Source organism: Halorubrum sp. CSM-61, assembly GCF_003781945.1.
Taxonomy (GTDB): Archaea; Halobacteriota; Halobacteria; order Halobacteriales; family Haloferacaceae; genus Halorubrum.
In genome coordinates, this window is the sequence record NZ_RJJW01000002.1 from 397,096 (window position 1) to 512,438 (window position 115,343).

The 115,343-nt window shown below is 62.9% G+C and carries 104 protein-coding genes, 1 tRNA gene and 1 pseudogene (2 of these 106 only partly in view); 49 read left to right on the forward strand and 57 right to left on the reverse strand.

Annotated elements, in window-relative coordinates; translation table 11 throughout:
• A protein-coding gene (locus EDM04_RS04965; RefSeq protein WP_123620041.1) for an NAD-dependent epimerase/dehydratase family protein crosses the window boundary here: on the reverse strand, window positions 1–228 show its 5' end (the start). The gene continues 696 nt to the left of window position 1, outside the view; only the first 228 of its 924 coding nucleotides appear in the window; it begins with the start codon at window positions 226–228; the stop codon falls past the left edge of the window.
• A 120-nt stretch (window positions 229–348) separates the two neighbouring features.
• Between EDM04_RS04965 and EDM04_RS04970 the strand changes: the two genes are divergently transcribed.
• The 8 genes from EDM04_RS04970 (at window position 349) to glmU (ending at window position 9,539) form a co-directional block, all read left to right on the forward strand.
• Entirely contained in the window at window positions 349–2,190 is a 1,842-nt protein-coding gene (locus EDM04_RS04970) for an SLC13 family permease (protein ID WP_123620042.1), read from the forward strand.
• Window positions 2,191–2,419: 229 nt separating this feature from the next.
• The gene (locus tag EDM04_RS04980; protein ID WP_123620043.1) at window positions 2,420–2,950 is read left to right on the forward strand and encodes an ArsR family transcriptional regulator; all 531 of its coding nucleotides are present in this window, start codon (window positions 2,420–2,422) and stop codon (window positions 2,948–2,950) included.
• A 2-nt stretch (window positions 2,951–2,952) separates the two neighbouring features.
• Window positions 2,953–3,378 (forward strand): hypothetical protein, encoded by a 426-nt coding sequence (locus EDM04_RS04985; RefSeq protein WP_123620044.1) that lies wholly within the window; start codon window positions 2,953–2,955, stop codon window positions 3,376–3,378.
• Between the two features lie 106 nt (window positions 3,379–3,484).
• The gene (gene glmM / locus EDM04_RS04990) at window positions 3,485–4,807 is read left to right on the forward strand and encodes a phosphoglucosamine mutase (protein WP_123620045.1); all 1,323 of its coding nucleotides are present in this window, start codon (window positions 3,485–3,487) and stop codon (window positions 4,805–4,807) included.
• 190 nt (window positions 4,808–4,997) lie between these two features.
• The gene (locus tag EDM04_RS04995) at window positions 4,998–7,544 is read left to right on the forward strand and encodes a PAS domain S-box protein (protein ID WP_123620046.1); all 2,547 of its coding nucleotides are present in this window, start codon (window positions 4,998–5,000) and stop codon (window positions 7,542–7,544) included.
• Window positions 7,545–7,639: 95 nt separating this feature from the next.
• Window positions 7,640–7,972 carry a HalOD1 output domain-containing protein gene (locus EDM04_RS05000; RefSeq protein WP_164471084.1) on the forward strand — a complete coding sequence of 111 codons (333 nt, stop codon included), beginning with the start codon at window positions 7,640–7,642 and terminating at the stop codon, window positions 7,970–7,972.
• Window positions 7,973–8,024: 52 nt separating this feature from the next.
• Entirely contained in the window at window positions 8,025–8,225 is a 201-nt protein-coding gene (locus tag EDM04_RS05005) for a hypothetical protein (RefSeq protein ID WP_123620048.1), read from the forward strand.
• Between the two features lie 90 nt (window positions 8,226–8,315).
• Complete coding sequence (gene glmU / locus EDM04_RS05010; protein WP_123620049.1) at window positions 8,316–9,539, forward strand: bifunctional sugar-1-phosphate nucleotidylyltransferase/acetyltransferase; 1,224 nt, start codon at window positions 8,316–8,318, stop codon at window positions 9,537–9,539.
• 30 nt (window positions 9,540–9,569) lie between these two features.
• Here glmU and EDM04_RS19105 read toward each other — a convergent pair whose 3' ends face one another.
• The 5 genes from EDM04_RS19105 to EDM04_RS05045 all read right to left on the reverse strand — a co-directional run bounded on the left by EDM04_RS19105 (window position 9,570) and on the right by EDM04_RS05045 (window position 14,504).
• On the reverse strand, window positions 9,570–9,851 hold the full coding sequence (locus tag EDM04_RS19105; RefSeq protein ID WP_277424143.1) for a PIN domain-containing protein: 282 nt from the start codon (window positions 9,849–9,851) through the stop codon (window positions 9,570–9,572).
• 228 nt (window positions 9,852–10,079) lie between these two features.
• The gene (locus EDM04_RS05020) at window positions 10,080–10,478 is read right to left on the reverse strand and encodes a hypothetical protein (RefSeq protein WP_123620051.1); all 399 of its coding nucleotides are present in this window, start codon (window positions 10,476–10,478) and stop codon (window positions 10,080–10,082) included.
• Window positions 10,479–10,833: 355 nt separating this feature from the next.
• Window positions 10,834–11,289, reverse strand: a complete 456-nt coding sequence (locus tag EDM04_RS05030; protein ID WP_123620053.1) for a type II toxin-antitoxin system VapC family toxin — start codon at window positions 11,287–11,289, stop codon at window positions 10,834–10,836.
• Window positions 11,286–11,642 carry a hypothetical protein gene (locus tag EDM04_RS05035; RefSeq protein WP_123620054.1) on the reverse strand — a complete coding sequence of 119 codons (357 nt, stop codon included), beginning with the start codon at window positions 11,640–11,642 and terminating at the stop codon, window positions 11,286–11,288. Before EDM04_RS05035 ends, EDM04_RS05030 begins: the two co-directional genes overlap by 4 nt.
• 2,070 nt (window positions 11,643–13,712) lie before the next feature.
• Complete coding sequence (locus EDM04_RS05045; RefSeq protein ID WP_123620056.1) at window positions 13,713–14,504, reverse strand: hypothetical protein; 792 nt, start codon at window positions 14,502–14,504, stop codon at window positions 13,713–13,715.
• Between the two features lie 464 nt (window positions 14,505–14,968).
• Here EDM04_RS05045 and EDM04_RS18445 point away from each other — a divergent pair, with 464 nt between their 5' ends.
• The 5 genes from EDM04_RS18445 (at window position 14,969) to glmS (ending at window position 23,118) form a co-directional block, all read left to right on the forward strand.
• Window positions 14,969–15,574, forward strand: a complete 606-nt coding sequence (locus EDM04_RS18445) for a hypothetical protein (RefSeq protein WP_164471085.1) — start codon at window positions 14,969–14,971, stop codon at window positions 15,572–15,574.
• 9 nt (window positions 15,575–15,583) lie between these two features.
• Entirely contained in the window at window positions 15,584–17,689 is a 2,106-nt protein-coding gene (locus EDM04_RS05055) for a hypothetical protein (protein ID WP_123620058.1), read from the forward strand.
• A gap of 166 nt (window positions 17,690–17,855) precedes the next feature.
• Complete coding sequence (locus EDM04_RS05060; protein ID WP_123620059.1) at window positions 17,856–20,003, forward strand: hypothetical protein; 2,148 nt, start codon at window positions 17,856–17,858, stop codon at window positions 20,001–20,003.
• A 47-nt stretch (window positions 20,004–20,050) separates the two neighbouring features.
• Entirely contained in the window at window positions 20,051–21,241 is a 1,191-nt protein-coding gene (locus EDM04_RS05065) for a sugar phosphate nucleotidyltransferase (RefSeq protein ID WP_123620060.1), read from the forward strand.
• A 2-nt stretch (window positions 21,242–21,243) separates the two neighbouring features.
• Entirely contained in the window at window positions 21,244–23,118 is a 1,875-nt protein-coding gene (glmS, locus tag EDM04_RS05070) for a glutamine--fructose-6-phosphate transaminase (isomerizing) (protein WP_123620061.1), read from the forward strand.
• A gap of 12 nt (window positions 23,119–23,130) precedes the next feature.
• Here the strand turns inward: glmS and EDM04_RS05075 are convergent, their stop codons facing one another.
• The 5 genes from EDM04_RS05075 to EDM04_RS05095 all read right to left on the reverse strand — a co-directional run bounded on the left by EDM04_RS05075 (window position 23,131) and on the right by EDM04_RS05095 (window position 25,732).
• Window positions 23,131–23,583 carry a type II toxin-antitoxin system VapC family toxin gene (locus EDM04_RS05075; protein WP_123620062.1) on the reverse strand — a complete coding sequence of 151 codons (453 nt, stop codon included), beginning with the start codon at window positions 23,581–23,583 and terminating at the stop codon, window positions 23,131–23,133.
• Window positions 23,580–23,855 carry a hypothetical protein gene (locus EDM04_RS05080; protein ID WP_123620063.1) on the reverse strand — a complete coding sequence of 92 codons (276 nt, stop codon included), beginning with the start codon at window positions 23,853–23,855 and terminating at the stop codon, window positions 23,580–23,582. Before EDM04_RS05080 ends, EDM04_RS05075 begins: the two co-directional genes overlap by 4 nt.
• Before the next feature lie 189 nt (window positions 23,856–24,044).
• Window positions 24,045–24,512 (reverse strand): transcriptional regulator, encoded by a 468-nt coding sequence (locus EDM04_RS05085; RefSeq protein WP_123620064.1) that lies wholly within the window; start codon window positions 24,510–24,512, stop codon window positions 24,045–24,047.
• Window positions 24,493–24,801 carry a DUF6516 family protein gene (locus tag EDM04_RS05090; protein WP_123620065.1) on the reverse strand — a complete coding sequence of 103 codons (309 nt, stop codon included), beginning with the start codon at window positions 24,799–24,801 and terminating at the stop codon, window positions 24,493–24,495. The genes EDM04_RS05085 and EDM04_RS05090 overlap by 20 nt, the downstream gene beginning before the upstream one ends.
• 121 nt (window positions 24,802–24,922) lie before the next feature.
• On the reverse strand, window positions 24,923–25,732 hold the full coding sequence (locus EDM04_RS05095; RefSeq protein ID WP_123620066.1) for an SWIM zinc finger domain-containing protein: 810 nt from the start codon (window positions 25,730–25,732) through the stop codon (window positions 24,923–24,925).
• 506 nt (window positions 25,733–26,238) lie between these two features.
• On the opposite strand from EDM04_RS05095, the gene EDM04_RS05100 reads away from it, so the two are divergent.
• Complete coding sequence (locus tag EDM04_RS05100) at window positions 26,239–27,435, forward strand: Cdc6/Cdc18 family protein (RefSeq protein WP_123620067.1); 1,197 nt, start codon at window positions 26,239–26,241, stop codon at window positions 27,433–27,435.
• 16 nt (window positions 27,436–27,451) lie between these two features.
• Here the strand turns inward: EDM04_RS05100 and EDM04_RS05105 are convergent, their stop codons facing one another.
• The 3 genes from EDM04_RS05105 to aglF all read right to left on the reverse strand — a co-directional run bounded on the left by EDM04_RS05105 (window position 27,452) and on the right by aglF (window position 29,859).
• Window positions 27,452–28,690: an RNA-guided endonuclease TnpB family protein gene (locus tag EDM04_RS05105; RefSeq protein ID WP_123620068.1), complete on the reverse strand. Its 1,239-nt coding sequence runs from the start codon at window positions 28,688–28,690 to the stop codon at window positions 27,452–27,454.
• Window positions 28,691–28,695: 5 nt separating this feature from the next.
• On the reverse strand, window positions 28,696–28,824 hold the full coding sequence (locus EDM04_RS19110; RefSeq protein WP_094520356.1) for an AbrB/MazE/SpoVT family DNA-binding domain-containing protein: 129 nt from the start codon (window positions 28,822–28,824) through the stop codon (window positions 28,696–28,698).
• Window positions 28,825–29,079: 255 nt separating this feature from the next.
• Window positions 29,080–29,859: a UTP--glucose-1-phosphate uridylyltransferase AglF gene (gene aglF, locus EDM04_RS05115; RefSeq protein ID WP_123620069.1), complete on the reverse strand. Its 780-nt coding sequence runs from the start codon at window positions 29,857–29,859 to the stop codon at window positions 29,080–29,082.
• Window positions 29,860–29,993: 134 nt separating this feature from the next.
• Here aglF and EDM04_RS05120 point away from each other — a divergent pair, with 134 nt between their 5' ends.
• The 6 genes from EDM04_RS05120 (at window position 29,994) to EDM04_RS05145 (ending at window position 36,975) form a co-directional block, all read left to right on the forward strand.
• Window positions 29,994–30,980: a GDP-mannose 4,6-dehydratase gene (locus EDM04_RS05120; protein ID WP_123620070.1), complete on the forward strand. Its 987-nt coding sequence runs from the start codon at window positions 29,994–29,996 to the stop codon at window positions 30,978–30,980.
• 128 nt (window positions 30,981–31,108) lie between these two features.
• Window positions 31,109–32,905 (forward strand): ABC transporter ATP-binding protein, encoded by a 1,797-nt coding sequence (locus EDM04_RS05125; RefSeq protein ID WP_123620071.1) that lies wholly within the window; start codon window positions 31,109–31,111, stop codon window positions 32,903–32,905.
• A gap of 217 nt (window positions 32,906–33,122) precedes the next feature.
• Window positions 33,123–34,184 carry a GDP-mannose 4,6-dehydratase gene (locus EDM04_RS05130; RefSeq protein ID WP_123620072.1) on the forward strand — a complete coding sequence of 354 codons (1,062 nt, stop codon included), beginning with the start codon at window positions 33,123–33,125 and terminating at the stop codon, window positions 34,182–34,184.
• Window positions 34,181–35,134, forward strand: coding sequence for a GDP-L-fucose synthase (locus tag EDM04_RS05135; RefSeq protein WP_123620073.1), 954 nt, complete (start codon window positions 34,181–34,183; stop codon window positions 35,132–35,134). The genes EDM04_RS05130 and EDM04_RS05135 overlap by 4 nt, the downstream gene beginning before the upstream one ends.
• 155 nt (window positions 35,135–35,289) lie before the next feature.
• Window positions 35,290–36,093, forward strand: a complete 804-nt coding sequence (locus EDM04_RS05140; protein ID WP_123620074.1) for a hypothetical protein — start codon at window positions 35,290–35,292, stop codon at window positions 36,091–36,093.
• Between the two features lie 99 nt (window positions 36,094–36,192).
• The gene (locus EDM04_RS05145) at window positions 36,193–36,975 is read left to right on the forward strand and encodes an FkbM family methyltransferase (protein WP_123620075.1); all 783 of its coding nucleotides are present in this window, start codon (window positions 36,193–36,195) and stop codon (window positions 36,973–36,975) included.
• 369 nt (window positions 36,976–37,344) lie between these two features.
• Here the strand turns inward: EDM04_RS05145 and EDM04_RS05150 are convergent, their stop codons facing one another.
• The 10 genes from EDM04_RS05150 to EDM04_RS05195 form a co-directional block, all read right to left on the reverse strand.
• Window positions 37,345–38,391 carry a glycosyltransferase gene (locus tag EDM04_RS05150; protein WP_123620076.1) on the reverse strand — a complete coding sequence of 349 codons (1,047 nt, stop codon included), beginning with the start codon at window positions 38,389–38,391 and terminating at the stop codon, window positions 37,345–37,347.
• A 368-nt stretch (window positions 38,392–38,759) separates the two neighbouring features.
• Window positions 38,760–39,656, reverse strand: a complete 897-nt coding sequence (locus EDM04_RS05155) for a hypothetical protein (RefSeq protein ID WP_123620077.1) — start codon at window positions 39,654–39,656, stop codon at window positions 38,760–38,762.
• A 15-nt stretch (window positions 39,657–39,671) separates the two neighbouring features.
• A complete protein-coding gene (locus EDM04_RS05160; RefSeq protein WP_123620078.1) occupies window positions 39,672–40,757 on the reverse strand; it encodes a glycosyltransferase family 4 protein in 1,086 nt (361 codons plus the stop codon).
• A gap of 39 nt (window positions 40,758–40,796) precedes the next feature.
• Window positions 40,797–41,705 carry a glycosyltransferase family 2 protein gene (locus EDM04_RS05165; protein ID WP_123620079.1) on the reverse strand — a complete coding sequence of 303 codons (909 nt, stop codon included), beginning with the start codon at window positions 41,703–41,705 and terminating at the stop codon, window positions 40,797–40,799.
• A 32-nt stretch (window positions 41,706–41,737) separates the two neighbouring features.
• Window positions 41,738–43,144, reverse strand: coding sequence for a sulfatase (locus EDM04_RS05170; RefSeq protein WP_321169370.1), 1,407 nt, complete (start codon window positions 43,142–43,144; stop codon window positions 41,738–41,740).
• A complete protein-coding gene (locus EDM04_RS05175; protein ID WP_123620081.1) occupies window positions 43,144–44,115 on the reverse strand; it encodes an alkaline phosphatase family protein in 972 nt (323 codons plus the stop codon). Before EDM04_RS05175 ends, EDM04_RS05170 begins: the two co-directional genes overlap by 1 nt.
• Before the next feature lie 61 nt (window positions 44,116–44,176).
• Window positions 44,177–45,328: a glycosyltransferase family 4 protein gene (locus tag EDM04_RS05180; RefSeq protein WP_123620082.1), complete on the reverse strand. Its 1,152-nt coding sequence runs from the start codon at window positions 45,326–45,328 to the stop codon at window positions 44,177–44,179.
• A complete protein-coding gene (locus EDM04_RS05185) occupies window positions 45,325–46,257 on the reverse strand; it encodes an NAD-dependent epimerase/dehydratase family protein (protein ID WP_123620083.1) in 933 nt (310 codons plus the stop codon). The genes EDM04_RS05180 and EDM04_RS05185 overlap by 4 nt, the downstream gene beginning before the upstream one ends.
• A gap of 65 nt (window positions 46,258–46,322) precedes the next feature.
• Window positions 46,323–47,267: a glucosyl-dolichyl phosphate glucuronosyltransferase gene (aglG, locus tag EDM04_RS05190; protein ID WP_123620084.1), complete on the reverse strand. Its 945-nt coding sequence runs from the start codon at window positions 47,265–47,267 to the stop codon at window positions 46,323–46,325.
• Between the two features lie 115 nt (window positions 47,268–47,382).
• Window positions 47,383–48,726, reverse strand: coding sequence for a sulfatase-like hydrolase/transferase (locus EDM04_RS05195; protein WP_123620085.1), 1,344 nt, complete (start codon window positions 48,724–48,726; stop codon window positions 47,383–47,385).
• Window positions 48,727–48,849: 123 nt separating this feature from the next.
• Here EDM04_RS05195 and EDM04_RS05200 point away from each other — a divergent pair, with 123 nt between their 5' ends.
• A complete protein-coding gene (locus EDM04_RS05200) occupies window positions 48,850–51,888 on the forward strand; it encodes an oligosaccharyl transferase, archaeosortase A system-associated (RefSeq protein WP_241154852.1) in 3,039 nt (1,012 codons plus the stop codon).
• Between the two features lie 6 nt (window positions 51,889–51,894).
• Window positions 51,895–52,839, forward strand: coding sequence for a DUF368 domain-containing protein (locus tag EDM04_RS05205; protein ID WP_123620086.1), 945 nt, complete (start codon window positions 51,895–51,897; stop codon window positions 52,837–52,839).
• A gap of 96 nt (window positions 52,840–52,935) precedes the next feature.
• Here the strand turns inward: EDM04_RS05205 and EDM04_RS05210 are convergent, their stop codons facing one another.
• Together EDM04_RS05210 and EDM04_RS05215 are read right to left on the reverse strand one after the other, a co-directional pair.
• On the reverse strand, window positions 52,936–53,388 hold the full coding sequence (locus EDM04_RS05210) for a PIN domain-containing protein (RefSeq protein ID WP_123620087.1): 453 nt from the start codon (window positions 53,386–53,388) through the stop codon (window positions 52,936–52,938).
• Window positions 53,366–53,674 (reverse strand): AbrB/MazE/SpoVT family DNA-binding domain-containing protein, encoded by a 309-nt coding sequence (locus tag EDM04_RS05215; protein WP_123620088.1) that lies wholly within the window; start codon window positions 53,672–53,674, stop codon window positions 53,366–53,368. Before EDM04_RS05215 ends, EDM04_RS05210 begins: the two co-directional genes overlap by 23 nt.
• 128 nt (window positions 53,675–53,802) lie before the next feature.
• Between EDM04_RS05215 and EDM04_RS05220 the strand changes: the two genes are divergently transcribed.
• The 3 genes from EDM04_RS05220 to EDM04_RS05230 all read left to right on the forward strand — a co-directional run bounded on the left by EDM04_RS05220 (window position 53,803) and on the right by EDM04_RS05230 (window position 58,379).
• Window positions 53,803–54,981 carry a CapA family protein gene (locus EDM04_RS05220; RefSeq protein WP_123620089.1) on the forward strand — a complete coding sequence of 393 codons (1,179 nt, stop codon included), beginning with the start codon at window positions 53,803–53,805 and terminating at the stop codon, window positions 54,979–54,981.
• 407 nt (window positions 54,982–55,388) lie between these two features.
• Window positions 55,389–56,369 (forward strand): glycosyltransferase, encoded by a 981-nt coding sequence (locus tag EDM04_RS05225; RefSeq protein ID WP_123620090.1) that lies wholly within the window; start codon window positions 55,389–55,391, stop codon window positions 56,367–56,369.
• 93 nt (window positions 56,370–56,462) lie between these two features.
• A complete protein-coding gene (locus EDM04_RS05230; RefSeq protein WP_123620091.1) occupies window positions 56,463–58,379 on the forward strand; it encodes a hypothetical protein in 1,917 nt (638 codons plus the stop codon).
• Between the two features lie 21 nt (window positions 58,380–58,400).
• On the opposite strand, the gene EDM04_RS05235 is transcribed toward EDM04_RS05230, so the two are convergent.
• The gene (locus tag EDM04_RS05235) at window positions 58,401–59,384 is read right to left on the reverse strand and encodes a DUF1616 domain-containing protein (RefSeq protein WP_164471088.1); all 984 of its coding nucleotides are present in this window, start codon (window positions 59,382–59,384) and stop codon (window positions 58,401–58,403) included.
• A 401-nt stretch (window positions 59,385–59,785) separates the two neighbouring features.
• On the opposite strand from EDM04_RS05235, the gene EDM04_RS05240 reads away from it, so the two are divergent.
• Window positions 59,786–60,820, forward strand: a complete 1,035-nt coding sequence (locus EDM04_RS05240) for a DUF354 domain-containing protein (RefSeq protein ID WP_123620093.1) — start codon at window positions 59,786–59,788, stop codon at window positions 60,818–60,820.
• Between the two features lie 332 nt (window positions 60,821–61,152).
• On the forward strand, window positions 61,153–62,418 hold the full coding sequence (locus tag EDM04_RS05245; protein WP_241154853.1) for a nucleotide sugar dehydrogenase: 1,266 nt from the start codon (window positions 61,153–61,155) through the stop codon (window positions 62,416–62,418).
• Between the two features lie 164 nt (window positions 62,419–62,582).
• On the opposite strand, the gene EDM04_RS05250 is transcribed toward EDM04_RS05245, so the two are convergent.
• Together EDM04_RS05250 and EDM04_RS05255 are read right to left on the reverse strand one after the other, a co-directional pair.
• Window positions 62,583–64,094, reverse strand: a complete 1,512-nt coding sequence (locus EDM04_RS05250; RefSeq protein ID WP_123620095.1) for a lipopolysaccharide biosynthesis protein — start codon at window positions 64,092–64,094, stop codon at window positions 62,583–62,585.
• 249 nt (window positions 64,095–64,343) lie between these two features.
• Window positions 64,344–65,420 carry a glycosyltransferase family 2 protein gene (locus EDM04_RS05255; RefSeq protein WP_123620096.1) on the reverse strand — a complete coding sequence of 359 codons (1,077 nt, stop codon included), beginning with the start codon at window positions 65,418–65,420 and terminating at the stop codon, window positions 64,344–64,346.
• A 561-nt stretch (window positions 65,421–65,981) separates the two neighbouring features.
• On the opposite strand from EDM04_RS05255, the gene EDM04_RS05260 reads away from it, so the two are divergent.
• Together EDM04_RS05260 and EDM04_RS05265 are read left to right on the forward strand one after the other, a co-directional pair.
• A complete protein-coding gene (locus tag EDM04_RS05260) occupies window positions 65,982–66,197 on the forward strand; it encodes a hypothetical protein (RefSeq protein ID WP_123620097.1) in 216 nt (71 codons plus the stop codon).
• A gap of 40 nt (window positions 66,198–66,237) precedes the next feature.
• Window positions 66,238–67,212, forward strand: coding sequence for a glycosyltransferase family A protein (locus EDM04_RS05265; RefSeq protein ID WP_123620098.1), 975 nt, complete (start codon window positions 66,238–66,240; stop codon window positions 67,210–67,212).
• A 371-nt stretch (window positions 67,213–67,583) separates the two neighbouring features.
• Here the strand turns inward: EDM04_RS05265 and EDM04_RS05270 are convergent, their stop codons facing one another.
• The 4 genes from EDM04_RS05270 to EDM04_RS05285 form a co-directional block, all read right to left on the reverse strand.
• Complete coding sequence (locus tag EDM04_RS05270) at window positions 67,584–69,344, reverse strand: asparagine synthase-related protein (RefSeq protein WP_123620099.1); 1,761 nt, start codon at window positions 69,342–69,344, stop codon at window positions 67,584–67,586.
• 75 nt (window positions 69,345–69,419) lie between these two features.
• Window positions 69,420–72,194, reverse strand: coding sequence for a twin-arginine translocation signal domain-containing protein (locus tag EDM04_RS05275; RefSeq protein ID WP_123620100.1), 2,775 nt, complete (start codon window positions 72,192–72,194; stop codon window positions 69,420–69,422).
• A gap of 268 nt (window positions 72,195–72,462) precedes the next feature.
• Window positions 72,463–73,509, reverse strand: coding sequence for a VCBS repeat-containing protein (locus EDM04_RS05280; protein WP_321169369.1), 1,047 nt, complete (start codon window positions 73,507–73,509; stop codon window positions 72,463–72,465).
• Window positions 73,510–73,850: 341 nt separating this feature from the next.
• Window positions 73,851–75,413, reverse strand: a complete 1,563-nt coding sequence (locus EDM04_RS05285) for a hypothetical protein (RefSeq protein ID WP_123620102.1) — start codon at window positions 75,411–75,413, stop codon at window positions 73,851–73,853.
• A 424-nt stretch (window positions 75,414–75,837) separates the two neighbouring features.
• Here EDM04_RS05285 and EDM04_RS05290 point away from each other — a divergent pair, with 424 nt between their 5' ends.
• From EDM04_RS05290 to EDM04_RS05300, 3 genes are all read left to right on the forward strand, one after another.
• A complete protein-coding gene (locus EDM04_RS05290) occupies window positions 75,838–76,980 on the forward strand; it encodes a glycosyltransferase (protein ID WP_123620103.1) in 1,143 nt (380 codons plus the stop codon).
• A 140-nt stretch (window positions 76,981–77,120) separates the two neighbouring features.
• Window positions 77,121–78,143, forward strand: coding sequence for an NADP-dependent oxidoreductase (locus EDM04_RS05295; protein ID WP_123620104.1), 1,023 nt, complete (start codon window positions 77,121–77,123; stop codon window positions 78,141–78,143).
• A gap of 193 nt (window positions 78,144–78,336) precedes the next feature.
• Window positions 78,337–80,004, forward strand: coding sequence for an aldehyde ferredoxin oxidoreductase family protein (locus tag EDM04_RS05300; RefSeq protein ID WP_123620105.1), 1,668 nt, complete (start codon window positions 78,337–78,339; stop codon window positions 80,002–80,004).
• 91 nt (window positions 80,005–80,095) lie between these two features.
• Here the strand turns inward: EDM04_RS05300 and EDM04_RS05305 are convergent, their stop codons facing one another.
• The 4 genes from EDM04_RS05305 to nth form a co-directional block, all read right to left on the reverse strand.
• Window positions 80,096–80,692: an NADPH-dependent FMN reductase gene (locus tag EDM04_RS05305; RefSeq protein WP_123620106.1), complete on the reverse strand. Its 597-nt coding sequence runs from the start codon at window positions 80,690–80,692 to the stop codon at window positions 80,096–80,098.
• A complete protein-coding gene (gene sfnG / locus EDM04_RS05310) occupies window positions 80,692–81,840 on the reverse strand; it encodes a dimethylsulfone monooxygenase SfnG (protein WP_123620107.1) in 1,149 nt (382 codons plus the stop codon). The genes EDM04_RS05305 and sfnG overlap by 1 nt, the downstream gene beginning before the upstream one ends.
• Before the next feature lie 279 nt (window positions 81,841–82,119).
• Window positions 82,120–82,204: transfer RNA gene (locus tag EDM04_RS05315), tRNA-Leu, on the reverse strand.
• A gap of 405 nt (window positions 82,205–82,609) precedes the next feature.
• On the reverse strand, window positions 82,610–83,311 hold the full coding sequence (gene nth, locus EDM04_RS05320; RefSeq protein WP_123620108.1) for an endonuclease III: 702 nt from the start codon (window positions 83,309–83,311) through the stop codon (window positions 82,610–82,612).
• Between the two features lie 123 nt (window positions 83,312–83,434).
• On the opposite strand from nth, the gene EDM04_RS05325 reads away from it, so the two are divergent.
• The 3 genes from EDM04_RS05325 to EDM04_RS05335 all read left to right on the forward strand — a co-directional run bounded on the left by EDM04_RS05325 (window position 83,435) and on the right by EDM04_RS05335 (window position 84,509).
• Window positions 83,435–83,743 (forward strand): hypothetical protein, encoded by a 309-nt coding sequence (locus tag EDM04_RS05325; protein ID WP_008004161.1) that lies wholly within the window; start codon window positions 83,435–83,437, stop codon window positions 83,741–83,743.
• Window positions 83,744–83,904: 161 nt separating this feature from the next.
• On the forward strand, window positions 83,905–84,309 hold the full coding sequence (locus tag EDM04_RS05330) for a DUF2178 domain-containing protein (RefSeq protein WP_123620109.1): 405 nt from the start codon (window positions 83,905–83,907) through the stop codon (window positions 84,307–84,309).
• Entirely contained in the window at window positions 84,306–84,509 is a 204-nt protein-coding gene (locus tag EDM04_RS05335) for a helix-turn-helix transcriptional regulator (protein WP_123620110.1), read from the forward strand. The genes EDM04_RS05330 and EDM04_RS05335 overlap by 4 nt, the downstream gene beginning before the upstream one ends.
• Before the next feature lie 310 nt (window positions 84,510–84,819).
• Here EDM04_RS05335 and EDM04_RS18675 read toward each other — a convergent pair whose 3' ends face one another.
• Window positions 84,820–85,239 carry a hypothetical protein gene (locus tag EDM04_RS18675; protein WP_206424427.1) on the reverse strand — a complete coding sequence of 140 codons (420 nt, stop codon included), beginning with the start codon at window positions 85,237–85,239 and terminating at the stop codon, window positions 84,820–84,822.
• 94 nt (window positions 85,240–85,333) lie between these two features.
• On the opposite strand from EDM04_RS18675, the gene EDM04_RS05345 reads away from it, so the two are divergent.
• Window positions 85,334–85,720: a helix-turn-helix transcriptional regulator gene (locus EDM04_RS05345; protein WP_123620111.1), complete on the forward strand. Its 387-nt coding sequence runs from the start codon at window positions 85,334–85,336 to the stop codon at window positions 85,718–85,720.
• Window positions 85,721–85,760: 40 nt separating this feature from the next.
• Here the strand turns inward: EDM04_RS05345 and EDM04_RS05350 are convergent, their stop codons facing one another.
• The 6 genes from EDM04_RS05350 to lonB form a co-directional block, all read right to left on the reverse strand.
• Window positions 85,761–86,399, reverse strand: a complete 639-nt coding sequence (locus tag EDM04_RS05350) for a fibrillarin-like rRNA/tRNA 2'-O-methyltransferase (protein WP_123620112.1) — start codon at window positions 86,397–86,399, stop codon at window positions 85,761–85,763.
• The gene (locus EDM04_RS05355) at window positions 86,396–87,334 is read right to left on the reverse strand and encodes an NOP5/NOP56 family protein (protein ID WP_123620113.1); all 939 of its coding nucleotides are present in this window, start codon (window positions 87,332–87,334) and stop codon (window positions 86,396–86,398) included. Before EDM04_RS05355 ends, EDM04_RS05350 begins: the two co-directional genes overlap by 4 nt.
• 86 nt (window positions 87,335–87,420) lie before the next feature.
• Window positions 87,421–87,681 (reverse strand): hypothetical protein, encoded by a 261-nt coding sequence (locus tag EDM04_RS05360; protein WP_123620114.1) that lies wholly within the window; start codon window positions 87,679–87,681, stop codon window positions 87,421–87,423.
• 67 nt (window positions 87,682–87,748) lie between these two features.
• Entirely contained in the window at window positions 87,749–88,531 is a 783-nt protein-coding gene (locus tag EDM04_RS05365) for a CBS domain-containing protein (RefSeq protein WP_123620115.1), read from the reverse strand.
• 46 nt (window positions 88,532–88,577) lie between these two features.
• The gene (locus EDM04_RS18680) at window positions 88,578–89,531 is read right to left on the reverse strand and encodes a CPBP family intramembrane glutamic endopeptidase (RefSeq protein WP_206424428.1); all 954 of its coding nucleotides are present in this window, start codon (window positions 89,529–89,531) and stop codon (window positions 88,578–88,580) included.
• 23 nt (window positions 89,532–89,554) lie between these two features.
• Window positions 89,555–91,846 (reverse strand): ATP-dependent protease LonB, encoded by a 2,292-nt coding sequence (gene lonB, locus EDM04_RS05380; protein ID WP_123620116.1) that lies wholly within the window; start codon window positions 91,844–91,846, stop codon window positions 89,555–89,557.
• Between the two features lie 170 nt (window positions 91,847–92,016).
• Here lonB and EDM04_RS05385 point away from each other — a divergent pair, with 170 nt between their 5' ends.
• The gene (locus EDM04_RS05385; protein WP_123620117.1) at window positions 92,017–92,547 is read left to right on the forward strand and encodes a nicotinamide-nucleotide adenylyltransferase; all 531 of its coding nucleotides are present in this window, start codon (window positions 92,017–92,019) and stop codon (window positions 92,545–92,547) included.
• A 67-nt stretch (window positions 92,548–92,614) separates the two neighbouring features.
• Window positions 92,615–93,469, forward strand: coding sequence for an S-adenosyl-l-methionine hydroxide adenosyltransferase family protein (locus tag EDM04_RS05390; protein ID WP_123620118.1), 855 nt, complete (start codon window positions 92,615–92,617; stop codon window positions 93,467–93,469).
• A gap of 740 nt (window positions 93,470–94,209) precedes the next feature.
• Here EDM04_RS05390 and EDM04_RS05395 read toward each other — a convergent pair.
• A complete protein-coding gene (locus tag EDM04_RS05395) occupies window positions 94,210–94,800 on the reverse strand; it encodes a 50S ribosomal protein L15e (RefSeq protein WP_123620119.1) in 591 nt (196 codons plus the stop codon).
• Window positions 94,801–95,179: 379 nt separating this feature from the next.
• Between EDM04_RS05395 and EDM04_RS05405 the strand changes: the two genes are divergently transcribed.
• Both EDM04_RS05405 and EDM04_RS05410 read left to right on the forward strand, forming a co-directional pair.
• Window positions 95,180–95,533 carry a DeoR family transcriptional regulator gene (locus tag EDM04_RS05405; RefSeq protein WP_123620120.1) on the forward strand — a complete coding sequence of 118 codons (354 nt, stop codon included), beginning with the start codon at window positions 95,180–95,182 and terminating at the stop codon, window positions 95,531–95,533.
• Window positions 95,530–95,985: a type II toxin-antitoxin system VapC family toxin gene (locus tag EDM04_RS05410; RefSeq protein ID WP_123620121.1), complete on the forward strand. Its 456-nt coding sequence runs from the start codon at window positions 95,530–95,532 to the stop codon at window positions 95,983–95,985. Before EDM04_RS05405 ends, EDM04_RS05410 begins: the two co-directional genes overlap by 4 nt.
• Window positions 95,986–95,997: 12 nt before the next feature.
• Here EDM04_RS05410 and EDM04_RS18450 read toward each other — a convergent pair whose 3' ends face one another.
• The 9 genes and pseudogenes from EDM04_RS18450 to EDM04_RS05445 all read right to left on the reverse strand — a co-directional run bounded on the left by EDM04_RS18450 (window position 95,998) and on the right by EDM04_RS05445 (window position 106,134).
• Complete coding sequence (locus tag EDM04_RS18450; protein ID WP_164471089.1) at window positions 95,998–96,165, reverse strand: hypothetical protein; 168 nt, start codon at window positions 96,163–96,165, stop codon at window positions 95,998–96,000.
• Window positions 96,162–96,455: a type II toxin-antitoxin system RelE/ParE family toxin gene (locus tag EDM04_RS05415; RefSeq protein WP_123620122.1), complete on the reverse strand. Its 294-nt coding sequence runs from the start codon at window positions 96,453–96,455 to the stop codon at window positions 96,162–96,164. The genes EDM04_RS18450 and EDM04_RS05415 overlap by 4 nt, the downstream gene beginning before the upstream one ends.
• Window positions 96,448–96,642 carry a hypothetical protein gene (locus EDM04_RS05420; RefSeq protein ID WP_123620123.1) on the reverse strand — a complete coding sequence of 65 codons (195 nt, stop codon included), beginning with the start codon at window positions 96,640–96,642 and terminating at the stop codon, window positions 96,448–96,450. The genes EDM04_RS05415 and EDM04_RS05420 overlap by 8 nt, the downstream gene beginning before the upstream one ends.
• A gap of 117 nt (window positions 96,643–96,759) precedes the next feature.
• On the reverse strand, window positions 96,760–97,200 hold the full coding sequence (locus tag EDM04_RS05425) for a PIN domain-containing protein (RefSeq protein ID WP_164471090.1): 441 nt from the start codon (window positions 97,198–97,200) through the stop codon (window positions 96,760–96,762).
• A gap of 211 nt (window positions 97,201–97,411) precedes the next feature.
• Window positions 97,412–100,387: a BGTF surface domain-containing protein gene (locus tag EDM04_RS05430; protein WP_123620125.1), complete on the reverse strand. Its 2,976-nt coding sequence runs from the start codon at window positions 100,385–100,387 to the stop codon at window positions 97,412–97,414.
• A gap of 1,155 nt (window positions 100,388–101,542) precedes the next feature.
• Complete coding sequence (locus EDM04_RS05435) at window positions 101,543–103,663, reverse strand: BGTF surface domain-containing protein (protein WP_164471075.1); 2,121 nt, start codon at window positions 103,661–103,663, stop codon at window positions 101,543–101,545.
• Between the two features lie 639 nt (window positions 103,664–104,302).
• A pseudogene (locus EDM04_RS19115) lies at window positions 104,303–104,401 on the reverse strand (surface glycoprotein); the annotation flags it as partial.
• A gap of 812 nt (window positions 104,402–105,213) precedes the next feature.
• The gene (locus EDM04_RS05440) at window positions 105,214–105,825 is read right to left on the reverse strand and encodes a hypothetical protein (protein WP_241154855.1); all 612 of its coding nucleotides are present in this window, start codon (window positions 105,823–105,825) and stop codon (window positions 105,214–105,216) included.
• Window positions 105,826–106,134 carry a hypothetical protein gene (locus EDM04_RS05445; protein ID WP_123620127.1) on the reverse strand — a complete coding sequence of 103 codons (309 nt, stop codon included), beginning with the start codon at window positions 106,132–106,134 and terminating at the stop codon, window positions 105,826–105,828.
• Between the two features lie 253 nt (window positions 106,135–106,387).
• On the opposite strand from EDM04_RS05445, the gene EDM04_RS05450 reads away from it, so the two are divergent.
• Entirely contained in the window at window positions 106,388–106,597 is a 210-nt protein-coding gene (locus tag EDM04_RS05450) for a type II toxin-antitoxin system ParD family antitoxin (protein WP_123620128.1), read from the forward strand.
• Entirely contained in the window at window positions 106,590–107,306 is a 717-nt protein-coding gene (locus EDM04_RS05455; RefSeq protein WP_123620129.1) for a queuosine precursor transporter, read from the forward strand. Before EDM04_RS05450 ends, EDM04_RS05455 begins: the two co-directional genes overlap by 8 nt.
• A gap of 42 nt (window positions 107,307–107,348) precedes the next feature.
• Here the strand turns inward: EDM04_RS05455 and EDM04_RS05460 are convergent, their stop codons facing one another.
• Entirely contained in the window at window positions 107,349–108,425 is a 1,077-nt protein-coding gene (locus EDM04_RS05460) for a hypothetical protein (RefSeq protein ID WP_123620130.1), read from the reverse strand.
• 81 nt (window positions 108,426–108,506) lie between these two features.
• Between EDM04_RS05460 and EDM04_RS05465 the strand changes: the two genes are divergently transcribed.
• The 3 genes from EDM04_RS05465 to EDM04_RS05475 all read left to right on the forward strand — a co-directional run bounded on the left by EDM04_RS05465 (window position 108,507) and on the right by EDM04_RS05475 (window position 110,063).
• Complete coding sequence (locus EDM04_RS05465) at window positions 108,507–109,238, forward strand: DUF5781 family protein (RefSeq protein WP_123620131.1); 732 nt, start codon at window positions 108,507–108,509, stop codon at window positions 109,236–109,238.
• A 268-nt stretch (window positions 109,239–109,506) separates the two neighbouring features.
• Window positions 109,507–109,785, forward strand: a complete 279-nt coding sequence (locus EDM04_RS05470) for a ribbon-helix-helix domain-containing protein (protein ID WP_123620132.1) — start codon at window positions 109,507–109,509, stop codon at window positions 109,783–109,785.
• Window positions 109,782–110,063: a type II toxin-antitoxin system RelE/ParE family toxin gene (locus EDM04_RS05475; protein WP_123620133.1), complete on the forward strand. Its 282-nt coding sequence runs from the start codon at window positions 109,782–109,784 to the stop codon at window positions 110,061–110,063. Before EDM04_RS05470 ends, EDM04_RS05475 begins: the two co-directional genes overlap by 4 nt.
• Window positions 110,064–110,796: 733 nt before the next feature.
• On the opposite strand, the gene EDM04_RS05485 is transcribed toward EDM04_RS05475, so the two are convergent.
• Entirely contained in the window at window positions 110,797–112,194 is a 1,398-nt protein-coding gene (locus EDM04_RS05485; protein WP_123620135.1) for a hemolysin family protein, read from the reverse strand.
• A gap of 161 nt (window positions 112,195–112,355) precedes the next feature.
• On the opposite strand from EDM04_RS05485, the gene EDM04_RS05490 reads away from it, so the two are divergent.
• From EDM04_RS05490 to EDM04_RS05500, 3 genes are all read left to right on the forward strand, one after another.
• On the forward strand, window positions 112,356–112,685 hold the full coding sequence (locus tag EDM04_RS05490; RefSeq protein ID WP_123620136.1) for a glutathione S-transferase N-terminal domain-containing protein: 330 nt from the start codon (window positions 112,356–112,358) through the stop codon (window positions 112,683–112,685).
• 1 nt (window position 112,686) lies between these two features.
• On the forward strand, window positions 112,687–113,196 hold the full coding sequence (locus EDM04_RS05495) for a redoxin domain-containing protein (protein WP_123620137.1): 510 nt from the start codon (window positions 112,687–112,689) through the stop codon (window positions 113,194–113,196).
• A 90-nt stretch (window positions 113,197–113,286) separates the two neighbouring features.
• Window positions 113,287–113,886 (forward strand): L-threonylcarbamoyladenylate synthase, encoded by a 600-nt coding sequence (locus EDM04_RS05500; RefSeq protein ID WP_123620138.1) that lies wholly within the window; start codon window positions 113,287–113,289, stop codon window positions 113,884–113,886.
• A gap of 34 nt (window positions 113,887–113,920) precedes the next feature.
• Here the strand turns inward: EDM04_RS05500 and EDM04_RS05505 are convergent, their stop codons facing one another.
• A complete protein-coding gene (locus EDM04_RS05505) occupies window positions 113,921–114,187 on the reverse strand; it encodes an HAH_0734 family protein (RefSeq protein WP_123620139.1) in 267 nt (88 codons plus the stop codon).
• A gap of 715 nt (window positions 114,188–114,902) precedes the next feature.
• On the opposite strand from EDM04_RS05505, the gene EDM04_RS05510 reads away from it, so the two are divergent.
• On the forward strand, window positions 114,903–115,343 hold the start of the coding sequence (locus EDM04_RS05510) for a MoxR family ATPase (RefSeq protein ID WP_123620140.1). The gene runs 513 nt beyond the window's last position; only the first 441 of its 954 coding nucleotides appear in the window; the start codon lies at window positions 114,903–114,905; its stop codon lies beyond the right edge, outside the window.

The following is a 115,343-nucleotide window of genomic DNA, read 5'->3' on the forward strand; positions in this document are numbered from 1 at the left end:
GTTCCGCGAGGAGAGCGCGGCGAGGTGAAAGAGCACGTCGACGTCGGCGGGGAAGTCGTCGTCGAGGACCGACGCCTCGACGAACTCGACTTCGTCGTCGAGGTTCTCGGGCGTCCCGAGGTACGTGTCGTCGACCGCGATCACGTCGTTGTCGGCCGCGAGTCGGTTCGCGAGGTTCGAGCCGATGAAGCCCGCGCCGCCCGTGACGAGGACGCGTTTGTCCTGCATGGGTGTACGTCGTCGGGGCAGGGGAATTACCGCTTCGGTCTGGTTCGGTCTGGTTCGGTCACCTGCTCGGAGGCGAGCGCGGGGGACAACAGTCAAGGCACCGAAGCGAATCGTCCGAGTATGGCGATTTTCGAGGTGTCGGGCGTCGCCGTCGTCTTCCTGCTCATCATCGCCGTGTTGGTGGCGTTCGTCACCGAGGTCGTCCCCAACGACGTGACCGCGATCGGCGTCGTCGCCGCGCTCGTCATTCTCGAGCCGTGGACCGGCGTCGGTTCGCGGGCCGCGATCTCCGGGTTCGCCAACCCCGCGACTGTCACGATCATCGCGATGTACATGCTCAGCGCGGGCGTCCAGAACACGGGCGTCGTCGAACGGCTCGGCGTGTACCTGGCCGAGCTCACCGCCGGGCGGGAGTTCCGCGCGCTCGTCGCCACCGTCTGTACGACCGGCCCCATCGCGGGGTTCGTGAACAACACGCCGGTCGTCGCCGTCTTCATTCCGATGGTCACCGGGCTCGCCGAGAACTCGAAGGTGAGCCCCTCGAAGCTCCTCCTCCCGCTGTCGTACGCCGCCATCCTCGGCGGCACGCTCACCCTCATCGGCACGTCGACGAACATCCTCGCCAGCGACTTCGCTCGCCTCCTCATCGACGGCCGCGACGGGATCGGGATGTTCGAGTTCACGGGGCTCGGCGCCGTCCTGCTCGTCGTGGGGCTCGCGTACCTGCTGACCGTCGGCCGGCGCCTCACGCCCGCTCGCGTCCCCGTGGACAGCGACCCCCTCTCCGAGTTCGACCTCGACGACTACCTCACGCACCTGTACGTCCGGCCGGGATCGGCCGCGGTCGGCCTGTCCGTCGAGGCGTTCGACAGCGCCCACCCGGACGTGCGTATCCTGCAGGTCCGCCGCGACGGCGAGGCGTACGCCGGCCCGCACTCCGATCGAGTCATCGAGGCAGGCGACGGGGTGATCGTCCACGGCCCCGTACAGGCGGTCACGCGGTTCCGTGAGGCGGCGACGCTCGGGCGGCGGGCCCGCGAGGCGGTGACCGAAGACACGTTCGAGTCGGCGGTCACCGACGGGATGCTCGCGAAAGCGGTCGTCCCCGAAAACTCGCCGTTCGTCGGTGAGACCGTCGCCGAGACGGGGCTCCACGACTACCACGAGACGAGCGTGCTCGCCGTGCGCCGGGGCGGCGACCTGTTCCGCACGGACCTCGCCGCGCACGCGCTGGAGGCGGGCGACCTGCTGTTGGTGCGGACGACGCCGGCGTCCGTCCGGTACTTCACGGATACCGGCGACCTCGTCGTCGCCGACGAGCGCGCGCTCGATCGGTTGGCCGACGCGGACATCGACGAGATCGCACCGCTGTCGCCGAAGACGCCGATCGCCGTCGGTGTTCTCGTCGGCGTCGTCGCGCTCGCCGCTCTCGACATGCTCCCGATAGTGATCGCGGCGCTGGCCGGCGTCGTCGCGATGGTGGTCACCGGCTGTCTGACGACTGCCGACGCTTACGACGCGGTGTCGTGGAACGTGATATTCCTCCTGGCCGGGGTCATCCCGCTCGGGATCGCGTTGGAGTCCACGGGCGGCGCGGCCCTCGTCTCGGAGTTCCTCGTCGCGACCGACGGGTACCTCCCGACGGTGGGCGTCATGTTCCTCCTGTACGTCGTCGCCGGCGTGCTGGCGAGCGTCATCACGCCGGTGGCGACGGCGGTGCTGATGATCCCGGTCGGCGTCAGCGCGGCCGCGCAGCTCGGGACCAACGAGTTCGCGTTCCTGCTCGCGGTGATGTTCGCGTCGGCGACCTCGTTCATGACGCCGGTCGGCTACCAGACGAACCTCATGGTGTACGGCCCCGGCGGCTACGAGTTCACTGACTTCCTGCGGGTCGGCGGCCCGCTCCAGCTGCTTCTCGCCGTGGTCGCGACCGCGGGCATCGCCGTCATCTGGGGGGTCTAATCGCGTGTTCTCCGTGGGACGTTCGCCGGCGAACGAACTGACGCTCGGCGCGGCGGTCGTTCTCGGAAGGAGAGTGTCACGGACGAGTGAAGGAGTCCCGTAGCCGACGGATATCTCGCACCCCGGATTCTCCGTCTGATCTCGAGTCCGGCGTCGAGAGCGCTATTCGCTGCTCACTAAATGAATAGTCTACAGCAGATTTATTTCGTTGGGGTGCCGATAGAGAGGTATGACGGTCGGCGATCCACCTGCGAACTCCGAGCTCGCGAAGGGATTCAGTGAGGAGCTAACGTCCGCGCCGGCCGACGAGCGGGTGTACCGCGTCGCGCTCCAGTTGTACGAGCCAGCGGGGGTCTCGGAGATCGCCGAGCGGGCTTCGTGTGCGCCGGACACCGCCCGCCGACATCTCAATCGGCTCGCCGACATCGGCGTCGTCGAACTCGTTTCCGAGACGCCGGCCGCGTACGTGCGGAACGAATCGTACTTCGAGTGGCGTCTCCGCGAGCGCCTCGCCTCTCAGTCGATGCGTGATCTCCGTGAGACGCTCGCCGACCTCGCTTCTCAGGAACAGGCGCTTCGAGAGCAGTTCGGCGCGGACGCCCCCGGCGCGGTCGACGCGCTCGATCACGCCGACTACGACGACATCGAAGACGTCTGGCTCGCGTTGAGCGAGTGGCAGACCGTTCGCCGACGGATCGAACGACTGGAGGCAGTTCGGCAGAAGCGATCCGACCCCTCGTTCGAGGGAGAACCCGCGTAATCGTGGCCGGTTCTGACGCGTCTCGCGTCGTCGACGAGGCGACGCTTCGATACGTCGGACGGCTGTTCGGGCGTCAAGACGAAGTCGAAGGTACGTCGCTGTTCCCGGCCACCAAGCCCGAGAGTCTCGTCGTTCGCCTCGATACCGCACGGTATCCGGACGACGTCGACGAGATCGCCCTCGAGATCCGCGCGTACACGAACGGCGAGTTCCACGTCTCGTACCTCGAGGAGTTCGCGGGAGATCGGCGACGGTGTCGGTGGGACCGACACGACCAACCACACAACGCGCGCGACCATTTTCACCCGCTACCGGACGCGGGAACGGCGGCCGCAGTCGACCGGACGTATTCGGCGGATCTCACGCGCGTTCTCGAGGAGACAGTCCTTCCGTGGATCGACGAGCGACTCGGGGCGCTCTGGGGGTGACCGCTTTGGTCTGCCGCGACAGGCGACACGCGGCACGACGGCGCTTTCCACGCGCGAATTCGACAGCGACCCGAAACGTCTTTTCGCCCGGCGCCGAAGCCGCGGTATGTTCGGAACGAGCGGCGTCCGGGGACGAGTCGGCGAGGAGATCACGGCCGACCTCGCGCTCGACGTCGGGCGCGCGCTGGCGACCGACGGCGCCGAGACCGTCGTCCTCGGGCGCGACGCCCGCGAGAGCGGACGCACGCTGAGCCGGGCGATATCGGCCGGCGTCACGGAGTGCGGCGGCGACGTGATCGACGCGGGCGTCCAGCCGACCCCGACCGTCGCGCGGAGCGTCGTCCGGGAAGGGGCCGACGCCGGCGTCGTCGTCACCGCCTCGCACAACCCGGCGCCCGACAACGGGCTCAAGCTCTGGGCGGCCGACGGGCGGGCGTTCGGCGAGGACGCGAACGACCGGATCGCCGAGATCGTCCGCGAGGAGGCGTTCGACCTCGCCGCGTGGGACGGACTCGGCGACCACCGCGAGGGCGACGCCGCGCGCGACCGACACGAGCGCGCGCTCCGGGAGTCCGTCGCGATCCCCGAGGACCTCTCCGTCGTCGTCGACCTCGGCAACGGGGTGGGGCGGGTCACCGCCGACGCGCTCCACGCGGCCGGCTGCGACGTGGAAACGCTCAACGGCCAGCGCGACGGCCGGTTCCCGGGGCGGCCCAGCGAGCCCACGGCCGAGAACTGCCGGACGGCCTGCGAACTTGTCGAGGCCACCGACGCCGACCTCGGGGTCGTCCACGACGGCGACGCCGACCGCATGATGGCGATCGACGAGCGCGGCCGGTTCGTCTCCGGCGACGCGCTGCTGGCGCTCTTCGGCCGGCGCGAGGCCGGAGCGGGCGACCGCGTGGCGGTCCCCGTCGACACGAGCCTCCTCGTCGCGGACGCGCTCGCCGAGGTCGGCGCGGACGTGACCTACACGCCGGTCGGCGACGCGTACGTCGCGGCCGAGACCGCGAACCCCGGCGTCGCGTTCGGCGGCGAGCCGAGCGGCGCGTGGATCTGGCCCGAGCAGACGCGGTGTCCCGACGGCCCCCTCGCCGCCTGCACGCTGGCCGCGCTGGTCGGCGCGGAGGGCTCGCTGGCCGCGATGGTCGACGGGCTCCCGACGTACCCGATCCGTCGGGATTCGGTACGGACCGACGCGAAGGAGGCGATCGTCGAACGCGTCGCGGCGCTCGCCCGCGACCGGTTCGACGACGTGTCAGCGCTCGACGGGATCCGGGTGGAGACGGAGACGGGCTGGTTCCTCGTGCGGGCGAGCGGCACCGAGCCGCTGGTGCGGATCACCGCCGAGGCGCGCGACGCGAGCGACGCCGACGACCTCTTCGAGACGGCGCGGGACCTCATCGATCGGGCCGGCGAGACGGTCTAGGCCCTTTCTACAGATATTATTTACACAAAATTCTAGACCTAATATATTTGGCCATCGCTTTACCCCTTCAGAGGGCGAAGCGGAAGCATCGAGGGATCCGCTATCAGCGAAACAGCAGTACTACATCTATCGGCACGCCTCGGATTACTGCGGTCGGTCCGTCCGGAACCGGAGGGCTGGCGTTTAGATCATGGGCTTTAGCGATTCCGTCACGGACGCTCACTTCGACGCTCTCGCCGAGACGCTGTCGGACGCGCTCGTCGTGATCGATTCGCGGAATCGGATTCGGTTCGCCAATCCCGCCCTCGACGACCTTCTCGGGTACCTCCCCGAGGAGGTAGAGGGTGAGCTACTGACGGTGTTGATGCCGGAACGCCTCGAAGACCGGCACTTAGAAGCCGTAGACCGGTACCTCACGACGGGGGAACGGACCCTCGATTGGGAGGGCGTCGAACTGCAGGGCCGACACAGAGACGGTCACGAGGTGCCGCTCAGCGTCTCGTTCAGCGAGTTCACGCTCGACGACGAGCGGTACTTCACGGGCGTGCTCCGGGACGTCTCCGCCCGCCGGGAGCTCGAGTCCGAACGAGACCTGCTTCGCGCCGCGAAGGACGCGATCGCCGAATCCGCGGGCCTCTCCGAGGGACTCACATCGGACATCCTGCGGACCATCCCGACGGGGGTCACCGTCCTCGACGTCCGCGGGGAGTTCGAGTACGCGAACGAACAGGCGGAGGAACTGCTGCGGATCGAACCCGACGAGCAGGGGCGATACCCCTCGCCCGGAGAGATACCCCTCGCCCTTCGCGACGTCGACGGGAACGCCCTCTCAGACGCCGAACACCCGTACCGGGCGGTGCTTCGCGGGGGCGAAGAAACAACGCGCGATATCGGAGTTGAGTATTCCGACGGCGAACGGCGCTGGCTCTCCGTTCACGGGACGCCGCTTCGCGGCCCCGACGGCGACGTGACGAAAGCGATGTTCGCCCTCGAGGACGTCACCGACCGGGTTCGACAAGCCGACCGACTCGAACGGCTGAACGAGGTCGCCCAGGAGCTGACCGAAGTCGAGTCGTTCGACGCCGCCTGCGAGCGCGCCGTGACCGCGGCGAGAGACGTGCTGGGTCTTCCGATCACGTCCATCGAGCGGTACGACCCCGAGTCGGGCCGTCTCGAACCCTGCGCACACACGCCGGAAGCCGTCGATCTCGTCGGAGACGGCCCCTTGCTCGCCGCGGAACGCGACCCGACGTGGCAGGCGTTCGTGGGGAACGAGGCGCGCGTCTACGACGACCTCGAGGCGGAAGCCGGGGTGGACGCCGAGGAGACGCCGCTATCGAGCGCGATCGTCCTGCCGCTGGACGAGTACGGCGTGTTCGTCAGCGGGGCGACCGAGCCGGACGCGCACTCCGAGACGGACGTCCGCCTCGCGAAGACCCTCGCCGGAAACGTGACCGCGGCCTTTCACCGGTTGGACCGCGAGATGGAGCTCCGCGAGCAGAAGTCGGAGTTGAAGGAGAAAAACGAGCAGTTACAGCGCGTGCAACGCGTCAACCGGGAGATCCGCGACATCACGCAAGCGCTCATGGGCGCGACCTCCAAAGACGAGATCAAGCGGCTCGTCGTGGACCGGTTGGCGAACAGCGACCCGTACCGATTCGTCTGGTTCGGAGAGCGCGATTTCGCCACCGACAGCATCGTCGCGTCGGCCTCGGCCGGCGTCGAAGAGGGGTACCTCGACGCCGTCGAGGTCACGGCCGACACGAGCGAGACGGGGCAGGGACCGGCGGGCCGGGCAATCCGGACGGGCGAACCGCAGATCCAGAACGACCTCCGGTCCGACCCGCCGTTCGAGCCGTGGCGACAGGAGGCGATGCAACGCGGCTACCGCGCGAGCATCGCCGTCCCGGTGATGTACAACGAGACGGTGTACGGGCTGTTGAACCTCTACGCGAACGAGCCCGGCGTCTTCACCGAGATGGAGGCGGCCGTGCTGGCGGAGCTCGGCGAGGTGATCGGGTACGCGCTCAACGCCATGGAGCGCTACAACGCGCTCGTCTCCGAGGAGTCGATCGAACTCGAGTTCCTCATCCGAGACTTCTCGGACCCGCTCATGAGCCTGCTCCGCGAACGCGGCGGGAGCGCTCGGCTCGAACACCTCGGTAACCGCGAAGCGGGCTCACTGCGGGTCTTCGTGGCGTTCTCCGGCCTCGATTTCGAGGCTATCGACTCGTTTTCCAGGGAACGCCTCGGCGGGAAGGACCTGACGCTCGTCCGGAACCGAGACGGCGAGCTGATCGTCGAGATACACCTCCCGAACGACTCGTTCCTCGTCTCGCTCATCGATCGCGGCGCGATACCCACCGATATCAGCGCGACGCCGGATGAGGGACGCACCACCGTGCGGATCCCGAAGTCCGCGTCCGTCCGGGAGTACGTAGAACTGTTCAGAGACCGGTACGGCGACGAGGTCGAACTCGTCGCGCGCCGGGACTCGTCCGACCCGGTTCGGACGCAGGCGGAGTTCGAGCGCGCGTACGTCGATCGGCTCACCGAGCGACAGCGGGAAGTGCTACAGACGGCGTACTTCGCCGGCTACTTCGAACAGCCGCGGAAGAACTCCGCCAGGGAGATCGCCGACATGCTGAGCGTGTCCCAGCCCACGGTGAGCCGTCACTTACGGAACAGCCAGCAGACGCTCTTCTCGCTGCTGTTCGGCGACGACGGGAGCGGCTGACCGTATCAGTATACGCCCCCAACCTCTCCGAGCCCTCTGCAGATACGGCGAACGGATAACCGGGGATAGCGCATACGACCAACGAGAAGCAAGCCATGACTTCAACGATCGGTAGCAACAAGTCGGAATCCGTGAGTCAGAGAGTCATCGCGGAAGTCGCGGAGACGGCCGGGATGGACCCGCTAGAGATGGAGCCGCTGTACACCCGGATCGACCCGGACTGTCTGGAGACGATCTTTTCCGGGGAGTCCCGAACGGCCGCCCGGAACCAGGGTGAGATCTCGTTCTCGATGGCCGGCTGTCAGGTCACCGTGGGGGCCGACGGAACCGTCGACGCCACGGCACTCGATGAGACGACAGAGAGAGCGGTGTCGAGAGGACAGGCGAGCGACGCGGACGCGTCGAGCGTGGCGGAACCAATGGACTGAGCGGGAGGGGACGTGAGCCCGGATAACTCCCGATCAGAGGGTAAGGACGGAAATGGCTGAAGGAGACAGCTCAGCGCCCGACGACCCGTCGGAAACCGGCGGCGAAGCGACCGAGGCCACTCGCTGCGCGACGTGCGGCGCGCGGATCGGTTCGACGGCGTGGCACCCGGTGGCGGCGCGGTTCGACGACGGGGAGTTCACCCTGTACGCGTTCTGCAGCATCGAATGCCGGGAGGAGTGGAACCGGCCCTGAAAAGCGGACTTCGACGGAGCCACGAGCTCGGAGTGAGAACTCGCACCGCGACCGCAGCCGATAAGCCCCGCCCCGCCGTCGACTCCGGGCATGTACGGAGTCGTGCTCGCGGCAGGCCGCGGGACCCGGATGCGACCGCTGACGGACCGCCGCCCGAAACCCCTCCTGCCGGTCGGAGACCGCTCGCTGCTCGAACGCGTGTTCGACACTGCCGCCGACGTCGTCGAGGAGTTCGTCGTCGTCACCGGCTACCGCGGCGAGGCGATCCGCGAGGCAGTCGGCGAGTCGTACCGGAGTCATCCGGTCCACTACGTCGAGCAGGCGGAGGCGCTGGGGACGGCTCACGCCGTCTTGCAGGCCGAGGCCGTCGTCGACGACGACTTCCTCGTGCTCAACGGCGACGTGGTCGTGGACGCGTCGCTCCCGCGCGCGCTCGCCGAGGCGGACGGGACGGCGGTCGCGGCGACCGAAGTGGCGGACCCGCGGGCGTACGGCGTGCTCTCGACCGCCGCCGACGGGTCGCTCGCCGGAATCGTCGAGAAGCCCGACGACCCGCCGACGACCCTCGCGAACGTCGGCTGCTACGCGTTCGAACCCGACGTGTTCGAGTATATCGACAGGACACCCGAGAGCGAGCGCGGCGAGTACGAGATCACGACGACGATCGATCTCCTGCTCGGCGACGGCCGCCGGATCGACGTGGCGCCCTACGACGGCCCGTGGCTCGACGTCGGCCGTCCGTGGGAGCTGCTGGAGGCCAACGAGCTGGCGCTCGCGGAGTTGGAGGAGTCGGACTGGTCGACGGACGCGGCGGTCGCCGGCGCCGTCGAGGAGGGCGTACACCTCCACGGACCGGTCGTCGTCGAGGAGGGGGCCAGGGTGCGGTCGGGCGCCTACGTGGAGGGTCCGGCGCTGATCCGCGAGGGCGCGGAGGTCGGCCCGAACGCGTACGTCCGCGGGTCGACGGTGGTCGGTCCGGGCGCGCACGTCGGCCACTCGGTCGAGGTGAAGAACTCGGTGCTCATGGCCGACGCGTCGGTCGGCCACCTCTCGTACGTCGGCGACTCCGTTCTGGGGCGGGGCGTGAACTTCGGCGCCGGCACGAACGTCGCCAACCTGCGGCACGACGACGCGAACGTCCGGGTGACCGTCAAGGGCGACCGCGTGGACACCGGCCGTCGAAAGCTCGGCGCGATCGTCGGCGACGGCGCCAAGACCGGGATCAACACGTCGCTGAACGCCGGCGTCAAACTGGGCGCGGGCGAGACGACCGGACCCGGGGAGGTGCTGACTCGCGATCGAGTGTCGGAGTAGCTCAGAGCAACGTCGGCGCGACGGGCACTCTCAAGATGAGAGCGTCTCGGGCGCGAGACGTGTAACGACACCGTCGAAGTCGTCGTCGAAGCTCAACACACAGTCGATATCGTGGTGTTCGACATGAGCGACCATCATCGCGTCGGTGAAGCTCAGCTCGTGTTCGGTTTCTCTCCGGTGTACTGCCACGGCACGATCGAACAGTGACGGCGGCGTGTACAGAAGCTCGATCGCGGAGGGATATCCCTCACCACCCGTTGGTCGAGAGGTGTTCGACGAGCTCGAAACGTGGCACCGAAGGTTTGGTGGCAAGGAGCCGACCGAGCGGTGAGATACGCGCTCTTTTCGCGTTCCGGGTTCACCGACGACTTGCGTCTCGTCGCCGCCGATCGGTCCGATTTATGGTAGAGTAGTTCACTCAACTGGCGAGGACCCGCCAAATCACAACATCGGTGGCACGGCGATCAGGTCGCAGAGTACACATATACTATTTAAGTGAGTGAACCACCGCGTGGCTCATGAGCCACGAGATGAGTTCCGTCACTTCCTTCGTGGGGTGTCTGCGAGCGACGATCCGGCAGTTGTGAGCGTGTACACCGCACCCGCGAACGCGGGGCCGGGGACGAACACATCTGACTGGTCGTCTGCAGACGCGATGACACCCGCCTGTTCGAGTGGCCCGAGGTGCGACCGTTTCAGATTCGTTCGAACAGTTCTCACGTGTGCGGTTGAGAGTGTCGTTCGTTCCGCGTCCGCTTCCAGAATGGCGATCACCTCTGCGAGTTGTTGGAGGTGAACACGACTCCACGGTGCGAGTGCGAGTGTGAGCACGACAGCACGCTTGCGATGCTGGCTGAGTAGATAGAACAGATCGGTTTTGCGGTACAGCGGGAGATCAGCAGGGTCACCGGGGCCATCGTACTGCTCTCCCTCACTCATCGGATTGTCCTCGCTCGATCCTCATCAGCCGCAGATCGACGCGATCGATGACTTCACGCCCGACTGGTCGCCAGGTGCAGCCGGTCCACTCGTCTTCGAAACGCCACCATCCACGTCCAGTTTGTCGCGGTTCGAATCGAAACCGACGGCGCGGCCCGCTCTGGATCGTGAACCGAACCTCGAACCCAGACGTATACCTCGGGCGATCATCGGTCGCTGGATCAGACAGACTGTACAACTCGTCGAGATCCACGCTCGTGGTGGATCGGGAGGTTTCTCTAGTCATACCTCGCGGGAGGGACTGTCGAGTTATCTCCCGCACCGCTATCGGGGGATAGAAACCAGTCTGCGACGGCTACCTTTCAGGGAGATCAATGTCGTCAGGCACAAGCGAAAATCCTAGTGTTCTGAAATCACTGTCGAAGGCAAAGATGTGTTCAATATCGTGCGTATCTGCGAGAACACTACTTGTGTGATCCACAAATGAAATGTCTTGGTCATCGTAATCCACAAACTGCTCTGTTGCGGTCTCAAAAGCGGATTTGCTAGCCGGAACGATATTCACACTATCAGAATTCCGGATCGCAGTGAGTGCTCTCGTCGCAGTGTCATGGCCGAGCTTGTAGAGGGCTAATGTCGCGAACTCAGAGAGAACAGCTTGAGACGTGAATATAGGTCGATAAGACAATTTCCCCGTCTGAATGCCGTTAAAAAATCGAATTGTCTCTTCGTGGTGAGTGTCATTTTGATCAGCTCGGGCATAGAATGCGCCAGTATCGATGAACACTGGCGTCGCGCTTACGGTATTCATGCTGATCGCTTGCCATACAAGATTTCATCGACGTTTTCGGAAACATCCGATTTTCCCGAAGCGCCTGGTTTGAAGTTCCAGATTGGATCGTCTGGGTTGATTTCTTGTTCAGATTCCTGTTCGTTAATTTTCCACCACACAACCCTTCCTGCAGTCTTTCGACTTGCAACCTGCTCTTGATCTTCGAGTGTACGAAGCTTTCGGCGGGCGGTTTCTCGTGAGCAGTCAAGCGCATTTGCAACATCACCAGAAGTCACGACGGGTCCGTCTACTCTCGTGAATACACCAAGTACATCTTCAAGTATGACTCTCTCTGTGAATCGGCCGGTGTCTTCTCGCTTGTCGTTGCTCATATCGCAGGTACGCTCCAACAAGGGATAATCCTTGTGGTGTTCCCAACACGGGAATACCACGTGGTCCTGTCGAACACCAGTGGTCTGCAGGAAGTGCAAAAAAGGACCCACGACACGTCCTATTGCATGTGAGCCCCCGAACATTCCGACAGGCGGTATTCGAGGAGATGGACCCTGAATGTCTCCTCTGTGGACGATCGCCAACAGATGGGTACGAGCGGAAGCAATCGCTGTCTGTCCATCACGTGAATGGCGACGACACCGACAACCGTCCCAAAAACGGGATCCTTGTCTGTCAAAGCTGTCACGTCCACATCCATCGCACCGATGAACCGCCGTATCGCAAGTGGCATCGACAACTCCCAATCGAACACCGCCACGTCTGGAACCAGCATACAGAACTTTCATACACTGGCCCACGACTCACTCGGGAACAGGCCGAACGCCTCTACGGTGATGAAGGTGGAACGCCGGAGGCGGTCCGGTATTTCGATCCGGATGACGAACGCGATCCGAGCGTGCGTGACTAGCGCTCAACGGGTGGTCGAGCCCACTGATCGAGGGCTGTGACTGTCCGCTGGGTGACACGGCGCCAGTCGTGTGACTCCCAACGTTCTTCGATCCGACACCACGACTCGCCGGCTCGTGGCACATATCGGATGCGACGCCGTGTTCCTGACTCGTCAGTAAACTCCGTGATTTGTTCGTATCGACCGTTCGGCGTCATCGCCTGTTTCGGTACTGCTGTACTCTGGGGTTCACACCGCTGTGTTGGAGCCGACTTCGACTCTGTATAGGGCTGATTCATTGGTAGTCTCGGAGGCACTGATGAACAACCTCCACAATCTCTGGGTGATAAAAATCAATCTGGAGCTCACTGGACCTCACTTACGGTCGGAATCCGACTGGTGATCGATGGCAATTGATTCTGTACTGGACAGGAAATCATTCAGAACTAGAGACCCCCACTTTGGGAGTCTGTCGTCGACACACTACCCTCCGATAGTGTGTCGATCACGTCCCACTAGTGTGTGGAGATACCACCCCAACGACCACTAAATCATCCCCCGGTGGGCTGACACACTACCGATACCCGACTGAATATAACAATCATCATGGCTGCACACAGGTATTGTGAGAAACCGGATTGCCGTCGGCCACCACGGAGGGGAGTCCCATCGGTCGAGACCACCTGTTCAGACGGCGACAATTGATCGACATATCTCCCATTGGAGATGGTATCGCCAGACATCCCGAAACTCCCAATCGCTCAGATCGACACCCACCGATCACACCGTCTGACTCGCCGACCAGTCCAACTCTGATCGGTGTCGCTTCTCTCATGACGACCCATCGCTGTCGCGCTTGACCAAGACGAGACCACAAGGGTGATCCGACCACCCAAACAGGTCACCCCGAATTAACACCCATTACTACCCGAATCGTCTTGGAGAGAAGGTCCAAACGCTCGTGGTGGTTTCCACAGATCGCACAGTAGGTGGGACAGCTTTCATCTTCACTCGACATATACTGATCAGATAGATTTTGCAGATCGATTCGCCGGTTGGATCCGATTACGAATACCGTCCACACCCAAGTTGACCCGGACGATCACTCCCACTCCGATCACGATCTACTCCGAGACGAATTTGCTCTCTGGTCGTCTAGTGAATGGTCTCACACTGACTCAGGTCTCCCCTCTCGATCATCGGTCCCGGTCTCTTACACAGTGTATCATCAGTTCAGATATGATCTTCTGTGGGGTCTCCCCCTGGCGTAGTTGGTTGGTGTGTTTTCTCACCTTTAGTGGCTGTATTATTAGTATATTCAGTCGGATCAGCCTAGTGTGTCGTCTTTGCGTCTTGCGATTTACTATGTAGTACTGTGGTACTGAAACAGACTGCAACACGGTAGGGTGTGATGGTGAATCTAGTACAGTCCGGTTGTATTCTGCGAGTCATTCCACAGTTATCAGATGTTTTGAGCAGCGCCAACGACGGCTACCACATCTCACCTATCCGCCCTGAAAAGTGCGCCTTCCATCTCGAATGGTCCGTACGCCCAGACACCTTACCAGCACCGCAGTCGGTGTCCACGCAGGGGGATGAGCCGACGGGTCAGTCCGACACTCACAGCGGTAAAGCCAGTGACGCCGGCCCACGTCAGCCAGTATGCACGAAGTAGCATCCCATCATCAACAGGGTGTCCCTCGAATAGCTGTGCGAGTATCGTGAGTGTGCCGAGCGCGAAGACGATCAGACAGAGACTTCCAGTCAGGATCTCGTTTCGGAATAGCTGTCGCGTCACGCCACGGAATCCGTCTGTTGGCCACGCCAGCGGGAGCCTACGCCACAGCCCCCGAGTCGACTGCTTGAATTTCTGGACGGTCGTAGCTGACCGGTTGTCGACGTGCTCGGTGAAGACGCTGCCGAGTTCACGGTGCGGCATCATCAACTGGAGATATTGAGCAGATCCCTCGTTCGTGAGAAGCCCGGTGTGTCGGAGCTGCCACAGTCGATCACGGAGTTGGTGTTCACTCAGACGTCCCTCACAGAGCACGCGGAGATCTTCGACCGTGTACAACTCACCGCGGACGTCTCGGGTCTTTCGACGGGTCGCCGTCTCCAGTTGCATGAGGTGATACACAGCAAGCGGTGAGAGTGACTCGCGATTGTGGAGGCGTCGTGCCGGTATCGCCGATGGGTATTCGAGCGGTTCGTGTTCGGTGTCATATTCGTTGAACGCCTCGATCCGTCGCTGATCTGCCGGGCAGAGCAACCGATCCGAGTCATGCTGGTAGTGGTTCTCGATGGTGACCGTGTTCTCATCGTCCGGCGGCGGAGAGCGGTTGTACTTGTGCATTAGTTTTCTCTTTCAGCCAATAATAATGAATATTATTCGGCATATCTGAAATTTTGGAACAGTGAACATGTTTTGAAGGCTCTGTTAGAACCCGTTTCTTCAGATACGATACAGTTTGACATCCTCCCCGCCCTGAAGGGGGAGGTTTTAGGTGGTTGTTCACTCCCCCATCCCACATCGTGCGTACGAACCCGGTATCGTCTCTTCGGACCTCGTTCGGCAGGCGAGAAGTTGCTAATGGGGACGCGGGACCGGCCCGCTGTCCCACACTGGGATCCTCGCGCTTTAGCGCGGGATGGTTGTCAAAACAGCACCAAGATCGTAGGTCCTCCGTGTCCTACACACACTAATATATATCTTCCGGCCATCACGATGCGATTCGACCTGCGGCGCGCTGTTTTATAAGGCGATTCCCTCACAGCGAATGCCACAATCGGAGACACCACCCCACGACTGTGGCATCGATGAACGACCACAACACACCGCTTATGCAATCACACAACCCCACGCCGTTCCTGTTTGAACCACAGGAGACGCACCGCCCGGACTCACAGCGACACTCCTCGTCACCGGGTGAGGTACAGATACTTGCAGATGACACAGACGCCACCTTCACCGAGTTAGCGGATCCGTCTCACGATGCACTCGTGGACGCCATCCGCGAGTGTGAAGCTTCGTCTGTTCGGATCTACGCCGAGACGACTGCGGACGGCACACACCTCATCGCCACTCTCTGTCGGGATCCGATCAGCTACGAGTCGCGATTCAGGGTGTATAGCCACGAACACGGACCGTCGATGCCGATCCTGGCGACGACTCAACACACGGGGACGCTCGAGCGATATGAACGCGCACTCGAGTGGTTCCTCGAGGCGTTCACCGTCACGGAGGACGGCGCAGTCACGGACACAGCGCCCTTCGAGCATCGCTTCGAAACGTGGACACAGAACGTGTTCGGTGCTGCCAGTCCGAATCGGACGTGGATCGGTCGCATCCTCGCCGGCGAGTCTCGTATCGAGCGAACGCCTGAGACGATCGAGGGGATCCGCTGGCGCGAACACGCCGACTAGAGGACACGCATGTCCGACACTGCTCGCGACCCACCCACACGCCCGTTGTTTTGTCGAGCGACTGCCGTCGAACTCCTCCCCTGTGGCGTCGATGACGCGTCGTACCGACTCGATCAGGATCTCGGGACGCCACTCGTAGAGAGTGTCGAACGCACACTCGAGGAGACGAACGGATCGGTCGAGTTGTTCTGTGTGAGCCGCCCGACGTACACTGGGGTAATCGCCACCGCGACACCACAGCGTCCACACAACACCGGACGAGCCGCACCGAACCGATCGGCCGATACTGCATCGGCGACTGACACGCTGTGTGAGGAGTTCTCCGAGACGCTGCCGGCGTGGATCGGCCTCGTTCGCGGTCCCCTTTCTCTGGACGCGCTCGGGTACGCCCCGCTGCGGACGGCGCGTGTGGTCGCGACGGATCGGGCTGCGGGCTCGTCGCTCGGTGGGGCACTCACCGAACTGTTAGACAGCAACCACCAGCGCGGGATCACGACGATCACACAGCTGCTGATCACAACAGGTGCGGACGGTCGCTTCGAGGTGACGCTTCGCGTCGGCGAAGCCACCGGTCGGCCACAACCGCTCGGTCGGCACGCGCTCACAGCGACCGTCGACGCTCCCGAACCGGACGGACTGGCACGCGTTCTTCCGACCGGCCTTCGATCCAGTCGGACGCTGGCCGCTGATGCGTGGACGACACGGCCCTCTCGGTTGGAACCAGAGGACACGCGGTCGGTGCTTCACGCGAGAGCGGCCGACGACTGGCGGCTCCACAGGCGATCACGCCGACAGATCCCAGACGGCTCGCCTGCCGACCGCCGACGGTTAGCGCTGCTCACGAGCGGCGATGAGTACGACGCACTGTTGGCTGGCCAGCCAGCCACGGCGCTGTATGACCCGCTCGCTGTCGAGCCCACGCTTCGGTTGGATGCATCTGGACTGCGATCGGTACTCGCTGTCGTTCCGCTGTACTCGGGGTGTCGCTGGCCGGGATCACGTCGGTCGCTCGCTGTCGAGCCAGAGACCGTCCTGTCGACGCCCGTGGGATCGCCAGCCCCCGACACACGCGACGAACCGACGGGTGGTGAGATCGATTCTGTTCGGTCGCAGCCACCGTCGCTCACCGCGATGGCCACTCGATGGCTGACCGAAGCCGGCTGTGCGGTGACTGTGGCCCCTGATCGAACGTGGGGAGAACCACAGCTCACGGGCGCACCAGCGGGAGCGACGACGCCAGTCGTCATCGTGGATCCAACTGCCACACGTGCGGAGACGCCGATCGAGACCGCCGGCGAGCTACTCTTGGCTGCCAACCAGGCGGTACAGGCGGGCGAACGACTCTTCGTCGTCACGCCCTCGAAAGCGGCCGCACACTGGGCCACTGACGTCCTCGCGGTCCCGTTCATTCAAAGCGAGACGGCGACACGTGTGGCCACGCTTCCGGCTCCCGTCACAGACACCCGCGGTGGTATCGTTCTGACGGGCACGAGGAACCCGCCCCGCTGGACGGTCGACGCTTGTGGCACACGCCGACTCACGAGCGGCGATCGATGTCTCGCTGAAAGCCCGTGTCACCGCTCGCCTGCATCGCTCACATATGCGGCCTCGCGTGCCGTGGTTGATGGCCCGCACGTGACGGTCATCCATCCCGACGGAGCCACCGAATCGTATGCGTCGATGACCGCCTGTCGCGAGCAGTATCGGGTCGTTCGGTGGCCCATCGAACCCGTTCGGCCGACGTTTCTCGGATCGGTGACGGTCGTGTATCGTGATGGACACCGCTTTCGCACGCTCACACCGCGTCGGCGGTGGGACGCGCCGTGTGGACTCGACACGGATCTTGAAGCGGCGATTGGAACCTTCATCGACCGCTACACCGTCCCGTCGACGACGCCACTCGGTCGGCCATCGTTCGAGCGAACGCTCGACCGCTGGCTACACCACCAGATACCGTGTCAGACACCGAATGTCTCGTTGGGAGGGCAGTTACCACACGGTATCGATGCGATACGAACGGACGGCGGCCGTCTCACGCTCCAACACCGGTCGTGGCGAGTGCCCGCTCCATCGGCGACCCAGGCGCTGTGTACGACGCCGTCAGACCAGTCATAATACCGATCACCAATTCATGGCAACAAAACCGATAGACGAGATACGAACCCCATTCGCACAGCGAACAGACAGCGATCAGATCCTTGGTCCCGGTCGGATCTGGTGTGTTCGGATCATGCTCCCGGGTCACAGCGATCCGGACCTTCGAACAGCGACGGCGTTTCCAATGGACGGCATCGTCGAGGAGATCCTCGAGGACATCCCGGCGCTTGCAGCCGTCGAACAACTGACTGCCCCCGGAGCGATACAACAGGAACACTTCCTGGTCGGCTACTCGAACGATCGCAACCACGAACGAGCCATCGAGAAGGCGCTCGGCAACCAGGGAAAGCCCGTCACGGCGTACGGAGAGGGAGCGAGCGCGACGCCCACCACGAAGGGACGAGCCCCCTCGTCGATCGCCTCCAAAATGCATGAGATTGTCAAATCGGGGATCCCGGACAATATCAAAACGCAGCTCTGTCAAGTCGATCTCACGCCGCTGGGACTGCTCCCCCGTCCGACCTCGCGGGTCCTGTTAGCCGAGAACATGCATCTCACACGGATCGATACGGTCGGCCAGAGTGCTCTCGTTTCGCTCGTCCGAACGCTCAACGCGCGGCGGATGCCGTATCTCCACGGGACGCTCCTCACGCGAGCGGGCAGTAGCGGGAGCCACGACTACCTCGGGGCCTCCCGACTCGTCGTGTTCGGAACAGATAACGGAATCGTCACCGACGACGACGTCCGGACGTACGCCGAGACGGTCGATGAAGACTTTCGGATCTCGACGTATTTCGGCACCCACGTCCGCGACAATTTCGATCTCCCTGTCGAGAGTCATCACACGTACGCCACCAACGCGACCTCGCATCCGTCGCCAGTCGAGCAGATGGACGATCAAAGCATTCGACAGTCCACGATACGCGATCTTCAGTCCGGCTTCACCGAGTATCGAAGCCTACTCAACGGGCAGATGAACGCCGACCAGCGGTACCGACAGCTGTTCGGCTGCTACGGCGTGTTGCGGCTTCGGAGCTGTGATCTGATCAACTTCTTCGCTGTGATCCCGGCGTACTTCGACGTCTCCCCGTGGGGACGCGCGATGACGGCGTCACCGATCGGGGTGTCGGTCGTCGACTTTGATGAACCACTTGCGGGGACCCGACACAGCTTCGGGACCGAACACCCCGGTGACACGACACGCTCTCTACAGAACACGAACGAAGAATCGATACCCCATCAAGAACTCGTCTCCGACTGGGCCCTCTCGCTCATCCGCAACGGTCACGAAATCCTCGCGATCGATCAAGACGACGTCGATATTGACTTTCCCGAGGACGAAGATCCGACCGAGACGACCTTCTTCGATGACGCATCACGACCGGATATCGTGAGTCGGAAAGACGGGCGCATATACTGTCATGAGATCGAATACGGAAACAAAACGAAGCCAGCAAAGCTGTTGACGAATCTCGCACGCGCTGTGACACACGGGTATTCGGTCATCATCGTCACGCCGTCGCGAGGGGATGCCCGTCAAAAGTACATCAACGAAAACGACCCCGACCGGTTGGGGCCACTGCTCGAATCGTATCGTGATGTCGATGCTAATGGCGTGATCTGCTATACGCTGAATGCGACCGTTCAGCCGTCTGAAGACGTGACGATGCTGCTTCCATCCGGGACAGACACGTCTCGCTGGCGTCGGACGCCCGACGATCGCCACGAACTGATCGTCGACGGTGACGTCGTCGCCGAGGGGCCAGCCGATGAGAGCGTCGACACGTATTCTTACACCTGTCCGCGGGTGTACGAACGGGGCTCCGGGTACGTTCTCGAGTCTGCCTCGGGCGAAGTCATCCGCGAACAGCCGACAAAGGACGCTGCGAGCGGTGATCTCACGCCGATCCGAAAGCCGTTCCCGATCCTCAAGCGGCATCATCTCACACAGACGACCGTCATGTACAAATCAGGAGATCAGTTCACCGAGTTCGCGTACCAACCCGAGTGGGCGCTCACGTACCAGAGCTCCAACTCGCGACGGTACGAAGCGGCTGCGAACGCGTTCATCGAACAGATGACTGTCGAATCAGACGGCGATACGATCCGGCTTCAGACGCTGCGGCAGGTGTTCCTGAAGTGGTATACAGCCCAGACGGATCTGAATTCGCCGAATGACACGTGGTTCGGCCGCGCAGTTAACGCCAGCTACGACGTTGACGACAGTGACACGCATAACAAACGCTTAGAGAATCGGACGTTCCGGTTCTCGAACGACGTGGTATCGCCAGATCTGCCGTTCGTCGATGACGAGGGAGATATCGATATGTGAGTGGACACCGCGTGCAATTTAAACCGCGGGCGGGCGACGGCTGTAACATGAGCGACGATTCCGTGACCGCGGTGATCCTCGCCGCGGGCGAGGGCCGGCGGTTGGAGCCGCTGACGAACCGGCGGCCGAAACCGATGGTGTCCGTGGCGAACCGTCCGCTGTTAGAGCACGTCGTCGAGGCCGTCGCCGCGGCCGGCGTCGACCGGATCGCCCTCGTCGTCGGCTACAGACAGGAGCGCATCCGGAACCACTTCGGCGACGGCGACGACTGGGGCGTGACGATCGAGTACGTCGAGCAGTCGACGCAGTTGGGGACCGGCCACGCCGTGTTACAGGCCGAGCCGGTCGTCGACGGGCCCTTCATCGTGCTCAACGGCGACCGGATCGTCGATCCCGCGGTCGTCTCCCGAGTTCGCGACCGCGCGCGCGACGGAGACCACCCGGCGATGACGGTCACGACTGCAGAACACCCCCGAGAGTACGGCGTGGTGAGCCTCGACGGCGACCGGGTGACCGGAATCGACGAAAAACCCGAGGGGCCGGTCGAGACGAACCGGATCAACGCCGGCGTCTACGCCTTCTCGCCGGCCGTGTTCGACGCGATCCGCGAGACGCACGCGCCGGGTGAGCTGGCGATCACGGCGACGCTCAACGAGCTCGCGTCGGCGGGGGACCTGACCGCGGTCAGGTACAACGGTCGCTGGCTCGACGTGTCGAACCTCTGGGACCTGCTGACGGTCAACGCCGCGCTGATCGGCGAGCCCGAACGGACGGAGCCCGAACGGACGGAGCCCGCCGACCCCGCCCTCGACGAGTCGGTGACGGTCGCCGACGACGTGGCGCTCGCGGGCAACGTCCGCGTCGGGCCGAACGTCACGATCGGCGGGAGCACCGCGATCGGGAGCAACGCGACGATCGAGGCGAGTGCGGTCGTCGAGAACGCGGTGATCTTCCCCGACGCCGTGATCGGGGCCGGGGCGGTCGTTCGCGACGCGATCGTCGCCGGCAACGCGCGCATCGGGCCGAACGCGACGATCGCCGGTGGTCCCGCGACCGTCGTCGTCGGCGACGCGGTCCATCGCGACGTCGACTTCGGTGGCGTGGTCGGCGACAACGCGACCGTGGGCGGCGGCGCGACGCTCACCGACGGCGCGGTCGTCGGCGACGACGTCCGGGCCGACGCGGGCGTCGTGATCGACGGGCGCATCGAGTCGGACGCGGTCGTCCGGAGGGGGTAGTCATGTGCGGTATCATCGGATACGTCGGTACTGGTGTCGGCAAAGACGGCGACGACGCGGCCAGCGACGGAGGTACTATCGACGGTGTGGGCGCGATCGTCCACAAGGGGCTTCGCAACTTGGAGTACCGCGGGTACGACTCGGCGGGCGTCGCGCTCGTGGGCGAGTCGAGCGGGCTCACCGTCGCGAAGCGGTCGGGCGAGGTCGACGGGCTGACCGTGCCGGACGTGCCGGACGCGACCCACGGCGTCGGTCACACGCGCTGGAGTACGCACGGGCCGCCCACGGACGCGAACGCGCACCCGCACACCGACTGCGCGGGCGACGTGGCGGTCGTCCACAACGGGATCGTCGAGAACTACGAGGAACTCAAAGCGGAGCTGTCCGACCACGAGTTCACGAGCGACACGGACACCGAGGTCATCCCGCACCTGATCGAGGAGGAACTCGCGGGGGCCAGCGACGAGGACGGCGAGGGGGGCGACCTGCTGGCTGCGGTGCGGAACGTCGAGGACCGACTGGTGGGAAGCTACGCGATCTGCGCGGTCCGCGAGGGCGACGACCGGATCGTCGTGGCGCGTCGCGGAAGCCCGCTCGTGTTGGGCCGCGGCGAGGACGCCGCGTTCGTCGCCAGCGACGTGACGGCCTTCCTCGAACACACCCGCGACGTGACGTACCTGGAGGACGGCGACGTGGCCGCGCTCGAGGCCGGAGACGTGTCGATCTTTCATCACGGCGAGCCGGTCGAGCGCGCGGTCGAGACCGTCTCGTGGGAGGCGGACGCCGCCGAGAAGGGCGGCTACGAGCACTACATGCGCAAGGAGATCCACGAGCAGCCCTCGTCGCTGCGGCAGACGCTCGCCGGGCGGCTCGACGTCGACGCCGGCGACGTGGATCTGGACGTGTCGTTCCCGCCGGGCTTCCTCGCCGACCTGGAGGAGATCCGGATCGTCGCCTGCGGAACCTCTTACTACGCGGGGCGGTACGCCGCGCAGCTGTTCGAGGAGCTCGCGGGGGTGCGCGCGACCGTCGAGATCGCCAGCGAGTACGAGTTCGGCGCGGGGCGGACCCCGGACCGGACGCTCGTCGTCGCGGTCACACAAAGCGGGGAGACGGCCGACACCCTCGGGGCGGTGCGTCGCGCGAACGCCGCGGGCGCGCGGACGTTCGCGGTGACGAACACCCTGGGGAGCACGGTGACGCGGGAGGTCGACGGAACGGCGTTCATCCGGGCCGGCCCGGAGATCGGCGTGGCGGCGACGAAGACGTTCGCCTCGCAGGTCGCGACGCTCGCGATGCTCGCGGTGGCCGTGGGCCGCGATCGGGGGGCGCTTGGGGCCGCCGACGCGCGGTCGGTGTTAGATGACCTCCGGGGCCTCCCGGGCGCGGTCCAGCAGGTGCTTGACGAGGAGGCGCAGGTGCGTGAGGCCGCCCGCGAGTACCAGGACAGCGAGGCGTTCTTCTTCGTCGGGCGAGCGTTGGGGGTGCCCGTGGCCCTTGAGGGTGCGTTGAAGCTCAAGGAGATCTCCTACGACCACGCCGAGGGGTTCGCGGCGGGTGAACTCAAACACGGACCCCTCGCGCTGGTGACGCCCGAGACGCCCGTGTTGGCCGTGTTGACGGACGGCGCTCGGGCGAACGAGACGATGAACAACGTTACCGAAGCGCAGACGCGCGGCGCGCCGGCGTTGGGGTGCGTGTCGGAAGGCGAGGAGTTCGGGACGCTGGACGTGTCCTTCGAGGTGCCCGACGTGGGCGTCGTCGAGCCGATAGTGGCGAACGTGTACCTGCAGTTATTCGCGTATCACGTGGCGAACGAGAAGGGGCGGTCGATCGACAAGCCGCGGAATCTGGCGAAGAGCGTGACGGTGGAGTAAGTCCGTCTCCGGTCAACTATCACGATTACCGAGGACGAGCGTCTCCGGCACGAGGCGGTCGACGATGCCGTCGAAATCGTCGTCGAAGCTCAACACACGGTCGATATCGTGGTGTTCCACGTGTGCCACCGTCATCGCGTCGGTGAAGCTGAGCTGGTGTTCCGTGTATTTCCGGTGTCCTGCCACGGCGCGATCGAACAGTGACGGCGACGTGTGGAGAAGCTCGATCGCGGAGGGATATCCGTCACCACGAATGCGTCGTCCGACCTCGAGTCCGGCGTCGCTATCTCCGGTTCGGCGGTGCGTGAGCGTGACCACCTCGTCATAGACGTAGTCGCTCGTCATCACGTGGCCGTATTCCGTCGAGGTGAGGACCTCGTTTAGTGCCTCAAAGCCCACGTCATGGCGACTGGCGTCCGTGTCGTGGTGCGCGTAGAACACGCCAGTGTCCACGAAGACGCTCATCCGTACAGAATCTCGTCGATGTCGTCTTCGTCCGTCTCGACACCCGAGGTGATCCGCCCTTCGTTGAACTGGTCGATCTCTGCTTCAGTCAACTTCGGAGCCCCATCGCGAAACGAATCGATGAACTCGGAGCGCGAGTCGACGACCGTGTCGATCAGCTCCGATAGGAGCTCTTGTTGTGTAACCTTCTTGCCGGTCTTCAGTCGAATTTCCGCCTGAAGCTCTTCGAGTTTCGATTTCGCCTCATCGTCCATTTTCACGGCTGTCGACATACACGATGGTTCTTTCTCCAACGTAGTTAACTTTTCCACTGATCCGAGAATCGACCTCGTCAAACACACTCGTAAAGCGCGGCCGTCTCTAAATCACGGTCCGATATCTTCGTGGATTTGTCGTCTAGTTGTATCTACAGGCTGAGCAGGCCGAGTGCCTCGGGGCTTGACTCCGAGGCGGTTCACCCGTCATGCCGACGCGGTCGACCCCGACCCGTCACCGCGTGGGAGACCGAATTCGACTTCGATCCGAACCGTGTCGTACGGGACGAACGGCTTCTTCGCCCGGCCGTCCGCTTCGAAGTGGATGATGTCGTACTCGGCCAGCAGGTGCAGATCGTCGTGAACATCGTGGACATCGCGGTTGAGCCGGCTCGCCAGCCCGCGTATGCTCTCGGGTGGCTGCTCCATCACCGCTTCGAGTAGTTCCATCCGGCGCTCAGTGAGCAGCCGACGGAGCCGTGTACGGTCTTCGAAGTTGACGACGTGGGGGACCGACTTGCCCTCGTCCCACTGCTCGGCGCGCTCGATCGCTGCTGTCTGCGCCTGCTCCGCTGGGAGCGACGTGATGCGGAGGGTGGACGGGTATTCGACCTCATCTGGCTCGGGCGTGAAATCGTCGTGTGCGGGTTCTGTGTCAGTCGGTTCGTTGCTCATAGATTTCGGTCACCTCGTTTTGGAAATCGTCGATCAGTCCAGCGAGACCTGTGAACTCGAGTCTCGTAATCTCGCCATCGGGTGCGTGGCGATGATGTCGACCGATATCGCGGTGGTATGGCGAGTTGTCGTACCGCAGGAGTGTGTCGCCGTCTGGATTTATATACTGGAAACTGTACTTGAGTCCCTGCGGGAACTCTTCGCTCTCGGGAACCTGCCACGCGATCATCTCGTATCGACTTCCGTCCGGTTTCTCGGCTTGCTCCCGATACACGACCGTAGCAGGCATCGCTTCCCCTATGTTGTGATCGTACCCCAACGATATTAAAATGTGATGGTGAACCGGAACTGTACCGTATCCGGACTGTCACAAATTGCGTCGGCTCTGTCGAGTCCGCTCAGCGGCCAGATCACTTCGCCAGTTCCGCTTGCAGTTCGGTTGCCGCCCGCTCGAACTGGTCACTGAGATACGGCGTTCCCGACTCCACCCGCTCCTCGAGGAAGGCGAGGGCATCCGTGGCTTCGTCGGCCTCCCGGTCTGCGGCCGCAGCGCACTCGACGTACCCGTCGAGCGCTCGCGCAAAGGCCTGTGAGAACTGATCGTACGCGCCGTCGACGCGGTCCATGTTGTCGTCGAGCGACTCGACAAGCGCCCGGAAGACCACGGCCGACGACGCGTCTCGGCCCTGCTCGCGATACTCGTCCGCGAGGTCGAACCACTCCGAGAAGTCGATCGGCTCGAAGACCACGTAGTACTCGGGGTTCGTCTCCTCGAACCGCCGGTCGACGGCGGCGCGCAGGTCGTCGACCGACCGCGTCGACGTCTCGCCGAAGCGAGCGAAAAACCGCTCGCGGAGGGCGGCGTCGGTCGCCAGCGTGTCGCGGAGGAACGCTCGTAGGGTCTCCGGGTCCGCAGCCTCGAGCGCGGCGTCGAGTCGGTCGCCCTCGTCAGCCGGGACCTCGTCGAGACACCGAAGCAGGACGGCGACGACGTGCTTGCACGCTCCCGGTCCGTCGTACGGACAATCGCACCACGGGTCGAACCCGTCGGCCGCGAGGTTGACGCGAACGTCGTACTGGCGGCTTCCGCTCACGACGGCACTCACGGTGGTGTCGACGCGATGTATCTCGCGGACGCGGTTCTCGGAGAGGTAGTTCTCTCCGCGCTCGAACACCGCGTCCGTACAGAGGTCTCGGACCCCGCCCTCGGTCACGTCCATGGCCAGGAGCCGTGTTCCGCGGCTGTCCGGAAAAGTTTGCGCTTGGATCGCTGGAAGCCACCATGGTCAGTACATCTGCTTGTCAGCCATTCGATGGCTTTCGGACACCCCTCGTTTCGTCTGTTCTTCGGTTCACTTGGCACTCTCCATCGACGGAAAGCTGACGAGTACACGGGCACCAGCAACTGACACAACTCCGGCCGCTGGCTGCGTTGCGTGCGTTCTCTCGCTTCAGACCCACACCTCACACCGAGTGAACACCGAAACGTGACCCACCGGGGGTAATGGGTCGGACGCCCACACCTCATACCGAGTGTAGATACGATAGAGCCGTTCATATCGACTCGCCGTTCTCGTCTTCACTCGGTTTTAGGTGTGAGATACCTAAATCAAAAGTATATAAAATCACAGTATATTCACTCATATTTGGTTTTAGTCCGCTAATTCACTATCTCACTCGGTTTTAGGTCGCTAGATTTTTATCGGCGTACACGAGTGATTGAACCATGCCGGAGGCCGAGGATATCTTCGAAACCGGGGACGTGTTCAGGGATCGACAGCTCGTTCGCGTGGGGCACGTGCCTGAACTGGATCGCGTCGTCGGTCGAGACCGGGAGATCGAGGCTGTCGGTAGCGCGCTCGCACCGGCAATCCACGGTGGGCCGCCCGAGACCACGATCGTCTACGGGAAGACCGGCACCGGAAAGTCACTCGTTGCGAGGTGTGTGATTCGTGAAGGACGACGACAGGCCGCCGAAAACGGCCACACGCTGGCCTCGGCGTATGTCGACTGCTCCGACTACGGGACGGAGACGCAGGCGAGTCGAGAGATGGCTCGTGGTCTTCAGTCGACACTCGGCGAATCGGCGGCTGATACATCGATTCCACGAAAGGGGATCGCCGCGGCAGATTATCGGGATATCACGTGGGAACTGCTCGCAGCACACGACGTCGACGCATTCGTCGTCGTGCTCGATGAGATCGACAAACTCGAAAGCGACGATCTGCTTCGGAGTCTCTCCCGTGCCCGTGAGAGCGGAAAGTCCGACACGATGATCGGCGTGATCTGTATCAGCAACAAGATCGAGTACCGCGACCGACTCGACGAACGAGTCGACTCGTCTCTCCAGGACAACGAACTCGTCTTCGACCCGTACGACGCCACCCAGCTCCGGTCTATCCTCGATCACCGCCGGGACGCCTTCGCCGAGGGAGTTCTCGAGGAGGGCGTCATCTCGAAGACCGCGGCGCTCGCCGCGCGCGAGCACGGTGACGCCAGAAAGGCCATCGACGTCCTCTATGAGGCCGGCCGCCTCGCTGAAAAGGAAGGCGGCGAGATCGTCACCGAAGCGCACGTCGACGCTTCCCTTAAAAAAGCGGAGATCAACCGGTTTCAGCGGCTCGTGGGGGGGCAGACCCCCCACGTGAAACACATCCTCCGCGCGCTTGCGTTGTTGACTGCGGAGACGGAGGGCACGCAGTTTCGTACTGCGGAGGTGTACGACGCCTACGAGAACGTCGTTACGCAAACGGAATCGTCTCCACTGAGCTACGATCGAGTCCAGCGACTCCTCAAAGAACAGGCGTTTTTGGGGATCACCGAGAGCGAACACACCGGTGGTGGCCACGGTGAAGGGAGCTATCGCGTCCACCGGCTACTCCGATCCCCGGAGGTCGTCGTCGAGGCACTCGACCGCAACTAGTGAACTCACCCCGGGGTCAATCCCCGAGGCTTCCTGCTTCAACGACGCGCTTTGCATCCACACGCTCTCGCTGAGGTGTGAACGTAGGGAGCGCAGTCTGCACAGGCGTTGATTCGGAGCGTCCCGCCCCTAACTGATTCAAACCGCGAGTGAGAACGTTCTTCGCCGCGTTGAGGTCGCGGTCTTCAGTATGGCCACACGCCGGACACGAATGCTCGCGAACCCAGATTGGCTTATCCGTTTCGACGCCACAGGACGCGCACTCTTTCGTCGTCCCGCGAGGTTCGACCGCCTCAACGTGCGTGCCGTGCAATTCACCTTTGTACTCCAACAACTCGATGAATCGCGACCACGCGGCGTCTTGCTTGTTTTTCGCGTTCTGGCTGGTTTCCAGCATGGGATTCACGTCCAAGTCTTCGACAGCCACGACATCGTACTCTTGGACGAGCCACGTCGTGAGTTTGTGCTGGTAGTCTCGCACCTTTCGCTTGATCGCGCGTTTGGCTCGGGCCACTTGTTGTCGTTGTTTCTCCCAATTGTTTGAGCCGTGTTCTTTTCGGGCAAGTTTTCGCTGTTCGCGCGCGTAGCGGTCGTACTCATCTGTCAGGTCAAGCGTATCCACGGACAGGTTTTCCGAGGTGTGGATGTAGCTGGTGATGCCAAGGTCAACACCGACACAGTCTTCGGGGTCAATCTCGCCCAGTGACGGTTTCACGGGTGTGCCTTCTACAGAGGTCACCAGTGAGACGTACCATTCGCCCGTGGTCTCTTTTTTCAGGATAACCTCATCAATGTCCTGTGCCGCTGGGACTGTGCGGTCTGCGCGGATTTTGAACCAGCCGATCTTTTCGAGGCGGAGCCGCACGAATCGGCCGTCGCCCGTGTTGTGATCCACGTTGTAGCGACGGGATTGATTGTACGACACCGACCGAAATTCACCCGCGCCTTGCCACTTCAACCGTCCGACGTTGTAGCCTTTATTTCGGCGTTCTTTCAGTGTTTCCAGATCGCTATGTATCTGGCTGATGGCCTGTTGTGCGGCGTGTCGGGAGGGTTCCGCAAAGGTCGGCCATCGGTCTGCCCATTCGGTGAGTTTGCCGTGCTGGTCATAGTCAGATGGCCGGTCGTTGTAGTCCGAATTGTAGTAGTCTCGGACGGCGTGGTTGCGAATCTGTCGGAGGGTGTCGATCTGGTGCCACGCTTCGCTCGCCACGTCGTTGTGTAGGTATGCGCGGAAGCGTAGCGCGTGTTTCATCGTTCTCAGTCGAGTTTTTCGACGGTGAGTTTCAGCTGGTCGCCTTCCTCCAGATCAAGTCCGTCTCGGACTTCTTCTGGGATTGTGACGACACCCCGTTGTCGCAGTTTCGGGTAGCATTCCATTTGCCCCATACTGAACTATACAGACTCAAGCAGAATAATGCTGTCGGCTTCACCCCCCGGGGTCAAGCCCCGGGGCAGTCACCTCGACTGCCTGTACACTCGGTACGAGGTGTGGGGGACCCAGTCGAGAGCCAACCGATACCGGACTCCCGTACGAGATGTCACTCGGTACGAGGTGTGGGGCGGGCCACCCCGTCGGCAGCGTTTCTCTCACCGAGTAGTGGGCACCGACTCCTCCGCGAGCCTGCTGCGTCGCCACACTACCTACGAGTCAACGGCTGCCCCGTCCGTTTCTACGGACTCCGACTCTGGTTCGGTGTCAGAGCCACCCTCCGTTTCGTCGAGCCGTTCCTCGGCGCGGTCGCGGTCCTCGGGGTATCCGACGTCGATCCGCCAGCCGTCGAGGCGGATGGCGTCGATGGTGCGGCCGGACTGGATGAGCAGATCGATCGCGTCGGGGAGCTCGTACTCGCCGCGGTCGGAGGGCTGGACGAGGTGGCACGCGTGGAAGATCGCGGGCGTGAACGTGTAGAAGCCCGTCATCACGAGGTTGCTCGGCGGGTCGTCCGGTTTCTCGACGACTTCGACGACCTCGCCGTACTCGTTGGTGTCTAACACGCCGTATCGGCTCGCCTCTTCGTAGGGCACCTCCTCGACGAGGAACGCTGCGTCGGCGCGGTCCTCTCGCTGGCGGTTCACCACGTCGCCGAGGTTCCCGCGGAACACGTTGTCGCCGAGCATCAGCATGAAGTTGCCATCGATGTGGGGTTCCGCTTGGAGAATGGCGTGTGCGAGCCCCAGCTGCTCGCGCTGGTGGGTGTACGTGATCGGGACGCCCTCGTACTCGTCGCCGTACCGGTCGATGATCTGTTCGGCCTTGTAGCCGACCACGACGACGAGTTCGGTCGCGCCAGCGCCGATCAGGTTGTCGAACACGTCCTCGAGGAGAGGCGTTCCGTTCACCTCGACGAGCACTTTTGGCTTGTCGTCGGTAAGCGGGCGGAGTCGCGTGCCCTTGCCGGCGGCGAGTACGACTGCTTGCATGGCTCGTAGATATCGAGGTGGTGGGAAATACTTTGTGAGCGAGATATCGCTTCGAAAAACGGGATCTCACGCGCTTCTCGTATTCGCGAGTAGCGTTCCACAATTCCTTTGACTGTCCTGTTGTATCGTCGTGCATGGACGTTCTCGTCACTGGCGGTGCGGGATTCATCGGCGGTCACCTCGCAGAAACCTTCGCTGCGGATGGCCACGATGTCGTCGTGCTCGATAACTTCGAGCCGTACTACGATCTCGGGATCAAAGAGCACAACGTTGAGGTCGGCCGAGAGGCTGCGAAGTCTTCCTCGGGAAGTTACGAACTCGTTAGGGGATCGACGACCGACGCCGAACTCGTCGAGGATCTCGTCTCAGACACAGATGTCGTCTACCATCAGGCCGCACAGGCGGGGGTTCGGACGAGCGTGAAGGAGCCTCGAAAGGTGAATTCGTATAACGTCGAGGGGACGCTCAACGTGCTCGATGCGGCCCGGGACAGCGACGTAACGCGCGTCGTCAACGCGTCATCGTCAAGCGTGTACGGCAAGCCGGAGTATCTCCCCTACGACGAGGAGCACCCGACGACCCCGATCTCGCCGTACGGCGCGTCGAAACTCGCCGCCGAACACTACGTCCGGGTGTACAACGAGGTGTACGGGCTGCCGACGGTGTCGCTCCGGTACTTCACGGTGTACGGCCCGCGGATGCGGCCAAACATGGCGATCACGAACTTCGTCTCTCGGTGTCTCCACGGTGAGCCACCGGTCGTCTACGGTGACGGTTCGCAGACTAGGGATTTCACCTACATCGAGGACGTGATCGACGCCAATCGGCGATTGCTGACTGACGACAGCGCCGACGGTGAAGTGATGAATATCGGCTCGACAGACAACATCGACATTCTCACGCTCGCAAAGGAGGTCCGGGATGCCATCGACGAGTCGCTGGAGATCACGTTCGATGATCGACACGCGAGTGACGCCGAGCACACCCACGCAGATATTTCGAAAGCCAACGAACTGATCGGTTACGAACCGACGAAGGATATTCGCGAGGGGGTCGGGTCCTTCATCGAGTGGTACCAAGCGAACGAAGCGTGGTACGATCCGTTGGTTAGAGAATCGTAGAATAGTCCCAGTGAACCCGCCTGACTGCGAGAGCGGGTTCCTGCCGATGCGGTTGAAACCTACCGCTTCACCGTTAGTTGTAAACAGCAATCTTATGGGTTTCACCGATGGAAGTTCAGTAACTCGTAATGCCCACTGACTCAGAGCAGCTTTCGATTAAAGAGAAGATTCGGACACTTAAGCGAGTAGCTCAATACCGACCAGCTTTCACGTTTGGACTCATCCTCCTCGGCGGTTTCGTCGCGCTGTTTGAGGGCATCGGACTCGGATTCATATACCCGATCATTGAGACAGCTCAATCCGAGAATCCGGCTCAAGTGAGCGGTCCGGTGATGGAAGCGTTCATCGGTGTGTACCAATTTCTTGATATTCCATTCTCGTTAGGATATCTGATCGCCGGTGTCGCGGTCGTGATGATTGTCCGGTACACGATGTCGTTCGTCGCAAGATGGCTGTCCGTTGTCCTCGCGAAGCGCTACGAGAAACACTTACGCACACAGGCGTTCGACGGAGCACTTGACGCAGAGGTCGGATACTACGACGAGGAGGGAACAGACGATATTCTCAATGCGATCATCACGGAAACCCGCTACTCGGGTCGCGTAATCAAAAGCGGGGTCCGACTGATGAAAACGCTGTTTCTCGTCTTGATGTACGTGGGCGTGATGTTCTATATTGCACCATCGATGACGCTGTTGGCGATGGTCTTACTTGGCGGAATCACACTGTTCCTCCGAGTCGTTATCGAGCCTGCAGTCACGGTCGGATCGCGGGTCGCGGAAGCGAACGAGCGCGTACAGGAGTCGGTTCAAGCCGGTACACAGGGGATTCGGGACGTGAAGCTGTTCGGTCTCAGAGACGAGGTGTTCTCGACGTTTTCCGAGTCGATCGAACAGTACGCCAGCTCGGAAGTCGACCTCGGTCGAAACAAGGCGGCGATCCAGAATCTGTTCGAACTGTCAGCAGCGATCACGATCTTCGTGTTGATCTACGTTGGCTTCACGTTTACCGGTCTCGCCCTCGGTGAGCTCGGAATCTTCCTGATTGCGATGTTCCAGCTCGCTCCGCGAGTGAGTACGCTCAACAGCGTCTACTATCAGGTCGAAGGATACCTCTCACACGCGGTTCGAACCAACGAGTTCCTCGACCAGCTCGATAGCCGACAGGAAAACAGCGGTGACCGATCGATCTCACGGGTATCTGAGATCGAGTTCGACGACGTCCACTTCGCGTACGACGATGACGAACAGGTGCTACGGGGCCTATCGTTTGATGTCGAAAAGGGTGAGTTCGTCGCGTTCGTCGGCCAGTCGGGTGCTGGGAAGTCAACAATAGTCTCGCTACTCGCTCGGATGTACGACCCCGATCGGGGAGAGATCCGGGGCGACGGCGTCCCGATCGACGAATACGACATCGCGGAGTGGCGGGAACGGATCGCGGTCGTCCGCCAACAGCCGTACATCTTCACCGATACGTTGGAAAACAACGTGACGATCGGGAACCGCGAGGCGACACGGGCAGATGTCGAACGCGTCTGCGAGATCGCGAGAGTCGACGAATTCGTCGACGACCTTCCCAACGGATACGACTCGCAGCTGGGTGACGACGGTGTTCGACTGTCAGGCGGACAGCGTCAGCGAGTAGCGTTGGCGCGTGCGCTACTGAAGGACGCAGACTTCCTCGTGTTGGATGAGGCGACGAGTGACTTAGACTCGAATCTGGAAAAAGAGGTACAAGGTGCGATCGAATCGATGGATCGCGAATACGGAATTATCGCTATCGCGCACCGTCTTTCGACGGTGAAAAATGCAGATCGTATTTATACAGTTGACGGTGGCAAAATTATTGAATCGGGAACTCACGAACAATTGCTTGCAGAAGAGGGAGATTACGCTGAGTTGTACACCATCCAATCTAAATCCTAACTTGAGGTTTAATACCACTCTTATCTAGATGATCTACGATATTGATTCCATGATTCATCTAGATTTGTGGCGGTTTTTAAAACCAAACATATCCGTATCTGGCAGATAGCTATCTGTTATGTAATTTTGATAACACCGACATATATCGTTTGAAGACTCAGTAGGTACCGCTTCAGCAATCGAATGATACATACTCTTTGGTAATTTTGTTTGCTGCATGGATATTGAGTCACAGTTTGCAGAACGCCCGGTCTTTGTCACCGGCGCTGACGGATTTGTTGGGTCGCATCTCACGGAACAACTTGTGAAATACGGCGCAAATGTGCACGTATTTGTTCGTGCAACCTCAAGCGGAGAGCTACGAAACATCCGCCATCTTCGCGATGATATAACGGTTCATCGCGGTGATCTCCGGGACAAGCACTCGGTTAAGCGAGCAATGGAATCGCTTGAAGAATACTCCGACATTATCGTCTTTCATCTCGCTGCGCAAGCACATGTTGGTGACTCATGGGAACGACCTTATGAGACGATTGACACGAACGTTACTGGCACGTTAAATTTGCTTCAGACAGTTGTCGATCTCGATCTCGATCTCTCAAAGTTTGACACTGCCGGTACCTCCGAAGAATACGGCAATGTAGATATACAGATGGAAGACAAGCACGAATATGACGAAGACGGACGCGTGCTACTCAGTGAACGATCGCCTGTGAACCCAACTTCGGTCTATGCGACATCCAAACTTGCCGCCGATTTTCTCACGATGAATTATTATGATGCATATGATGTGCCGGGTGTCACAACCCGAATGTTCAACAATTACGGCCCGCGGCAGAATCCGAGGTACATTACCGGAACGATCATCACGCAGGCACTAGAGCGAGATATCGTCGAGCTTGGGAACCTTACCCCAAAGCGGGACATGTGTTTCGTATCCGATGGGGTTCGCGGTCACATGCATGTGGCATTAGAAGGTAATCCCGGCGAAGAGTACGTCTACGGCTACGGAGAAAATATTTCGATGCGCGAATGGACAAACCTGCTTTTAGAGGTCGGTAGCGAGGAGGGATACTGGGAGAACCCCGAGATCGTTCAGCGCGAAGACCGATATCGCCCCGGTGATAGCGATGTGGAAGAGCTACTCGTCGGCTACGAGAAACTGAACGATGAGACCGGGTGGGAACCAGAGATATCCTGGCGTGAGGGAGCAAAACAGACGATCGAATGGTATGCAGCAAATAAGGAGAACTGGTACGGACGGGTGGATTGGCGATGACTAGAGAACACCGTAAGTTCTGGGACGACCGAACGGTGATGATAACTGGCGGTGCGGGGTTTCTGGGTAGCCATCTCGTCGAGGAGCTCAATTCTCGGTCCGATAACGTCGATATCTTCGTCCCCCGAAGCGAGGAATACGACCTGCGAGAGAAACCGGATATCAAACGCGCCTTCGAAGATTCCGATGCAGATACCGTCATCCATTTAGCCGCAACTGTCGGTGGTATCGGTGCCAATCAAGAAAATCCTGGCCGGTACTTCTACGACAACGCTACCATGGGTATCGAATTGATTGAACAGGCACGCCAACATAATGTGGATAAATTTACTATTTTAGGAACAATATGTGCGTATCCGAAACACACGCCGGTCCCGTTCAGCGAGGAAGATCTCTGGAACGGTTATCCAGAGGAGACGAATGCCCCGTATGGAATCGCGAAGAAAGCACTTCTCACGCAGTCTAAGGCCTATCGCAAACAGTGGGGATTCAACAGCATCTATCTGCTTCCCGTGAACCTCTACGGACCGAGAGACGATTTCGATCTCCAGACATCGCACGTCATTCCGGCAATCATCCGGAAGTGTATCGAGGCCCGCGAACAGAACAAAGACGCGATTACCGCTTGGGGAACTGGTGAACCCACCCGGGAGTTCCTCTACGTCAAGGATGCAGCCAAAGGTATCTTGGATGCCACGGAACAGTATAATTCATCAGATCCGGTTAACCTCGGAAGTGGAGAGGAAATATCGATTCGAGAGCTTATCGAACTGATTGCTGAGATGACCGGCTTTGAGGGCGAAATAAACTGGGACACATCCAAGCCGGACGGTCAGCCGCGAAGGAAACTGGACACATCACGAGCAAAAGAACGCTTTGGGTGGGAGGCTTCAACGAGATTGCGAGACGGACTGGAAGAAACAATTGAGTGGTATGAGTTCCAGAATTAAATGATAATTCCAGATAGATATAATAAAGAGAATATAAAAAATCGCTCGCAACCCCTAATACGCTGCTAGAGGAGGCTGCGCGCCTCACCGACGGGGCGCTCAGACCCATCTTGAATCGGTACTACGAGGCGACATCACTGCCAGGCGTTGACGTAATGTCGGAGGACTGGGACACACTCGTCCTCCTCGACGCTTGCCGCTATGACACGTTTTCTGATGTCTCAACTCTTAATGGTAATCTCCAGTCCGTCCAGTCAAAAGGTTCCTGGAGTTGGGAGTTCATGGAGGAGAACTTTGAGGGCCGTGACCTTCACGATACGGTGTACGTGACAGCAAACCCATATGCCGAGGATCTCTCCCACGATATCTTTCACACCATAGAAAGCGTGCTCAGCGAATGGAAAGATGATCTCGGTACCGTCCTCCCGGCTGATGTCACCCAGGCCGCTATCGAAGCATCTGAGACGTACCCAAACAAGCGACTTATCGTCCACTATATGCAGCCACACCAGCCTTGGATAGGACCGACAGCCGACGCAATCTGTGAGCGTGCCGAAGTCAGCGGCTGGATGCATAACCGTGTCGAGGGCGACCACGGTCGTGGTGAGTTCGGACTGGTACGCGACGGTGTCATCTCGCACGACGAGATGGAGCAAGCATATCAGGAGAGCCTCGAAATCACTCTTGATCACGTCCAGCAGCTCCTCGATACCGTGCCCGGCCGCAGCGTCGTAACGGCTGATCACGCTGAACTCCTCGGTGAGCGCATTATTCCTCTCACTCGGCGGCGGTACGGCCATCCCATGAACCTGAAGTGCAAGACCCTTCGCCGTGTCCCGTGGCTGGAGATTCCGAGCGAGACGCGCCGTGACGTTTCTCCCGACCCGCCGGTCGAGTCGACGATGACCCTCGAATCTCGCGAAGACCGGCTAACTGCCCTCGGTTACCTCGACGACTGATCCATCGGAGACGGCTACGCGCCTAGCGAAACGGATCACGGGAATCATCCCAATCCATCCAAAAGGTCTAACTTGACTTCAGAGAGATGTTGATCCCAAATGAATGATCTCCTTTCCAAAGCCTACAAAAAGTATCAGAGCGAGGGATTCATACAACTCCTCAAGGGAATGAGCCGTTTCGTCGGCGGACCGGTTCACCATCGATATAATGCGTTTTACCACAATGAGCTCCGTGAGCGATTGCCGACTCGGTACAACATAGTCACACTCAACGGTGTCGAGTGCCTAATCGAGCGCTCGCCACTAGATCGGTTCGTGCCATTCTACGAGCCTCCGTGGCCTACGACTGACGAGCCAGCCTACGAGGCAACCGAAGCAGACGCGGTTCGATCCTATTGCTCAACTGGGGACAAAGTAGTGGTTATCGGAGGAGGACTTGGCGTCACTGCCGTCCTCGCTGCGCGCGAAATCGGTCCAGAAGGTGTTGTCGACGTGTACGAGCCCTCTAGCGAGGCCTACGACCGAATCCAGGCGACCGTAGCCCACAACGATCTTGAAGATGTAATAAATATACACCACGCCAGTGTCTCATCCAAGACTAATCCCAGTTTCACCTACCGGAGCGATATCAAACGTCGTGTGGTAGCTCCAAAGGATCTCCCGGATGCAGATGTCTACGAGATGGACTGCGAGGGAGCAGAGATCCCTATCTTGGAGAACTTGGTCGTCCGCCCAGATATCCTGTTGGTTGAGACCCACCGAAACCACAGCGAGGTCGTCTCGTTGCTTGACGATCTCGATTATGAGATAGAGGATGTCGTCAGCGACGGCCACAACCAGTGGGAGGGTGCGACTCACGTCCGTGCGAAATTCCGACGATGATCAAGGAAGAAATCATCCATACACGCATCCTCTCAGACAAGTTCCAAACTGCAGTCAGGATACCTCGATCCGTTTGATAGACCTCGTCGTCGTCCGTGACAGCGCGAGACTGCTGGGCGAATAACAAATGAATCGACTCATGGGAAGTGGTTCACTCCGTGGGTGTGTCCGCAAGAGAGGATTGCTCCGTGAGATGAGGACAGGATTCAATGAGTGGTTCCTACGATAATCGTTGAGTGATACGCACATAATCGCGAGGCGATCTCACAGTAGATGGACGTTTTCAGAGCCATCCAGTGGATTCAGTCTCTAGTTTGATTTGTCGGTACATCACCACACTATCCAACAGATATCGGTGGTTTCGACAGTTCAGACTCTACTGTGGAACAGTGTCTCAATTTGATCCAATCGGTCGGAAATAGTGTGACGCTCGGCGACGAGTTCAGCTCCGCGGCGACGACGATCGAGGTAGGAGTCAGGGTCATCCAAGTAAGCCTTGGCCTTCTGTGTAAAATCGTCACGGGAGTGGAATATCACGCTGTTGGACTCATCAAAACCCACCCGTTCTAGATCCCGACAGTACTGCGCAAACAGCAGCGAGCCGCCGGCGGCAATTTCGTAGTACTTCGGGACAACGTACTGCCAATTGTCTTTCAACGACCCTGCGGCCACTTGACAGTCAAAATTACGGAGCCACTCATAATATTCTTCGTTGCTCATTACCTTGTTCTGCGTCCCGGAGTTCTGGTAGCCGTCAACCATCGGTTGTTCGCGGACCCAGTCTCGCAATTCATAGGCCTCACTACCCCCCGCGCCGGAAACTCGGAGCACATCATCGTCCCGATACTCGATATCTGTTGGATCCACAACGAACTTCTCGGGAACTGGCCACGGGAAGTGCTCAAGCCGCTCTTCCTCAAGGCCAGGTAAGTGGTGAAGTACGGGATAGTAGTAAGGGCTCACTACGCGGTCAATCTCGTTGTCTTTGATGTAGTGCTCAAGAAATTCCGATCGATTATGTGGATCGCTGACGAAAAGTAAGACAGTCTGGTCCAAGTCGGTGTCGTACTTTAGCGTCGGTCCCTTCTTGTTTCGGGAGCCGAAGGCAAACAAGTACTCCAGATTGTCGGATTTACGATCGTAGGACCGTTGGCTGGTGACAATCTGGGCATCGAAGCGTTCCACGAAGCGCTTCACAAAGAATGGGTACCAAGCTGCAGTCCAATGATCTCGCTTGTGTAGCCCCCAGTTCAGGACGAGTCCATACTTTGAGTTGTTGTCTCTCTGGTGGAACTCTTTCCGAATGTTCGATTCGGCGTATCGAAGCTGATTCCCCCAACTGACTAGCTCACGTCGCACCTTGCTGGGATCTCGAATACCCCTGCGAAGTTCACTGAGCGTGTAGGGGAGATCCATTGTGTTGAGTCTGTTGTCTGAGAGACGGGTTCACTTCTTGAAGCTGTCGGAGTACGGTTGGTTATGTTCTGTTGGATCCATATAAGCTAGAGAGATTAGGTTTTTGACCATCCGATTCAGTACTGCTGCTAACAAGATTCAGCTACTGACTTCTCGTGGGAGAAGTGAAATTTATATTCAGAAATGTGAACAGTCTATTAATTCGATAGTTAGAGAGAATCTATTATTACTGTGGATATATTGATCCCCTCAACGTCATCCGCTTCAATAAAGCAGCTTGAACAGTTTATGCATCATAATTACTATCCTGATCATGTAAATTTTTAACGTGCAAACATCAGGTGATGGGTGTTAATATAGATCGTGTGTCAATTTGCATACCCTAAATCTTTCAGTCTGTCTGTAACCTGACTTGCTATCTGCTGCTCCACTTGATCCGCTAGCTCTCCCTCAATTTTTGGTCTAGAATTACTTTCTGTTACTAGCCAAGGTACTTTCACCAGACTATTCGTATAAACTCCGCCAGGATGACCAAAAACACCGAATTCTCCGAATGCATTTCCATGGTCTGATGTTACAACAGACTTACCTCGTAACTCTCCAAGGAGGTGATCTACTTGTGGTAAAGCTAACTCCAGATTTTCTCGATACGCTTTCCAGACGAGTTCCTGTTCCAACGACCCTGATTCAAGTAGGTCCCAAACAGAGTGTACCTCATGTCCTCCCTCAATTATTCCATCACCAGTGACTGATCGATGATCGATATCTTGTCCTGTTTCTCCAATAAAGGGATAGTGTGGCTGGACATAATGAATTATTAATCTCTTATTCGGGTATTTGTTTTGTGCCTCAATGGCGGCATCAGTTACACTTTCTGGAGGGACCGTGTCCAACTCCTCTCTCCACTCTGTTTCCCAGAGCCGAATACAATCATGAAATTGGCTACCAATTTCGTGACGCTGGACCTGTGGATTTGCAGCGATATAGACGGTATCTGGGAAGTGCTCATCTGCAAAGTTATGTTTAAGAAACCCGCTCGTACTGGAATCGCTTGAGATAACAGATGTGAGCTCTCCGTCGATCGTGTTCACCTCCTCAAAAAGGTCGTACCGACAAGCATCGAGAATAATCAGGTTATCCCAGTCTTCCTCCATGACCTTGATACCGGTCATCCCGCGAATTTTTCGGTGATAGATCCGGTTCAGTTCCAAGAGGGCTTTCCGTGGATTCTTAACCGCAGTGACAATGTCTTTAATATCGTACATACAATCGATCTCGCGTTAGCGGGCCTCAGAGCCTAATTCTGATTCGATACGGTCGACAACCGCATCGATACCGTGCTTCTCGCTCGCATACTGTCGCGCGTTCTCACCTAAGAACTTTCGACGCCCAGGCTCAGCGATCAGCTGTGACACCTGAGACACCATCTCGTCGAGCGATTCGCATCGGGCGCCGATCTCGTGTCGTTGTAACACGGCGTCCGGGTCCGTTTTGAGTGTCATCACAGGTGTCCGGTGCATCCAAGATTGAATAAACGTGTTGGGAAACCCTTCCGTATCGCCAGTGTGAACGTAGATCGACGCTTTCGCGAAGTACTCGTTACTCTCGACGATTCCACACCCCCCGTGATATTCGAGATTATCCTGCTCCGCCGCTCGCCGTCGAACCGTCTCGTGTAACTCGTCGTCGATCGGTCGACCGACCATCCAGAACTGACAAGGGAGATCGCGACATCGATCTGCGACTTCGAGGAACAGTTCCGGGTTCTTTACCGACTTCAGGTTGGAAAGCCAGAGCACGATCGGTGGAGATTCTTTGTCGATCTCGCCCTCCGGAACCGCGTGTCCGTTTCCGACGAGGACGCTTTCGATTCCGTGGTTGTCACGGAGTAGTTGTTGTTGACGCTCGTTCTGTGCGAAGACGTGGTCCGGCACCCGAAGTAATGCTCTGTAAACCGCATAGCGACCGGTGTTAACCAGTCGACGAGCGATCGGTTTCGAATCACGATACGGACCACCGGCGAACAGCGGCTCGCATTGGATGTCCCGCGAAATGTTGTACACGAACGTAGAGTCGATCTGTCGTTTGGCCCGTGCTAAGAGCGGTAAGTCGGTCGCGAGCCTGAAGTAGCAGGTGTCCGGATCGATCTGCTTCAGCTGCTCAATCACCTTTCTACCCCCTACACCTTCCATCCGATGGACGGTGATTCCGTCGTCCTGGGTGGTACTCGTCTCTATGGAGGAGTGAGCCACGTAGTGTACTTCGTGACCTCGCTTACCGAGCTCGCGGGCTATCAGATACGCCTGATACTCAGCGCCACCCGGTACGTCTTTCGGGTAGTTCCGGAGGACCGCACAGAATCTCATTGCGACCACATCGATCTCGGACTCATGTCAGTTGTACTGTCAGGCAGGAGGCTGTCCACGGTAATATCGTATCCGATCCCGCATATTCATCGCGGAAGCTTGGATTTTCGGTGGAAGCGAAAGGAGAATCCGTTTTCCGACGGTCTCGATGGCCTCTTGCGATGATTGAACTCCGGAGTTCGAGCGTAACCAATTAGTCTCACCGTTCATCACCTGTTCGAAGTCCCACTTGTCGAGAAAGTACTGCTTCGACTCGTGGATCCGTGTCCAGCTTCTGCGCTTGGCACGATAGCTCTCATCGCCACCGGGGTAATGCCTGAACATAATTTCGGGACAGACGCCGAACGACCAGTCGGTCCGTCTCTTATGACCCACGAAAAAATCGGTGTGCTCCCAGCCGATCGTGTACTCCGAGTCCCAGCAGTAGTCTTCCAGACATTCGCGTCGAAACATCGCCACATTCTGAATCTGATCGAATTCCACGAGTGGCAGCCCCGAAACCTTCTGTACCTGTTTTGGACTCTGAATATCCTTGAGAAGTACCGGTCCCCGCTTGAACAGATCGTAACAGTCACTTCGAATTCGGTCACTTTCGATCAACACGCCGCCGACACCCCCCAGATCGGGTCGATGCTGCAGTATTGTCTGTAACTGGCCGACATTGTGTGGAATTTCGACGTCGCTGTCGACTATCAGTAGATACGGCTCATTGCTTTCCTCCACGATCTCCCGACGACTATGTCCAAGTCCCGAATCGTATTTCAAGTCCAGTACGTTGAGCTCAAATGGATACTCCCTGTCGTAGATCTCGCGCTTGCGGTCGGTTATCTCACCGTTGTCCCCGACGTAGACAGTCTCGATTAGGGAGTGCTCGTCGATCGAATCCAATAAGTCCCGAATTTTTTCCGCCCGCTGGAAGACGACCGTCCCTACTGCAATCTCATCCATCTTGTTAATCACCTGTTCGGGAACATCCCTATTTACATCTCGTGGTCGAGATATCCCATGTCAGCGAGCCGCTTCCGGGTTGCCTCATCGATATCGATGTCTTCACGGTGCCCTACCGGTTGTCCTTCCGTTTCGAGCCACTCGGTCAGCTGTGCATCGAGTCGTTCGGCAACCTCGGGATGATCGTCAATAACGTTCTCGATCTCATTAGGTAGACGGTATAATTGAGGCTCATCTGGCCGCTGAACGTATTTGAAACGCCCGTCCTGAATCAACGAGTACGGCTCAGTAGGGAACCGCGAGGTATTGTACTCAGAATTGTGTTCCAGCAGTGGTTTCAGCGAGTCCTGAGGTGACTGGCTGATTGCATACTCACGACGTTCCTCACGCAGATCGACACCCTGTACAGTCTCCGTCTCGGCACCGGCCGCTGAGAGCAGCGTCGAAAGGACATCTGAATGCTGGATAACTCCCTCGTCAGAGAGATCGGAGAGCCCCTGTACGACCATCGGCACGTGTAACACGCCATTGTGCATGCTGTACTTGTGGGCGAGCATATCGTCCTCGCCGAACAGCTCCCCGTGGTCGGCGGTGATCACGACGATTGTGTCACCCAGTTCCTCTTGTACACAATCGTACAGCATACCTACTCGATCGTCGGTGTAAGCGATCTCGGCGTCGTACATCGCTTTGAGTGCCGCCAGCTCCTCCTCACTCAAGTTACACCCATTTGCGGCTATCTCGATGAGATTGTGATGGACATCCATCGCAATCTCCGCGGCTTCGGAACCGCTCATTGGGAGGTCCTCAGTGAAACGGTCGAGATACGGTAGCGGTGGGTAGTACGCTCGGTGGGGTTCGTTGTAGTGGACGTACATGAAGAGTGGCTCCTCGGCCTGTTGAACCCGTTCTTTTGCGAGCTCAGTGGTGAGGTACGCACCCGAATGCGCGTGAGTGTCCGTCGAGAACCCGACCGAGTGGCTCCGGATGTTTCGGGCGAACTTCAGAACGTTCCGGAGGCCAGCACTCCGGAGAATTTCGGCCGGCGACGATCCGAGCAGTACGAACTCATCAAACCCTCTATCAACGCCCGTAAGTGACCCTGCATACCCGTTATTCGAAATGCCGACAGTGTTGTACCCTACGTCGTGAAACAGCTCGGCAGCGAGTGGAAGATCGTCAGGAAACGCTGATGATTCTTGGTAGTAGGTTCCGTGCCGGGAGGGATAGGTTCCACTCAGGATAGAGGGGACCGATGTCGCAGATGCACGAGCGTGTGAGAAACACGATGAGAATGAAACGCCATCAGATTTGTTAGCTATGTTCTGTATGCGTGGGGTTGTCTCTCGGTCATACCCACCCATTGTAGTGTGGTCCTGTCGGACGCTATCAAGCGTGAGCCAGATGACGTTCGGTTTATCTGTCATTTCATCCACCATCACATGTAACCAAGATCATCGAGTTGCTCTCGTACAGCTTCGGATCCGAGCCCATCTTGCCGGTCGTTCCGAGGTTTGGGTGTGTGCTCGCCTGTCTCAAGCAGTTCCTCGATTGCGGCCCGAACATCAAGTACACTCTCGACGCTGTTAACCACACTGGGGTCAGTCGCAGCGATCATCGCCTCCTCGGTGTGCAGGCCGTCCTGTAGACCGTGGTCGCTCACCAGTACTAGTTCGTCTTCTTTATCCAGATCACCACGAAGTTCACCGACGAACTCGTTTACTTCCTCATAAGCTCGATCCTGGAGTGCCGGGCGGCTATGAGTAACGTGACCAATGAGATCTAAGCCACTGGTGTAGCCGAAAACGAGCTCGTGTTCCCGACTACGGAGTGCCCGGCGAACACGCGCGATGCGGATCATCATCATCTCTAGACACTGCTCGTAGAACGCGACCGGATCGGCAGATGTGTGGCCGCCTTTCGCGTCACTGTCTCGCTTAAAGAGATCGCCCATATGACGTCGAAGTTGGTGCTCCCTGTCTTCGGTATCAGGATCGACGACGTAATTCGGAATCCCAATAGCGGCCGATTCACGACCACGGAACACCGTTTCGAGATCGTTGTCAGCGTAGTATGTTGCTGGCGTCCGAAAGGCGTCGGCCCCGGTATTGGTGAGTAGCCAGTTCCCGAGTCGCGTCTGGAGTCCACTGGGAAGCACGTAGTCGGCAACCGAACTCAGTGCGGCAACAATTGGATTCTCCCAGGTCACTCCATCGTCGAGAACGAGCCCGTGATCCGTCGGTGAAAGGCCTGTAATAATTGTCGGCCACAGCTCGTGTGTGCTTGGCTCACCGCTGGACGAGACAATGGTCTCGATAGACCGGTGTGCATCCAGTGTTAGATGAGGATGTTTGTCGGAGTCGACAAGGTCGGGATCGAGAGCGTCGATACCCAAAACGACGAGAGTCATGTGCGCCCACTAGGTCAGGAGGTGAATGAACTATTCGGTTCGACTGCATAATACAGAATCGTCATTTCGAGATAGATATTTCTCCTAAAATCGTTTGGTACCGGTCGACTGCAGCCGTAAAGCTGTACTCCTCACAGATGAGTTCACGCCCGGTCGCACTGATTCGGTCGAGGTCAGTACGTCCGAGAATCTCCACGATGTCGTCTCGGATGACTGTTGCCCGGTCACTCTCCATCAAAAATCCGGTCTCATCGTTACGGACGATATCCGGAACACCGGAAACCGGTGTTGCATAGACTGGCGTTCCACACCCCATAGCTTCCAATATGACCGTCGGTAGACCCTCAGTCGGCGCTGACGGCAACACAAGCAACTGTAACTCGCTCAATACCCCCGGCACTTCGTCGTGATCGACCCAGCCGGTGAACTCCACCGAGCCCTCCTCGATCTCGTCGGCGAGTTCACGTTCTAGTTCCGCACGGAGATCCCCGTCTCCGATAAATCGGAACGTGATTTCAGCAGGTAGATCTTTTGCGGCGGTCGCCAGCGTACGAACATTCTTTTCTTGATCTAATCTCCCCAAAAATCCCACAACCATCTCGCGATCTTCGTAGGGTATCTGCGGCGAGAAAGGTTCGGTGTCGATGTACCGCGCTCCTTTCGGATACAGTTTCTCGTTGAACTTCATCAGACCGAGTTCTTCCGCCATCGACGGCGTGTAGGTGATGATCGCGTTCGAGAGACGATATCCGAGGGCCTCTAATGTACTAACGACTCCAGCGAGGATCGTTGCGATCGGTGTAGGCACTTGCTGTTCCCATTGAACGCGTAACGTGAGTGGGACGTCTCCTCGCGGTTCCAAGATCACAGTTCGACCGATTAGTCGAGCAAAGGCGATCGGAAGCAGGTATGCTGTCGCTCCGAAAAACAGCACGACCTCCTCATCGCGCTGTGCGATAACGCGGCACATTCGCAACTGATTAAATATAAACCGAGCGGCAGCAACCGGGAGCGAGCTTCCGGTCCCGCGATCCGTCAGCTCGACGACTTCGTGTCGATCTCGTATCGCCGAATCCTCTGGCAGGTCGGCCGTGACGAGCGACACTGTCGTGATCGCGGAGAGGATCTCGAGTAACGTTCGGGTGGCGTTCTCCCCTGCAGCACCGAGCGGATGCGTCACCACACAGACCTCGGGATACCGTTCGTCGCTCATGTTTTCCGAAACCCTTCAACGGTCTCAGTCAGTCCGTCCTCCAACGACGTATCTGCGCGGAAACCGAGTTCGTCTGCAGCCTTCGAAACGGACGCCGAGGAGTGTCGAATATCGCCGGTTCGGGGAGATTCGTGGGTAGGCGACACATTCATCCCGATGATCGTTTTTAGCGTGTCGATCAACTCGTTGATTGTCACTGATTCGCCTGTCGCAACGTTGTACACGCCAGTCCGATTGGAGAGCGCTGCTTCGATATTCGCCGTTACAACATCCCCGACATACACGAAGTCTCGTGTCTGTTCGCCGTCTCCGAAGATAACCGGTGCCTCTCCAGCGAGAAGCAGATCGATGAATTTCGGAATCGCTGCCGCGTACTCACCGTCCGGGTCTTGTCTCGGACCGTATACGTTGAAGTACCGGAGTGCAGCGACGTTGACGTCACCGTGGCCACCGACCTGTCGAGCGATCTGCTCGGTGTACCGTTTCGACGACGCGTACGGAGATTCAGGAGATACGGATTGGTCCTCCCGCTTCGGGAGAGGGCCACCCGATCCGTACACCGCCGCTGAGGAAGCGACGGCGACACTTTCGACATCGTTGTCGACTGCTGCCTGCACGACGGTTGCGGTTCCGGTACAATTCGTTTCCGTCGTCGAGCGCGGCGTTTCAAAGCTCTTCGGCACCGAAGCTACCGCAGCCTGATGGAACACGTGATCGACCCCATTGGTCAGCTTCGAAACCACTTCCGAATCGCAGATGTCGCCTTCGACGAACTCGAACCGTTCCGAGTCGAGCACACTCGATAAGTTGTCTCGATCTCCCGTCGAGAGGTTGTCTATCCCGCGGACTGTCCATCCGCGATCGATGAGTGAATCGACGAGGTGAGACCCGATAAATCCGGCTGCACCGGTAACGAACGCGGTTGGCATGTGATTATCTGTGACGTAGCAGTGTTGTAATACCTGTCGGGACGCCAGCGAGTGGAAGCAACTGATTAACCGGAATTCGAAGCAGTTCGGTACCGGTATCTCACGATCCCATAGACGTATCCGAAACCGACACACGCAGTCAGGAGGAACAGCATCAACAGTTGCTGGATATCGGCGAGTGACGGGCGGCGAATGAGCTCAGAGATTCGGCGAGGTACCGACCAGAAGAGGAGATGTTCGAGAAATTCTGATTCTGCATCACCGGGTCCCTCGACATCTAACTGTTTGAGTGCACGTTTGGAGTATCCCTGCCAGAACGCGCGGCGACAGAGCCACCTTGGCTTCGTTCGGTAGTCGAATACTTTGTGCGCGACGACAGCACCGGGATTGTAGAGCATTCCACGCCCGAACGTATCGTACATCCGCATCGCGAGCTCGGTCTCTTCGGACTGAACTTGGGAATCCCCTTTGAGTCCCATCTGTTCATCGAAGCCACCGGTTTCTTCGAATACTTCACGTCGGAAGGACATGTTCGAGCCGAGCGTGTTTCGGACCTCGGTCCACTCCTCCAGTCGGCGTTCGTAGTTCGCGCCGACGAGCCAGTTGAACTCTTCCGGGAGGTAAGGAGGTTGACCGACAACCCATTCGGGAACCATCCGACCGCCGACAGCGATCGCATCGGACTCCTCGTACCCTCTAACTAGCTCCTCGATCCAATCTGGCTCGGCGATCGCGTCGTCGTCCAGAAAGGCGATTACAGATCCACTAGCTAGCTCAACCCCCCGTGTCCGGCTGTAGGAGAGGCCCTTGTTCTCCTCATTACACCGAAGCGTAACCGCCCCCTGGTTACCGAATTCCGACTGGAGCTGTTCAAAGAGTTCCTCGTTTCCATCGATAATGAGGATAATCTCGATGTCCTCGTGTGTCTGGGCCAAAACGCTCTCAACGGCTTCACAGACGTCGTCGTAGCGCTCCATCGAGTACGCGCACACGACAACGGAGACCTTCATCGGGTCCGGATTCGTTCCGCAGTGAATAAACGTTCTGAAGCAGATTGGGACTCGGAAAGAGATCGACGGAAGGGACTACTTAAGCAGCAACCACGATCTACATCCCCGTACTCGATCACTTGTATCCCAGTTGTTCTAACCGGTCTTCGACGACGCCTGAGACCTCCGTTTCGGCGTCGCTTTCGGAGGGCCATGGCGGGAGTGCCGATTTCATTGTCTCGTACTCCTCATCTGGTAGTTCCACGACGGTCTCATCGGGAAGCGAGAATCCGAACTCAGCGTTGTGGCCCTTCGATGCGATGAGTTTGGACTGATCTCTATACACTGCCTTCTTTTCGTGACCGCTGAGGCTCCCTTCTATTAACATAATTCGGTCCGACGACACATCACCGATAAGCGAATGGCCGGAGCAGTCTTCCAGACCGACGCCAGTGATATCCGCCAAGGTGGTTGGTATATCGATCAGTGAAAGAGGTCTCTCTAGATCCCAGTCCGCGTTCGTAGCGAACGGTACACGCGCAACAGCCTCGTACGGAGTTCCGCCGTGATCGACACAGCCGGAGCCATCGAAGTGTTCGAGATCGAATTCGACGTGTTCCCAATGGGCCTCTCCGTGATCGGCAGTAACCATGAGGAGCGGATCCTCGAAGAATGATTCCAACTTCTCGCCGAATTCGGAGATAGCGTCGTCGACGTAATCGACTGACGCTCGATACAGCCGTTGTCGGTGGTCGCGATACTGCTGGCACGTCGCGTCGCACTCGGTATCTGTCTCGTATCGCCAACCGTCCAAGCCGTCAATCGAATTATCTACCTCATACTTCCGGCGGTACGTTTTGGGCGGATCTACCGGTGTGTGCGGATCGGCGAGATGGAGGAACGCGAACGTTTGGTCTCGCCCATCGACCCAGTCAAGGTAATCATCAAGGACATCGTCGGCGTCGGAGTTGATCGTATGGTATAGGTTGTGTGTCTCGAATCGTCCCGACAGCGCCACGAACGGCGTATCGTGACCGAAGCCACCGTATGTATCGTATCCAGCACCGGCAAGGGCTTCGGTAATTGTGATACGGTCGTTGTCCATCCGTGGCGGCAGTCGGATCCCGTCGGAATCGTCGAACTCGTCGGTCTGTCGCATCGCACCGTGTTCGTGCGGATACACGCCAGAGAGAAGCGACGACACTGCTGGGAACGTCCACGTACCCGGTGTGATTGCAGTCGACCCGTTTAGTCCGCTGAGATACGGTGTCGTGTCTGAATCGATGTGATCCGCACGCAACGCGTCGACGACGACACAGACGATATGATCGGGTGCGGATTCGTCACGTTGACTAGTCGGGAGATGCTTCTGTGCGAACTGCCGATCCGCGTTTCGCGTCTGATAGTAATCGTATGGAACCGCAAGCACTCGTTTGACCGACGGCGGAAGCGTGTTGATGAGCTTCCGTTTGACATCCATGTGTTCCGACTCTCCACGGCTGTACTTTGCTCCTTCGGGATCGGTTCTCAGATGGTTCGAGAATTGCTTGTAGAAACAGAAGATGACAAGCCTTATGCGCGTTTTGGCAGTCGTCTTCAGGTAATGAGCGAGTCGAACGATCCGCCGGAAAGATCGAACGCGTCCCCGTCCGATCTCCTCGCCCGGTGGTATCAGATCCCGGTTCTCCTCGGCGTATTGGCATTCATGCTCTGGACTCGTCTCCAATCATACGGAAACTTCGTCCAGAACGGCGAAGTATACTTCCGCGGCAACGACCCGTGGTATCACCTTCGCGAAACCTCGTACATCATGGAGAACTACCCGAACCGGATGCCGTTCGACGTCTGGACCGGGTTCCCCATCGGGAACCAAGCGGGCCAGTTCGGGACCCTCTGGGACCACATCATGGCGGTCGGCATCTGGATCGCGCGCCCCATCATGGGCAGCGCCGAAGAGGTCATGCTCATCATGGCGCCGATCGCGGGAGCCCTCGTCGCGATTCCTACTTACTTCATCGCGCGTCGGTTCGTCGATCGCTTCGCGGCCTTGGCCGGGGTCGTCGTGCTCGCACTCCTGCCGGGCACGTTCTTCAGCTATAGTCTCGTCGGCTTCCCGGACCACAGCGCGGCCGAGGTCCTCTTCCAGAGTCTCGCCGTCCTCACGTTCCTCGTCGCCTTCGCGGTCGCCGAGCGCGAGGCGCCCGTCTGGGAGCTGATCGTCGATCGGGATTGGACCGCACTCAAGCGTCCCGCCGCGTACGCGGCCGCCGCGGGCGTCGCGCTCGGTCTCTACATGTGGACGTGGCAGCCCGGCATTCTGATGGTCGGGTTTACCGGGATCTTCCTCGCGATCAAGATCACCAGCGACGTGTTCCAGGGGAAGAGTCCCGAACCTATCGCCTTCGCGGGTGCGGTGTCGATGGTCGTCGCCGGACTGATGCAGATTATCCCGCTCGACACCTTCTCGTTCGCGGTGAGCGAGTACTCCTTACTCCAGATCGTCCTCCCGATCGGCGTCGCGCTCGGCGCCGTCTTCCTCGCGTGGCTCGCCCGTCAGTGGGAGTCGCGCGACCTCGACGCCTCGACGTACCCGCCCGCGGTCGGCGGACTTATTCTCGGCTCCGCGGCCGTCGTCTGGGTCGCCGTTCCGGCGCTGTGGTCGACGCTCACGGGAAGCCTCCTCAACACCGTCGGCTTCTCGGCCACTGCCGGCGCCCGCACCATCGGCGAGGCCCAACCTCCCCTCCAAGACGCCTCGTTCGCCGACTTCGTCCTCTCGCAGTACGGCCTCGCCTTCTTCCTCGCGCTCATAGCCATCCTCTACGTCGTCGCCCGTCCCCTCTACCGCTCCGACGACGCGAACCACACCCTCTACATCCCGGCCGCGCTCGCCCTGATCGGCTCCGTCTACGCGGTACCCCAACTCTACGACACCGTCGGCGGCGTCGTCGGCGTGAGCTGGCAGGTGGTCGGACTCGTCATCGCCGCCGCCCTCTTCATCGGCGCGACGTTCCTCGTCGAGTACGACTCAGAAGAACTGTACTTCGTCGTGTGGGCGGCGTTCATCGGGAGCGCCGCGTTCACCCAGACGCGCTTCAACTACTACCTCGCCGTCGTCGTCGCGGTCGGCGCGGCGTACTTCGTCCAGCTGGCCGTCGACTTCCTGCGCCTGCGCTCGCTCTCGGAGGTCCGCGACGTCGAGGGGTGGCAGGCGATGGGCGCGATCGTCCTCGTCGTCATCGTCCTCGTCCCGCTGGTCGCGATGGCCACTCCCGTCTGGGCCGCGGGCGCGAACACCGGCCCCGGCAGCGTCACGCAGTGGGACGGCAGCCTCCAGTGGATGAACGACGAGACGCCCACCCCCGGAGAGCTCGAGGGCGCCGACAACCCCATGGAGCTGTACGGCACCTACGAGCGCCCGGCCGACGACGACTTCGAGTACCCCGAGGGCGCGTACGGCGTGCAGTCGTGGTGGGACTACGGCCACTGGATCACCACGCGCGCCGAGCGCATCCCGAACGCGAACCCGTTCCAGCAGAACGCGGGCAACGCGGCCGACTACCTCCTCGCGCCGAGCGAGGAGGCGTCCACCGAGGTGCTCGCGAGCCAGAGCACGGAGGGCGAGAACACCCGCTACGTGATGGTCGACTGGCAGATGGCCTCGCCGAGCTCCAAGTTCGGCGCGCCCGTCACGTTCTACTCGGGCAACGAGACGCGCGACGACTTCAACCGCGTCCTCTACCAGCAGACCGAGCAGGGCGGGTTCCGGACGGTGATGCAGGTGAACACCCAGCGGTATCACGAGAGTCAGATGATCCGGCTGTACGAGCACTACGGCAGCGCGGTCGACCCCGAGCCGGTCGTCGTCGACTGGGAGACGCAGAGCGCCCAGACCGCGAGCGGCGAGCAGATCGAGGTCAGCACCCTCCCGGACGATCCGCAAGCGACGATCCGGCAGTTCGACAACGTCTCCGCGGCCCGCGCGTACGTTGAGGAGGACGGGAGCGCCCAGCTCGGCGGCGTCGGCGACCTTCCCTCGGAGCGCGTCGAGGCCCTCGAACACCACCGGCTCGTTCACGCCTCGCAGTCGCGCGGACAGTCGCCCTCGCTGCGGCAGGTGCAGATCCTCCAGCAGCTCGGCGTCGACGTCGAGAGCGTCCTCGGCGAGTCCGGCTTCGCGGCGTTCCAGGACGACTTCGTGAAGACGTTCGAACGCGTCCCCGGCGCGACGATCGAGGGCTCGGGCGCCGAGCCCGGTCAGGAGGTCGAGGCGACCGTGGAGCTCGAAAAGCCCACCGGGCAGACCTTCGAGTACACGCAGTACGCCGAGGCCGACGAGAACGGGAACTTCGAGCTCACCGTTCCCTACTCCACGACCGGCTACGACGAGTTCGGCCCCGAGAACGGCTACACGAACACGAGCGTTCGCGCGGCCGGTCCCTACAACGTCACCACGGAGCGGACCACCGACGACGACCTCACGACGACTCGGCGCGTCGGGCAGGTCGAGGTGACCGAGGGACAGGTCGTCGGCGCCGACGGCGCGGCGGCGACGGTCGAACTCGAAGAGCGGGTCATCGACTGTCCCGACGGCAACGCCGACTGTACGGTCGACCAGACTGCCGACGGCGCGAGCGCGTAACTCGCCATGGTCGGCCTCCGGGACTGGGTGACGCTGTACCTGAAGGGCGTCGCGATGGGGAGCGCGGACGCGGTCCCCGGCGTCTCCGGCGGCACCATCGCGCTGATCGTCGGCATCTACGAGCGGCTGATCGCGGCGGTCACCGCGGTCGACCCCGCGCGGATCCGGCGCGTGCTCGCGGGCGTCCGTCCCGCTAACATCCCCGACGCGCGCGCCGCGTTCCACGAGGTCGACGGCGCCTTTCTGGTCGTGCTCCTCGCGGGGATCGGCACCGCGGTCGTCGCCGTGTTGAGCGCGGTCGACCACCTGCTCGCGACGCGCCCGGTCGCGACGTACGGCTTCTTCTTCGGGCTGATCGCGGCCTCGGCGGCGGTCCTCCTCGGGGACGTCGAACTCGACACGCCGCGTCGGAAGGCGGCGGCGCTCGGCGGGTTCGCGCTCGCCTTCCTCGCGTCGGGATACGGCTCGACCGCGCTCTCCAGCTCGCTACCGGTCGTGTTCGTCGCCGGCGCGGTCGCGGTCAGCGCGATGATCCTCCCGGGCGTGTCCGGCTCGCTGCTGCTCATCGTGCTCGGCCAGTACGAGTACATGTCCGGGACGGTCAGCCGGTTCGTCGACGGGCTCGCGGCGGCCGCGCTCGGCGACGGGGCCGACGCGCTCGTCGAGACGTTGCCCCCGGTCGCGACGTTCCTCGTCGGGGGCGTCGTCGGCGTGGTCACGATCGCTCACGCCGTGAAGTACGCGCTCGCCCGCGCCCGCGCCGCGACGCTCGCGTTCCTCGTCAGCCTGATCGTCGGCGCGCTCCGGGCGCCCCTCGTGGAGGTGTCGATCCGGCTGGCCGAGAGCGGCGAGACGTGGCGGGCGGCGGCGCCGCGGTTCGCGGTCGCGGCGGTCGGCGGCGCCGCGGTCGTGCTCGTCCTCGACCGGTACTCCGCGGCGATAGAGTATTGACTGCGCGGCCGGGCGCGTTCGAGCCGCCCGCGCTTCCATCGAGATTTTTGTCGATCGATCGTCGTCCGCCCCACAACGGCCGGAACGCCTACGTCATTATGCTGGTTCGGTCCGGAAGCGAGTGATCGGAACCTCAGTGACGTCGTCGTAATCAGCATCGGCACCGACGAGCAGCATCCCGTCGACGTGTGCTGCGGTTCCGAGCGCGAAGGCATCGCCGAGCGCCGGCGAGTAGCTGAATTTGAAGTCGGCCGCTGGTGGCCACGTTTCTTCGGTGTCGACCCGTCGGATACCGCTTTCCTCGAGGACGTCGACGACGGCATCAGCGCGCTCCTCGCCGTCGATCGCACGGACGACGTAGCGGACCTCGGCGAGATTGATCGCCGAGATGTAGCCGTCAGCTGCGCCTTCGACTGCGTCGACGTACGTTTCGACGGTGTCACTCCCCGGTTCGTTGCAGAAATAGGCGATGAGTGGTTCGGCGTCGAAGACGATCGAGTCGGGAAGTCCGGTCCGGTCCGGTCCGTCATGTGTCAGCCTCGTCGCCATCGGCGTAGCGCTGCCGCAACTCCGCTTCGCTGGCCTTGTCCGCCGTGCGTTCCTCCTCGAGGCGCTCGGTCGCCGAGCGCCCCCGTTCGTCGGTTTTCCCTTCCAGGACTCCACGCAGGTCTGTAACCGATCGGATGGGACGAACGACGATGTCACCTTCCTCTGTCCGAACGAACTTCGCGCGGCCGGGCGTGTCGATGCCTAACTCCTCGCGGAACTCCTTCGGGATGGTCGCTTGCCCCCGCGACGACACAGACACCACTTTTTCAGAGTCCGTCTTGCTCATACTATTCGCTATCATTACTTCGATTCGATCATACAAAAAGACGGCGCCGATGTGGGTACGATCAGGTGAGATCGCTCGGTCCGCGACTGGTCGCAGGCTTCAAATCGGCACTCGCCGAACGACTGAGCATGCGAACGCGTCGAACCCTGCTGACAACGGGCGTCGCCGGACTGGTCGGACTCGCCGGGTGTTCCGGCACGCCGCCGCGCTCGGCCGACGGGAGCCCCGAAGGGGCCGACGACGGCGCCGGTTCGGACGACGGCGACTCAAATGCGGATGACGGAGGCGACGACACGGAAGGCGACGCGACCCGGATCGGGTTCGTGGGCGACCTCATGTTGGGCCGGAGCGTCAACGATCGGTGGGCGGACGAGGAGGGCGGTCCCGAAGACGTTTGGGGCTCGACGCTCTCACGCCTCCAGGGACTCGACGGCCTGGTCGGAAACCTGGAGTGTTGCGTCTCCGACCGCGGGACCAAGTGGCCGGACAAGGGGTACTACTTCCGGTCGGATCCCGACTTCGCGGTGCCCGCGCTGGAGGCCGCGGGCGCATCGTTCGTCTCGCTCGCGAACAACCACGTCCTCGACTACGGCGAACCCGCGCTCCGGGACACCGGCTCGCACCTGAGCGACGCGGGGATCGCGCACGCCGGCGCCGGCACCGACCGCGACGCCGCGCTCGAGCCCGCGACCTTCGAGGCGGGCGAGTTGACCGTCGCCGCGTTCGGCCTCACCGATCAGTCCGCGGAGTTCGCTGCCTCGGAATCCGAGCCCGGGACCGCGTTCGCGACGCTCGATCCCTCCGTGTCCGCGACGCGCTCGCTCGTCGAGGGAATTCTCGACCGCGCCGAGGCGCACGATCCCGACCTCGTCGTCGCGTCGCTCCACTGGGGGCCGAACTGGGAGACCGAGCCCCGGCCGGTCCACGAGCGGTTCGGTCGGTGGCTGATCGAGCGGGGCGTCGACGCGGTCCACGGTCACAGCGCGCACGTCCTCCAGGGCGTCGAGGTGTACGAGGGGCGGCCGATCGTCTACGACGCGGGGGACTTCGTCGACGACTACATCAGCTATCGGGACCGCGAGGGCGTCCGCAACAAGCGGAGCGCCCTCTTCGAGCTGGTCGTGCGCGACGGCGACCTCGACGAACTGATCGTCGAGCCGATCGAGATCGCCGACGAGGCGGCGACGCTGGCGGACGACGACGTCGCCGAGTGGGTACGGGACACCCTCGAAGAGCGTTCCGCGGCGTTCGACACCGACGTCGAGCGGAGCGACGGTCAGTTGGCGTTCCCGCTGGGCGAGGAGTGATCCGACGACGGGCTTCGAACCGCTCGCCGACGACGCTTCTCGAAACCCCCAGACGCATCGGATGAGTGAGGAGATTGCGAAACACGCCGCGTTAATAGCTTGTTAACGCCCCAGTCCCGGGACCGCGTCGGTCCCGAGCAGCCGTCGCCTCACCCGAGAGGGGGTCGCGTGCATCCCAGACGGTGCAGTCTCCACATAACAATACCGCCGGGATGAGAACGGGGAGGGAAGATGGACGACAGTTCGGGAGCGCGTCTCACCGAGGGCGACCCGTCTCCACGTATCGGTTCGAGAACGATCCGCTCGGCGGCGGGACGACGCGGTACGGACCGTCTCGAACGGAGACTCCGGTCCGAGCCGTCGTACGCTCGGCGGTGGGCCCTTCCGAAAACGCTCGGACGTGACCGATGAGCTCCGACGGGGAGACGGTCGACGTCTTACAGCTCGTGACGACGCCGCGACCGTTCTTCCGGCAGCAGGTGGCGGTGCTCGAGCGGAGCGGCGTGTCGTCGACCGTCGTTCGAGTGCCGCCCGCGGACGAGCGCCGATCGGGACACGAGTACGCGGTGTTCTACGGGCGGGTCCTCTCGAAGCTGGCGACGGGGAAGTACGACTTGGTCCACGCGAACTTCGGGCTCACGCTTCCGTTCGCGCTCGCTCAACCGGTTCGACCGGTCGTCGTCTCCCTCTGGGGGACCGACGTCTTCGGGGAGTACGGCTGGGTCACGGACCGATCCGTCCGGTGGGCCGACGCCGTCATCGTCATGTCCGACGAGATGGGCGACGCGGTGGACGCGGAGGCGACGGTCATCCCGCACGGCGTCGACTTCGACCTGTTCGAGCCGATCCCGCAGGCGGAGGCCAGACGCGAAGTGGGCTGGAGCGCCGATTCGAAACACGTCCTCTTTCCGTACGATCCGGACCGAGAGGTCAAGGACTTCCCGCGCGCCGAGCGGATCGTCGACGAGGCGGCCGAACGGGTGGACGAGGACGTAACGATACGGCCCGTCTACGACGTTCCCCACGAGCGGATCCCGCTCTACGTCAACGCCGCGGACGCGTTCCTCATGACGTCGAAGTGGGAGGGATCGCCCAACGCCGTCCGCGAGGCGCTCGCGTGTAACCTCCCCGTCGTCTCCACGGACGTCGGCGACGTCGCCGAACGGCTCGACGGCGTCTCCCGTTCGCGCGTCTGCGAGAGCGACCGAGAGCTCGTGAACGCTCTCGCTTCGGTTCTCGAAGCCGGCGAACGGTCAGACGGCCGGGAGTCGGGGAACGTAACGAGCCTCGCGGACATGCGGGAACGGATCCTCGACGTCTACGAGTCCGTCGGCGTGCAGTGTCCCGATACCGGCCGGAACGAACGCGGTCCGAGAGCCGGTAACTAGGGCGTAACAAAGTGTGGGTCCGCGGTAGTACCGCACCAGAAATGGGTCGAGTCGTCTCCGACAGCGACGGTCTCTCAGATGTGATCTACTCGGATGTCCCGTAGGAAACGCCGGCGGGAGGCCACCCGATCGAAGGTCGCCCTCACCCTCGGGTTCGTACTGCTCACGGTCGGGCTCCTCGCGGCGTACGTCGACCCGGCCTCGGGGTACGAGCTGTCTCCGTACGCCTCGACGCCGATCCCCTTCTGGGTCTGTACGGCGCTGAGCTGTCTCGTCTCGCTGGTCGTCGCGTTCGATCGCGACCGCTCGCCGCGCCTGCGGACAGTAGCGCTCCTGCTCGCCGTCGGCGTGTTCGTCGCCTTCATCTCGATACCCGTCATCAGAAACTACCAGTTCTTCGGTCCGGCGGACTCGCTGACCCACCTCGGGTGGGTTCGCGACTTCAGTACCGGGGCCTTGCAGCCCTTCGACATTCTCTATCCGGCGACGCACGTCATCGCGCTCCTGTTCGGCGAAGTCGGCGGCGTTCAGCTTCCGCGGGCGGGACAGCTGACCGTCATCGTCTACTTCGTGTTGTACCTCCTGTTTCTCCCGCTCTGCGTCGGGTACCTCTCGGACAGCGACTGGGCGGTCCCGTTCGGTCTCTACGCCGCGGCCCTCTTCTTGCCCGTCAACAACGTGAGCGTGTTCCGGATGATGCATCCGACGACGCAGGCGATCCTCTTCTTCCCGTTCGTGCTCTTCCTGACGTTTCGATATCTCCGGACGCCCGCCGACGCCGGGGTGCGTCAGTGGTCTCCCAGTTCGTGGAGCGTGCTCCTGTACGTCGCCGTGGCGTCGATCCTCTTCGTCCATCCGCAGCAGGCCGCGAACCTCTTGGCCGTGTTCGTGGTCATCTCCGTCGTGCAGGCGATATACCGGCGGTTCGGTGACCGACTCGGCGACTACGACATCGCCGCGGAGCGGCTCGCGTACCTCCCTACCGTCTTCCTCGCCGTCCTCTTCGGACTGTGGGTGCCGCAACACGGACGCGCGACCGGAGCGGGGAGCACCATCATCGACCGAGTCGTCCAGTTCGCCACCGGAACCAGCGACTCTCCGGTCGACGGCGCCGAACGGCGCGGGAGGTCGCTGAGCGATATCGGTGCCGGCATCGAGGAACTCTTCGTGAAACTGTTTCTCGTGACGCTCGTGTTCTTTGTCATTGCCGGGCTGTTGATGCTACTCAGTTACGTCGGCCGAGTCGACTGGAAAGACGTGGACAAACGAATCGTTATCAAGTACCTCTCGCTATCGTTCGCGGCCCTCACGGCGATATTCGCGGTGTACTTCCTGTCGAGCGTGACGACGCAGCACTACCGACAGATCGGACTCCTCGCGATGGTCGCGTCGATACTGGGCGCGGTCATGCTGTCGGACGGCGTGACAGCGCTCGCGGATCGGTTCTCCGCCCGGTCGGTCGTCGGGGTCGCCGGTCCCCTGCTCGCGGTCATGTTGCTTCTGTCGGCCGCGTCCGTGTATCAGTCGCCCTATATCTATCAGGAGTCGCCCCACATCACGGAGATGGAACTGACGGGGTACGAGACCGCCATCGACCACCGGAGCGACGAGGTGGTCTTCACGAAGATCCGCGGCGGAACGGGACGCTACGCCCACGCGGTGTACGGACGCAACGGGAGCGAGCGGATGGACATCAACCGAACCGACGAGCCGATTCCGGAGCGGGTGTTCAACCGGGGGAATATGTCGACGTACTATGACGATCCGCACTATCTCGTCGTCCTGGACCGCGATTACGACCGGGAAGTCGTCGTCTACAACGAGTTCCGGTTCACCGGTAGCGGGTTCGAGGGTCTCGACGAGCGCCCCGGCGTGAGCAAACTCGTCTCCAACGAGGGGTTCCGCCTCTACTACATCGAACCGGCGAACGAAACGGCGACTGCAGGCCCCAGCGGCGCCGTCTCCGGACCCGAGCGGCCGGCGCTGTCGGTCCCGTCGCCGACTCGATAGCGGGACGCGGTCGTAGCGACGTTACTGCTCCGTGACGGTCAGCCGATGGTACACTTCGGCGTCGGCGTTCGACCGCGTCGGCGTTTCCGGCGGCTCCCCCTCGTACACGAGGTAGACGACGCGGACTCGTTCACCGATGAACGTCGGACTGAGGTCGTGCGAACGCCGCCACTCCTCCCCCGCCGCGACGGTCCTGCTGAACGTTTCGAGCCGTCGTTCGGCGATCACCGTCCCGTCCGCGCTCTGTCGCTGTAGCTTCGCGACCACCGTGTACTCGACGCTCCGCTCGTGGTGGTTGTCCACGGCGAAGACGACCTCCTCGGTCTGTTCGACGGTCATCTCGTCCGGGAGGTTCCCCGCGACGAGCTCCCCGTCCTCCGTCCCGTACAGGGCGGCGGTCGTGTAGGACGACCCGTCGTTGGGGACTGTCAGAACGAATCCGGTGGTGAGGACGGCGAGCAGAACGGAGGCGCCGAGGGCGGCGTTGAGTATCGATTCCCGCCGCGTTCGCCCGGAGAGGCCCTCTCCCATGCCCGACACCCATCCCGCGATCGACGGCGCGTAGCGGTCACCCGCGGGCGTTCGGAGTCGGCGCACCGTCCCGAGGACGGTGGCGACGCAGACGAAGAGCGCGACGGTTATCGCCCCCGTCCTGGCCGTGATCGAGCCGGTCACGGCCGACGTACCCAGTCCCAAGAGCGGAAGCAGCGCGACGCTGGCACCCACGGAAAGGGCGAACCGAACGGCGGGCGAGAGCCGGACCGAGCTCTCGCCCATCAGGGACGTGGTCAGGTTCTCCGGAACGCGTCGGCCGAGAGCGCTCGGAGCGCTTCCGTCGTTCTCGGGGAACAGGGCGGTCACGAGAGCGTACCCGGGCAGGAACAGAAGGAGGGGGAGCGCGACCGCGGCTCTGACGTTCGATCCCGGCTCGAGCCCGACCGCGGCGACGAGAACGGCGACCGCGACCAGCGAGACCCAGACGTCGTCGGGTATGTTCCGAATCATCCGCTGACCGCTCGAGGTCGAACGTCGCTGCGTTCCCGCGACATCGTCGCGCCCTCCGTGAACGGATCGTGTGTGAGTCCTCGCATGTGAGTCGTGTTTTCGATGAGGTCGTTGGCTCGCGGCGGTTCGTTCGAGACGGTCGCCGCGAGCGTGTGTATCGGGTGTAGTAACCGCTGCCGTATAATTAGGAACGTCCTGTTTCGACAGCGCGCACGCCCGGACAAGCGATGTATCGCCGCGGATCGCGTCGCTATCTGTCCCATCAATTAACGCATACATAACAATAGCCGTCTTCCACAATCCGACAGACGGCACGATTGTGAAATGAGCACGAAACATCGATCCGAGATCGGTCGCGTACACCGCCTCCACGCCGGAATCCTCGAGGAGCGTGTTTGAGAATGCGCGTCGCTTACACGATCCAGCATCCCGCACACGTACACCTGTTTCGGAACTCGATTCGGGAGCTCGTCGACTCGGACGACAGCGCGTTCGTGTTCGTCAGAGAGAACGACGTCGCGACGGACCTGCTCGACGGGTACGGCATCGAGTACAACCGACTGGCGCCGGAAACGGAGTCCTTCGCGGGACTCGCGGTCGCACAGACGCTCTACGAGCTGCGTCTCCTCCGCGACTGTCGGCGGATCGATCCCGACGTCATCGTCGGGATGGGCGAACCGGGGGTCTCGCACGTCTCGACGCTTTTGGGGACGAAGGGACTGATATTCACGGACACGGAGGGCGCGACGATACAGAACATGCTCGCGTTCCCGCTCGCCGATCGGATCTGCACCCCCGACTGCTACCGAGACGACCTCGGGGAGAAGCAGCGAAGGTATCCCGGGTACCACGAGCTGGCGTACCTGCATCCCGACCGGTTCACGCCCGATCCGTCGGTGTTCGACGACACGGACGTCGACCCCGACGAGAAGTACGTGGTGCTTCGCCTCGTCGCGTGGAACGCCCTCCACGACATCGGCAGCGCCGGCCTCGACGAGCTCGAGGCGGTCATCGAGCGGCTCGAATCGACGGGCACCCGCGTCATCGTCACGTCCGAGGGCGAACTCCCGGACAGGTTCGACGACTATCTGATGCCGACGGCGCCCGAGGATATCCACCACGTGCTGCGGTACGCGGACCTGTTTATCGGCGAGAGCTCGACGATGGCGGCCGAATCGGCCGTTCTCGGCACGCCGGCGGTCTTCGTGAGTCCGCTCCGCCTCGGGTACATCGACGAGCTGGCCGACGAGTACGGGCTCGTCTTCCAGTTCAACGGCGAGGACCGCCAGTCGCGCGGGCTGTCGAAGGCGGTGTCGATACTCGACGATTACTCGCCCGAAACGTGGCGCCGACGGCGCGACGAGCTCCTCGAGGACAAAGTCGACACCACGTCCGTCATCATCGAACAGATCCGCGAGATGGCGTCTCGTACCTGATCGGCGTCGGTCGGCCTCTCCTCGACGCGTCGGTCGGCCTCTCCTCGACGCGCTGGTCGCCCCGTTACGGTCCGTGATCGTCGCCAACTGAGCAACCGTAAGATGAACGGAGGAGCCGGTTGAGCCGCGTTCCGTCACTCACCGTCGGTCAGAGGCCCGTCTGTTTCCGAATAGGTCACTCTAACCCCTAATGGACCGATAACACTACGTTTCCGGTGTCACGTCTCTATAACAATACGTCGTCGGTGCCTCGGTTCAGCCAATTAATGGCTCAAAACGAAGCGAGGACGCTATCGGAAGTCGACATCGAACGCTCGACCGGGACGATCTGTGTGGCGGGTCTCGGGTACGTCGGGCTCTCGGTGGCAGTGGCGTTCGACAGGGCGGGTTGGGACGTGGTGGGGTACGACATCAGCGAATCGACCGTCGACCGATTGCGGAACGGGAACCCGTCTTCGAACGTCGTCTCCGGACAGGAGCTCTCCGATCTCGACGCCCACTTCACCACGGACCCCGGGTTCGCCTCGGGCGCCGAGTTCGTCATCATCGCCGTGCCGACTCCGACGGACGATCGGGAGAGACCGAACCTCGACTACGTGAAGTCGGCGGGCGAGACGGTCGGCGAGAACCTCTCCCCGGGGACGACGGTCGTCCTCGAGTCGACGGTGTTCCCGGGAGCGACGCGCGAGGTGCTGATTCCGGCGCTCGAACGGGCGTCGGGATTCACCGCGGGCGAGGAGTTCGACGTCGGATACTCGCCGGAGCGCATCTCACCGGGCGACCAGAACCGCGGCATGAGAGACGTCGTGAAAGTCGTCAGCGGGCAGAACGAGGAGGTGAGGGAACGCGTCAGGCGGTTGTACAGCGACGTCACCGACGTCGGCGTTCACACCGCGCCCAGCATCGAGGTGGCCGAGATGACGAAGGTGTTCGAGAACGTCCAGCGCGACGTGAACATCGCCCTCGTAAACGAACTGGCGGTCGCCTGCGATCACCTGGGAATGAACACCGACGACGTACTCGAGGCCGCCGGGACGAAGTGGAACTTCCACGAGTACTCCCCGGGGCTCGTCGGCGGTCACTGCATCCCGGTCGATCCCGCGCACTACGCTCACAGCTCCGAGGTCGCGGGGTTCTCCCCGCAGGTCGTCAACACGGCCCGCGATATGAACGAGTTCATGACGGAGTTCGTCTCGGAACTGACGATTCGCGGGCTCAACGACTGCGGGAAAGTTCCGAAAGAGAGCCGGCTGCTGATTCTCGGTCTCTCGTACAAGGCCAACGTGGACGACGTCCGAAACACGAAGGTGGACGACCTCGTCTCGGAGCTGCAACGGTACGACATCTCGATCGCCGGATACGATCCGCAGGTCGACGACGAAGTGTTGCGGTCCGAGTTCGACATTCCCATCTTGGAGGGGCTTTCGTTCGACGGCGTCGACGGAGTGATCCTGGCGACGGGTCACGACGAGTTCCGGTCCCTGTCCCTCGAAGACGCCCGTTCGGAGATGAACGAGGCTCCGCTCTTCGTCGACATCGAAGACGCGTTCGACGCCGAGGACGCCGAGCGTAACGGATTCGTCTACAAGCAGCTGTGAGGTAGTCCCACCGCCGATCCGCGCCGTCGCTTTTCTCCCGTTCGCGCCGCGGCCGGTGTCGTCGAAGAACGAGCCGGACCGTAGCGGCGCGTTCTCGTCGGTACTATCCCCTTCGGGGAATCCTCGTCCGTCAGGGCGGTGAGGATGTCGACGGGCCGCCGGGCTCACGCCGTGAGGTTCCGGTAGATCTGTTCGAAATTGTCCCTGACGGTCCAGTTCGTCACCAGTTCGAGACCCAACGCCACCGCGGCGAACGCGACGACGCCCATCGGGACGAGGATCACGAGATTCACCACCGAGCCGAACGGGGAGACCGTTCCGAGGTACCAGACGGTGAGACCCATCGCAGCGCTCGCGATGAACGGGTAAACGAACTCGTAGTAGATTTCGCGCATCGGGAGGTCGATGGAACGGGACATCACGTAGATGTCGAGCGGCATCATCGGGAAGACGTAGAGGCCGGTCACGGTGAGCGCCGTCCCGACGATCCCGAACGCGTTGGTCAACGGGTAGATGAAGACGGCGATAAGCGCCACGCGGAGCGCGGACAGTTTCGTCACGTAGTCCGGACGGCCGATGGCCTCCCAGATCGGACCGAACGTCTTCCCGAGCGCGCGGAAGAGCCCGTAGAACGCGAGGACTTGCATGGCCGGTATGGCCGGTGCCCACTCCTCGCCGAAGGCCGCCACGACGAAGTCGGGTGCGACGGCGGCGATGCCGATCGCGGACGGAAAGGAGACGAGCGCGGTGACGCGGAGCGTCTTCAGAAACGCTCGCCGGAGCTCCTCCTCGTCAGTCTGTAGCTTCGAGTACGCCGGAAGCATGACGCTCGTGATCACCTGTGACAGTTCGGTCGCCGGGGCGTTGGAGAACCGGTAGGTGTACTGGTAGTACGCCAGCGCCGTCGGCGTGAGAAACCACCCGACGAACGCGTCGTCGCCCTCGCTGTAGATGAAAAAGAGGATCGACGAGCCCGTGAGCCACTTCCCGTAGCCGATGAGTTCCCTGGCGACGTCGAGATCGAACGACGGGAACGGCCGGTATTCGTGGATCACGTACGAGAGGATCAACTTGACGACGTCCGCCGCGAGAAACCCGAAGACGAACGCCCACGCGGTCGGGTTGACCAGTGCGTATCCGACGCCGACGAGGAACTGGGCGGAATCTCCGCCGATCTTGTAGGCGAACTGTTTGTGGAACTCGAGGTTCTTCTGGAAGTAAACGATTCCGGGGTTCCGGAACCCGAGGAGGAGCGGCGAGAGCCCGATGACGCGGATTATGTCGACCGCTCGGGGTTCCCCGAAGAACCGCTCCCCGACGGGCCCGGCGATCGCGAAGAGGAGGGCGGCGATGAGGACGCCTCGACCCATCTCCAGCATCCACGTCGTGTTGAGGTGGCTGTCGACGTTCTCCTCGGTCTTCTGGATGAGCGCTTTGTTCAACCCGATGTTGGTGAACTTCTTGGTCGCGCTCAGCGTCAACAGCGCGATCCCGACGAGGCCGAGCTCGGCCGGGCCGACGAGCCGAGCCAGGACCGCGAGCATTCCCAACTGGAGCACTCTGCCGACGACGTTCTGTCCCATCAGCCACCCCGCGCTTTTCACGGTCCGTTCGACGACCGTCCCTTCCGGTTTCAGCCCCTTGATCCGAGCGAGAAGTCGTTCGAGTAGATTCATTGGATCCGTTCCGAACGAGATGTCGGACCGTCCGGTAATACTTCGATGATCGGTAGGCTCCAACGTCCCATTGTAACGGAATGAGCGTCGTTCAGCACTATGTAATTGCTCTCCTAATATCCGGGTCGCGTAGGGAGCTCTCGATCGTCCGAGCGTCCCCTGTCCCGACGGGACCAGTCGGCGACGACGCCGCACTCACCGTCCGCGATCGCCGGGACACCGCGCCGAACGAACTCCGCGTCCGCGGGATCATCCGCGAGACGCGTCGTGATAACCGTCCGCTTCCGTCTGGACGGCGCGATCGAAGGCCAAGACGAGCAGCACTGACGACGCCGTGAGGGCATACATCGCTATCGCGCCGACCGTGCCCCTCGATTCGTCGTCGGTCCGATGAGCCGTAAACGGGCGAAGAAGCCGGGCCGTACCGGCCGTCGCGGTAGCGCCCGCGAAAGCCGCTAGCAACCCTATCGGATGGCCCTTCGTGGGAGGGTACTTGACCCGGAGCCGCCACAGGAAGTTCCGTAACAGCATCTGAGAGACGTTGACGATGTACTCCTCGTACCGGATGTGACTGTCCTCGTCGTCGTACACCGCCGGAAGCGGAACGTCGACGATGTCCGCACCGGCGATGTTGAGCCGCACGAGCAGGTCGTTCAGGTAGCCGTAGTACTCGTACATCTCCTCGACGGAGACGCGTTCGAGAACGTCGGTTCGGACCGCGGTGTACCCGTTCTGCGGATCGGTGACCTGCCAGTAGCCGCTCGCCACTCGCGTCAGGAACGTCAGTACGTGGTTCCCGAACAGTCTGAACCGGGGCATGCCGCGGCTGTGGTCCTCGTTCGACAGTCTGTCCCCTTTCGTGTAGTCGGCGTCCCCGGCGACGATCGGATCGAGGAACCGCGAGAGCTGAGCGGGGTCCATCTGTCCGTCGGCGTCGATCGTCGCGACGACGTCGGTATCGTCCTCCAGAGCGAACTGGTACCCGGTCTTTATCGCACCGCCCGCACCGAGATTCTCCTCGTGGTGGATCGCGACGGTTCGTCCGATGGCGTAGAACTCCTCTACCTTCTCGGCGAGCGCGTCGCTCTCGAGACGCAACTCGCCGATGTCCGGGAGGTCGTTGTCGCGCCGGTCGGCGGCGGGCGACGCGTTCGCCGCGTCGGCCTTCGCCGCGGTGCGGATCGCTTCCGGCGTCTCGTCGTCCGAACAGTCTTCGACGACGTACACGCGATCGACGTACTCCGGGACGTCGCGGATGACGTCGCCGACGAACTCCGCCTCGTTGTATGCCGGGATGATGACGCCGACGGAATGGGACTCGTACATGCTATCTCCTCGTTGCGATCGGCAGACGCTGACCGCTCGCGGCTCGGCGTTGGGCTCCGGCTCCCTCTCGTTCGGCCGCCATCAGCGGACCGCGGTGAATCGGTCTGGTCTCATCTCTTCTCGGACTGGAATAACCGAGTGGGGGGGTATCGTTATGAGTATGTTATTCACCTATTCTGATGCGTTATGTCTCGACCGGGACGATCACGGTGGGATCGGGGGAGAGCCCCCGGATGTCTCCGAAGAAATGAACTCCTGGTGGCGCCATCCGTCGTTCCGATCGCCTCTATGTCGGCGTCGCTCGGCGATGGCGACGCGTTCGAGAGGTTTCGAGGGGGCCGTAAGCCGCTCGTAACCGAACTGAAGCGCTCTCGGCGGCGCCAGCGACCCACTCTAGCTCGACTGCGTACGGAAGTGCGAGGGCCGAGCGGCCCCATCGACGGCGATGTGTTTGTTCGGGACAGCGCTCTCCGTCGTAGCCGGCTCGATACCACTCACCGATCCTATCTGGATTCCGTCGCCCGACTCCGTCTCGATTCGACAGTTCCGGATGGTGCTGTCGTGGCCGTCTTCGCCGCGCCGATCGCCGTGCTCGAACCCGGCGAACCGACGGACGGCCGCGAACGGGTCCGACATCTGAGCCCGGAACGGGTGATAGAGGACGACCACGAGGTGTACGAACGGGCGTTGTCCCGGCCGCCCACGGGGATCGCCTACGCTGTCCGGAAACAGGCGCGCCCCGGAACGACACCAGACGCTCGTTCGGGGTACGCGTAAGCAGAGGGTAACAAATTACGAGAAGTCCACAGTACAATCAATGGCATCGGAGTCCGGCCCACTGGTCACCGCGGTGATCCCGACTTACGGCCGTCCGGAGTTTCTGGATGACGCAGTCAGATCCGTCGTCGACCAGACCTACGACCCGCTCGAACTGGTGGTAGTCGACGACTGCTCGCCCGATCCCGTCGAGACACGATTCACAGAAACGGACCTGAGTGGCCTTCACGATGTTCGATTTCTCCGCCACGAGGAAAACCAGGGGGCGAACTCGGCGCGAAACACCGGCATCCGAGCGGCCGACGGCGAGTTCATCGCCTTCCTCGATGACGACGACCGATGGCGACGAACCAAAATAGCTCGGCAGATACAGGCGTTCAACAAAGCTGGGCCGGACACGGGGGTCGTCTACACTAGTCTCGAAATCGTCGACGAGACCGAAGCAACGATCGGTACGTCACATCGAAAGCTCCACGGCTCTATCACCCGGGACTTGCTGTGTGGCGCGTCAGTAGGCTCGTTCACCCGACTCATGGTTCGGAAGGGCCTCCTCGAAGAGATCGGATACCTCGACGAGGAGTTGCCGGGGTGGCAGGACCGCGACCTCAACATCCGCCTGTCACGACGCTGCCGGTACGAACCGATCACGGAACCGCTCGCAGTCCACCGGCGCGGATCCCACGAGCAGATCGGGAACGACTACCACGGCAAACGCGACGTGGCCTATCCCCGCTTGGTGGAGAAACACCGACCGCTCGCGGCTGAATTCGGGAAGACCGTCGAGCGGCGCTTTCTCGCCACCCAGACGCTTTCGCTCGCTTTATCAGCGATCTCGAGTGGACAGGCCCGAGCCGCCCGTCGGCATGTCCTCTCGTCGATCCGATACGATCCGACGTACTGGAAACTGTATGGCTATTTACTGCTCGTCAGCAACGAGCGATTTTTCACCTACGCGAGATCGCTTAAATCGACGCTTCGAGACGTCCGCAACACCCCGTTCGGAACGAGCGGATAAGACTACAGACCCTGCGTACGCTGGATCGACGGGGGGAAGACATCGATAACAGTGTCACCGACGGTATCTCGCTCAACCGAGAGGTAGTAGATTCGGAGCTGTCGGTTCGAGATGAGACGGTTCAGCTGTCGATGCTCCTTGACGCGTCCGAACGCATCGACGACACCCCGGTATACAGCGAACAGAAACTCCTACCCAGTCTCAAGACTGGGCGTCGGTCTGCTCCACTCGATATACTCTTCGGGAAACACGAGCAGGGTGTTATCGGCGATCCGTTTTCGTAACAGAGCTCCGTGCTCTCTGATGATTACTAACGGTACCGTGACGACCGCTGGGAGCGCCACACTTTCACTGGGAACCGATACCGATCCTCAGTCGAGGTACTGCTGACGCCAGCTCTCGGAAGTCGTGATGGCGGCGATGGCGTCGATGTTGTTCTCTTGTCCGCTCAAGTGCTCCTGCTGAAGTGCTCTGATGGCCGCAGCGTTGAACTCCGGTCGCTCGCTTGCGGCATCAAGAAGCTCGTTGAGGCGACTGTTCAGCGCCGGATCGGTCCGATACCAGTGACCGATGACCGCCGTCCAGCCGGGCTGTCCCGTCTGGACGCGCTTGAGTGATTCACGGAGGCCCATTCCGATGGTGTGTGCCCACTGTGGATACGACGCCGGGAGCCCCGACAGCTGATAAGGGATCTGAGCCATGGACTCGTCCATCTGTCGGACGAGATCGAACTTGATCCGGGTCGTCGCCATCGGAACTGCACCGTCGGTGAAGGGGACGCTCCGCTGGTTGTATTCGGCGGGTCGCTTCGCGGCGGTTTCAAGGAAGTCGCTCGACACAGCCGGTACTCTCGTCCCGACCTGACTCCGCATGACGCCGCTGCTTCGAAAGTGCGAATACGCGAGGACGTTCCAGACAACGCTGCGATAGACGTTCTCCGGAGTCTCAGCTGACGTAACGTCGGCTTCGTCGCGAAGAGGGGCCAGCGGGTCATCGATACTGTCGTTAAGCAGCATCCGGCTCTGGTCGGGATCCAGTTTTCCGTACCGTTGAAAGAGGCGATCGGCGACAGACTCGCTCTCGAGTTTCCGCGCGTCGGCGTCGCTCAGATCGTGTCCCATGTACGTGTCTTGCGGCGCCGCTTCGAGGGTCACATCCACCACGTCGGCGAGTTCGTTTAGGATGTGTACGAAATTGAGGAGGTACGTCCAAGAGATCATCCCGTCGGTGAGCCCGATCGCACGGTCGAGGTGCGCGGCGAACGCCGACGGCGGTCCGAGCGTAATTTGGTCGTGGTCGACACCGAGCGTGGCGGTGACCTGCTCCGCCGCGTCGAACTCGTCTGAATCCGTCGGACCGTACGTCATCGCCCGGAACGGGTGGTCCGCGTCGGTCAACTTCCCGGCCAGGATGCGGCTATCGAGGCCGCCGGAGAGCCAGAGGCCAGTCCGCGTGTCGATCGTGTCCACAACGGAATCCACCGACCGACTATACGCGCGGTCGACCTGATCGGAATAGTTCGCCACCGGCGTCAGTTCGAATCCGGGCTCCCAGTACTGCTCGATCGACCGGTCTCCGTCACTCACCGTGAGGACGTGGGCGGGTCGAAGCTCCGCCACCTCGGTGAGGAGGGTTGTCGAACCCAACACGTAGCCGAACGTAAGCAAATCAGAGAGCGCGCGAAGGTCCACCGACGGCGACTCGAGCACCGGAACGAGACTCTTCAGTTCGGAACTGAACCGCATATCGCCTTCACGGGCGTAATAGCAGGGGCGACTCCCGTTCTTGTCGGTCGCGAGGACAAACGTCTCCTCGTCGGCACAGGCGACGCTAAACAGTCCGTCCATCGCCGACAGCGTCTCCGCCGGCTCGTCGAGGAGACGCCGGAAGAGCCGCTCGGGAGAGCCCTCCTCGACGGGGGCGTCCGTCACGACGCCGTGGAGAACGCCAGCGGCATCGTCGCCCTCCCAGAACAGGTCGCTCGCCGGATCCCGGTCGCCGTGGTGAACCACGCCCAGTTCGAATCGGCCGGTTTGAACCCGATCGAATTCGTACCACTGCTCGTGGCGCATCGGCTCTGCCACCGCGTTCACTCCGACCTCGTCGACGTTTCCGCCGAGAATTCCGGGCATTTCGTCCCGGAAAAAGGGAATCGCGGCACCTTGTTATGACGCTCTTACTGGCCGATGAGCGTCACCCGGTTTTTCTTACTTGAAGGAGACGGAGGCGTCACCTTTGATCTTCAGACGCGTCAGCTCGCCGGAGAACCGGTAGCCGTCCAGGTCTGCATCGACCGATCCACTGACCGAGCCGTCAGCGACCACGTCGCCCTCTTCGATCGATCCGAGCAGTTGGCTCTTCTTCACACTACCGGTCACGTCGAACTCGTAGGCGCTCTCGGCGTTTCTCCCCTCGACGACGATTGCGTGCGGGAACGCGTACGCCCCTGGATCGACCGCTTCGCCGTTGGCGTAGAGTTCGGCGTCGTCGGACAGCGAGACGTTCACGATGTCGCCGTCCCACCAGAACCAGTGTTCCCCGTCGCCAGCGACGGTGCCGCTGGCTTTCAGATCCGGGTTGGAGACAGTGTTGTCCCCACCGCCGGCGACGATACCGTCCGTGGTTTCGATGGTGTAGTCGACATCGGTGCCAGTGCCTCGAACGGTCACCGTCTGCGAGAGCGTCGTCTCGCCCTCGCTGTCGGTCGTGCTCCCGTCGTCAGTCGTGCTCTCGTCGTCCGTCGAGTTCCCGTCGTCCGTCGTGCTCTCGTCGTCCGTCGTGCTCTCGTCGTCCGTCGAGTTCCCGTCGTCCGTCGAGTTCCCGTCGTCGGTCGTGCTCTCGTCGTCGTCGGCGTCCCACTTTCCCGGATCGACCGCTTCGCCGTTGACGTAGAACTCGGCGTCGTCGGACAGCGAGACGTTCACGATGTCGCCGTCCCACCAGAACCAGTGTTCCCCGTCGCCAGCGACGGTGCCGTTGACGGTCGTCTTCGGGTCAGTGACGGTGTTGTCCCCACCTCCAGCAACGATACCGTCCGTGGTTTCGATGGTGTAGTCGACATCGGTGCCAGTGCCTCGAACGGTCATCGTCTGCGAGAGCGTCGTCTCGCCGTCCGTCGTGCTCTCGTCGTCCGTCGTGCTCTCGTCGTCCGTCGAGCTCCCGTCGTCGTCGGCGTCCCACTTTCCCGGATCGACCGCTTCGCCGTTGACATAGAGTTCGGCGTCGTCGGACAGCGAGACGTTCACGATGTCGCCGTCCCACCAGAACCAGTGTTCCCCGTCGCCAGCGACGGTGTCACTGACGGTCGTCTCCGGGTTGGAGACGGTGTTGTCCCCACCGCCGGCGACGACACCGTCCGTGGTTTCGATGGTGTAGTCGACATCGGTGCCAGTGCCTCGAACGGTCACCGTCTGCGAGAGCGTCGTCTCGCTTTCGGTGTCGGTCGTACTCCCGTCGTCGGTCGTGCTCTCGTCATCCGTCGTACTCTCGTCGCTGTCGGTCGTGCTGTCTTCAATCGTGCACGAGCCGTCGTGAGTCACGTTCTTGGTCGTCCCGGTGGTATCGTGGAAAACCACCGCGTCGTTCGGAACGTCGATGTCCGAATCGACGACCGCTACATCGTTCGACTCGATGAACACGATTCCATCCTGACCGTCGTCCGAGAGACTGAAACAGCAGTTCCGGAACTCCATTTCGTCTCGTCTGTAGACGTACGCGGCCCGTCCGCGCCCGCCGGTCCCGACAATAGTCACGTCCTCGAACGTCGACGGGCCGGTGTTCGTGGAATCCCCCCCGAATCGAATCGGGTCGATGTTCACGGAATCGCAGCGGATCGAGCAGTTCCGGACGGTGTGCCCGCCGGCGCGCGATGACGACCGAATAATACCGCTGCCGGGCGCCGAAGACGTGTGGAGGAACGTGCAGTTCTCGATCGTCACGCCGGTGTCACCGAGGTCACCTTTACAGCGGATGTGACGCGCGTTGACGATCCCGTCATTTGTCGGCACCGGGTCCTCCCAGGTGACCGTCTCTCCGTCGGTGCTGTCGTCCACCACGAATTTGCTGTTCCTAATAGTCGAGCCGGAGCCGGTTCGAACAGACGCTTTGTTGTTATTATGGAAATAACAGTTGTCGACGTGGATGTTCCCGTCACCGACGTCGTAACCGCGCTCGAGCGGTGACCGCTGGCTGGACGGATCGTAGATCGCTTTCCCCCAGTGGCTGAACTCACAGTCGGTGATGTGGAGGTCGCCGGCGTGTTCGACTTCGACTTTGACCGGGTTCGCCGATACGGAGTGGTCGGTCTCCTGCCCGTCGTTTGCGATTACGTTCGTGATCAACCCTTCCTGGTCCGGATTCACGACCTTCACGTGGAACGGATTTTCGGCGGTGTTCCACAGACCGACGATGTGAATATCTCGAATAAGCAGCGTCCCATCCTGAGCCCTGAGCGCCGTGGCCATACCGCGGTCGGGACCGTTGACATCGATCGTGAACCCCTCCATCAGCAGGTTCGATCCGGCGATCCACAGCCCGAGTTTACCGTATTCGTCTATCGTTCCTGCCGGCTTGAGGACCGGTGACGCTCCCGACGCCGCGGCCAACCCGAAGTGGTTCAGATCCTGTCGCAGATCGGTCCAATCCATGAGAAACTCGCCGTCGGGGAACTCGATCAGCGTGTTGTCGTCCGCCGCCGCTTCGAGCTTCGACCCCATCGGTTCGGAACCCGTCGGATCGAGACCGATGTCGTCGACCGCGTGTAGGACCTTGTCGAACTGGAAAGAGTCTCGGCTTGTCGCGGCCTCTACGTTACCGCTCAACATCGAACCGCCCGCAACGGCCCCGACTGCTGTGGCCGCCATTTGCAGATACCCCCGCCTGTTTAGCAGGGTCCCGCCAGCGTCGCCCTGATCTCCATTCGATTCCCCGTCCTGGACATACCTGTCGCTATCGCCGTTCTCGCTTGCCAGCTTGCGTGCCATGCAGGTGTTAATGCCATCCTACCGGGGATAAACGTATCGTTAATTATATATTCTGAACTGTATGAATATCACAGAAACAAATTTAAAAGAAACGCATTTTCTATTAAAACGACACTTCTTCGTGGATACGGGTTATGCTAAATTTCGGTTATAGAGGCCATAGAAAGCGTGTTAATTACGTATTAACTGCTTCATAAGCGATTCCGATCCATCGTTCCTCGCGAGGCTAACTCCCCATGGAATCGGGAACGACTTTCACTGGCTGTTCCTACTCGGTGTCAGGTGTGTTGACCCAGATGTCGACGTGGTGGTTGGGAGTGTACGATTTCCCGACGATGTCGACTCGGCCGTCGCCGGTGAGGTCGGCCGCCTTCGCCTCGTGAGTCGGAAACTCTCCGGCGAGCGTCTGCTTATCGAACGTGCCGTCGCCTCGGTTCTCGAAGAGGTAGTGGGTTACCCGATGGTTCTCGCCCAGGCTCATCTCGCCGACGAAGATGTCTAAGTGACCGTCTCCGTTGAAGTCGGCGACCTGGAGGCTGTGCGGACAGAACAGGTCGTCAGCGAGGAACGTCGGGTCCCAGTCCGGCGGATCGAACCAAGCCACGCGGCCGGGGTGGGTCCCGTAGGTCGGGGAGTCTCCCTCGCTGAGAATGATCTCCGGTGCGTGGTCGCCGTCGATGTCCGCCACGGCCAGGCGGACGTCGTCCCAGCCGGTCGCGAACTGCTCGCGGGACCACGTCTCCCCGTCGCGGCGGTAGATGGCGGTTCCGGCGACCAGTTCGTTGCGACCGTCGCCGTCGATGTCTCCCACGTAGAGCCCCTCCGCCGACCTCTCGTCGTCGACGACTGTGCAGTTAGCGTCCGGCCACGGCTCCACGGTCGGGTCGTCCGGGATGTCGTAGTAGAACAGCGTCGCAGCCTCTTGAGAGAGGCCCACCAGTTCGGGGTCCCCGTCGTTGTCCACGTCGCCGACGACGAGGTCGTGGTACTTCTGGAACCTGTCCGAGATGAAATGCTGTGGCCAGGGTTCGCGCGGGTCACGCGGCTGACGGTACCAGTAGAGATCGGAGTGCCCGTACCCCTGCCCGATCAGGAGGTCCGTCCTGCCGTCACCGTCCACGTCATGTAGCGCCGATCCGACATCGGGGTGTAGTCCCGACTCCGTCGAGAGCTCGTGTCGCTCCCATCCCGGGTTCTCGTACCAGAAGATGTTCGTCTCGAGGGCGGCGAACACCCGCTCCATTCCGGGGAGTTTTCGGAGGCTAATTTCCTTCCCGGCGAGAGAAACCATCGGGATCGCTCCCGTCCCGGTCACGATGACGTCAGGGAGGCCGTTACCCGTCAAATCCGTTACTTGGCATGAACTCAGCCGCCCGCACGGAGGATCGTCATCAATGGTCTCGTGTTCGAACCTCACTCCTGTACGAGGAACGGAACTTCATTTCGTTATAACCCGTCTACCGCGCTACTGCGACGTGGTCCACCGGTACTGCGAGTACACGCTCGCGCTACCTCACCGAGAGGGAGTCCCCAAACCCGGAACGCGCTTATTCGGCCGGTTCAGAGGTCGAATCTTCGGATTCTATCATTCTCTCCAGCGGCTCGTCGTGGGTTCCGAGCAAAATATCAACCCGAGAACGGCGGGGAGACGACCCCTCACGGCGTATTCCTCTGGCTGACATACTCAAAGCACATTTCCGTTTCACCGTCGAACCGGAGTTCAGCCACTTGACCGGCGAAGGTTATCGAGGCTGTCTCCTCGCTAAGGACACCGGTGACGGTCCGGCCGTTGGAAACCTCGGCTCCCTCGGGGGCTTCGATGATCCGCTCGTTGACTGTGACCGCGTACCCCGGTGGCTCGGACGCTCCGTTTCTGCCGATGGTTAGCCGGTGGATGTAGGGAGAAAACTCCCCGCGTCTCTCCTCGAAGAACACGACCGGAAGGCCTTCGCTCTCGATGGGTGTGTTCTCGAAAATACACCGGTCGGTACGGACCAGCTCGACGCCGTTTTTTCCTTCGCCACACGCTTCGATAGAGCAATTCCGGAACGCGGTTCCGCTGCGACCGACCATCCGGACGGCCGGGACTCCTCCGCCGGTACCGACGATCGAAACCGACTCGAAGTCCATCGGCTTTGACGACGATTTCAGCCGAACCGGTGACAAATCGGCTGACTCCGATCGAATCCAACAGTTCCGCACCGTCGAATCGCCGTGTGAGCCCGCGACCGTGAGGACGCCATCGCCCGATCCGATCTCGTAATCGAAAACACACCCCTCAACGAGGACGCTTCCGCCGCTCTTCAATCGAAGTCCGCGGGTGTTGCTAAGGCCGTCCGGCGGCAACAGCGGAATCGGCTCTTCCCAGGTGACGTTCTCCCCCTCGAGCGTGTCCTCTACGACGAACGTCACGTCTCGAACAGTGGAGCCCTCGCTACCGATACGTATTCCCCCGACGTTGTTGTTTTTGAAGACACCGCCTTCTACGTGGACCTCTCCACCGCCGGCGTCCGGGATGTCTTCGCCGGGGTTGCTCGCGTAGATCCCCTTACTCGGAAAGTGCCACATCTCGCAGTCGACGAAGTGTAACTCCCCCGCGTGTTCGGCGCCGACGAAGAGACCTGACATTCTATCGCCTGTTCGTGCGCCGTCGCGGTCGATAACTCGTCGAACGTTACCGACTCCATTCGGATCCCGGACGCCGAACCGGAAGGGGGTGACTTGGTATACCTGTCCCCGGACGTGGATGTCGAAGACCTCGAACCCGCCCCCGTTGGCGATAACCTGAGTCCGACCGCAGACGCGATCGGCCGTAAAGTCATATTCGAATCCCCCGAAGAAGATGTCTTCACCGTGAAGTACGAGCCAGTACTCACCGACCTCTTCCATCGTTCCGGCGGGAACGAGTTTCGGCATCGCCCCCTCGACAGAAGTGATCCCGAAGTTGCTGTAATCGTCGACGATCAGCTGTTCGAGCGCGAACCTCCCCTCGTCCAAGACGAGCAGGGTGTCGTCGTCGACGTGCTCGGTGACGAGGTCGTTTATCGGCTCTTCGCCGGTGTCATCGGCGCCCTCCTCAACAAGATGAACCACGTTTTCGAATCGGGTCACAATCTCATCCGGATCCGGCTCAGGCGTCTGATCGTTTCTCCGAGCGCACCCCGCAATCCCTCCAAGTAACGCAATCCCGCTAGTAGCCAACAGCCTGCGCCGGTCCATCCTACCGAGTAATCCAATAGTATCTAATTAATTATGAATATCATATGCGGTCTTATTGATGGAGTAACGAGAACAACCGAATCTCAACACACTTTATCGAACAACTATAGCTCCGTTTCTAAGCAGTCTTTATACCGGATTACCGGCCTCAAGAGTGATCCCCGACCTTCTGGAAGATACTCGGGTCGAGTTCATTCTTATGACCGTTGAATTACCGAGCCAAGACAGTACCAGTGCTCACTCGAGTTCGTTTCTCCGAGAGCGAGGGTCAGTCGATCCGCACTCACAGTCGCTCGACCCGCCGACGACTGGTCCGTCGATTCCGAGACGGAACGGCGACTGCGATCCGTTCAAAACCTCATAACAATACCTGTAGTCGGTGTCGTCGGACGTACGATGTCGGAGAGCACGACCGGACGGTGGCATGACTGACCCCGACGACGACCGGATTTCGGTGTTGATGTGCCCGGATTACAGGGACTCGAACCCGTATCAGTCCGAGCTGATCGCGGCGCTGGAGAACCGCGGCGTCGACGTCGCGGCGACGGCCGGCGGGTGGGCGTTTCCGCTCCTCGCGGGCGTCCGTCGTCACGGGGTTCCGGACGTCTTCCACATTCACTGGCTCGACCGTTTCGTCACCACGAAGCGCCGGTTTCCCGCGGTGTTCACCGTGCTGCTCGGTGTGAGACTCGTCTTCGAACTCCTGGTGTTGCGGGCGCTCGGGGTCCGGCTCGTCTGGACGGTTCACAACATCCTCGACCACGAGCGAGTCACCCCGCGCAGCGAGCTCGCGGTCAGGCACGCGGTCGCGCGGCTCGTCGACAGGATCGTCGTTCACTGCGAGGAGGCGGTCGGATCCGTCGCGGAGACGTACCGGCTTCCCGAGCGCGTCGCGACCCGCATCCGCGTCGTTCCCCACGGGCATTTCTCGGACGCCTACGAGAACGACACCTCGCAGTCGGCGGCCCGCGATCGACTCGGCCTCCCGCCGGACGTGCCCGTCATCGCCTTCTTCGGGATGATCCGACCCTACAAGAACGTCCCGAGGCTGATCGAGACGTTCGAGCGCGTTTCCGGGGACGCCCGGCTCCTCGTCGTCGGGAACCCGTGGAACGAAGACGTTGCGAACCGCGTTCGCGAGGCCGCCACCGGCGACGATCGGATTCACACGGTCCTCGAGTACGTCCCCGACGACGAGATCCAGGTGTACATGAACGCCGCGGACGCGGTGGCGCTTCCCTTCGACTCGGTGCTCACCTCCGGCAGCGCGGTACTGGCGATGACGTTCGAACGCGCCGTCGTGGCGCCGACGCTGGGGTGTCTCCCCGGGCTGATCGGCTCCGAGGGCGGGTATCTGTACGATCCGAACGACGCTACGGGACTCCGAGTGGCGCTTCGAGAGGCGATAGACGACCGCGAGCGGCTCCGAGAGATGGGACGGCGGAACCGGGACGTGATCCGGGCGCTCGACTGGGACCACGTCGCCGAACGGACGCGGAACGTGTACGCGCTCGACGGAGAGGAAACCGCCGACGCGCGGGGGACACGGAGTGACGAGACGGCGTAGCGTTCGCGATCAGTCGGCGTTCCCGCCGTGCGAGGGGTGATCCGACCACGGTCTTCTGACCGCTCGCCGACGGCGCTTCTCCAACCCCCGGAGACTGCTGGCGTCCAAACGCTATTCCGTCTCATACCCCAACCGTGCTCGTGACGAACACCAACCGCGAGTGGCTGCTCGCCGAGCGACCCGACGGCGAGCCCGATCAGGACTGCTTCGAACTGCGAGAGACGGACGCACCCTCCCCCGCTTCCGGAGAGCTCCTCGTCCGAACCAGATACCTCTCGGTCGACCCGTACATGCGCGGGCGGATGCGCGACGCCGAGTCCTACGCGGAGCCGTGGGACGTGGGCGACGCGCTGAAGGGCGGGATCGTCGGCGAAGTGATCGAGAGCGAGAGCGACGCGCACGAGGCGGGCGACCTCGTGACGGGCGAGGGCCGGTGGGCCGACTACGCGACCCTCGACGCCGACGACGTCGCGCCGGTCGACCCGACGGTCGCCGATCCGGAGGCGTACCTCGGCGTCCTCGGGATGCCCGGGCGGACCGCCTACTTCGGGCTGCTTGAGGTCGGCGAGCCCAAGCCCGGCGACACGGTCGTCGTCTCCGGCGCGGCGGGCGCGGTCGGCTCGGTCGTCGGCCAGATCGCCAAGCGCAACGGCTGTCGCGTGGTCGGCTTCGCCGGCACCGACGAGAAGACCGACTGGCTCACGGACGACCTCGGCTTCGACGCCGCGATCAACTACGAGGCGACCGACGACTACCGCGCCGCGCTCGACGAGGCCGCGCCCGACGGCGTGGACGTCTACTACGACAACGTCGGCGGGCCCATCACGGACGCCGTGTTCACGAAGTTGAACCTCGACGCGCGCGTCGCGGTCTGCGGACAGATCGCCCACTACAACGACGAGGAGGTCCCGACCGGGCCGCGCAAGCTCCCGGGGCTGATAGCGGTGCGAGCGCGCGTCGAGGGGCTGCTCGTGAGCGACTTCGCGACCCGGTTCGGCGAGGCCAGCGAGCGGCTCGGTCGGTGGGTGGCGAACGGGGGGCTCGAACACCGGGAGACGATCGTCGATGGATTGGAGAACGCCCCCGACGCCTTCCTCGGGCTCTTCTCGGGCGACAACATCGGTAAGCAGGTGGTCCGGGTGTCGGCCGCCGACGAGGAGTAGCGAGACGCGGCCGGTCCGTCGGCACCGCCGCGCGGCGGAACGGGTCGGGACGGAACGGGTCGGGACGGAACGGGACGGGGCGGAACGGGACGGGGCGAGACGATACCGCGGAAGACGGCTCGACAGCCTTCGAACCCCCCAGTCTGTTCCCCTTGGATCGGGGTTTTTGTACCGCGTCCGCGGACACGCGAACATGCTACACGGTACCGGACCGCTGCTGTCGATCGACGTCGGCGAGCGGACGACGACGGAGACCGACATCGCGGGGATTCAGGAGCGATACATCGGCGGGCGGGGCGTCGCGACGCGGCTGGCACACGAGCGGATCCCGTTCGACGCGGACCCGCTGGGTCCCGAGAACCGCGCCGTGTTCACCACCGGGCCGATGCAGGCGTCGCAGATGAGCTTCACGGGGCGGACGAACTGCACCGCACTCTCGCCGCTGACGGACGGGCTGCTCTCGTCGAACGCCGGTGGCTTCGTCTCTCGCCACCTCGCGGCAACGGGGTACGGCGCGATCGAGTTGGCCGGCGAGAGCGACGAGCTGGTCGTCGTCCACGTGCGCGACGACGGGGTGGAGTTCGAGGCCGTGCCGGAGCTCGCCGGAGCGACGGTCTCGGAGACGACCGGCTACATGGAGGAGGAATACGGTCTCTCAAGCGACCGAACGGCGGTGATCGGGCCGGCCGGCGAGAACGAGGTCCGGTTCGCGTCGGTCATGACGACCGAGGAGCGCGCGTTCGGCCGCGGCGGGCTGGGGGCGGTCCTCGGCTCGAAGAACGTCAAGGCCGTCACGTTCGGCGGGGACTCGGCCCCGGAGATATCGATCGACGCGACCGCCAACGAGGTCCACCGCGAGGCCGCCACCGACGACCACATCATGAAACAGCAGGGGACGGTGGCGGTGATGGATCTCGCGAACGAGATGGACGGACTGCCGTCGTACTACTTCTCCGAGCGCTCCTTCGAGGGCGTCGAGGGGATCAACGGCGACGCCGTCGCGGAGAAGAAGTACAAGAAGGCCACCTGTTCCAGCTGCGCGTTCGCCTGCAAGCTCCCGACCCGCGACGAGGCGCGCGGCGTCGAGACCGAGGGCCCCGAGTTCGAGGTGGCGATGGCGTTCGGCTCGAACTCGGGCGTCGACGACATCGTGGACGTGATGGAGTCGAACCGGCTCTGTGACGAGTACGGGCTCGACGCCATCTCCGCCGGCAACACGATCGCGGCGTACCTCGCCGCCGAAGACGAGTTCGGCAACCGCGAGCTCATCTGGGACCTCGTCGAGAAGATCGCCCACCGCGAGGGCGTGGGCGACCACCTCGCGGCGGGGGTCGGCCGGGTCCACGACGACCTCGGCGTCGGGAACTGGTCGGTGAAGAACATGGACTTCGCGGCCCACGAGGGGCGACTCCTCCACGGGCAGGCGCTCTCGTACGCGGTCGCGAACCGCGGCGCCGACCACATGTACGCGACCTTTTACTCGGTGGAGTACCCCTTAGTCGAGGAAGACGAGGCCATGGAGCCCGCGGGGTTCGAGGGGAAGGCCGAGCGCCTCGTGCAGCGCGAGAACCTGATGGCGCTCAACGACAGCGGCGTCGTCTGCAAGTTCTCCCGTGACTTCATGACGCCCGAGCGCTACGAGCTGCTCTTCGACGCCGACTTCGAGGAGCTGCTCGCGGCGGGCGCGCGGACCGTCACGTTAGAGCGCCACTTCAACAACCGGCGGGGGATCGACGGCGACGACGACCGGCTCCCGTACGCCGAGGAGCTCCCCGGCCTCGACGACGCCATCGACTCGTACTACGCGCTCCGCGGGTGGAACGACGACGGGACAGTGCCGGAATCGGCGCTCCCGGCGTAGATCCTCCGTCCCCTCCGGGACTGCTTGAGACTGCACCGCTCGGCGGCCGCCGCGCTCGCGGCGGTGCCGACGAATCGACTCGAAATACGGTTCAGATTGCCGGTCCCAGCGACCCGAGGGCTTCCGAATCGTCGATCGCTTCCGACAGTTCGACCGTGGCCTCGCCGAGCGTCGCGAGGCGCTCGCGGATCGCGTCGTCGACGAGTTCGCCCTCGTCGAAGTCGTCCCCGTTCGCGTAGGCGGCGCCCCCGACCGTATGGGCGCCGAAGAACGCGAACGCCGGACGGAGCTCCTGATCGACCGCGAGGAAGTGGTGGTCCGTCGCGCCGGTCGCGACGAGCCCGACCGCCGCGTTCTCGAAGGGGGCCGCGTCGCCCTGCCACTGGCCGCGCGGCACCATGTCGAGGAGGTTCTTGAGCGCCCCCGAGTACGAGCCGCGGTACACCGGCGTCCCGACGACGTAGGCGTCGGCCTCGACGATCGACTCGAGCGCCTCGGCGGTGTCGCCCTCGTAACCGTCGATTCCGCGCCCGTCCGCGGTGTCGAGGTCGTAGTCGGCGAGGTGGAGCACGTCGGTCTCCACGTCGTCGCGCTCGGCCGCCGCGGCCAGTGCGACCTCGACCGCGGTACGCGTCCGGGAGTCGGCGGAGACGCTGCCGACGATCCCGAGGAGCGTCCGGTCTGCCATTACCGGGCCACCTTCGCGCCACCGACGTCCTCGATCTCGTCGACCGCGTCGACCTCGTCGGGGTCGAGCGGGTCGGCGTCGTCGATCGCGGGGATGATCGTCTCGCCGAAGCGTTCGAGCTCCTTCTCGAAGTCGAGGAAGCCCGCGAGGACGACGTCGACGCCGATCGCGTCCAGCTTCCGGATCCGCTCGACGATCTGGTCGTCGGTCCCGATGAGTCCGGTCTTGAAGCCGTCGTTGTACTGGACCAGATCCTCGAACTCGGAATCGGCCCACATCCCCTCGCCCGCCTCGGACGACTGACCGGCCTGTTTCACCTGGTCTTTGAAGGCGTCGACCGCCTCGTCGGTGGCGTTCTCGATGATCCCCTCCAAGACCGCCTTGGCCTCGTCTTCGGTGTCGCGCTGGATGACGAACGCGTTCGCGGCGAACCGCGGCGGCTCCGTGCCGAACTCCTCGGCGTAGTCCTCCACGTCGTCGATGACGGCGCGGATCTCCTGCAGACTCCCGCCGTTGATGAACAGCACGTCCGCGTGTTTCGCGGCCATCTCGCGGGCCGCCTGCGAGTTCCCGCCCTGGAACACCTGCGGGTACGGGTCCTGTACCGGTTTGGGTTCCAGCGGCGCGCCCTCGAAGCCCTCGATGTCCCTCCCGATGGTGTAGAACCGACCGTCGTAGGTCGCGCGCTCCTCGGTCCATAGCGCCTGCAGCACCTCGATGAACTCCGACGAGCGGGCGTACCGCTCGTCGTGTTCGAGCCACGGCTGGCCGAAGCCGGTGAACTCTCCCTTGAACCAGCCGGAGACGACGTTGATCGAGAAGCGACCGTCGCTGATGCGGTCGGCGGTCGAGATGAAGTTCGCCAGGGGACCGGGCTCCCACAGCCCGGGGTGGACCGCGCCGATCACGTGGAGCTCGTCGGTCTGCGCGGCGAGCGCGTTGGCGATCGACAGCGCCTCCAGCTGTTTGTCCGCCCCATAGCTGCCGAAGAAGCGCGCCTGCGCGAGCGCGTAGTCGAACCCGACCGACTCCGCCAGCCGGGCGAGATCGAGGTTGTAGTCGTACGTCCAGTCCGTCTCCGTCTCCCAGTCCGAGACCACCAGCCCGCCGCTGACGTTCGGCACCCAGTACGCGAATTCGGTGTCCATACGCGCTCGTCTCCCCGTATCGCCTTAATCCGGTCCGCCGCGGCCAACCCTGACGGGGTTCCCGGATAGCGGCCGCGTTTGTGCGGGAATCCCGTCAGCGGCAAGAATCGACAGTAATCGGTTCGACCCGGATCGGAAACCCGCTCAGAGAAGCAGTATGCGCGGGACCGGATTCGAACCGAGGCGAGAAATGCTCGCTCACTTCGTTCGCTGCGCCTTTCTCGCGGGGCTCAAATCCGCTCCTGCTCCCTCGCTCAGTCGCTACGCTCCTTCGCTCAGTGCGCGGGACCGGATTCGAACCGGCGGACCCCTACGGGATAGCGTCCTAAGCGCTACGCCTTTGGCCTGGCTCGGCAACCCGCGCGCGACCGAGCGTAGGCGAAACCGACTCAAGAACCTGACGAACCGCCGACGGCGACACATCTGTATAAGTGCGGTGGCGCGTGCCTGTGAGGCCGCCCCGCGGCCGAGGAGCACGCGCGAGGGAGTCGCTGGCTCCCGGAGCGAAGCGGAGGGTGCCAGCGACGAGGTTGGGGAGGCGTGAGGCTGCGGTGCCGTGCAGTGCGGGGTGGGACTCAAAGGGGCAGTCGCGAGGACGAAGACGCGCGACGTAAGGACCACAGGGAGCGAGCGCCGCGAGCGACCGAGGACCGCAACGAGCGCATCGAGTCCTCGCGGCTGGGGCTTTGCAGGCCTTCACCGTCGATCTGCAGTCAACCGCTTATAAGCCAGCAGCTGGGACGGTGAAGATGTCCGTCACCGATCCCACCTACGAACAGTACTCGCAGTCGCAGTACGCGTCACACACCGGGTTGTCGCAGTCCGCACCTCTCGCCGAACAGCGTTCGCGACCGTGCCGGATCAACAGCACGTGCAGCGGGTAGATCAACTCGTCGGGCACCTGTTCGTCCAACAGGTCGTGCGCCGCCTGATTCGACGCCGACTCGGGGACTAACCCGAACCGCTTGGAGACGCGCTCGACGTGGGTGTCGACCGCCATCGTCGGCTTCCCGAAGTGGAAGTTCAACACGACGCTCGCGGTCTTCGGCCCCACGCCCTTGATCTCGGTGAGCCAGTCTTTCGCGTCGTCGGTCGCCATCGCGTCGAGGAACGCCAGCGAGTACGCGCCGCCGGTCTCCTCGCGGATCGCGGCCAGCGCGCGCTGGATCCGGGCGGCCTTCTGGTCGGCGAGCCCCGCCACGCGGATCGTCTCCTTCAGATCCTCGCGGTCGGCGGCCTCGATCGCCGCGAAGTCGTCGTACCGGTCGAACAGCGCCTCTGTGGCCCGCGTCGTGTTCGCGTCGGCGACGTTCTGCGAGAGGATCGTCGTCACCAGCTGCCGGACGCCCTCGCCGGGCTCGGCGGTCGGGTCGGCGCCGTGCTCGGCGACGCGGTCCACCGGCTCGTACAGCGACACCAGGTCGTCGTGAAGCTCGCGAACCTCCGATTCGGTCCACGCGTGCGTCGGCATACCCGCGCTACGGGCGGCGCGGACTTGAGGGCGACGACCCGGGAGAGCCGGGCGGCTCCGCGCGCTTGCACTCCCCCCGTCCGCCGCGCGACCTTTTTAACCCGGTACGCCCAACTGAAGAGTATGTACCGCGCGAGCGATCGCGTCGACAACGCGGCGTGGATCGACCGGCTCGACGACGCGTGCGCGACGCTCGACCTCGACGAGGAGACGCTGTCGACGGCGACGGACCTGTTCCTGTCGCGCGCCCCCGAGGACGATCGCGGGAAGCGCGTCGCCGCGGCCGCCAGCCTCTACGCCGCCGCGCTGATCCGCGGGCAGGAGCGGTCGCAGTCCGCCGTCGCCGACGCGATGGACGTCTCCCGGCTCTCGGTCCAGAAACGCTGGAAGCCGATCCTCGAAGACGCCGGCTTCTCGCCGCCGACGTGGTGACTGAAGCGTTTTTAGACGCCGCAACCGCTCGCAGGCGACCCTCAGAACCCTCACCAGCGATAGATTTATTGTCTAACGTAAAGTCTCCTTTACTGTAAAGCGAGCTTTACACTAGACTCCCGCCCGGCTCCAGCCCGTCCCTACTCGCTTTACGCGCCACCATGAACGAACACACCGCCCCCGCGACGACGCGGCCCTCCACGCGGAAACGATACAAACGCATCGCCTACGGACTGCTCGGCGCCGGCATCCTCGCGCTGTGGATCGCCATCGCCCTGGATCGGTTCGCGATCGGCGTCGCCCTCTACTGGGCCGGCGGCATCGGCATGGGGCTCGTCCAGCGGTTCAGCCCCGTCGACCTGTACGACGAGCGCGACGCCGCCATCGAGCGCAAGGCCGGTCGGAACACGATGAACGTCTTCGTGCTCGGCGCGCCCGGCGGGCTCGTGTTACAGGAGAGCGGGCTCGTCACACTTCCCGGCGAGTTCCACGGCGCGATGTGGACGCTGTTCGCGATCTACGTCGTGTACGGCGCGTCCGTGCTCTACCACAAGTACCGCACATGAGAAACGACATCAGCGAGCGACGCGCGGAGACCGGCGAGAGTCAGGCCGACCTCGCCGCCGCCGTCGGCGTCACCCGCCAGACGATTAACGCGATCGAACGCGAGCGCTACGACCCCTCGCTGGAGCTCGCCTTCGACCTGGCCGCCCACTTCGGCTGCCGGATCGAGGACCTGTTCGATCCGGCGGACGAAGACCGCTGAGGACTTGTGCGGTCACACGCGGTGACAGCCCCGCCGAATCGTGCTATGAAATCGGGATGACGTACGATTCGATAAAATCGATAAGCTTGTCTTCCAGTTCTTTTCGATCGGCGAAATATCGGAAGCGCAGGCTGTAGGCGTCGTCCATCTCGTCGATCGACGCACTGCTGAACTTCGGCTCGTACGTCTTTTGTCTCCCACTGCTTCGGTCCGCTTCGGAAAAGATGCAGAATGTCTTCGGGTCGCGTCGCCGTACTGTGGGTTCTCGAAGATCGAAATACTCCGGAACCGCGCCAGCTTCGGCGCCGGCTCAAGTCGTGAGACCCGCTTTCGTGAAGACGAACGCGTTTCCGTCGCTTGCCTTCGCGAATGCGACGGACTGATCGATCACCGCCATTCCGGGCTCGGCGAGTTCTTCGGTCGCGACTTCTCGCTTCGTCGGAATATCGACGTCGCTGGCGATGAAAACCGCTGCTTGGGTCCCCTTCGAGACCTCTCGACAGATCGATCTGAGGGTGGCCTGAATCCTGTCGGGAGCAACGTCGTCACTCTCGGGAGCGAGCGGGTCTGGTGGTAGCGGATAGTCGTCGTCGGGATAGAGATACGACGGGTCCAGCAGGCGATACGGACCCATCAGGAAGACGAGTACGTCGGAGGCGGTCGCCCATGGAACGGAGTCGACCACGGCGTCCCGAATCGGCGTTTCTCTGTACATCTCGAGATCTGACATCGTTTCTGGTCTCGACACCGCTTCGTATATCAATACTGCCCGCTCTTCCTTAACGACGATTAAGTATATCCGTCTTGCCGTCTAACACACGCGTATGAACGAACGGGAAGTCGAAAACGAAGCGCTGGCCGAAGTCGGCGACAACCGCCCAGAGGGGTACGAGCGAGTCGAATCAGAGCTACTCAACGACGCGCTCGATCTCGATCGCGAGGCCGAGCGACTCAAAGCGATGGGCGAGCCGACCAGATTCACGCTCCTGTACCTGCTATCTCGGGAAGGTCAGATCGAGAGCGGCGAGCTGGCGAGCGCTCTCGATCGCCGCCAAAACGACCTGTACCACCACCTCAACACTCTGGAGGACGCCGGTCTCGTCGGGAAGTTCCGAAACGGAAAGACGCGAGTATACGAGCTCTCGCCGCTTGCAGAGACGTTCGTGCCGCAGCTGTTCGAGGCAGTCAACGAGCGATCCGAGGCGGTGTAGAACTGAGACGCGTCGAGACCTCCCACCACGTACCCCGACCCTACCGCGGCGTCGCCACGACGCCGAGGTGGTCCTCGTGGAATCGGTCCAGCCGTCCCGTCTCCAGAATTTCGTAGGCCTCTCGGAGCCGGTCGAGGGCGCTCTCGAACACCGTCTCCGGAGCCGCCGTCACGTCTTCGCTGCGCGCCTTGATCGCGAGCAGCAGCCGCCCGTCGTCCGCGAGGAACCGGGCGTTGCGCGCGGCGACCTCGGCCTGTCCGCGCGTCGCCACGTCCTGAACGATGGCGTCCACGTCGCTCTCGACGACGTGCGCGTACCGGGTCGGCGTCCGCGCGTCCTTCAACAGCGGGAACAGCCGGTCGCGGGGCTCGGCCGCCTCGACGAGGTCCCGCGCCGGGCGCGGCGCGAACTCCACCGCGTACGTGGGCCCCGCGAAGTCCGCGACGTGGCTGACGGTCGTCCCGCTGGCCGCGCCGAGGTACAACACCGTCTCGCCGCCGGACAGGCCCGTCTCGAACCCGAGCTCGAACATCCCGCCGAGCTTCGAGCGGCCGGGGTCCCACGCGCGCCACCCGTCCGCGGTCGGCTCGCCGTACACCGGCGGGCCGCGGGTCGCCAGCCGGGTCTCCCCGTCGATCTCGCGTCGCTCGACGCCCGCCGGTAGCTCGGGGTCGCTCACGCGTCACCCCCCGCGTCCGTGTCGGCGTCGCCATCGCTCCCGTCGTCGCCCTTCTCCCCCTCTGCCCGCGCCCGGATCGTCGCCATCCGCTCGCGGAGCTCCTCGTGGAGCGTCTCGCGGCGCTCGCCCGAGTAGTGGTCCACCCGAGCCGCGAGGGTCAGCTTGCCCGCGAGCGCCCGCGCCGCCGATCCGCGGTCCTCGGGCCGGGTGTTTCGCACGTACTCGTGGGTGTAGATGATCCCGTGTTTCGGCGAGGGGGCGCGCCCGGAGAGGTGCGCGAACAGGGCGTCCTCCGCGCCGAGCACCTGCACGGTCCCGGAGGGCTTCTTCGCGAGCGACTCTAACCCGCCTGCCAAGGCGATCAGCCGCGCCGCGAGCTCCGGACCGGCCATCTCGGCGAGGTTCGGCGCCACCGCCGGCGCGGTCCGTTCGATCGTCTCGGCGAGCGCGTCGCGCTCGTCGGCGAGACCGACGACCCGCGTCGCGAGCGAGACCGCCCGCCGCTCCAGTTCGCCGTCGGGCTCCCGCTTCGCCACGGCGCGGGCGCCTTCGACCCCCGGATCGACGTCGTCGAAGAGGCTCCCGGCCCACTCGGCGGCGCGCTCGGCCAGCTCGTTGGCGGTGCGCTCGCAGTCGTCTAAGGCCCGTACCGCGTGGACGAGCTGTTGATCGTCTGCGCGCTCGCGCTCGCGGACCGCCTCGCGGGTCGCCGCCACGGACGCCTCGTGGAGGCGGTCGTAGTAGTCGTCGCGCGAGTCGACGAATCCGGAGTCGACGGCGAGACCGGGCCAGTCGCGCGGCCCGTCGGCCTCGCCGTCGGCGATTCGGGCGCGGAGCGACCCCTCGTCGCCCCTCGCGTCGGAGCCGGCCGGCGAACCGCCGGCGAACCAGCCGGCGCCGGGACCGGTCTCGGCGTCGTCTTCGGTGTCGGTCATTGCCCGTGGCTACTTCGCCCGGTCGTATAGGCGTTCCCGAAACGGGGCGGAAGAAGGGATTGGCGGAAACCGGGCTTGCGTCCCGGCTACTCGTCGGTCAGCTCGATCGTCGCGCCCGCGTCGTCGGAGTCGGCCTCCTCTGAGTCGTCGCCGCCGGACCGGAACTCCGCGAAGACGCCGTCGGCCCCGCTTCGGAGGTCCGCGAGCGTCGCGCCCGCGAGCCCGCCGAGCGCGCCCCCGGTGCTCGCCGCGTTTCGACTGACCAGTCCGCCGATAGCGGCGCCCACCGCCGCCCCGACCGCCGCGTACTTCGCTCGTGACAGCGCGCCCTTGATTCGGGATTTCATACGCGTCACTTCGCTGCGAACTCTCAAAAACCTGTCGTCGGTGTAAGGACGAAACCTTGCGGCGAGGTCACTGCAGCCGCTTCGTCGTCTCGACGAGGGGATGCCGCGCGTAATCGACGATCTCGATGTCGGTGATGTCGGCGAGCCCCTCCTTCTCGGCGGTCTTGGCCATCCCGAGGTCGACCGGGTGGTCGGGAACGATCACGTATGCGTCCATCTCGTCGATCCCGGCCTCGTGGGCCGCCATCACGCGGTGGTGGCCGTCGGCGAGGTGGAGCGTGCCGCCGTTGTCGATGACGACGAGCGGCTCCGCCAGCCCGCGTTTCAGTTCGTACTTCCGCCCCTCGAGCTCGTCCGCGTACACGCGGGCCTGCGTGGGCGTGAGGTCGGTAAGCTCCACCTCGCGGCGCTCCTCCGAGAGCCCGACGCCGTGGATCTGTTCGAGCGTGCGCATCAGCTTGCCCACCTTGCTCGGAGTGGCGCGCTCGATCTGCGAGCGCACCACGTCCGTGTTCGAGATGATCCCGACGAGGTTGTCGGCGTCGTCGACGACCGGGAGCCGCTGGATCCCGGACCGGAGGATGACGCGCGCGGCGTCGGTCACCTTCATGTCGGGGTGCGCGACGATGAGGTCGTCGGACATCACGGTGAAGACGGGGGCCTCGTCGTCGGCGAGCAGGAGGTCGGCAGCCGAGACGAACCCCTCGACCGTCCGGCCCTGCGTGACGGGGAACCCGTTGTGGCCGTTGCTCTCGGCCATGCGCCGCGCGACCTCGCCGACCCTCTCGTCGGGGCTCACGGTCTCGACGTCGCGGGTCATGTACTCGCCGACGGTCGGTTTCCCGCTCATCGTCCGACGTTGGCGTCGCCGCAGTAAAAAGGGGCCGGAGGCGGCGTCACTCCCCGCCGCCCGACTCGGAGCCGGTCCGGGCGGTCCCGGGTCGCTCGTGCGCGACGAACTCCGCCGCGTTGACGACGTAGTGCGCGACGGCGACCGCGAGGAGGCTGCCGGTGGCGACGAACAGCCCCGCGAGCGCGGCGCCGAGCCCGCCGGCGACGGCGATCCCGAGCCGCCCCTGCGCGCCGTGGCCGAGCCCGAACGCGACCGACGAGCCGACGACCAGGAGCCACGGATCGAGCGCGAAGCCGACCGCGAACGCGCCCACTAACGCGCCGCGGAACAGCGCCTCCTCGAAGACCGCGACGACCGGGAGGGCGACGCCGAGAAGCAGGGCCCACTCGCCGACATCGGTCGGGGACATCGCCTCGCGGAGCCGCGTCGAGGGCGCGACGCCGGCCCGAGCGCCCAGCCGCGCGACCGCCTCGTTGCCGGCGGCGAGGGCGAGCCCCGCGCCGACGCCGAGGGCGACGAGGGCGGCGGCCCCGAAAGACGCGACCGCCGGCGCGCCGAGCGTCGGGTGGGACCCGCCGATCCCGAACGCCGACGCCGGCACCGCGGTCCACCACGCGATCGCGGCGAGGACGGTCAACGCGACCGCCTGGGAGACGGTCGCGTTGACCAAGAGGAGTCGCGTCGTGAGGACCGGCCGATTCTGTCGGGCGGCGTTCGGGGATAGGTCGCTGTCGCGGTCGGTGTCGCTGTCGCGGTCGGTGTCGCTGTCGCGGTCGGTGTCGCTGTCGCGGTCGGTGTCGCTGTCGCGGTCGGTGTCGCTGTCGCGGTCGGTGTCGCGGTCGCGGTCGCGGTTGCTGTCGCGGTCGCCGTCGGAGACCTCGCTCCGCGAATCGACGAACCGAGCGCTCTCGAGGAGGCGTCGAGAGCGACGGGTGAAGAACAGAAGCAGCAGCGTCAGGGCGACGGTCGCGACCGCGAACGTCGCCCAGTCGGGCATCGGAGTTGGTGAGGGCGGCTACCCTACTGCGGGCTCGGGCTGGAGGGACCCGAGACGCTCCCCTCCTTCAGCGTCGATCCCGTGATCGACTTCAGCCGGGAGACGAGCGAGTCCTTCTCGGTTTCGCCCTCCAGGGCGATGTCGAGGACCTCGCTGATGTGCGAGACCGGGATGACCTCGATCATGTCCTCGTACTCGTCTTCGATCATCACGTCCTGCTCGTTCGCCTGCGGGATGATGACCCGGGTGCAGCCGGCCTTCGCGGCCGCCTCGATCTTGTGGGTGACGCCGCCGACGGGGAGCACGTCGCCCCGCACCGACAGCGAGCCCGTCATCGCGAGGCTCTGGTCGACGCCGACGTTCTCCAGCGCGGAGATGACGGCGGTCGCGACCGTGATGGACGCGCTGTCCCCGTCGACGCCCTGCTGGCCCGCCTGCACGAACTGGATGTGGATGTCCATCTCCGAGATGTTCTCGTCGGAGAACTTCTTGATGATCGCGGAGACGTTCGACACCGACTCCTGGGCCATCTCCTTCAGCTGGCCCGTGGCGATGACCTCGCCGGGCCCCTGCGAGGGCGCGACCTCGGCCATCACCGGGAGCATGATCCCGGAGTCCTCGCCCATCACGGCGAGGCCGTTGACGCGGCCGACGACGTAGCCGTCGGAGACCTGCAGCTCGTAGTCCTTCCGGCGCTCGATGAAGTCGTCCGCGAGCTGCTGTTCGATGGAGCGCGAGCGCCCCTTCGCCTGCAGCACGTGCTCGCGGGTGGTGAGCTCGGCGTCCTCGCCGCGGGCGATGTCGCCGGCGACGCGGACGAGTCCGCCGAGGTTCCGGAACAGGAGGGTGAGGTGGCCCTTCCGGCCGGAGCGGCGCTTGGCCTCGAGGATGACCTCCTCGATGGCCTCCGCCGAGAACTCCGGCAGGCGGCCGTCCTTCGCGACCTCCTGGGCGATGAACCGGACGTACTTCCGGCGCATCTCCGGGGTGTCCTCGATGGTGTCCTCCATGTACACCTCGTAGCCGTACCCCTTGATGCGGGAGCGCAGCGCCGGGTGCATGTTCTCCATCGCGTCGAGGTTCCCGGCCGCGATCATGACGAAGTCGGTCGGGACGGGCTCGGTCTGGACCATCGCGCCCGAGGAGCGCTCGGACTGGCCCGTGATCGAGAACTCGCCCTCCTGGATCGCCGTCATGAGGTGCTGCTGGCTACGGATGTCGAGCGTGTTGATCTCGTCGATGAACAGCACGCCCTTGTTCGCCTTGTGGATGGCCCCGGCCTCGACGCGGTCGTGGCTGGGGGTCTCCATCCCGCCGGACTGGAACGGGTCGTGCCGGACGTCGCCGAGCAGCGCGCCGGCGTGCGCGCCGGTCGCGTCGCGGAACGGCGCGGTCTTCGTGTCGCCGTTGTTCACCAGCAGGTTCGGGATCATCGCGTCCGATCCGCGGTTGAGGTAGCGGAAGACGAGGTAGACGACCCCGGCGGCGATGATGCCGACGAGGATCTGGCCGACGATGATGAGCGCGTAGCCCAACACGACGGCGATGATGATCCACATCAACAGCGACCGCATCTGGTTGCGCTTGCGCGCCTCCTCGCGGTGCGCGTCGACGATCTGGTCGCCCTTCCCGGCGGGGACGGTCCGGACCTTCGGCTTGTTGCCGTCCTCCGGGTTGTGGTAGACTAACACGTCCTGGAGCTCCTCCTTTGGGAGCAGCTCGGACATCGCCTTCGCGAGCATCGACTTCCCGGTCCCGGGCGAGCCGATCATCATCACGTGGCGGCGCTGCTTGGCCGCCTTGATGATCACGTCGCGGGCGTGCTCCTGCCCGATGACCTGGTCGACGAGCCGATCGGGGATCTCGAGCTCGGCGGTGGTGTCGATCTTGAGCCCGCCGAGGAGGTCGTCTTCGTCGGGGTCCTCCTCGATCTCGGCGCCCTCGACCTCGACGGTGCTGCCGAGGTCGTCGATGCCGCCCTCGCTTGGTTCGGCGTCACCCTCGGGGGTGGCGCCGTTCGCTTCCTCGCGGCCCGTCTCGGCGCCGTCCGGTCCGGGTCCGTCGACGACGACCCCGTCGTCCCAGACCTCGTCGGGCTCGGCCGGGTCGCCGGCGACCGACTCCTCCTCGGAGTCCGGGTCGCTGGTGTCGCCGGCGCCGTCGGGCTCGTCGACCCCTTCGTCCCTCGGCGCGCGGGCGCCGTCGTCGCGGGCGTCCTCGCCGTTCCCCGTCGAGTCCGGGATCCCGACGCCGGAGTCGTCCGGCTCCTCGGGGTCCTCGGTCGGCGGGTCGTTCGCGTCCTTTTCGTTGCTCATAGAATCGGGATTCGCTACGAAAAACGACGGGTCGGCTACTGATATACTTTCTCCCCGCGGACGAACCGTACAGGTTTCCAAAAACGATGCAGATACGGCCTAGATCCCACGATATCGGGTTTCGAGGGTTCCCACTGAGTTTATAAACGAGGCCCTCGCTACGTGGATCCATGCGCGGGTTCTACATCGGGCGGTATCAGCCGTTTCACGACGGCCACCGACACATGGTCGAGGAGATCGCGGCCGAGGTCGACGAGCTCGTGTTGGGGATCGGTTCGGCCGGCGACTCCCACACCACTCGTAACCCGTTCACGGCCGGCGAGCGCGTGATGATGGTGACGAAGGCCGTCCAGGAGCTCGACGTCACCACCTACGTCGTCCCGATCGAGGACCTCGAACGCAACTCCGTGTGGGTGAGCCACGTCCAGAGCATGACCCCGCGGTTCGACGTGGCGTACTCGAACAACCCGCTCGTCGTCCGGCTGTTCGAGGAGGCCGGCGTCGAGGTCCGCGGTTCCCCGATGTTCCGCCGCGACGTGCTGGAGGGGACGGAGCTCCGCGAGCGGATGATCCACGGCCGCGACTGGCAGGCGCTGGTCCCGGAGACCGTCGTCGACGTGATCGAGGAGATCGGCGGCGTCGAGCGCATCCGGCGGATCGCGGAGACCGACGCGAACGGCGAAGCCCCCTCCGACGCTTGACCGCCCCCGCGACGGTTTCCGCCCGCTCCACCCGCCTTTTAAGAGCCGTCCGGACCGCCGATCGGCCGTGATCACGCTCGCCTCCGACTTCGGCTCGCCGTACCCCGCCGCGATGAAGGGCGTCATCCGCCGCCACACCGACGCCGAGCTGATCGACGTCGCTCACGACCTGCCGCGCGGCGACCCGCGAGCGGCCGCCTTCTGGCTCCGCTTCGTGCTCCCGGAGTTCCCGCCGGCCGTCCACTGCGCGGTGATCGATCCGGGCGTCGGCACCGACCGCGACGCCGTGGTCGTCCGCGGCGGCTCGCACGTCCTCGTCGCCCCCGACAACGGGCTCGCGATGCCCCCGGCCAGAGCGCTCGCGGGGGAGGGAAAAGGGAGTAGCGGGGTGGACGAAAGCGAGGAGGACGTCGAGGCGTTCGTCATCGACGTCGACGAGCCGGCGAGCGAGACGTTCCACGGCCGCGACGTGTTCGCGCCGGCCGCGGCGCGGATCCGGGTGGCGCTCGAGGCTCGCTCGGCCACGACGCCCAAGGGCGTCTCCGAGGCGCTCGCGGCCGCGGACGACCTCTCGCCGGCGACCGACCCGGTCGACCTCACCCTCCCGGAGCCGAGCGTCGAGCGCGACGACGCCGGCGACCCGGTCGCCGTCGGGGGCGAGGTGCTCGCGATCGACCGGTTCGGAAACGTCGTCACGAACGTCCCGGGCGAGCTGATCCGCGGCCGCGACTGGGTCCGGGTCAACGGGGAGCTCACCCCGGTCGCCGAGACGTTCGGCGCGGTCGAACCGGGCGAGCGGCTCGTCACCGTCGGGAGCCACGGCTACGTCGAGTGCGACGTGAACGACGGGCGCGGCGACGGCGCGTTCGACCTCCGGCCCGGAGAGGCGGTGCGGATCGTCGCCGACAACGTGAGTCTGTAGCGTCGGCGTCGGTGGACCCGCCATTCAGACGCGGTCACGACCGATCCGACCGTTCGTCTTGGACCGCCTCTTGAGCGATAGCGGAAGTGAGTATTGCAGATCGGTGGTGGCGAGTGAGTGTTTAAACCGACTGTGAGCGACGGCGACGATCGCTTATAAAGAACAACGCGGTGGCGCGCCCCGGTGAGCGGCCCGTAGGGCCGCGAACCGACGGTGCGAGGGAGTCGCTGGCGGCTATCGCCGCCAGCGACGAGGCTGGGGAGGCGTGAGGCGCGGTTGCGGTGCTGTGCGGGTGGGAYTCAAAGGGGCAGTCGCTGTGGGCGGCGCAGGCGACGTAAGCACCGCAGCGAGCACCGCGAGCGAGGAGCGCAGCGAGCGTGCGCCGCCCACAGCGGCTGGGGCTTTGGAGGTGTTCACCGTCGATCCCCGAGAGGTCTTCGCCGCAACACCGTCGACCACTTATAAACAACCGACAGCAACGCCACTCGACCACTTATAAACAACCGACAGCAACGCCACTCGACCACTTATAAACAACCGACAGCAACGCCACTCGACCACTTATAAACAACCGACAGCAACACCACTCGACCACTTATAAACAACTACCTCACAAACGTGCTATACCCACTCCCGCAGTGAATCAACCCCACGTTCACCGATGAACGGCGCTACGTCGACGTCGTCACTAGGCGACTGATAAACGAGAGAAGTCGGTCGGAACCGCCGTCGGCTGAGCGTTACTTGCCCTGCCGATCGTTGCCGGTGACGCTCGGGCGGGTCTTCTCCGTGCCCTTCCCGCGCGTGCGCTGGCCGCGGCCCTTCGTGCCGGCGGAGGTGAGCCCGCGGTAGGCGCGCCCCTTGTGGTCGTCCGAGGCGATCCACCCGAGGTCGTCGTCGTTCTCGATCGCGGGGTGGTTCGGATCCACCAGAATCACTTCGTGCCACTTCTGGGAGCCGTCCTCGCCGACCCAGTAGGAGTTGAGCACGCGGAGGTTCCGGTACTTGCGCGAGGCGCGCTCCTCCGAGATGCGCTGGATCGACTTGCGACGCGAGAGGCGGTTGACGCCCTGGCGCTTCGAGCGACGGCCGGCCTTGTGTCGCTGCTTGCGCGAGCCGCCCTTGCGGACGCTCACGCGGGCGACGACGACGCCCTGCTTCGCCTTGTAGCCCAGCTCGCGGGCCTTGTCCAGCCGAGTGGGGCGCTCGATGCGCTCGATGGCGCCCTCGTCGCGCCACTCCTGTTTGCGCTGCCACTGCAGCTCCGCCAGTTTCCCCTCCTTGGGGGACCGCCACGCCTCCTTGATGTGCGAGTAGAAACTTCGTGCCATATGTTGTCCGCGGACGGTTGCGATTCAGCCGCGAAGCGGCCACATGTCGTCTCGTCCCGGGGCGCGGCGTCGACGGCGACGGTCGCGTCGGCGTCGGCGTCGGCGTCGACGTCGACGTCGACGTCGAAGCCGGTCCCGGCGGCGAGTGCCCGCTGTGTCCGCACCAGCGAGTTGTTCGTACTTCCCGCGGTTCGCCCTTAACGGCTTCGCTACGGCATTCGCGTGGGGATGGGTGGCACTCGACGATCAGCTCGGATGGGCCGACCGAGATATCGACCACAGCGGCTCCATCACTCCGTGACCGTGTATCGTGAAGAGTGGCGTTCTCCACGAGGCGTTCGCCAAAAGGGTTTTCTCATGAAAGACCGAACGAACGCATATGTCTCGTGAGCGCGGTGATGCCGGGCGATACACAGAGACCGTCACGCTCGACGACGTTCTCGGGGTGTTCGAGTCGGTCGCAGGTCCGGTGGTCACCTCGGGCGATGTCGCCGAGACCCTCGATTGCTCCCGGGAGACAGCGCGACGGAAGCTTCGCAGCCTCGAAGAACAGGGTCACGTCGCCAGTCGAAAGACGGCAGGGCGGGTCGTGTGGTGGATCGCAGACGAGAATGACCCCGTACGAGGGGTCGACCCGAACGACGGATTCTGGGAGTTCGAGCCCGGCGCGTCCGGTGAGTCCGACGTGTCCGAACGTGTCGACGAGATCCTGTACGGCGACGGAACCGCATGAGCGATCCGGGTGCGACGCCGACATTCGTCGATACGGGAGCGTTCTACGCGTGGGCGGACGAAGACGACGCCCACCATCAAACGGCCACCCGACTGTTCGATGCCATCCGCTCCGGCGATGTCGCCTACCGACCGATATTCACGTCGCAGTTCGTTCTTTCGGAGTTCGCGACCCTCGCGCTCTACAAGCTCGGCCACCGGGACGCGGTTCGCGCCCTGAACGCGATCCGGGACGCAGCGAGTATCAACGTCGTCTCGGTGGATGACGCCATCTTCGAGACCGCTGCCGAACAGTTCGAAGCGTACGACGATCAGGAGATCTCCTTCGTGGACCACACGACCGGCGTTCTCGCATCGGAGCGAGACGTCGAACACGTCTTCGCGTTCGACCGCGACTTTCGAACGCTCGGGTTCACGCTCGTTCCGGAGGATGTAGCCGTGTCGATCGGGTGACACGCACTCGGGTCACCGCTCTCCGGTAGTGTTCACGTCTGCTTGCGCGGTTCGGTCGAGCACGCCCTTCCGTACGGTGGCTCGTTCGGGATCGCGGCCACCGTCGACGAGATCGAGCAGCGAGACGCCGCGCAGGAGTCGATCGACTGCCTCCGAAAGCGTCTCGTCGTCAGTCGTCAAAAGCCGTACCGCTTGTGGGCCTCATCGATGGGGACGATCTCAAGCACGCGCACCTCGCTTTCGTCCTCCAAGATCGTATAGATGGCCGTGTAGCTTCGAGAGATATGCATCCGGTACCGGTCGCGGCGGCCATCGATGGGGAGCTTCTCTTTGTCTCCACGGCCGCGACCGGGGTACGGGTCCGCTGCGAGGTACCCCAAGTTCTCCGTGCAGATCCGCTCAGTCTTCTCGTCGGCGACATCGAGGAACTCGCGGGCCCTCTCACCGAGCAGGACCTCGTACTCAGACATCCGAGAGGGGAGTCAGCTCCTCGCGGTCCGCGTCCTCTAGCTCCCGAAAGCGCTCTTCTAAGTCCTCCCGGCGGCGCTGCTTCGCGAGCTGTTTGAGCAGATCGTCGTACGTCTGGCCGGGCTCTTTCAGCTCGTGGAGCTCCTTTCGCGTCTCTTCGGTCACCGGGATACGCTTGTCCGCCGACATAGCTCTGTACGGACGTATCGGGCTGACAGTCTTAACAGTTCGGGTGGCACGGACTCACCCCTCGACAACTGGACGGAGCGCGTCCGCGGTGACCCCTGTCCATTCACGGAAGCCGATCTACTCGGAAGCCGATCCGTAGAGATCGACGTCGAGATCAGCGGTTTCGGTCTGGACCCGTATCCGATTCACGAAATCGGTTTCGTCGTCCGTCACGACGGGTTCATCGAGCACGATCGCCGTCGCCGCGACGATCGCGTCAGCCAAGCCGACGCCGATACCGTTCGGATCGGCGGACTGCGTCCGTCCCTCGATCTCGCCGGCCCGCTTCGCGACGGGAGCGGTGAGGTCGACCCGTGGGAGACCCTCGATCAGCCGTTCGAACGTCTCGCGGTCGTGAGCGGTCTGCGTTCCGTTTCCGACCGCGATCCACAGTTCGGTGACCACGATCCGCGGCACGCGTCTCGGGGCCCCGGATCGCTCGATCGCTCGTGCCTTGTCGATCGCTTCCGGTCTGTTGGCGTCGAGGTCGATGAGGAAGTTCGTGTCGAGGACGACCACTACGATCGCTTCTCCTCGAGGTCCTCGACGGCGAAGCGCGTCCCGCGCCGCGAGCGCCGCGTCTCGGTCTCGATGAACTGGTACCACGTCGCGCGGGTCGGCGCCGCGTAGCGCCGTCGCTCATCGGTCGAGGCGGAGCGCGATAAAGAAAACCGCAAGGAGTCGGCCCGTGAGGGCCGGTAGTTAGCGAGTGTGGTGAATCGCAGCCGCGTTACTCGTTACGCCGCGTCGCGAGCAGCGCAGCCGCGATGAGGGCGACGAGGGCGACGAGCGCACCGAAGCCGGGCGTGCCGTCTTCGGAGCCGTCGTCACCGTCTTCGCCGTCGGATCCGTCGTCACCGTCGTCGGAACCGTCCTCACCGTCGTCGGTTCCGTCTTCGCCGTCGTCGGTACCGTCCTCACCGTCGTCGGTACCGTCCTCACCGTCTTCGCCGTCCTCACCGTCTTCGCCGTCCTCGGTACCGTCGTCGACCTGCTCGACGATGACACCGTCAACGGCGTCCTGGCCGCTGAAGGCAGCCTGACGGAACGAAGCCGTGAACGTGTCGTTCACGCTCTGCGAGCTCAGGTCGTACGGAGCGGCCTCGAACGAGCCGTCAGCGTTGACCGCGATCTCGTCGGCGGTCAGCGTGAAGCGCGGCGAGGTGTCCTGGTCCGAGCGCAGGCGGACTGCGAACTCGGTACCGGGCGCGACGTTCGTCGTGCCGGTGATCGAGGATTCCTCGCTCAGCGGCGCCTCGACGAGATCGTCGTTGTTCGTGTCGAACTCTGCTTCGGCCTCTTCGACGGCGAACGTCGCGTTCGCTGTCTCGTAGGCGTCTTCGAGCTCGTCAGAGTCGAAGGTAGAGCCGGCACCACGCAGGAGACGCTGGTCCTGCACCGTGAAGTCAACCTGGTACTCGTCGCCGTCCTCGAACGTGTCCGAGGCGACAGAGTTCACAGTGTCGATGTCGGTGAGCACGTAGTAGTTGTCCGTCTCGCCGTCGTAGACAACCGTGAAGGCGCTCGTGAACTGACTCTCAGTCAGATCCGCGGCCACGTCGACCGTCTTGGGGTCGGCGTTGCGGCCGGGGTTCTGCTCTTCGAGCACCAGACTCGACGCGTTGTCAGAGTTGGACACACCATTGAGTCCATTGTTGCTCGTCGAGAGCAGGTTGTACAGCTGCGTCGTGGCGTCGTCACCGTCCGCACTGACGTTCGAGAGGGCTCCCTCGACGCCAGGGGCGGTAATCTGGTGGACGAGCACGTCGCTGTCGCTCGGGTTGCTCGACGTGTCGAGCGCGATCGTTTCGGTCTCGGTGATCGTGTCACCAGTCGCGTTGTTGATCGCATCGACAACGTCAACGTCGTCGTCGTCGAGCGCGTCGCTCACGCTCTCAGCGCCGTCGCCGCTCGTCCGCCACAGCGCCATCTCGGGCGCCGTGCGCTCCTCAATGAGGAGCGTGGACACGTCGTCCTCGTTGGAGAACGCGTCTTCCGCGTTGCTCGCCGAAGCGGAGATAATCTCGTAATCGCCCGTGTCGAGCATCTTGCCCAGCGTCTGAGCGTCGCTACTCTGGTTATCGAGCGTAGCCTCGTCGTCGTCGCTCGCTGCTTCGACGATCGTTCCGCTAGCCTGACCAGCCTGGTAGGTGTTGAAGAGGATGGTGACTTCGCCGTCAGCATCCGCGTCGTCAACACCGTCAGTCACGGAGATGTTCGCCTGGTAGTTCGCTTCGTCGGCGTCGCCGATCACGACGTAGCCGGACTCGACGTCTTCGAGTTCGACCGTGATCTCTGCGACGTCACCCTGCACAACCTCAGACGAGGCGTCGGCGAACTGCACGCCGCCCTCGCCAGCTTCGACGACGTCGAAGTCGCTGGAGGTGGCGGTGATACCGGAATTGTCGTCAGTCACTTCGATCGAGTAGGTGTCCTCGTCGGAAACCTGACCGAAGTTGGCGTCGAACTCACCGTTCGTGTCGATCTCACCGGTGACCGTATCGTACACGTCACCGTCGGAGTCGAGCAGCTCAACCGTGACGTCACGGTTGATCGTGTCGGAGGTGACCGTCGCGGTCACGTCCTCGTCAGTCTCGAACTCCTCTTCGTCGGCCTCAACTTCGAGACCGAGGTTGCTCACTTCGAGCGTCGTCTCAGTACCTGCGTCGTTCGTGATGTTGTAGTCACCAGTCTCGAAGTCATCAGTGTCGACGACGTACACGAGACTGTTCGCGCCAGTACCACGGGTCCGGCTGACACCAGGCCCGTCAATGTCGAAGGAATCACCGGAGGTGTTGCTTTCGAGCGCAACATTCTCACCGGAGAACGCTTCGTAGTTCCCGCTGTCGTCGTACGTCGTGACGACGCTTGGCGCGAACGTGACATCTACGGCGTCACTGCTCACGTCATTGCCAGAGGTATCCGTGACATCAGACACGGACACGTTTTCGACGTTGTTGTAAACCGTAGTCGTCGGGATTTGGACTAGTCCAGGAGCGGCTTCAGTACCGGAGATGTCGCTCACGGAAACAACGGTTCCGTTGCTCAGGCCGATATCGGCACTACCACTGGAGACGTCGACGTCCTCGCTGAAGGAGACCTCAAGAACGGGAGTTGTGGTACCGTTCTCGTAATGAGTTGCCTTCCGGATGGAAGGCGCATCCACGTCTGCCGAGACCGTGCCCACGGTCTGGTCAGTTTCTTCGTAGGTCCCGTCTGCGTTAGCGTCCACATCAGCGGTAACGTCGAAATCACCGCTTTCCGTCACAGAGACCTGATCAGCCGTGAAGCTGACGTTGAGGCTGTCACCAGCCATTCCATTGTTGTCGTCCCACTCGATGGTAACCGTGTTCGCCGAGGCGTCAAGGTTACTATCGACGTTCGTAGTATTGGTGTCGGCACCCGTACTCTCGACAGCCTGGTTAGTTAGGCTGGCGGAGGACAGATCGAACTCATCTGCGAACTTGAACGTAACGTTCGCGTCTGTATTGCCGTTACTGCTGTCAACACCATCTACGGTGATATTGATGTCATAAGACTGTTCTCCAGAGCCAGCGGTATCAGGCGAAATATTCCCGCCTGAAGTCCCGCTAGCTTGTGCAGCTGCCGGAGCAGCCGCAAAGCCGACGGCAACCATGGAGACGACCATGACCGCCGCGAAGAAGATCGCGTTGACCTTCTTGCGTGTAGTAGTTTCGTTTGTCATTGTTGTTGTGTGTTGTCTGCGTCGCGTTGGCAGCTTTCTCCGTCACCTGTCGCCCGATCGTCGATCGACCGACACCGCGTCGAGGGCGCCACCGGACTCGGCTCAGGGTTACTCGCTTCCACGCATTATGTGGGGTGGGGGTACTGCATCCATAACGTACATCGGTTCTGATAAATACTTTGTGTATCGTACTAACGCTCTAAACCCCAGAAGATAGCCGTTTTAGTGCCTTAGACTTCCAATTATGGCGTCTGGGAAGAACACCGTAAATACCGCTTAATGAACTATTATTCTCCTATATACCCCACCGAAACGTTTAGACGTATAGACGATAGAAAGTCAGGCGGGAGCTCCCGGTGGACGACGCACACACTTCTTGGATAGGGGTCACGCGTCGTCCCCGTCCCGTTTTCACAGTTGTAAGCGGGAATTAACAGCTGTCAGAGGCACTTCGATACGCTATCCCGAGCTGATTCTCAGCTAGCCGATTCGCTCAAACCGTTAGCGGGGACGAACAGCGACCCGAGCTCGCTTCCGTCCTCGCCGTCAAAGCTCTCCCACCGCGTGCGGACACCCACCACTACTGACCTCCCAGACGTAGTCACCGTCGGCGACTCGCGCTATTAACTGACGCTCTCGAACGCGTGTACGCCAACACATCTTATCTCGGGGACCATGCCGATCGCAATCCCGACGGTGACGGTGACGTGTTCGTCACGACATCGAGCTCGATGCCACGTTCCGACTCACCCGAATCATCGCCTGATCCGCGTCCGGGTTGTTAGCTCGTTGGCGTTATCGAACTCCGGCTATTGAGCCATCGTTGATGCGGTCATTCTATCCAGCCGGCGACCTGAGACCAGTAGCACTCGAAACCCGATCCCGACAGAGAACCCTCTCTGTCGACGGTTTGTCGTCAAGGGAAGGATCACGAGGGATACCGGAGGCTCCAGCCGGCCTTAGACAACTGTCCGATCAGTGTATGCGTGTCTGAATAGCTCCGCGCTCTCGGGATGAGTAACTCTGTCTGTCGTCCACGAGTGAAGCGACGCGTACAACTGTCGCTCGCCGATCGAAGCGTGACGCGATAAAGAAGCCGCGTGGAGTCGACCCGTGAGGGCCGGTGGTTAGCGAGTGGTGTGAATCGCTGCTGCGTTACTCGCGACGCCGTGTCGCGAGGAGCGCGGCAGCGATGAGCGCGACGAGGGCGACGAGCGCACCGAAGCCGGGCGTACCGTCTTCGGTTTCGCCGTCGGTGCCGTCGGTTCCGTCGTCGGTTCCGTCTTCACCGTCGTCGGTTCCGTCGTCGGTACCGTCGTCACCGTCGGTGACGTTGCCGTCGTCGCCGTCTTCACCGTCAGTAACGTTGCCGTCGTCACCGTCGTCACCGTCGGTGACGTTGCCGTCGTCGCCGTCAGTGACGTTGCCGTCGGTTCCGTTGCCGGCCGATTCGACGATGACACCGTCAACGGCGTCCTGGCCGTCGAAGGCGGCCTGACGGAACGTCGCCTCGAAGGTGTCGTTGACGCTCTGTTCGCTCAGATCGAACGGAGCGGCCTCGAACGAGCCGTTAGCGCCGGTCGAAACCTCGTTTGCGGTTAGCGTGAAGCGCGGCGAGGTCTCGTCAGTCGAGCGCAGGCGGACTGCGAACTCGGTACCGGGCGCGACGTTCGTCGAGCCAGTGACCGAGGAATTCTCGCCCATCGGCGCCTCGATGAGATCGTCGTCGTTCGTATCGAACTCTGCTTCGGCCTCTTCGACGTCGAACGTCGCGTTCGCCGTCTCGTAGGCGTCTTCGAGGTCGTCAGCGTTATCGAAGCCGCTGGCCGAGCCCTGCAGGAGGCGTTCGTCCTGCACCGTGAACTCAGCCGAGAACTCGTCGCCGTCCTCGAAGTCCTCACCAGCTTCGTCGTTCAGGCTGTCCTGGTCGACGAGGATGTAGTAGTTGCCCGTCTCCCCGTCGTAGGCAACCGTGAAGACGTTCTCGAAGGCGGTCTGTCCGAGCTCGCTCGCGTTGATCGTCTTCGCCTCTGCGTTACGGCCGGGGTTCTGCTCCTCGAAGATGAGGTCGGCCGCGTACGCGTTGTTCTGGTTGTTACCGTTGTTCAGCAGTTCGTACAGGTTCTCCGTCGCAGTGTTGTCGGACGCGCCGACAGATTCGAGCGCGCCTTCAAGACCGGGAGCGGTAACCTGGTGAACCAGCACGTCGCTGTCCGTACCGTCCGGGTCGAGTGCGACCGAGTCGGTCTCCGTGATAGCGTCGTTGTTGACCGAGTCGTTGATCGCGGTGACGACATCGACATCGTCGTCGTCGAGTGCGTCGCTCACACTCTCAGCACCGGACGGGCTCGTCCGCCACAGCGTCATCTCCGGCGCTGTACGCTCCTCGATGAGGAGCGTGGACACGTCGTCCTCGTTGGAGAACGCGTCCTCCGGGTTGTCCGCGGCAGCGGAGATCATCTCGTAGTCGCCCGTATCGAGCATCGTTCCGAGCTCTTGGGCATCGCTATTCTGGTCTTCGAGCGTAGCCTCGTCGTCATCGCTCTCGGCTTCGACGATCGTGCCGCTAGTCTGACCAGCCTGGTAGGTGTTGAAGAGGATGGTGACTTCGCCGTCAGCATCCGCGTCGTCAACACCGTCAGTCACGGAGATGTTCGCCTGGTAATTCGCGTCGTCCTGGTCGCCGATCACGACGTAGCCGGACTCGACGTCGTCGAGTTCGACCGTGATCTCGGCAACATCACCCTGCGTGACGTCAACCGAGCCGTTAGCGAACTGCACGCCGCCCTCGCCAGCTTCGACGACGTCGAAGTCGCTGGAGGTGGCAGTGACACCGGAGTCGTCGTCAGTCACTTCGATCGAGTAGGTGTCCTCGTCGGAAACCTGACCGAAGTCGGCGTCGAACTCACCGTTCGAGTCGATCTCGCCAGTGACCGTATCGTACACGTCACCGTCGGAGTCGAGCAGGTCAACCGTGACCGGGCGGTTGATCGTGTCGGAGGTGACCGTCGCGGTCACGTCCTCGTCCGTCTCGAACTCCTCTTCGTCGACCTCAACCTCGAGGCCGAGGTCGCTCACTTCGAGAACAGTCTCGGTACCTGCCTCGTTCGTGATGTTGTAGTCACCAGTCTCGAAGTCATCAGTGTCAACGACGTAGACCTGGCTGTTTGCACCGGTACCACGAGTTCGGCTGACACTGGGACCGTCGATGTCGAACGCGTCGTTCACGGCGCCTTCAAGCGCGACGTTTTCGCCAGAGAACGCATCGTAGTTCACAGAGTCGTCCGTCGTGTCAACCGTGCTCGGCGCGAATGTGACATCGAAGTCGTCATCACTCACATCGTTGCCAGCGGTGTCAGTAACACCACTCTGGACCGAAACGTTCTCGACGTTGTTGTAGACATCTCCAGTCTCAACGATAAGCTGGCCGGCGTTATTCTCAGAGATGCCGGAGGTGATCGTCTCAGTCGTACCGTCGCTCAGGCCGACCACGACTTCAGGGGATCCGCTGACATCAATATCGTTGGGGTAAGCGACCTCAACGATAGCGGTGTCAGATGAATCCACGTAATGAGTCGCCTTCCGCGGCTCGTCGCCACCCGTTTCGTCAATGGTCAGAGTGGTCTCGGACCCGGCATTATTTTCCAGATCGTCACCGTCGTTCAGCGAGGCATTTTCGTATGCGTAGACGGTGTATTCGCCCTCATCAAGGTCACTAGCATCGAGTGACCAGCTGTTGTCGCTACTGGGATCGGAGACTGTAGCACTTGGCTCACCAGAGTCGAAGGTGCCATTGCCGTTAGAGTCTATAGCAACCTGAACTGCGTTTGTCCCGGTAGCATCGACTGTACCACTTACGGTTCCGGATTGGGTTACCGGATTGTCGAGCGTAATGCTCGAGTCGTCTGCAGCCGCCGGAGCGGCCGCAAAGCCGATCGCAACCATGGAGACGACCATGATTGCTGCGAAAAAGACCGCGCTGGCCTTTCCGCGATAGTTTGTATCGTTTGTCATTGTTGTTGTGTCTCGTCTGCGCCGCGCTGGCAGCTTTCTCCCTCACCTCTCGCCCGACCGTCGATAGCCGACGCTACGTCGAGGGCGCCACCGGACTCGGCTGTGGATAGTTGCGTACCACGCGTTGCAGCGATTGGGATAGGGGTACTGCACTCGTAACACGCGCTGGTGCTGGTAAATACTTTGTGCCTATTCTCGTGTGCGAAAGTGTACCAAATAGGCGGCTCGGAGCGTCAGACGCCAGATTTCGATATCGAGAATCGACGGCATACAGGGCGGCAACGGGCCTCTGTATACGTATTTCGATCATCTGAAACGATTGATGAGACACTTCGGAAGGGAAGGCCTCACGAACGGCGTACACGTCTCTTTGATACGGATACAGGTCATCCACACCGATTCACACCCGTGGCCGACCGCGAACTGCTCCCGCGCGATCTGAAACGGGCTACCTCCGCTATGGCCGCGGCCCTTCGTCCCGTGGCGTTCTCCGCCCGGCCCTGTGCGTCGCCGACGCCCAGCCGCCGGATATTTACGGCACCCGGTGGCGTAGGTGGTCTTAGGCGCGCTCGGGCGTACCACCGACGAGGGTAGGGGGTTGCGTCCGGCCGCGCCGCACGCTCCCTCGACGCCGGGATGCCGCGGTCGCGCGGCAGTTCGGGCGTCGAGTCGACGACGCACACGGTCGTTCGCCCGCGAACGATAGAGAGACCGACCCGCAGAGGCACACGCCGCGAACGCGGCCCGCGTGTCGGGTCCGGTCGGAGCGGGGGCGAGAAGCGAGATCGACGCCGCCCGCGACCGAGAGTGAGTCACGAACGCAGATCGGTTGGGAGATACTGCGAGCAATCGATCGGGATCGCTTCCCACGCCGCCTGAATCGCCTGATACCCCGTCCACCCTTCCCCCCGAAGCATCTCGCCACAGGCCCGACAAAATTCTTCGACGGTGCATTTCCCGCCATCGAGCAGCAGATACAACGGGAACGTGGGAGCGACCGCCTTCCCGCCCGTCGCTTCTGCCTCGGCGAACGCTCGGTTGATGGATCGACGCCCGTGTTTGTCCATCAAGATCGCGAACCGATACCGCTCCGTGTGCTGTTCGATTTCGATCTGTACCGATGTCTCTCCGGCGTCCTCCCCGTGTGGCCGGGGAACACACGAGATCGACGTGAACGACTGGTTCGCATCGTCGTCGAACGGCTCAAGTGCGGTCTTGCTCCCCTCGTGAAGCCACTGCTCTCTCGTCCCGTCAGGCGCGTATTCGGATGTCTCCCGGACGTGGCGCTTGAGTTCCTGAAAACAGACGTTCGTCGTCGTCAGCTGTGGATTCTCCGTGACACAAGGCCAGAGACTCGTGTTCGCGGCGGCGATCAACGCGTCCGTATCGACGATCACCGGATGGCGCACGGCAGCGTCCGCCATCTACTCCTGGAAAACTCCGGTCCTGTCCAGCTCCGTCGCCTCGGTAAAGGCGTCTCGCTCACGCTCGATGTCTTCGAGCGCGTCACCGAGAAGAATCTCGACGGCCTCCTCGGACAGTTCTCCCTGCTTGTACCGCTGGTGAAGCGTGATCTTTTCCTCGTCCGAAAGTGTCTCACGAAGCTTCTCCTGAAGCCCCTGTCGAGCGAGCTCGCTGATGTTGATCCCTCCCAGACGCATCTGATCGACGACCTGTGACGCCTCCTTTTCGGCTTCCCCCCGGAACTGGATTTTGTCGTTGTTCGTCGCCATCGTGACTCCTTCTTCATCAGCTACGGACATAGGTGTTGTGACGCGCCATCCACGTCAGTACAACTCCGATCGGACAGCGGAATGTAGTTTGTGAAGAGAACGCAGACGGTTCGACGGTGGTCCACGAGGCGTGGACGCGTTCGCGGACAGACCCCAGTGCAGACCACTGTACTGACACCGACACCCACACAGATACTCCCTGACGAATACTCGGATAATAACACTCATACGCCCGCGTCGTCTCCGGCTCGACATGCCCAAGATAAGCGTCGAGATCCCGGGCGAGCTGCTCGAGGACCTCGACGACCACGTCGGCGACGACGGGAAGTTCGTGAACCGCAGCGACGCCGTTCGCGCCTCGATCCGCAAGACGCTCGACGTGCTCGACGAGATCGACGCGCGCCACGACCGCCTCGACGACGGGTCCGATCCCGCCGCTCGCGACGAGGCGAGCGATGAGTAGCCGGACCGGGGGCGCCGACGGCCCCTTCGCGGCGGATCCCCTCGATCGCTCCGCGGTGGCCGCGGTCGGGCTGATCACCCTCTTCACCGTCGCCCTGGCCACCGCGCAGCTCACCGCCGCGAAAGTGATCGCCCTCCCGCTCCCGTTCGCGCTGCCGGTCGTCGGCCCCGAGATCACGCTGCCGGGCGCCGCGCTCGCGTACGCGCTGACGTTCCTCGCGTCCGACTGCTACGCCGAGCTGTACGGGCGCCGCGCCACGCAGGTCGTCGTCAACGTCGCCTTCCTGGCGAACTTCCTCGTGCTCGCCTTGGTCTGGTCCACCCTCGCCGCGCCCGGCGTCGACCCTCAGGTCGCCGCCGCCTTCGACACCGCCCTCGGCCCCGCGGCCAACGTCGTCGCCGGGAGCCTGCTCGCGTACGTCGTGAGCCAGAACTGGGACGTGTTCGTCTTCCACGCGATCCGCGACCGCACCGGCGAGGAGCTGCTGTGGCTCCGGAACGTCGCGTCGACCGCCAGCAGTCAGGCGATCGACACCGCGATCTTCGTCGGCGTCGCGTTCTACGCCGCGCCGTTCCTGCTCGGCGTCGGGAATCCGCTCCCGGCGGACGTCCTCCTCGCGCTCGGCCTCGGCCAGTACCTCCTCAAGCTCGCGATCGCCGTCCTCGACACGCCGATCGTCTACCTCGTCGTCGGCCTCGTCCGGGAGTAGCTCCGGAACCGGACGTTCCGGTTCGCTTCTTGCCGCTCCGTCTCACTTCACCGCGAGCGCCCGCGCGGGCGATCCCGGCAGGTCCGCGGGGATCCGCTCGAACGATCCGCCGGCGTCGTCGGTCCGGTAGACCCCCTCGTTGTGCACCGCCCAAATCGCCCCGTCCGCCCGCCCGCTCGCGAGGACCGCCCGATAGGTCCCCTCGCCGGTCGGGATTTCTCGGTCGTCGAGACGCTCGAAGCGGGGCGACGGGGCCGACCCGTCTCCTGTCGTCCGCCGGTAGAGGTACGCCTCGCCGCGGCTGTGCGCCGCCCTCGCCCCCGAGGCCGCGCTCACGACCGCCGTCTCCGGGTCGGCGGGGTCGACCGCCAGCCCCCAGACGTACCCGTGGTCGAGACCCGCCTCGCGGCCGACGGCCCGCCACGAGTCGCCGCGGTCGCCGCTCTCCGCGAACCCGTCGCCCGCCGCCGAGTACACTCGGTCCGGGGCGTCCGGGTGCGTCGCGAGCGCGTGGTTGTCGCGCCGGGAGCCCTCGGGCCGATCGATCCACGTCTTCCCGGCGTCCGGGGTGACGACCAGCGCGCCGGCCTCCACGCCCACGAACCACCGGTCCGGGTCGGCCGGACAGGGCTCGATCCACCGGACGTGGTGGGTGTCGGGGCGGGGCGGGAACGACCACTCGGACGCGGAGGGGACCGCGGTCAGCCCGCCGACGCGCTCGACGGTGTCGCCGCCGTCCGTCGATCGATACACCCGCGAGGGCTCCGTGCCGATCCAGACGACGTCGGGGTCGTGCGGGCTCGTCGCGACCGCGGTGACCGCCTCGGGCCCGGAGCCGTCGGGACCGAGCGTCTCGCTCGCGACGCGCTCGAAGGTCTCCCCGCCGTCGATCGAGCGGAAGAGTCCGGCGTCGAAGGTCCCGGCGAGCACTCGGGCGTCGGCGGGGTCCCCCGAGGCGAGGCCCTCGGAGTCGGGGCCCTCGTCGGCGGAACCCCCACCGCTCGACGCGACCGAGAGGCACTCGACCGCGCGGTCCGCCAGCCGGAGCGAGACCGATCCGGTCTCGGGGTCGACGATCCGGAGTCCGTCGTCGTACGCCGCGTAGACGCGCGCGTTCATGTCTCGACCTTCGAGACGCGGCGGCAAAAGGCTTCGACGGGCGCAAGAGACTTACCCGACTATCCCGTGTGAAATGTACGCATGGATCTCCGCGTCCAGGGGGACGTTCCCCCCGACCCGTTTCTCGGCGCCGCCGACCTGTTCGAGACCGAGTGCTCCCTCGCCGACCCCGTCCGAGTGACGGTGCGCGAGGACCCCGACGAGCGGACGTGGGCCGGCCACTACGACGGCTACCACGTCCTGAACGTCTCGAAGCGCGCCGCCACCAGCGCGATGGCCCGCGAGCTCGCCGTCCACGAGCTCTCGCACATGGCCCGCTACGAGGAGGGCCACGCCTCCCACGTCCAGTCGACGGAGGAGGCGTTGTACCTCGGGCTCTCCGGCGAGCAGGTGGAGCGCCGCAAGCTCGCGCACTGCTACCAGATCGCGAACCACATGAAGGACATCTACGCCGACGACATCACACTCTCGGTCGCGCCCGCGGACAAGCTCCTCGGCTTCCTCGAATCGACGCTCGCGGCCGCCGTCGCCGACCGACCCGAGGTCTCCCGAGACGGCACCCAACCGGTCACGGGCGGCGCGGACCCGGAGATCACCGCGGTCAACGCCGCGTTCGCGCTCGCGTTGGTCGAGCGCCACGACATCGCCGGCCCGGACCACCGCATCTACGACCTGGCGCGCGCGGCCGGCAGCGACACCGACGCCGTCGACGTCGGCGCGTTCAAGCGTCGGTTCCTCGAACTCGGCCCCGACCCCTCCGAGAGCGACTACCGGAAGGCGCTCGTCGCGGCCGCCCGCGCGTACGCCGTTTAAAAGGAAAGAGAGACCGCGCGGAGAGTCGAATTTCGGACCGAGTTTGATGAGCGACGAGTCGACAGACCGCTACGGTTACTTATAAACGGCTTTTGTTGAAACACTAATCTTCAGACATATTCTCGCCTGAAACGGCCGGTCGATGAGAACTGCTTGACGAACGCTACGACCGCCGCAATCAGCGTGAAAAGATGGAGTAGCGGCGAAAGCTCCTTGACACGGCTGCACTGGCGTAACTGTTATTGATATACAATTTCAACACAGTAGCATGTCCGAAGCCAGTTCGCCGCCCGAAAAAACGACGGTCAACATCCGAATAACGGAGACGTTTCTCTCCGACGTCGACGCGACGTGGGAAGAGTTGGGGTACAACAGCCGTAGCGAGTTCGTTCGCGACGTACTCCGTGACGCGGTGAAACATCCCGAGTTCAACCGTGCGGACCTCAAGGCGATCGCTGCGAGCGAGGTCGACATTCAGGAAGGCCGGACACACTCCAGCGAGGAAATCAAGGCTGAGTACGGACGTGATGATTCAAGTGAGCGATGAGTGAGGAGTGGGACTGGAAGCTCACCGATCGGTCGAAGCGACAACTCGACGCACTCGACGAATACGCTCGCGACCGGATCATCTCGAAGCTTGAGGAAGTCGTCACCGATCAGTGGCGAGAGCCGACAGACCACCTCGAACCGCTCGCGGGAGCGCCACATCAGAAGCTTCGGGTTGGACAGTTCCGCCTCGGATGCCGTGCCGATCGTGAACAACGAATACTCTATGTGGTCGCGATCAAAAAGCGGGGTGGAAACGCGTACAGAGGTGACGATTGAAAAGTTGTGCGACCAGTATTGACCGGAACTGGGACAGAATAGATTATCTTTTGAGGATTTCAGCAGGCATTATAAACCCGAATGCGGTCGGCGTCGCCGGCGGCTCCGCCGCCGGCTGTCACCGGGCTTCGCCCGGTTGCCCGAGGGACTGTGTCCCTCGCTGCAAGAGGCGCGTCGCGCCTCCCTGCGTGCCTCCGAGCGGCCGCCCTCGGCGACCGTTGAGGAGCACGCGCGAGGGAGTCGCTGGCGCCGTCGGCGCCAGCGACAGGGCGAGAGCGAAGCTCTCGCTAGCAACCGGACGTAGTCCGGTGACGAGGTTGGGGAGGCGTGAGGCGCCGTGCGGTTGCGGGTGGGTGGGACTCAAAGGGGCAGTCGCCGGCGGCTTCGCCGCCGGCTGCCAGAGGCGCGAAGCTCTCGCCCTGCCGCGAGGGCGGCGCAGGCGTTCACGAGAGCGGAGCTCTCGTGAGCCAATCAGAACGCTTCGCGTTCTGATGACGACGTAAGCACCGCAAGGAGTGAGCAAAGCGAACGACTGAGGAGCGTGGTTCGAGAGAGCGAAGCTCTCTCGTCATCACGAAAGGCGCTTCGCGCCTTTCGAACGACAGCGAGCGTGCGCCGCCCTCACGGCTGGGGCTTTGGAGGTGTTCACCGCCGATCTGCAGTCAACCACTTATAAACGATCGATAGAACCATCAAAAACGCTCATCACCCGTCCGCCGATCGCATCCGACTATTACTCCGCGTCGTTCGGAGCCGCCTCGGGCTCGCCGCCCGACTCGACCGCCTCGTCCTCGCTCATCGACTTCGCCGCCTCCGCGGCGTCGAGCACGGTGACCCGCGCCGACATGATCCGGGTGTTGTCCACGCGCTCGATCCGGATCCGGACCCCGTCGAACTCGATCTCCTCGCCCTCCTCGACGAGGCGCCCCGCACGATTAAACACGAAGCCGGCGAGCGTCTCGAACTCCTCGCCCTCGGGGAGATCGATTCCGAGAATCTCGTTGACCTCGTCGATGTTCACCTCCCCCTGCACGACGGCGACGTTGTCCTCTAAGAACTCCACCGGGGCCTCCTCGTCGCCCTCCAGGATCTCGCCGACGATCTCCTCGACCATGTCTTCGAGGGTGATGATCCCCTCCGTGGTCCCGAACTCGTCGATGACGGTGACCATCTGGAGGCGGTTGTCCTGCATCTCCGCGAGCAGCTCGTCGGCGTTCTTCGACTCGGGGACGTGCAGCGTCGGCTTCACGACCCGCTCCAGCGACGGCTCGCCCTCGGAGTAGCGAAGCTCGCGCACTAAGTCCCGCACCGTGACGACGCCGATGATGTTGTCGAGGTTCCCCTCGTAGACGGGGACGCGCTCGTGGTCGGCCTGGATGCACTTCTCGATCGCCTCCTCGACGGAGGACTCCTTCGCGACCGCGGTGACGTCGAGGCGGGGTGTCATCACCTCCTTGGCGATGGTGTTGTTGAACCGGAAGATGCGGTCGAGCATCTCGCGTTCCTCCTCCTCGATGACGCCCTCGCGCTCGCCCGTCTCGATGATGTTTTGGATCTCCTCGCGGGTGACGTACGTCGACTCGATCGCGGCCCGACCGCCGGTCACCTTGTTGACCGCGCGGGTGAGGTAGTCGAAGACGACGACGAGCGGGTACAACACGCCCTCGGAGAGCTTCAGCGGGCGGGCGATCCGCAGCGCCCACGACTCGGTGTTCTCGACGGCGTACGACTTCGGCGCGGTCTCGGCGAACAGCAGCACGATCGCCGTGATCCCGAAGGTGGTGAGCAGGATGGTGACCACCGCGCTCTCGACGTAGACGCCGATGAGCGTCGTCGCGATCGCCGTGATGCCGATGTTCACGAGGTTGTTGCCGACGAGGATCGTCACCAGCAGCCGGTGGGGGTTCTGCTTCAGGCCCTCGATCGTCTCGGCGCTGCCGACGCCCTCCTCGACGAGGCTCTCGATCCGGTGTTTCGGCAGCGAGAACATGGCGATCTCCGACGAGGAGAAGAACGCCGACATCGCGAGCAAGACGATTATCGTGAGGACGCCGAGGACCGTCACGATCGGGTCGTCCATGGCTGGCAGCTGCGGAACGCCGGTCGTCAACGTGGTCGACCACAAGCCCATACTCCCTCATTCTCCGTCCGGTGACCGTTAAAGGGTTACTCTCCGTACCGGTCCGCGAGATCGACGCGGGCCTCGGCGTCGACCGTCCCCGGCGTCGACCGTCCCCGGCGTCGACCGCCGCCGCCGACACGGTTAGGGGGCCGGCGCCCGACGGATCGCCCATGAGCGACCCACCGATCACCCTGTACCGCCTGCAGGCGTGTCCCTACTGCGAGCGCGTCGTCCGCACCCTGAACGAGCTGGGGCTTGAGTACCGGTCGCGGTACGTCGAGCCGATGCACTCCGAGCGCAACGTCGTCAAGCGCGTCTCCGGCGCCCGCAGCGTGCCGGCGATCGTCGACCGTGAGACGGGCGTGACGATGTCCGAGAGCGCGAACATCGTGGAGTACCTGCGGGGGACGTACGGTGACGCGGCGACCGATGGGGGCCGCGCAGCCGACGACGCGGCGACCGATGGGGGCCGCGCAGCCGACGCCGAGGGAGGTGCCTGAGATGCCGGACTTCGACGTCGTCTCCCTGCCCGAGACCGACCACGTCGACGAAGGCGACACCGCGCCCGACTTCGCCCGACCGCTCGTCGACGAGGAGTACTGGGAGGACCGCGCGCTCGACGAGGTCGTCGACGGCCCGACGCTCCTGCTGTTCCACCCGATGGACGGTGCCTTTCAGGCGACGTACCTCTACAACACGGTCGACGACCACGGGTGGGCCGAGGACCTGGACGTCCTCGCCCTCTCGATCTCGACGCCGTACGCCCACAAGCGCCTGCTCTCAGAGCGCGGCGACGGGATCCGGGCCTTCTCCGACCCCGGCGCGGACGTGGTCGAGGAGTACGGCCTCGCGCACGACGTCGACGGCATGACCGGGATCACGGAGACGCGCCCGGCGGTCTTCCTCCTCGATTCCGACCGCACCGTCGAGTTCGCCTGGGTCGCGAGCGAACACCCCGAGTTCCCCGACGCCGAGGCGATCGACGGCGCGGTCGAGCGGCTGGTCGACTGAGGCGGAGGGACGGGGACCGGCACTCCCGGTCGCTCGCACGCGACGCACCCACTCGTCACCCTTTTTTGCGACCACCCCGAACGACCTCCCGTGACAACGGACAGCGACGTGCTCCGACGGGCGGCCGAGGCGACCGCCGACGGCGACCTCGTGGTCTACCCCACCGAGACGGTGTACGGGCTCGGCGGCGACGCCCTCGACCCCGCCGCCGTCGAACGGGTGTTCGAACTGAAGGGACGGGAGCGCTCGAACCCGCTCTCGCTCGGCGTCCCGAGCGTCGACGCCGCGCTCCGCTACACCGAGCCCACCGAGTTCGCGGTCGCGTTCGCCCGGGCGTTCCTCCCCGGGCCCGTGACCGTGGTCGTCGAGCGCGGCGACGCGGTCCCGGACGCGCTCACCGCCGGGCGCGACCGGGTCGGGATCCGCGTCCCCGACCACGACCTCGCCCGCGACCTGCTCTCGGAGACCGGCCCGCTCACCGCGACGAGCGCGAACGTCTCCGGGCGCGGGAGCGTCACGCGCCTCGACGACCTCGACGACCGGATCCGCGAGGGGGTCGCGGTCGTCGTCGACGGCGGCGAGACGCCCGGCACGGAGAGCACCGTGGTCGACCCCGAGGCGGGGACGATCCACCGGCGCGGCGCGATGGCCGGCGCGATCGAGGCGTGGCTGGACGACCCGCCGGTGTAAGAGAAGTCGAAACCGCAGCGGAGTCGAATACCGTTCAGACCGACAGCGCGCCCTTCGCCTTGATCACGTCGAGGTCCTCGGCGTCGACCGTGTCGACGTCGAGCCAGTGGGGGACGTACTCGCGTTTGTCGTAGGCCTCGCGCTCGTCTTCGGTGCCGACGGTACACCAGAGCTGCGGCTCGTCCGGGCCGTGCCAGCCGCCCTGGACGTTGATCCCGAAACACACCAGCTCCTCGCCCTCGTACTCGATCACCGCGTCCCGCCGGATCCCGGGGTCGCCGCGAATGATGAGGTGTTGCATACTCCGTCGTTTGCGGCTTCCGTGCTTAATCGCTTCGGTACGGCGGATCCGTCGAAGTATGGGTCGCAGCTGTCAACGCCGTTCCGCGGAACTCGCGAGAGTACGTGTCTCAGTTCAGTCGATCGGCTGTTTATACGTGATCGAGCGGTGTCGCTGTCGGCCGTTTATACGTGATCGAGCGGTGTCGCTGTCGGCCGTTTATACGTGATCGACGGCGCTAGGGTGAACACCTCCAAAGCCCCAGCCGCGAGGGCGGCGCACGTTCGTTGCGCGCCTCGCTCGCGTTGCTCGCTGCGGTGCTTACGTCACCTGCGCTGCCCTCGCAGCTGCCCCTTTGAGTCCCACCCCGTACAGCACCGCCTCCGCACCTCACGCCTCCCCAGCCTCGTCGCTGGCGCCTTATGAGGCGCCAGCGACTCCCTCGCGCGACGCTCCTCGTGGCCGCCGATGGCGGCCACTCGGAGGCGCGCGCCACCGCACTGTTCGTTTATAAGCGATCGCCGTAATTGCTCATACCGTTTAAATACCGTATCGGCGCCATCGATCTACGATATCCACTCCCGCTATCGATCGCAAAGCACTCTTCAGCGATCGACTGTCACAGACCGGAACCTGTCCGAAAACGGGTTTTAACAGAGCCGAACCGGCGGGTTACGCCGACTAAACCCGCGTTTACGAGGAGTATAACCAACGGGTCGACGCCGGTCGGATCGATATGGATCCTGCGACTGTGCAGCGACGAAGCGACGAGATACTCGACGGAATCGCCGCGGCCGTGGTCACCGAGCGGTCGACGCTAAAGACGGTCCTCGTCGGGCTGCTCTCGGACGGCCACGTCCTGCTCGAGGACGTGCCGGGGACCGGGAAGACGCTCACGGCCCGGTCGTTCGCGGACGCGGTCGACGTCTCCTTCTCGCGCGTCCAGTTCACTCCCGACCTGCTGCCGTCCGACGTCATCGGCTCGAACGTCTTCGACGAGAAGACCCGCGACTTCGAGTTCCAGCCCGGGCCGGTGTTCGCGAACGTCGTTCTCGCGGACGAGATCAACCGCGCCCCGCCGAAGACCCAGGCGGCGCTCTTAGAGGCGATGGAGGAGGGGCAGGTGACCGTCGACGGCGAGACCCATCCCCTCCCCGACCCGTTCGTCGTCATCGCC

Coding starts and splice junctions, on each gene's coding strand:
- EDM04_RS18445 (WP_164471085.1), top strand. CDS start 14,969: ATGAACGACCACAACACACCGCTTATGCAATCACACAACCCCACGCCG.
- EDM04_RS05160 (WP_123620078.1), bottom strand. CDS start 40,757: ATGAGATTCTGTGCGGTCCTCCGGAACTACCCGAAAGACGTACCGGGT.
- EDM04_RS05415 (WP_123620122.1), bottom strand. CDS start 96,455: ATGTCTGAGTACGAGGTCCTGCTCGGTGAGAGGGCCCGCGAGTTCCTC.
- EDM04_RS05395 (WP_123620119.1), bottom strand. CDS start 94,800: ATGGCACGAAGTTTCTACTCGCACATCAAGGAGGCGTGGCGGTCCCCC.
- EDM04_RS05360 (WP_123620114.1), bottom strand. CDS start 87,681: ATGAAATCCCGAATCAAGGGCGCGCTGTCACGAGCGAAGTACGCGGCG.
- EDM04_RS05465 (WP_123620131.1), top strand. CDS start 108,507: ATGGATCTCCGCGTCCAGGGGGACGTTCCCCCCGACCCGTTTCTCGGC.
- EDM04_RS05100 (WP_123620067.1), top strand. CDS start 26,239: ATGCCGGAGGCCGAGGATATCTTCGAAACCGGGGACGTGTTCAGGGAT.
- glmS (WP_123620061.1), top strand. CDS start 21,244: ATGTGCGGTATCATCGGATACGTCGGTACTGGTGTCGGCAAAGACGGC.
- EDM04_RS05175 (WP_123620081.1), bottom strand. CDS start 44,115: ATGACTCTCGTCGTTTTGGGTATCGACGCTCTCGATCCCGACCTTGTC.
- EDM04_RS05460 (WP_123620130.1), bottom strand. CDS start 108,425: ATGAACGCGCGCGTCTACGCGGCGTACGACGACGGACTCCGGATCGTC.
- EDM04_RS04970 (WP_123620042.1), top strand. CDS start 349: ATGGCGATTTTCGAGGTGTCGGGCGTCGCCGTCGTCTTCCTGCTCATC.
- EDM04_RS05345 (WP_123620111.1), top strand. CDS start 85,334: ATGAACGAACGGGAAGTCGAAAACGAAGCGCTGGCCGAAGTCGGCGAC.
- EDM04_RS05230 (WP_123620091.1), top strand. CDS start 56,463: ATGTCCCGTAGGAAACGCCGGCGGGAGGCCACCCGATCGAAGGTCGCC.
- EDM04_RS04980 (WP_123620043.1), top strand. CDS start 2,420: ATGACGGTCGGCGATCCACCTGCGAACTCCGAGCTCGCGAAGGGATTC.
- EDM04_RS05285 (WP_123620102.1), bottom strand. CDS start 75,413: ATGGACCGGCGCAGGCTGTTGGCTACTAGCGGGATTGCGTTACTTGGA.
- EDM04_RS05095 (WP_123620066.1), bottom strand. CDS start 25,732: ATGGACGTGACCGAGGGCGGGGTCCGAGACCTCTGTACGGACGCGGTG.
- EDM04_RS05265 (WP_123620098.1), top strand. CDS start 66,238: ATGGCATCGGAGTCCGGCCCACTGGTCACCGCGGTGATCCCGACTTAC.
- EDM04_RS05300 (WP_123620105.1), top strand. CDS start 78,337: ATGCTACACGGTACCGGACCGCTGCTGTCGATCGACGTCGGCGAGCGG.
- EDM04_RS05130 (WP_123620072.1), top strand. CDS start 33,123: ATGGATATTGAGTCACAGTTTGCAGAACGCCCGGTCTTTGTCACCGGC.
- EDM04_RS05060 (WP_123620059.1), top strand. CDS start 17,856: ATGGACGGCATCGTCGAGGAGATCCTCGAGGACATCCCGGCGCTTGCA.
- EDM04_RS05455 (WP_123620129.1), top strand. CDS start 106,590: ATGAGTAGCCGGACCGGGGGCGCCGACGGCCCCTTCGCGGCGGATCCC.
- EDM04_RS05020 (WP_123620051.1), bottom strand. CDS start 10,478: ATGAGTGAGGGAGAGCAGTACGATGGCCCCGGTGACCCTGCTGATCTC.
- EDM04_RS05445 (WP_123620127.1), bottom strand. CDS start 106,134: ATGGCGACGAACAACGACAAAATCCAGTTCCGGGGGGAAGCCGAAAAG.
- EDM04_RS05325 (WP_008004161.1), top strand. CDS start 83,435: ATGTACCGCGCGAGCGATCGCGTCGACAACGCGGCGTGGATCGACCGG.
- EDM04_RS05365 (WP_123620115.1), bottom strand. CDS start 88,531: ATGAGCGGGAAACCGACCGTCGGCGAGTACATGACCCGCGACGTCGAG.
- EDM04_RS05105 (WP_123620068.1), bottom strand. CDS start 28,690: ATGAAACACGCGCTACGCTTCCGCGCATACCTACACAACGACGTGGCG.
- EDM04_RS05065 (WP_123620060.1), top strand. CDS start 20,051: ATGAGCGACGATTCCGTGACCGCGGTGATCCTCGCCGCGGGCGAGGGC.
- EDM04_RS05495 (WP_123620137.1), top strand. CDS start 112,687: ATGCCGGACTTCGACGTCGTCTCCCTGCCCGAGACCGACCACGTCGAC.
- EDM04_RS05405 (WP_123620120.1), top strand. CDS start 95,180: ATGTCTCGTGAGCGCGGTGATGCCGGGCGATACACAGAGACCGTCACG.
- EDM04_RS05170 (WP_321169370.1), bottom strand. CDS start 43,144: ATGGTGGATGAAATGACAGATAAACCGAACGTCATCTGGCTCACGCTT.
- EDM04_RS05120 (WP_123620070.1), top strand. CDS start 29,994: ATGGACGTTCTCGTCACTGGCGGTGCGGGATTCATCGGCGGTCACCTC.
- aglF (WP_123620069.1), bottom strand. CDS start 29,859: ATGCAAGCAGTCGTACTCGCCGCCGGCAAGGGCACGCGACTCCGCCCG.
- EDM04_RS05490 (WP_123620136.1), top strand. CDS start 112,356: ATGAGCGACCCACCGATCACCCTGTACCGCCTGCAGGCGTGTCCCTAC.
- EDM04_RS05305 (WP_123620106.1), bottom strand. CDS start 80,692: ATGGCAGACCGGACGCTCCTCGGGATCGTCGGCAGCGTCTCCGCCGAC.
- EDM04_RS05185 (WP_123620083.1), bottom strand. CDS start 46,257: ATGCCAACCGCGTTCGTTACCGGTGCAGCCGGATTTATCGGGTCTCAC.
- EDM04_RS05250 (WP_123620095.1), bottom strand. CDS start 64,094: ATGAATCTACTCGAACGACTTCTCGCTCGGATCAAGGGGCTGAAACCG.
- EDM04_RS05255 (WP_123620096.1), bottom strand. CDS start 65,420: ATGTACGAGTCCCATTCCGTCGGCGTCATCATCCCGGCATACAACGAG.
- EDM04_RS05080 (WP_123620063.1), bottom strand. CDS start 23,855: ATGTCGACAGCCGTGAAAATGGACGATGAGGCGAAATCGAAACTCGAA.
- EDM04_RS05235 (WP_164471088.1), bottom strand. CDS start 59,384: ATGATTCGGAACATACCCGACGACGTCTGGGTCTCGCTGGTCGCGGTC.
- EDM04_RS05135 (WP_123620073.1), top strand. CDS start 34,181: ATGACTAGAGAACACCGTAAGTTCTGGGACGACCGAACGGTGATGATA.
- EDM04_RS05225 (WP_123620090.1), top strand. CDS start 55,389: ATGAGCTCCGACGGGGAGACGGTCGACGTCTTACAGCTCGTGACGACG.
- EDM04_RS05215 (WP_123620088.1), bottom strand. CDS start 53,674: ATGAGCAAGACGGACTCTGAAAAAGTGGTGTCTGTGTCGTCGCGGGGG.
- EDM04_RS05420 (WP_123620123.1), bottom strand. CDS start 96,642: ATGTCGGCGGACAAGCGTATCCCGGTGACCGAAGAGACGCGAAAGGAG.
- EDM04_RS05055 (WP_123620058.1), top strand. CDS start 15,584: ATGTCCGACACTGCTCGCGACCCACCCACACGCCCGTTGTTTTGTCGA.
- EDM04_RS05275 (WP_123620100.1), bottom strand. CDS start 72,194: ATGGCACGCAAGCTGGCAAGCGAGAACGGCGATAGCGACAGGTATGTC.
- EDM04_RS05155 (WP_123620077.1), bottom strand. CDS start 39,656: ATGTACGATATTAAAGACATTGTCACTGCGGTTAAGAATCCACGGAAA.
- EDM04_RS05005 (WP_123620048.1), top strand. CDS start 8,025: ATGGCTGAAGGAGACAGCTCAGCGCCCGACGACCCGTCGGAAACCGGC.
- EDM04_RS05030 (WP_123620053.1), bottom strand. CDS start 11,289: ATGAATACCGTAAGCGCGACGCCAGTGTTCATCGATACTGGCGCATTC.
- EDM04_RS05210 (WP_123620087.1), bottom strand. CDS start 53,388: ATGGCGACGAGGCTGACACATGACGGACCGGACCGGACCGGACTTCCC.
- EDM04_RS05075 (WP_123620062.1), bottom strand. CDS start 23,583: ATGAGCGTCTTCGTGGACACTGGCGTGTTCTACGCGCACCACGACACG.
- lonB (WP_123620116.1), bottom strand. CDS start 91,846: ATGAGCAACGAAAAGGACGCGAACGACCCGCCGACCGAGGACCCCGAG.
- EDM04_RS05090 (WP_123620065.1), bottom strand. CDS start 24,801: ATGCCTGCTACGGTCGTGTATCGGGAGCAAGCCGAGAAACCGGACGGA.
- sfnG (WP_123620107.1), bottom strand. CDS start 81,840: ATGGACACCGAATTCGCGTACTGGGTGCCGAACGTCAGCGGCGGGCTG.
- EDM04_RS19110 (WP_094520356.1), bottom strand. CDS start 28,824: ATGGGGCAAATGGAATGCTACCCGAAACTGCGACAACGGGGTGTCGTC.
- EDM04_RS05125 (WP_123620071.1), top strand. CDS start 31,109: ATGCCCACTGACTCAGAGCAGCTTTCGATTAAAGAGAAGATTCGGACA.
- EDM04_RS18680 (WP_206424428.1), bottom strand. CDS start 89,531: ATGCCCGACTGGGCGACGTTCGCGGTCGCGACCGTCGCCCTGACGCTG.
- EDM04_RS04995 (WP_123620046.1), top strand. CDS start 4,998: ATGGGCTTTAGCGATTCCGTCACGGACGCTCACTTCGACGCTCTCGCC.
- EDM04_RS05085 (WP_123620064.1), bottom strand. CDS start 24,512: ATGAGCAACGAACCGACTGACACAGAACCCGCACACGACGATTTCACG.
- EDM04_RS05180 (WP_123620082.1), bottom strand. CDS start 45,328: ATGAGCGACGAACGGTATCCCGAGGTCTGTGTGGTGACGCATCCGCTC.
- EDM04_RS05470 (WP_123620132.1), top strand. CDS start 109,507: ATGTCCGAAGCCAGTTCGCCGCCCGAAAAAACGACGGTCAACATCCGA.
- EDM04_RS05205 (WP_123620086.1), top strand. CDS start 51,895: ATGGTCGGCCTCCGGGACTGGGTGACGCTGTACCTGAAGGGCGTCGCG.
- EDM04_RS05195 (WP_123620085.1), bottom strand. CDS start 48,726: ATGGATGTCAAACGGAAGCTCATCAACACGCTTCCGCCGTCGGTCAAA.
- EDM04_RS05145 (WP_123620075.1), top strand. CDS start 36,193: ATGAATGATCTCCTTTCCAAAGCCTACAAAAAGTATCAGAGCGAGGGA.
- EDM04_RS05290 (WP_123620103.1), top strand. CDS start 75,838: ATGACTGACCCCGACGACGACCGGATTTCGGTGTTGATGTGCCCGGAT.
- glmM (WP_123620045.1), top strand. CDS start 3,485: ATGTTCGGAACGAGCGGCGTCCGGGGACGAGTCGGCGAGGAGATCACG.
- EDM04_RS05000 (WP_164471084.1), top strand. CDS start 7,640: ATGACTTCAACGATCGGTAGCAACAAGTCGGAATCCGTGAGTCAGAGA.
- EDM04_RS05165 (WP_123620079.1), bottom strand. CDS start 41,705: ATGGATGAGATTGCAGTAGGGACGGTCGTCTTCCAGCGGGCGGAAAAA.
- EDM04_RS05355 (WP_123620113.1), bottom strand. CDS start 87,334: ATGACCGACACCGAAGACGACGCCGAGACCGGTCCCGGCGCCGGCTGG.
- EDM04_RS05220 (WP_123620089.1), top strand. CDS start 53,803: ATGCGAACGCGTCGAACCCTGCTGACAACGGGCGTCGCCGGACTGGTC.
- nth (WP_123620108.1), bottom strand. CDS start 83,311: ATGCCGACGCACGCGTGGACCGAATCGGAGGTTCGCGAGCTTCACGAC.
- EDM04_RS05270 (WP_123620099.1), bottom strand. CDS start 69,344: ATGCCCGGAATTCTCGGCGGAAACGTCGACGAGGTCGGAGTGAACGCG.
- glmU (WP_123620049.1), top strand. CDS start 8,316: ATGTACGGAGTCGTGCTCGCGGCAGGCCGCGGGACCCGGATGCGACCG.
- aglG (WP_123620084.1), bottom strand. CDS start 47,267: ATGAAGGTCTCCGTTGTCGTGTGCGCGTACTCGATGGAGCGCTACGAC.
- EDM04_RS18675 (WP_206424427.1), bottom strand. CDS start 85,239: ATGTCAGATCTCGAGATGTACAGAGAAACGCCGATTCGGGACGCCGTG.
- EDM04_RS05335 (WP_123620110.1), top strand. CDS start 84,306: ATGAGAAACGACATCAGCGAGCGACGCGCGGAGACCGGCGAGAGTCAG.
- EDM04_RS05410 (WP_123620121.1), top strand. CDS start 95,530: ATGAGCGATCCGGGTGCGACGCCGACATTCGTCGATACGGGAGCGTTC.
- EDM04_RS05450 (WP_123620128.1), top strand. CDS start 106,388: ATGCCCAAGATAAGCGTCGAGATCCCGGGCGAGCTGCTCGAGGACCTC.
- EDM04_RS05505 (WP_123620139.1), bottom strand. CDS start 114,187: ATGCAACACCTCATCATTCGCGGCGACCCCGGGATCCGGCGGGACGCG.
- EDM04_RS05200 (WP_241154852.1), top strand. CDS start 48,850: ATGAGCGAGTCGAACGATCCGCCGGAAAGATCGAACGCGTCCCCGTCC.
- EDM04_RS05045 (WP_123620056.1), bottom strand. CDS start 14,504: ATGCACAAGTACAACCGCTCTCCGCCGCCGGACGATGAGAACACGGTC.
- EDM04_RS05140 (WP_123620074.1), top strand. CDS start 35,290: ATGTCGGAGGACTGGGACACACTCGTCCTCCTCGACGCTTGCCGCTAT.
- EDM04_RS05240 (WP_123620093.1), top strand. CDS start 59,786: ATGCGCGTCGCTTACACGATCCAGCATCCCGCACACGTACACCTGTTT.
- EDM04_RS05035 (WP_123620054.1), bottom strand. CDS start 11,642: ATGAGCAACGACAAGCGAGAAGACACCGGCCGATTCACAGAGAGAGTC.
- EDM04_RS05430 (WP_123620125.1), bottom strand. CDS start 100,387: ATGACAAACGAAACTACTACACGCAAGAAGGTCAACGCGATCTTCTTC.
- EDM04_RS05440 (WP_241154855.1), bottom strand. CDS start 105,825: ATGGCGGACGCTGCCGTGCGCCATCCGGTGATCGTCGATACGGACGCG.
- EDM04_RS05385 (WP_123620117.1), top strand. CDS start 92,017: ATGCGCGGGTTCTACATCGGGCGGTATCAGCCGTTTCACGACGGCCAC.
- EDM04_RS05330 (WP_123620109.1), top strand. CDS start 83,905: ATGAACGAACACACCGCCCCCGCGACGACGCGGCCCTCCACGCGGAAA.
- EDM04_RS05150 (WP_123620076.1), bottom strand. CDS start 38,391: ATGGATCTCCCCTACACGCTCAGTGAACTTCGCAGGGGTATTCGAGAT.
- EDM04_RS05475 (WP_123620133.1), top strand. CDS start 109,782: ATGAGTGAGGAGTGGGACTGGAAGCTCACCGATCGGTCGAAGCGACAA.
- EDM04_RS05485 (WP_123620135.1), bottom strand. CDS start 112,194: ATGGGCTTGTGGTCGACCACGTTGACGACCGGCGTTCCGCAGCTGCCA.